We start from the raw sequence: 88,004 nt of genomic DNA, 5'->3' as shown, positions 1-88,004 counted from the left end.
AACTGCTTTAGTCACGTACAACCGTCAACAGCAGAATCCTGGCTTCAAGCCTTCGCTGTCTGGCACAATGCTACAAACTAAACACGACCGTGTGGCCGGGCCGTCGCTACGGGCCATCTCCGTTCGGGGGCTGCCCCACGGCGGATCGCTTCGAAAGGCAAAGGACCCACACGCCCGAAGGACCGACCGAATGGAGACGGGGACCATCCCGATCGACGATCTCGGTGGCGGACTCGACCTGTATCGAACGCTCGAGAGCGGCCAGAGCTATCTCTGGCAGCGCGGGGACGGCGAGATGTATACCGACACGCCGGCCCCCGACGCGTGGTACGCGACGGTCGTCGACGGCGAAGTGATTCGCGTTCGGACCCGCGACGGCCGCCTCGAATGGGAATCGACGGCCGACGCCGGGTCGACCGTTCGTCGACTGTTGCGCCTCGAGGACGACCTCGAGGCGATCGCCGCGGCCGGGCCGGACGATCCGTTGCTCCGGGAGGCCTACGAGGCCCACCCCGGGATGCGACTCGTTCGGGACCCGCCGTTTGGCTGTCTGATCTCGTTTATCTGCTCGGCGCAGATGCGGGTCGGCCGCATTCACACCATGGTCACGGCGCTGGCGCGGGAATACGGCAGTCCGATCGCGTTCGACGGGGCGACCTATCACGCGTTTCCGACGCCGGACCAGCTCGCGACTGCCACCGAAGCCGAACTCCGCGACCTCGGCTTGGGGTATCGTGCTCCCTACGTCGTCCGAACTGCCGAAATGGTCGCGGACGGCAACGCCCATCCGGCCGACGCACGCGATCTCGAGTACGAAGCCGCGCGGGAGTTCCTGACGCAGTTCGTCGGCGTCGGCGACAAGGTGGCCGACTGCGTGCTCCTGTTCTCGCTGGGCTTCGACGAGGCCGTTCCGCTGGATACGTGGATCAAGTCGGCGATCGAGGAGTACTATCCCGAGTGCGATCGCGGCTCCTACGCCGAGACCTCGCGGGCACTTCGCGGCCGACTCGGCGGTGAGTACGCCGGCTACGCACAGACGTACGTTTTTCACCACCTCAGAACCGGCACATAGTGCGGGGCGGCGGAGGGTCGAGTATCTCCGGCTTGCTTACCGGTTCCACTGGCGATAGCCCAGGAACGAGATCCCACCGAGGCCGAGAAGGACGATCACGGCCCCGAACAGCGATCCCGCGCTCGACACGCCGGCGGCGATGATCGATTGTCCGCCGCCGAGACCGACGCCGGACTCGGTCACGGTCGTTTCGGTGAGGTCGATCATCCGAGTCGTCCGATTTCTGCGATCGTCGATCGTGTACGCCGCCTCGATCTCAGCAGTCCCGGTCAGCGCCTCGTCGATGGGAATGGACACCGTCTCGGCCGAAGCGGCGTCGACGGTCGCGATCGTCGCGCCCGGCAACTGCTCGCTCTCCGTTTGCCCCGAGATGCTTACGTCGTCGATCGGTGCGTTCCCCCGATTGGTGACGCGGTACTGCAGCGCCGTCGATTCGTTGTGCTCGAGAACCGAGACGTACAGATCGACGTCTTCGCGCAGCGGTTCGACTCGAATGGGTTGGACGGTCTCCACTCGGTTGCCGTCGTCGTATTCCAGTGCGGCTTCGAGGCGGTCCGGACCGGGTTCATCGGCTCGGACCTGGAACTCGAAGGTGGTCATGTTCTCGGCCTCGAGCGTCGGGCGGATTCGAGTCGGTTCTTCGACGGTGCCGTTGCTGTCGAGGTGAGCGACGAGGTCGGTCAGGGCCTCGTCGTCGCCGTTCGAGACCGTGACCGTAACCGGGACCTCGGTGCCGGCGACCGCGCGGTCGGCGTCGATTCGGAGCCGCGGGTCTGGCTCCGAGTCCGACGAGGGTTCGGAAACGCTGACGTACACGGGCCGCTCGATGACACCGACCTGCTGGGTGTTCCCGTCGGCGTCTTCCTTGATACCGCGTACTTTGACGGTGAGTCGCTTCTCGCCCGCCGTGTCGAACGTCGTCTGGAGGGGGACGTCGATGGTCTCCCCGGAGGCGATCGCGCCGAGGGCGTCGGCTTCGTCGACCTTGCCTCGGTCAGGGGCCTCCAGCACGACCTGCGTGACCTGGAATCCGCCGTCGTGTCCGCTTGAGTGTCGAATCGTCGGTGTGACCGTGATGGCGTCGTCGGTCGTCGGCTCGTCGTCCGAGACGGCGATATCCGACACGGTGACGTAGACGTCCGAAGGGGAGGCGGTGACGGCTCCCACCCCGCCGAGCAGCGAACAGCAGAGCAGTCCAGCAACGAGCACCGTCAGTAATCGAGTCGAACCGCTTCGTTTCGATCGTGGCATACGACTTTTAGGCCCGCCTAAAACAACTTACGTCTTACTATTTAGGCTGGCCTAAAACGCGAGTGCGTCCGTCGCTTGCGACGGGTCAAATCCCAGGGAACGCTACTCGTCGTACTCCCCGTATCCGGTTTTGGAGAATCCGAGACGGGAGTGATCGCCACCGTCGAGAGGCTGCCGGTGACCGTGCCGTTCGCAACGAACTCCATGTCGATGCCGTCCCGTTACTGAATGGCCGTTCGAAGCATCGCCGATACTTCCGCCGGCTGGTGATCGGAAGCGGATTTTTCACGGTCGCGGTCGATGCCGCTCACATGGCAACACGAACCCGCGCACACGTGTTCGTTTCGGGGACGGTACAGGGCGTCTACTACCGCGCGAACACCCGTGATACGGCCGATGAGATGGACGTCGACGGCTGGGTGAAGAACCTGAACGACGGACGGGTGGAAGCGATCTTCGAGGGCCCAAAAGACGCCGTCGAAGGGATGGTCGAGTGGTGTTACACGGGCAGTCCCGCGGCCGACGTCGAAGACGTCACGGTCGACTACGAGGAGCCCCGGGGCGAGGACGGGTTCGAGATCAGGTACTGAGTCAGCCATCGCTCGAGACGACTATCGCCACCTCGGCGGAACAGCGTCCTGACGGAATATCGATGTAATCGGAACCGGAACCGGCGGCGTTGCACACGGCGATTTCAAGTTCCGGGTATTCCAGCCGACTCTCGAACCGGCCGCTGTGGCGTGCATCGAAGGATCAGGAACCCCACGTCCGGCCGTGATCGGACGAGAAGCCGCGTGGGAGTCGGGTGCCTCTCACTCGCGCTCCGGGAGCAAGGCCTCGAGCCACGGCGGTTCGTCGGTGTACTTCCACTCGGCCCAGTCGGCCTTCTCGCCGGCGTAGTAGGCGCGGTAGGCGGCGACAGGGTCGTCGGCCTGCTTGTACTGGTCGGGCATCGCCTGCGGACGGGGTGTCGGCTCGTCGGCGGGAAACGAAATCGCGGCGGGATCGATGCGCTCGATCACCTGCCAGGAGGCGTGGTCGTCGTCTTTCCCGTAGCGCTCGACGAACTCCGCGTTCAGTGCCGCGGCGTGCTCCCGCAGACGGAGCCAGTTCGCGCGGGATTCGGTGGCCCACCTCGTGACGGGGTGGTCGACGTGGGTCGCCCGGTATAGGAAGTCGGCCTCGTGGTCGTTCTCCCTGGCCGCGGTACAGAGGACCTGTGCGGCCTCGAGCAACAGTTTGTTGACGTGCTGGTCGCAGTGATAGCGTGCGGCGAGTCGCGGGTCCTCGTCGAGCCAGAAGACGTTCATACCGGAGCACGGGACCCGAGGGAATTGGGTCTGCTGCCTACGATGGTTGCCGGTGGTGTCCGCAACGTTGAACGGACGGCCCGTCGAACGCCCAGCCATGATCACAGGCGAGCGAATGGCCGCCGTCGACGCGAACGCCGCGGCGCTTGGCGTGGCGCGAAAGCAGTTGATGGAGTCGAGCGGGCACGCGGTGGCGCGAGCGATCCGTGCGATCGCCGATTCCGGCGCTCGGGTCGTCATCGTCGCAGGTCGTGGGAACAACGGCGGCGATGCCTTCGTTGCGGCCCGCTTTCTGGACGACTACGACGTGACGACGCTGCTGCTCGGCCGCGCGGACCTGATCGGAACCGAGATCGCCCGCGAGAACTGGGCCGCCCTCGAGCGAGCCGGCTACGAAACCCGGGAGATCACCGACTCGAGCGGCGTCGATCTCCCCGACTGCGACGTCGTCGTCGACGCGATGTTGGGCACGGGGCTCAGCGGCGACCTCCGAGAGCCAGCGGCGACCGCGGCCGCGGAAATCAACGCGGCCGACGCGACCGTCGTGGCAGTCGATGTTCCCTCCGGCTTCGATGCCGACGGGGGCGACCACGCGGCCAACGGCGTCGAGGCGGACCGCGTCGTCACCTTCCACGACGCGAAACCAGGACTCGCGGACCTCGACGCCGACGTCACCGTCGCGGACATCGGCATCCCGGCCGCGGCGGAGCGGTTCGTCGGGCCCGGCGATATCGCCCTCGCGCGGCCCGACGGTCGCGAGGGGCGGCCGTACGTCATCGGCGGCGGTCCCTACACCGGCGCGCCAGCGTTGGCCGCCCAGGCTGCGCTGCGTGCCAGCGCGGAACTCGCCTTCGTCGCCGCACCCGACACCGTCGCCGGCGAGATTCAGGGCTACGGCGAGGACCTGATCGTCCAGCCCTACGAGAGCGACGTGCTCACGCCCGCGGTGGCCGACGACCTCCTCGAGACCGCCGAACGCTACGACGACGTCGTCGTCATCGGCCCCGGACTCGGCACCGCCGACGAGACCCGCCAGGCCGTCCGGCAGTTCCTCGCCTCGTACACGGGGCAGGCGGTCGTCGACGCGGATGCCCTCGAGGTCGTGCCGTCGGTCGAGACCGACGCCACGCTGGTCTGTACGCCAAACCGGGCCGAACTGGCGCGGATGGGCGGCCCGGACACCGACGAGCTGGCTGCGGCGGCCGACGAGATCGAGTCGTTTGCGGCCGAGTTGGGCCACGTCGTCCTCGCGAAGGGCGCAGCCGACGTCATTACCGACGGGGAACGGACGCGGATCAGCCGGTCCGGAACTCCCGGGATGAAAGCCGGGGGGACAGGCGACACGCTCGCCGGCGTCGTCGCGGCGCTGCTGGAACACGCCGAGCCGCTCGAGGCCGCCGCGGCGGGCGCACAGGTCAACGGTATCGCGGGCGAACGCCTCGCGGAGTCCCAAGAGTTCGGTTTCCTCGCGTCGGATGTCGTCGAGGAACTGCCGGCGGTCCTCTGGGGTGATCGCGATGCGTGAGGAGTCCGAGGACGAGTCGGCGACCGCCGACGAACTGACCCATACCACGGCCGACGGCGATGTCCAGATGGTCGACGTCGGTGACAAACCGGACAGCGAACGCCGTGCCGTCGCCGTCGGAGAGGTTCACCTCCGGCCGTCGACGATCGAAGCGATCCAAGACGATCGGGTGGGCAAGGGCGACGTGCTCGCGACCGCCCGCGTCGGCGCGATTCAGGCGGTCAAGCACACCTGGGAGACGATCCCGATGTGCCACCAGATCCCGATCACGAACGTCGACACCGACTTCTCGCTTGCCGACGACCGGATCGAACTCCGCGTCGACGTCGAAACCACCGGCAAAACGGGCTGTGAGATGGAGGCCCTCGAGGGCGTGACGACCGGCTTGAACGTCGTCTGGGACATGGTGAAGGCCATCGAAAAGGACGACGACGGGCAGTACCCGGACACGGGGATCGAAAATGTCCGCGTCCTCGAGAAGGAGAAACGACGAGCCTGATCCGGGTGGACGACGACGCTACGGACCCCACTCTTGAAGTGCTGGCCAGCGAGACACCGATCATCTAGGCACCGATCGCAGCGCGACGACGTGGCGTCACGACGGCGATATCGAGGTGCTGACGTCGGACGCCGCCGATCGAGACACAAGACTCATAAGACTCGATTACTCTCAGTCTCGCTATGACGATCCGTTCTGCGGTAGTCCTCGCGGCGGGAGAGGGGGCTCGCCTCCGGCCGCTGACGAAGTATCGGCCGAAGCCGATGCTGCCCGCAGCGACCAAGCCCATCATCGAATACGTCTTCGATGCGCTCGTCGAGGCCGGCATCACGGAGATCTCCGTCGTCGTCGGCTACGGACGGACGCACGTCCAGTCCCATTTCGGGTCGACGTACCGCGACGCGAGCCTCGAGTACGTCGGACAGGACAAGCAACTCGGCAGCGGACACGCCCTGCTGGCGGCCGAATCCGAAGTCTCGGAGCCGCGACTCGTCCTCAACGGCGATCAGCTCGTAGCCTCGCGACTCGTCGAGGATGTCCGCACCGCTCACGACGACGGCGATGCCATCGCCACGCTCGGACTCATTCGAGACGAGAACGTCGCCGAGTACGGCGGCGTGATCTGCGGGGACGACGGCCACATCTCCGAGATCGTCGAGCACCCCCGCGACGACCGTACCTATCAGCTCAACGCGGGCGTCTACGCGTTCGAACCGGCCCTGTTCGAGTACCTCCGCGGCCCGGAACCGCAGTTGCGCGAGTACTCGCTCATCGACGGCATCGCGAACGCGATCGACGCCGGGGCGGCCGTCCGCGGCGTCACCTCCGACGGCATCTGGATCGACGCGACGTACCCGTGGGACCTCCTCGAGGTGACGGCGACGCTCCTCGAGCACGCGGACGGCGTCGGGAGTTCGGTCTCGGCGGACGCGCGGGTCCACGAGTCGGCGACGATCGTCGAACCGGTCGCGATCTCGGCGGACTGCGTCGTCGGCCCCGACTCCGTCGTCGGCCCGAACGTCGCACTCGGCGAGAACGCGACGGTCGGGGCGAACGCCGTCGTCGAGGACAGCGTCGTCGACGCCGATACGCGCGTGGGGTCGGGAGCGACGCTCATCGACTGCGTTACCGGTCGCAACGTTCGGGTTGGCCCCGGCTCGACCGTCGTCGGCGGCCCCGGAGACGTCCGCGTCGGTGACCGTGTTCACGAAACCGAGCGACTGGGCGCGTTGCTCGCCGACCGCGTTCGCGACGGCGGCGGCGTAACCTACGCGCCGGGAACGGTCGTCGGCTCTGATGCCGTTATCAACGCCGGGACGACCGTTCGGGGGACGATCGAAACCGGGACCGAGGTGCAGTAACGATGTGCGGAATCGTCGGCTACGTCGGCGCGATCGGCGGAAACGACGCCATCGATGTCGTCCTCGATGGTCTCTCGGCGCTCGAGTATCGCGGGTATGACTCCGCCGGGGTGGCCATCCCGACCCCCGAGATGACGGTCGCCAAGGCCGCCGGCGAACTGTCGGCGCTCGAGGAAACGGTTTCGCGGGACGAACTCGCCGGCGAAGCAGTCGGGATCGGGCATACGCGCTGGAGTACGCACGGCGCGCCGTCGGACGACAACGCCCATCCACACTGTGACGAGGCGGGTCGGGTCGCCGTCGTCCACAACGGGATCATCGAGAACTACCAGCGACTGCGCGACGATCTCGTCGACGCGGGTGTCGCGTTCCGCAGCGAGACCGACACCGAAGTCATCCCTCACCTGATCGGGCGCTATCTCGATCGCGGCGCGGACCCCGAGGAGGCGTTCCGGCTGGCGGTCGACCATCTCGAGGGCAGTTACGCGATCGCCGCGGTCGTCGAGGGGTCGGAGACGGTGTACGCGGCACGCCAGGACTCCCCGCTCGTCGTCGGCCTCGGCGACCACGGGACGTATCTCGCGAGCGACGTCCCCGCGTTCGTCGAGCACACTGACCGGGTCCGCTACCTCGAGGACGGCGACATCGCCCGGCTGAGCGCCGATTCAGTAGCCGTCACCGACGTCGAGGGTCGTCCCGTCGATCGGGCGACGGAAACGGTCGCGTGGGATGCCGAAGACGCGGAGAAAAGCGGCTACGACCACTACATGCTCAAGGAGATCCACGAGCAGCCGTCCTCCCTGCGGCAGTGTCTCCGCGGTCGGATCGACGAACTCGAGGGGACAGTTGATCTTCCGGAGCTCGATACCATCGACCACGACGGTCCGATTCAGTTCGTCGCGTGTGGAACATCGTATCACGCGGCGCTGTTTGGGGCGGAACGACTGCGAACGGGCGGGATGGACGCACACGCGTTTCTCGCAAGCGAGTACGCGAGCGATCGCGTCCCGGTCGATGAGGACACGCTCGTCGTCGGCGTCACCCAGAGCGGCGAGACCGCCGACACGTTGCGTGCACTGCGCGAGGCCGACCGCGCCGGTGCGACGACGCTCGCAGTGACGAACACGGTCGCGAGTTCCGCCGCACGGGAGTGCGATCACACCCTCTACATCCGTGCCGGTCCCGAAATCGGCGTCGCGGCGACGAAGACGTTCGCGAGCCAGCAACTCGCCCTCGCGCTGCTGGCGTTCGAACTCGGCGACGGGCCGACGCGTGGGGAACTCGAGGCGCTTCGGGACATCCCCGGCCAGGTCCAGACGATCCTCGAAACGACGGACGCTCGAGCGGTCGCCGAGACGTTCGTCGATGCGGACGCCTACTTCTTCATCGGTCGGGGGTATCACCACCCGGTCGCGCTCGAGGGCGCGCTGAAGATGAAGGAGATCACCTATCGGCACGCCGAAGGGTTCGCCGCCGGGGAACTGAAACACGGGCCGCTCGCGCTCGTGACCGAGCAGACGCCCGTGTTCGCCGTCGTCACCGGTGCTGGCGAGACCGCGCGGAAGACGATCGGGAACGTCAAAGAGGTCGAAGCTCGCGATGCGCCCGTCGTGGCGATTACCGACGGCACGTCCGACGTGGCGCGATACGCGGACCACGTCCTCGAGCTTCCCGCCGTCGACGACCTCGGCGCGTCGGTGCTTGCGAACGTGCAACTCCAACTCGTCGCCTACTGGGTCGCGAACCTGCTCGGCCGCTCGATCGACAAACCGCGGAATCTGGCGAAGAGCGTCACCGTCGAGTGAGCCGTGCGAGCGTACAGTCGTCGAGTCGCACGTCGAATCGGTCCGATTTATGTGGTCGCGTTCTCCCAGTTCCACCAGTGACCCGCGCGGAGTTCATCGTCGCGATACTCGCCGGCATCGTCCAGGGAATCGTCGAGTGGCTCCCCGTCTCGAGCCAGGGGAACCTCTCGCTGTTTCTGACGCTCGCAGGGACCGACCCCGCGAACGCGGTACAGTTGGCGCTGTTCCTACAAGTCGGGACGACGCTCTCGGCGACGCTCTATTACCGGGACGACATCGCGACGGCTCTCCGAGCGGTGCCCGGGTGGCGGCCCGGAACGGCCTACAGCGGCGAGAACGCCATCCCCTCGTACGTCGTCGTGGCGTCGTTCATGACGGGAGTGGTCGGCATCCCGTTGTACCTGACCGCGGTCGATCTGGCCGGCCGGGTCTCCGGCGGCGTCTTCATCGCGCTCATCGGCGTCCTGCTGGTCCTTACGGGACTCCTCCAACTGGTTTCGGAGTCGGTCTCGATGGGCGGCCGGGACGCGCCGACGCTGCTCGACTCGATCCTGGTCGGGGCCGTCCAGGGCGTCGCGATCCTGCCGGGTATCTCCCGCTCGGGGACGACGACGAGCGCGTTGCTGTTCCGGAGCTACGATCCGCCGGCGGCGTTCCGGCTCTCGTTCCTGCTGTCGATCCCCGCAAGCCTCGGCGCGGCCGCGCTGACCGTCACAGAAGCCGGCGGCCTGCCGGGCATTTCACCGGGGGCAGCCCTCGTGGCGCTCGGCGTCAGTTCGGTCGTCGGCTACTGGACGATCGACGCCCTCATGCGGGTCGTCGACCGGGTGCCCTTCTGGGTCGTCTGTTTCGGCCTCGGCGGACTCGCGATCGTCGGCGGCGGCGTCATCTCCGCGTTCGTCTGAGCGCCGGCACGGAGCCGCCGCGACTCGAGGACCCGTCCGCCCTCCGTCGGTCGACGGCTCGAAGAGAGCGTAACTATCATGGCCATCTGCCCGAATTTGAGTTCCAATGGCCGAGGACAGCGATTCGAGGGCGATCGCCGACGCGACGAGGGCCTTCCTGGAGGCCCGAGAGGACGGTGACCACGTGCTCGAGACCGTCCTCGCGACCGACGGCGAACACGATACCTGGACGTTCGACGACATCGAGCTGGACTCGGGGACGTTCGGCGAACTCGTTTCGAGCGGCATCGTCGAAAACGCCGCCGATGGGTATCGCGTTGCGGACCCCGCGGTCGTCGAGGCAGCCCTGACCGGGGACGAACTCACGGCGGACCGCGAGCCGGAGCCGGCCGACCGCGCGGGCGGACTCGAATGGGTCCGGACGGCCATCGATCCGCGAGCGATGATCGCGCTGCTCGGGACACTGGTCGTCGTCGCCGGTGCCAGAGCGACGGCGTTTCGGGCCGTTTTTCAGCGCGGCCGCGTCGTCTCGCCCGGTAACGATCCCTACTACTTCCGCTACTGGATGGAAACGCTGGTCGCGGACTCCTCGGGACCGCTGGACTACGGCGTCCTCGTGGATTCGCCGGCCGGTGTCTTCGGGACGCGCCCCTTCGCACATGCGACGAACTGGATCGTCGCCGAGTTGCTCGGCGGCGGACAGGGGGCAGCCGACACCGTCGCGGCGTGGCTCCCCGTCGTCGCGTCGGTCGCGCTCGGCGTCGCGATCTACGCGTGTGCCGTCTCGCTGACCCGGGACGCTCGCGTCGGGGTCGCGTCCGTCCTCGTCTTCGCCGTCACGCCGATCAACGCGGTTTACACGGGACTCGGCTTTCTGGATCACCAACTCCATCAATACTTCTGGCTCGGGATTACGATCCTGACACTGACGCGACTCGCCGTCGACCTCCAGCGGCGACTCGAGACCGGTGATGACGGGCGGGCAGCCGTTCGCGACCACCTCCGGGCACCCGCGACGTGGCTCGTCGCCGCGGCCTTCGGGCTCTCGGTGACCGCCGGGGTTCACGCCTGGGGCGGCTCGCCGCTCCTGTTGGTCCCGCTCGCGGGCTACGTCGCGTTACGGGTCGCGATGGACGCTCGAGCCGGTCTCTCACCGATGCGCGCGAACCTACCGCTGCTCGCCGGGCTGGCCGTCGGGAGCGTCCTCTCGCTTGTCCTGCACCACCGCTGGGGCTGGCACGCGGAGTTCGTCGCGACGACGCCCACGCTGGTGCTCGCCGGGTCGATCGCCGTGGCCGTGCTCGGCGAACTGTGGCGGCGGCTATCCGTTCATCTCGGCGGACTGCTCGCCCTCGAAGGGGGTGTCGCCGTCGCGGGGCTGCTCGCGTTTCGACGACTGCAACCCGAGGATTGGGTGGAAGCAATGGCCCGCGCCGACGATCTGTTCTTCCGTGAGGGTGCGACCGAGACGGCCTCGCTGTTCTCGACGGAGTACTTCGTCATCTTCGGGCCGCTCTACCAGCTCGGGATGGGGTTTTACATCGCGCTGGCGGTGCTCGGCTGGGTCGCGTGGCTCGTCTCCCGGCGGTACGAACCCGGCTGGTTGCTCGTCGGTACCTACGCGGGGTCCCTCCTCGGACTCGCGGCCATCCAAGTGCGATTCGCCGGCCAGCTCGCGATTCCGCTGGCCGTCCTCACCGGCCTGGGGCTCGTCCGACTGCTCGCAGTCGTCGACCTGGCCCGGCCGCCCGTTTCGGTCGGTAATTCGGAACCGGGTCCGTTGGATCGCTCCGACGCCGAACCGGCGGTGGCCGCCGACGGCGGGCTCGAGCCGGCAATTGCGATACCGGACGGCCGACGGATCGCCTACCTGCTCGGCATCGGCCTGCTTGTGTTCGGGCTGAGTCTCGTCTACGTCCCCAGCCTGACGGCGGACGTGACCTACAGCGAAGCCCAACTCGAGGCGGTCGACGCGATCGACGACCACGCCGAGGCCGCGGACCGTACCTATCCGAAAACCTACGTCCTGAGCGAGTGGGGCGACAACCGGATGTACAACCACTTCGTCAACGGCGAGTCGCAGAGATACTCGTATGCCCAGAACAATTACGAAGCGTTCGTCACCGGTACCGATCCGGATGATTGGTACGACACGTTCAATGGGCGGGTCGGCTACGTCGTCGTAACCGAGTCCAATGACGAAGACGTCCCGGCCGACAGTGCACAGGCGCGCTTGCTCGAGAATCAGGGCGCAGGCGGGGCCGACACCGACGGGGTCGTCCACTACCAGGCGCTCTCCGTCGCCGACGATGTCGCAGCGTTCGCCGTCGTCCCCGGGGCGACGCTCACAGTGCCCGGTGAGCCAGGGACGACCGTGACCGTCGAGACGACCGTCTCCGTCTCGGGTGAGACGATCACGTACGAACGACGGGCGACGATCGACGACGGCGGACAGGCGACGGTAACGGTCCCGTACGCCGGCGAGTACGCGATCGGCAACCGAACGGCGACCGTCACCAAGGGCGACGTGCTGGACGGACGCTCGGTCGCAGTTGGCGCGTAAGCGGCCGCTTTCTCACTCGGGTCTGTCGGACTCGGACCGCTCCCGTCGGCGCTCGAACGCGTCCGGCTCGGGCCCGCGATGGGACAACTGTCCCCGTTCCCCGATCGACGACCATCGGCACGGCTTCAATTTCCGGCCGCGGCTCGACGGCCACCAGCACGCGCACCGCGTCGCCTCGGCCCTGCTCTCGCATAGGTGGCGCTTGCAGCGCCTGGTCGCCTCGTCGTCGAGGTCGGCGTCCCGCTCGAGATGGGTAAGTAAGCCATTCACCAGGTGATTGGTCCGGATCAGGGCCATACAATAGCCGGCCGTACGGTTGTCAGAGCGGTCGGTCGACGATGATCATGTCGCGCGGTCGGGCTGGTCGGTTGGCGGTTCGTTCGATCGGTCGGGATCGTTATGATCTCGAGAATTGTTATCAGTCATCGTCTGCAACGAAGAAGCGGGTGTGTCGATAACTAGCACAACACGTCTTTGAAGTGTATTTTCGGAATTCAATCGATTCCAGATCACAGTACTCATATTTTTCAGTTATCCATCACACCAATACAATCTCAACCACGTACGTAGATTCTATTTCTCTACGTACATGGTTATGTTCCCCAGGGATAGTACCAATTTTCCCTCCTGGGTCTGGATAACTGCAAAAGATGGTTGAGCGGGTTTCCTGGATGGCACCGGTTGATTACGAGATTATGCTGTTCTTTGACGAGCACGACATCCAAACTTCTCCGCGAGTGTTGGCCGCCAACATCGATTACGATCGCCAGTACGTGAGCAAACGGTGCGGGAAATTATCCGAGGCTGGATTACTTGAGTCAGTCACGACTGGACTATACCGGCTTACTGATACTGGCCGTGCGTATCTCAACGGTGATCTTGATGGTAGTGCACTTAAATTAGATAAAGAATGACCGTCTAACCGTAGTCTTACTCCCAACAGATAATCGTAAGACACCCCCTCAATATATATCTACAATGAGCGACGAGAGTTCGAATTCGAATATTATATCCCAGTTTATAGAAGATTTTGGTTTTTATACACTAGCTGAGTTCATTCCAGCAGCCCTTGGTTTGGTTTCCCTCGTGATTTACACTAGAATCTTTAGTACTGTTGCATATGGCCAATATTAATTAACAATTGTTTTTGTTACAGTCGTTTCGACAGCAGTGTTTGGTTGGCTTGAACAAGCCGTACTGCGGTTTGAATCTGACTCAAAGAAAGTTGTTCCAGTCGCAATCACTATTCTTGTTCTTATTTCAGGTATTATTCTCACAATTGGAGTGGTTCTATTCGTATTCTTTGGAGGATATTTGAGGTCCTACCGGACTTTCTACCTAGCCGCGGTTGCTGCAACTATCGGTATTGGGGCATTCCGTGTACTAAAATCAGTGTTCCAAGCACAGTTAAAGTCAAAACAGGTTAGTCTGTATTCATTATTGAAGGCAGTACTTAAACTTAGTATTGGAATCGTCCTTTCTATATATGTTTTTGACAATATTGTTGGATGGATCTGGGGTAGTGCAATAGGGAGCATTATCGCTGTTCTTGTTATGTTCATCAAGATCGATATAGATGAATTGACTGTTAGTTCCAATACTGCTCGCCGACTAGTTTGGTATGGACTTCCAATGGTTGGATGGTTATTCGGATTGACATTACTTACATTTGCAGATCGAGCCTTGATTGAACTGCTGTCCACGACATCGGATGTTGGAATCTATTCATCCAATTACTCTCTTGTACAAACTGGGCTTCCCTTAGTACTTTCACCAGTCATCCAAACTCTGCATCCGATTATTATGGATAAATGGGATGGAGAAAATCATGAAACGGTTTCATCATTGATCGCAGAATACAGTAGATATTATTTAATACTCGGGGTTGCCGCTACCATTTTTGCTGGTATTATTAGCCGCCCACTTAGTAGAACTGTACTTGGAGAATCCTTTCAATCAGGATTTGTTATCATTCCAATAATCGGAGTGTCATTATTCCTTTGGAATCTTGCTATGATTGGCCATAAGGGGTTAGAATTGTATGAGTCAACAGGCATTATGACTGGCGGAGTCATACTTGCTGTGACTTCGAACATAGTCCTAAATATATTCCTGATTCCGCCATATGAGTACGTGGGTGCTGCATTCGCTACAGTCTTGAGCTCGGGGATCTACGTCGGCTTTGCATACGTAATGTCAAGAAAAACAGTTTCCTGGACTATTCCACGAAACACAATTATTCGTGTCTTTTTCGCAGGCAGTATTATGTCGTTCATCGGATATTTTGGATACATATCAAATTTATCAGACATATTTCTATGTCTTGTTGGTATTATCGGAGGAATTATCTATTTCTTGGTCCTTTTAGCCTTCGGTGAGTTCCGAAGTGGTGAAGTAGTACGGGTAAGAAAGATGCTCAACGCGATAATTTAGTATGGCTAGGATACTCATCATTCACCCCACATTAATGGCGAAAGGTGGAGGTGAATTAGTTTGCATGAATGTTTTAGAAGCGCTACAAGAAAAGCATGATGTGGATCTTCTTACGGTCAGCGACCCAGATTTCACTGATCTGAACAAGTACTATGCTACATCTGTTACCAATATAAATATACGGTTGATTGATGGTCTAAGTGCAATTTCACATCGGTTACCAAAAAACCGGTTTGGGAAACTAAAAATGGCATTTTTAGAATCATATATTATTAATAATAATTTAGGAGATAAATACGATTTACTCTTCAGCACATATAATGAGCTACGAGTTCCTTGCAAATCTATTCAATATATACATTTCCCATACACTGATAGAAATGTTCATCCGAACGCAGATGATTTTTCAACATCCATTTATTCTGCTTATGACTGGGTCTGTGACGTAGTTGGACCCTCACTACAAGGGAATAAAGAAAATACAGAATATTTATCTAATTCTGATTGGACTGGGGATAAGGTGGATAAGGCACTAGGTGTGAATTCGCGGACGGTATATCCACCAGTAGATACTTCTGACTTTGATCCACTAGACTGGGAAAGTCGCGAGAACGGCTTTGTAACCGTAGGAAGAATCAGTCCAGAAAAGAACATATTGAGAAATATAAATATAATATCAAAACTACATAAGAGGAATGATGATGTACATTATCATATAATTGGCCCTAAAATGGATAGGTATTCATCACCTTTTTCAGAAAGCTATTGTGACAAAGTTATGAGAAAGTGTGAAAAGTATGAGTTTATCCACCACGAAGGTGAGGTAAGTCGTGACCGACTGATTGAATTAATATCGACACATAAATATGGTCTCCACGGAATGGATCATGAGCACTTCGGTATCGCCGTCGCCGAGCTTATTGCTGGTGGAACTATTCCGTTTGTGCCTCAGGGGGGTGGACAACAGGAGGTCGTTGGTCACTGTGATGATGTCATGTACGATTCGGTTGACGATGCGGTCCAAAAGATAGAATCTATTTTGAGAAGTGAAGAGAAGCAGAAGAGCGTTCAACAAAAATTACCAAATATTGATGAGAACTTCGGACGATCTCGATTCCAGTACGAAATTAAGCAAATTACTGACGAGGTGGTATCATGATGAAAATTGAGTACTTGGATCGCTTTCCGCTATTTAATACCCACCAAACAGCAGAGCGAGATGCGTATACTCTCTGCATTATTCTCTCAATCGGGTTAACTGTGTTTACCCCATTTCTCTCATTAGTAACACCACTTCCAACACTTGGTTGGGTAGTAATTATTGGTCTTATTTACGGTGTGACTGCGCTCGTTATCGGGAGGGTGGCCATTGGAGTGTATGTCTCATTGATTGTATCTATGATGTTTGCTGCAAATATCCCTCTGTCCTCACGCGGATACCTAATGAGCATGACAAGGGATATCGGACCTAGTATCTGGTTTGCTCATATACCTCTCTTTATACTCCTATTTGTGCTCTTTGTTCGAGACAAAGAGCAGTTCCTTCAAGTACACAAAAGTGAATTATTCCTTGGAATATTCGTTGGATGGGTAATCCTTGCATCTGTGGTAACGCAACCTACTCGCCTTGATACTGCCCTATATTTTGCATTGTTTGTCTTTTGGGGGGGACTTGTATTTGCGGCCGTAAGACGTGTTCATCAGATGCTTCCAGTCTCTCCAAGAACAACAATGATTCTCGTATCTATCTCTGTCTTAGCTAACTCAGTGTTCGCCCTTACGGAGATCTTTCACGGGGACTCCTATGGACTTACAAATCTTGGTGAATTATCGCCGGAGTATACTGACCAAATCGCGGAAATTACGTTTGGATCGATTACGTTACCAGTCGGTACATTTGTTTCTGGGTTTTCGGGTATGTCGTTTATCCTTGCGAGTATAATTATACTGGTATTACCGTTCGTACTGTCATCCCTGTTAGGGGGATCCCTGCGTATTCAAATTATAGGTGCGGCCTCAGCATTGATTCTTATCCTCGTACTCCGATTTACTGCTAGTGATGCTGCACGAGGGGGAGCATTATTAGCTATAGGTGTGTTTTCCACACTAACGCTAATCATGTTAATAAAGGAGAATGTCAGTACGAACCGCCGCACATTAGCGATTTTTCTTACGATTATGATTCTGTGTACAGGTATTGTTCTTTTCCCATCGACTATGTCTGGCACACCGAGTGAGCAACTACCCCAACAAGGCTCTCAATCTACGGAAGAACAAACTGCTCAAAAAGAGTCAACAGAAAGTAGTTCAGCAGTAGAACCATCTGACATTTCGATTCCAATGTTCGATCTATCAAACCTTGGCCCGCGGCTTCAACAGTATACAACAGGAATCTCACTTTTTATTGAACAACCGATATTTGGGATTGGTGGTGCAAACTTTGCAGATACCAGCCAAAAATATGGCCTTACTGACGGGTTGCCGATACATAATATCTATCTCTCCTTACTTACCGAAACTGGATTCGTCGGTTTCGTTCTTTATATGAGTTTCTTGGCTACGATTCTATGGCAAGGAATGCAAAAGGTGGTTATCACAACAGACACAATTCCACTCCAAATCGCCGTTCTTGCAGGAGTTCTTGGTTACCTTGGGTTCATGTTCTGGGACCACCTTCTTTTTAATTCTATTGTGGGGTCTTTCACATTCTACACGATTTGTGCAACATTGGTCAATGGTGACCAATAGCATAGTGTTCCGTTGGATAATTCCGAAATAACCACGCATATCGAATTCTTTTTGTAGATTGTCTATCTAATAGGAGTTAGTTCCGTAAATTCACCAACCATGGATATATTACAGGTCAATAAATTCTACTATCCGCAAATTGGAGGTATCGAGCAGGTCGTTAAGAATATCGCTGAAGGACTTCCTCCACGATACACAACTCGCGTTCTAGCAGCACAGCCGCGAGGTATTGGAGGTTCGGGAGAGCACAACGGAGTGAAAGTAACAAAAACATCAAGTCTTGGAGTCGTACAATCAGTTCCAATTGCACCATCGTTTCCATTACGACTTCGAACAGCCATTCGTGATACAGATATTGTCCATCATCATCTCCCAAATCCGCTTTCGACTGTCTCGCAACTCACTATTGGTACCGGTGATAAGCCAATTATTGCTACCTATCATAGCGATATTATCCGTCAAAAGACGGCACTAAAAGTATATCTCCCCATCCTCAGACGTTTTCTTAATAGAGTTGATCGTATTCTCGTCACTTCACAGCGATTGCTTGACAACTCCACCGTGCTTGAGCCCTACGAAGAAAAGTGTAAGATCGTTCCTCTGTCAGTCGATCTTAATGCTATCGACACTGAAAACCCCGCAGACTTAAACATTGCTTCAGAAGAACCAATTATCCTATTTGTAGGCCGTCTCAATTACTACAAAGGGGTAGAATATCTTGTTGATGCGATGCAGTCGGTTGATGCAACATTGCTCATTGTTGGAGACGGCGAGCGTCGATCAGAACTTGAACAGCGGGCCCGAGACCAAAACGTCGACGATCGGATACAGTTTCTTGGACGTCTCTCGGATGCTCATCTCGCAAGCGCATACCGTTCTTCGGATATCTTTGTCCTCCCTTCTGTAGAAGCAAGTGAAGCGTTTGGTATCGTTCAACTTGAAGCAATGGCACGGAAGACACCAGTTGTGAACACATCGCTTCCGACAGGAGTGCCATGGGTGAGCCAAGATAGTGAAACAGGCATTACAGTTCCACCGCGTGACACTCCAGCATTAGCCACGGCAATGAATACACTCATCGAAAATGAAAATCTTCGTCAACTATACGGGGAACAGGCACGAGAGCGTGTGGAGAGGCTTTTCTCCCGTGGAAAAATGCTCAAGAACATGCAGGATATTTATGAAGACGTGTATGAATAGACCTAATCAGACTATTTATCTCAATTATGGGCAATGATATGGGTAGTCTTAATCCCCAAACTAATGTCTGTAGTGTCACCGACAGAGAATTTATCATTCAATGAGTTAGATTATTTCTCTTAATCCATCTTCGAGCGAAAGTGACGGCTCAAACCCGAGACTCGACTCGATATTAGAAACACTGGCTCGACTCCGATCAATGTCTCCGGCACGGGCTTCCGTGTAGGTGATTTCCGGGTCCGAACCGGAAAGGTCCCGAACGATTTCGGCGAGTTCGAGAATGGAAACGCTCTCGCCTGTGCCGACGTTGAACGTCCCTGTCTCTTCAGCTGTCGCCGCCAACAGGTTCGCTTGGACGACATCGTCGACGTGGACGAAGTCGCGCGTCTGCGAGCCGTCTCCCTCCACGGTGATCGGGTCGCCGGCCGCTGCCTGATCGACGAAGACACTGATGACGGCACTGTAATCGCCGTCCAGTTGTCCCGGACCGTAGACGTTGAAGTAGCGAAGTGCGACGGCACTGAGGTCGTAGAGATCGGCGTATAGTCGGACGTACCGCTCGGCGGCAAGCTTCGAGAGACCGTACGGTGACGTCGGCTCGAGGGGCGCGTCTTCCGAAATCGGCACCGTGTCCGGGTGGCCGTAGACAGCTGCACTCGAGGCGAACACGAACCGCGCGGATTCGTCGCGTGCGCGCTCGAGTAGCTTCACGGTCCCGGTGACGTTGACATCGTGGGTTCGTTCGGGATCGCGGATGGACGCTTCGACGCTGATCAGCGCTGCGTGGTGAAAGATGATGTCGATATCAGCGGTGGCTCGGTCGAGCGCGTCATCGTCTCTGATATCACCCTCGATCAACGTCGCGCCCTCGGGGACGTTTGATCGGGAACCGGTCGAGAGATCATCGAGGATGCGGACCTCGTTGTCGGCGACGAGGGCACTCGAGATATTACATCCGAGAGAGCCGACATCGCCAGCGACGAGAAGGTGAATACTTAGCGGGTACGGCAGATCGGCCTGGGAATTCAGTCGTCAGAAGCCAATTTGAAGAGATCGGATACGACTTTCCAGAGTTGCCGAATGACGATTTTCACATCGACCAAGAACGACTGCCGTCGAATGTACTCAAGATCGTAGCGTAATTTCGCGTTCGGATCGGTGCTTTTCGCGTCGTTGATCTGTGCGAGGCCGGTCAGTCCGGGTTTCACGAACCAGCGCTTGCGCCACGCTGGGGCGTCCTCCTCGAGAAGCAATTCCTCTTCGGTCCAGACGGCTCGCGGGCCGACGACGCTCATATCCCCGACGAGAATCGACCACAACTGCGGGAGTTCGTCCAGATGTGTCTTTCGAAGGAAGTACCCGACGCGTGTGATTCGATCGTTTTCCGTGTCGGTGATGGGTATGGCCGATTCCCCTTCAGGAATCATCGAGCGGAATTTGTACACGGGAAAGGTATCCCCGAATCCAGCGGTACGGTCCTGATTGTAGAATATTGGTCCGGGACTGTCGAGCTTGATCGCGACTGCAATCACTGTCATCAACGGCGCAAACACGAGCAACCCGACACCGGCAAACGCCACGTCGAAAAGCCGCTTGAACAGATGATCCAGCGGGTCCCACGGCTCGAGATCGACGTCGACGAGTGCGCCGACATCTCCCTCCGACACCAGCACGCTGTCGGCGTACTTGCGGTGAACTTTCGCGTCCACGCCGTGTTCGTGACACGCATCCAGCGCGCCGAAGAATTCGGCGCGGTCGGCGTGGCGAAACGCCAGCACGACCGTGTCGATATCGTGTGCCACCAGCGCGTCCTCGAGTCGGGAGAGACCGCCGAGACGCGTCATCGAGTCGAGAACGGTCGACTGGACGGCTTCGTCCGCGAATTCGGGGTCGTCGTGGCGGAGTTCGACCCCACCGTCGGCGATTGGCTCGGTGGGACTGTCCGCGGGTGCCGCCGATGTCGCGAGTCGGGCGACCGTCGGGCAGAGGTAGCCGATCACGGGCGCGTCCACGGCCGGCGTGACCCGCGCGATCTGTGCGGGGTCGTCGCCGACGATCACGATCCGGCCGTCGTCGTCGGTCGGTCTGGCGCGAATCAGCAGAAACCAGACGGGGAGAACGACCGCCACCAGACCGACGGTCATCACGAGCGTCGCCCGGGGAAGCCGGTGTGACCACTTGAAGTAGCCCAGCGTCGCGAGCATGAAGCCCCCGACGAAGACCCGTTTTTGGACGAGGACGACTGTATCGAGGATTCGTCGAGGGCGGGGTTTATAGAGTGGCCACGCCGCGCCCCCGACCGCGAAGACGCTCAGCGCGATGGCCCGTCGCAGCGACGGGCCATCGAGGATCGTCGGTTCTAACCGATTGAACAGGGGAACGACCGTCGTGAACGCGCTCTGAGAGACCGGGTGGTTCGCGACGAGCACCGCGATGACGACGAGTGCCGCCGTCCCGGTCGCGCTTGCGAGCCGATACCGCCAGCCGGTAAGCATCTGGTAATCGAAAGGGAACTACACGGTCATATACCCTTTGGAACTGCTGTTGCGACGACGAGCGGCTATATAGTAATTGTGGCTCTGTGGCGACCGTGATGATGGCCGACCGCCTCGGGAGCGACGCGAGCGACAGCCGTTGTGGCGTAGTCGGCGGCTGACGGCGGCCCGCGTTAGAGGTCCATCCCGCCGTTGACGTCGATCACTTCGCCGGTCACGTACGAGGAGTCCTTGCTCGCGAGGAACCGGACGACTGCGGCGATGTCCTCGACTTCCGCCAGCCGCTCGAGCGGGATGCCCGAGATGATCCGATCGAGTACTTTGTCGGGGACGCTCTCGAGCATGTCGGTGGCGGTGAAGCCGGGCGCGACGCAGTTGGCCGTCGAGCCGCCCTTGGCGAGTTCGAGGGCGATGGTTCGCGTGAACCCGAACATGCCGCTTTTCGCGGCGGCGTAGTTGGCCTGGCCGTAGTTGCCCTGTTTCCCGACGACGCTCGAGATGTTGATCAGCCGGCCCTCCTCGGCGTTCCAGATGTCGTCGTAGAACAGTTGGGTGCAGTTGAACATGCCGCCGAGGTTGACATCCATCACGCGGTCCCACTCCTCGCGGGACATTTCGGTGAACTGTTTGTCGGCGGTGATGCCGGCGTTGTTCACGAGGACGTCCGCCGGGCCGAAGGAGTCGTGGCAGACTTCGACCATCCGCTCGACGTCGGCACGGTCGGAGATGTCCGCCTGTGCGGCGACGGCCGAGCCGCCGGCGGACTCGATGGTGTCGACGGCGTCGTGGGCGGCACCCTCGGAAGTCCGGTAGTTGACCACGACGTTTGCCCCTTCTTCGCCGAGGTACTCGGCGATCCCGCGACCGATACCCTTCGCCGAGCCCGTAATAACGCAGGTACGACCATCCATGGACATAGTTCACACGTTCAACGTCCGATGATAAATAACGACCTGTTAGTTATCCATCCTGTCCGTCCGATACGAACCCGCGGTCCCGAGCCCACAGCCGACGGTCGCCTCGACTCGACTACCGCTCCCGTGCCTGCTCGATCCAGTCCTCGAGTCGGCTCGGCGAGATGTCGGTCTCGGTGGCGAGGTCGGCGGCGTCGGCTGTGGCGAGCTGGTCGATCGTCTCGATCCCGGCCGCGGTGAGCGTTTCGGCGTACGCCTGTCCGACGCCCCGCAGCTCGGTGAGATCGGCGGGTTCGGTGTCGATCCCGGATGCGGCCGCCTCGTCGACGGTCATCTCGTCCGGTGTCGTGGGGTCGGGCGTCTCCGAGTCGGTTTCGCCTTCGGTCCCGTTCGAGCGCTCCGCGAACCACGCACAGACCTGCGGCCAGAGTTCCTCGTGGCTGCGCGAGGAGACGGACATTCCGATGTGGCCCGTCGCGAACTCGAGGATGTCGGTGTCCTCGGAGGCGATCACGTCGTTGAACGGTTTCGAGGCCGCCGGTGGGATGAGGTGGTCGTACTCCGCGACGATCTGTAAGACGGGCATGTCGATGTTGCTGATGTCGACGTGGTCCCCGTCCAGAGTGAGGTCGTTCTCGTAGAGTTTGTTGTCCTGATAGACGTCGCGGATGAACTCCTCGTAGGCCGCGCCGGCCATGTCGATCCCCTCGTCGAGCCATCGCTCCATGCGCGCGAAATTCTCAACGAAGTCCTCGTCCGCCATGTTGTCGTAAAAGCGGACGTACTTCGTCACGTTGTTCGCGACGGGGTCCATCAACGCGAAGCCGACATCCAAGAACCCGGCGGGGACGTTGTCGAACGTCTCGGTGACGACTTCGGGATCGTAGTACTCCTCGCCGCCCCAGAGTTCGAGGACGCCGCCGTCGCCGGCGAAGCACAGTCCCGAGGCCATCAGTGCCAGGTTCTCGACCTTGTCGGGGTACAGCGAAGCGTACATGGCCGACATCGTGCCGCCCATACAGTAGCCGAGGATGTTGATCGAGTCCCGCCCGGATCGCTCCCGAACCACGTCGACGCAGTTGTCGATGTACCGGGTGACGTAGTCGTCGATCGACAGCGAGCGGTCCAGTGTGGACGGCTCACCCCAGTCGATCAGGTAGACGTCGAAGCCGGCCTCGAGCAGCGTCTGGACCACCGAGCGGTCGGGTTGCAGATCGAGGATATAGGGCTTGTTGATCAGCGCGTAGACGATGAGGATCGGGATGTCGTATTGCTCCTCCGTCATCGGCTCGTAGTGGAGGAGTTCGAGTTTGTTCTCCTCGTAGACGACTTCGCTGGGCGTCTGCCCAACGTCGACGTTCTCGACGGTGTCGGTTCGGTCGGGGGCGATCCGGGTTTTCTCGGCCAAGTCGGCGGTCGCCTCCCAGGCCTGTCGTTGCATGGTCAGTGCGGTTGCGAAGGGGTTGTTCATTGCTCGTCTAGGTGCTCGAGAACGCGGTCGAGTTTCTGTTCGACGGCGTGTTGGCGGCGTTCGAGTTCGACGAGGCGGTCACCGATCTCGACGACATCGTCTTGCGTCGCGAAGCCAAGCGAGTGCAGCGTTTCTTGGGCTGCCTCGTCGGCCTGTTGTTGCAACTCGAGGACGTCGCCGACGGTTTCGCCAGTCATCTTGGCGAACGCGGTCGTCGACATGACGTCTTTGAACGCCTCGTTGGCGGTGTTGAGCCAGATATCGCGGAACTCCTCGATGTCGACGTCCTCGCCTTCGAGTTGGTCGTTTATCCGGTCGACCATCTGCTGGGAGGCGTTCATCCATGTCTCGTAGGCGCGGGCGTACCCCTCGACGCCGTCGGAGAGTTCGGTATCCTCGCTGACCTCGCCGACGGTTTCGGACCAGCTCTCGACGAACTGTGCCTGGGCTTCCATATTGTCCTCGAGCGCGTCGAGGAACTGTTCGTTCCACTGTTCGGCGAACGCGTTCCAGTCTTGCATCGGGGGTTGTGAATCTGACATGGGTGAAAATTGGCGGTGAACGATAAAAAGCTGGGCCCGGATTTACGCCGAGACGTCGAACTCGTCGGCGGCCTCGTCGACGTTTTCGGCGACGGCATTGACGTTCTCGGTAACCTGCTCGTGGGCTTCCAGTGCCGCGTCGAAGGAGGTATCGATGACCTCGGAGTAGCTGGCGGCGAACTCCTCGTAGGCGACTTCCGACTCCTCGAGTGCTTCGAGGTAGGCGTCGATCGACTGCGACTGGGCCTCGGTGGCCGAGTCGAAGCCGTCGTCGACGAGGTCGCGGAGTTCGCCGAAGTCGGCGGCCTCCTCGGGCAGGGACGCCTCGAGCGCATCGAGGGAGGCGTGGATCGTGCCCTTGGTCAACTCGGCGTTGGATTCGGCCAGCGAACTCGAGGTTTCGACGGCGTCGGCGAAGGCGCTGATCGAGGTCCGCTGGGCCTCGAGCGCGTCGTGGGTCAGGCGCTGGGACTGTTCGAGTGCGGTGCGCTGTGCGTCGAGTACTGCGGTGAATGGGTTCTGCGTCATGAGTGATCCTCTCGGTTACGTTTGACGGGGACGACGATCGTCTGGACGATATCGCCCTCCTCGATGTCGAGGGCCTCCCGTTCGGGACCGGGAATGCTGATCCGACCGCCGCTCTGAACGCGGGCCTTGAACGTCGCCGTGCCCATGTTCATCGGCCCGAACGCCGACGTGTTCTCGAGCGGGTTCGCCGACGTGGCCTGCAGCAACTGTTTCATCATCTCCTGCTGGGATTCGGCGACCTGCTCGCCCGCTTCCTGCATCTGTTCCGTGAACATCGCAGGTGGGAACCAGGTCGACCGGTCGGAGTCGTCCGTCATCAACAGCACGTTGGCTCGCAGACATAATAAGACTTTCCACTAGATACCATTTGAGACCACGAGATGGTACAGGGTGTACCAGGCCGCCTCGATCGATCGGCCGGCAGGCGAGACCGACTGCCGGACGTGACAGTTCAATTTGAAGTACGAACGGGGTCGGAAGAGAGGCACTAATACGGTATTACTGGCTCTGTCGTGCGGTAAAACGCTCTTGAGCGAGCCAAAGAAGTCATATACGCACCACGCCTAGCCGCTCGTAGATGTCCCACCAGAACGCTGGCGAAGACAACCTCGCCGCCATGACGAACGCGTGGTCGGCTATGACGCGAGGGTTTCTTCGAACTGCGACCGCGGCGAACCGTGCCGCCGTCTCCGCGATGCTTCCGCCGACCGACGGCGACTCCAGCGCGGAGCCCGACCGGATCGCCCCGCCGATCCCGTCGGTCGACTACTCCGATCTCGATTGGCAGTTCGACCGGACCGTCGACGATCCGGACGGGATCAGCGTCGGCGATACCGTCACCTTCGAGAAGGCCCTCACCGACGAGGACGTCCGGGCATTCGCCGCAGTCAGCGGCGACACGAACCGACTCCACCTCAACGAGGAGTTCGCATCCGAGACCCGCTTTGGCGAGCGCATCGTCCACGGCACCCTCGTCTCAGGTCTCATCAGCGCCGCGCTGGCTCGGCTCCCCGGGCTCACCATCTACCTCTCCCAGGACCTCGAGTTCAGCGGCCCCGTCGGAATCGGCGACCGCGTCTCCGCCCGCGTGGAGATCGTCGAGAATTTGGGCAACGACCAGTATCGACTCGAGACGCTCGTCCGCGACGAGGACGACGACGCGACCGTGATCGACGGCGAGGCCGTCGTCCTGATCGACGACCTGCCCGCCGAGTAGTCGTCGCATCGGGCCCCCGTTTTGCCCCGCAAGCGACGAGTGCAATATCGCTAAGTGGCTCCTCGCGGAACGGACGGCTATGACGCTCTTTGGGACTGCAGGAATCCGTGGCCCGGTCGAGGAGGTCTCGCCGTCGCTGGCGCTTGCCGTCGGCCAGGCAGCGGGCGACCCCGGGGAAACGTTCGTCGTCGGTCGTGACGGCCGGGAGACCGGGCCGGCACTCGCGGCGGCGATGGCAGCCGGCCTCGAGAGCGCCGGCGCGGACGTCCGCCGCGTCGGCCAGGTACCGACGCCGGCGCTCGCGTTCGCCTCGCAGGGACGACGGGGCGTGATGCTCACCGCGAGTCACAACCCCCCCGCGGACAACGGCATCAAGCTCTTCGCGGACGGCGTCGAGTACGACAGCGACGCCGAAGGGGCCATCGACGACCACGTGGCACGCGACGACGCCGGCCTCGCTCGCTGGGACCAGTGGGGCGACGCACAGGACCTCTCGATACTCGATCCGTACCGGTCCGCCGTCGAGGACTACGTTCGGGAACGGTTCGGGACAGACGCGAACGCCGACTCGAGTGCCCCCCTTGCGGGGCTCCGGATCGCCGTCGACTGCGGGAACGGCGTCGGCGCGCTCGCGACGCCGCAGGTCCTCGAGCGCCTCGGCGCAACGGTCGTCGCGGTCAACGCCTCCGTCGACGGCCACTTCCCTAGCCGTGGGAGCAAGCCCACGCCGGAGACGCTTGCGGCGTTTACCGACTTCCTCGCGGAGGGACCCGAACCCGCGACCGGCGACTTCGATCTCGGGCTGGCCCACGACGGCGACGCGGACCGACTTGTCGTCCTCGGTCCCGACGGCGACGTGATCCACGAGGATACCGTTCTCGCGGTCGTCGCGGCTCACTATACGGCGGCGAGCGACGCCGACGATCCCGTGGTCGTCACGACCCCCAACGCCTCCGCCCGGATCGACGAGCGGGTCCGTGCGGCGGGCGGTCGCGTCGAACGCGTCCGACTGGGCGCGCTCCACGAGGGGATCGCCCGCGAACGCGCCGCCGGAGCCGACGGGACGGAGATCGTCTTCGCCGCCGAACCCTGGAAACACATCCACACCGCCTTCGGCGGCTGGATCGACGGCGTCGCTAGCGCCGCGGTCGTCGCCGCCCTCGTCGCCGACGCCGGCGACACCGATCGCCTCCGCGCGCCGGTCACCGAACGCCCCTACCGAAAGGTCAGCGTCGAGTGCCCGGACGCCGCCAAGGCCGACGCGATGGCCACGCTCGAGTCGGCGCTCCCCGAGGCATTCCCGGACGCGGCGGTCGACACGGACTACGGCGTCCGCCTCGAGTTCGACGACGCGTCGTGGCTGCTGGTTCGACCCAGCGGCACCGAACCCTACGTGCGCCTCTACGCGGAGAGTGACTCCGTCGACGAACTCGTCGCCGAGGCGCGTGCCGTCATCGAGACGGCGGTCACTGAAACCGCGTAGGCGGCTGGGCCAGCAGCTGTCGATCGCCGGTTGAAAGCCCGAAGAAGGTCGCGCCAGCCGTCCAGTCGACTTCTACTGTTTCGACGGGTATATATCGACACCCTACGCTAGCCCGCCTCATGACGCGAAACCGACGACGATTTCTCGAGGGTGCAAGCGCAGTCGGGCTCGCCGGTATCGCCGGCTGCGTGGACGGGTTCGGCGACGCTGGCAGCGCGGAGTATCGAGTCGGCATGGTGTACGCGACCGGCGGGACCGGCGACGACTCGTTCAACGACATGGCCAAGCGGGGACTCGAAAAGGCGCTCGAGGAGTTCGATCTCTCGTACGAAAAGACCGAGCCGGGCAACGAAGGCGAGTTCCCGAACGCACAGCGTACCTTCGCCGAGGGCGACTTCGACCTGATCAACTGCATCGGCTACGCGCAAGCGGAAGCCCTGCGGGAAAACGCCCCCGAGTATCCCGATCAGAATTTCATTATCGTCGATGAGGTCGTCGATGCGGACAACGTCCGGAGCTACACGTTCAACGAGCCGGAGGGGTCGTTTCAGGTCGGTCACCTGGCCGGCCTCCTGACCGATCGCGAGTTCGCCGCCGGTGCCGGCGAAACGAACCCCGATGCCAGCACCGTCGGCTTCGTGGGCGGGACCAAAACGCCCCTGATCGAGTCGTTCGAAGCCGGCTTCCGCGCCGGCGTCGAGTACGCGAACGACGACGCCGAGGTCGTCTCGTCGTACGTCGGTAACTTCAACAAGACGGGCCGCGGGCAGTCGACCGCCCGATCGATGTACCAGAACAACGATGCGGACATCATCTTCCACGCGGCCGGCCGCACCGGTGTCGGCGTCTTTCAGGCCGCCCGGGACGAGGGCCGATTCGCGATTGGCGTCGACAAGGACCAGTCGCTTTCCAACGCGGACTTCGCCGATGTCATCCTCGCGAGCATGGTCAAGCGCGTCGATACTGCGGTCTACAACGCCATCAGATCCGGCGTCAACGGGGCGTTCGAGGGCGGCAAGGTCGAAGCTCTCGGACTCGAGCAGGACGGGGTCGGTGCCGTCTACGGCGACGAACTCGGTGCCGAAATCCCCCAGGACATCAAAGACGCCCTCGCGGAGTCTAAACAAGCACTCATCGACGGCGAGATAGACGTCCCAAGCGAACTCTAATCGCATGAGTGAGCCCGAACCGGGAACGACTGACGGGACTGGACCGACCGCAGCGGTGGAGACGAATACTGCCGCTCTCGACGGGACGAACAGTGACCTCGCCGTCCACCTCGACGGCATCACCAAGCGCTTCCCCGGCGTCGTCGCGAACGACGATGTCGATCTCCGCGTCGAGCGCGGAACCGTACACGCCTTACTCGGGGAGAACGGTGCCGGCAAGACGACCCTGATGAACGTCCTGTACGGGCTCTACCGGCCCGACGAGGGACGGGTCGTTATCGACGGCGAGGAACGCACGTTCGACTCGCCCAGGGACGCCATCGACGCCGGTATCGGGATGATCCACCAGCACTTCATGCTGGTCGATCCCATGACGGTCGCCGAGAACATCGCACTCGGGAACGAACCGACGAAGTGGTTCGGGATGGCGGTCGATCGGGACCGTATCGACCGCGAGGTTCGCGACCTCTGTGACCGATACGGCTTCGAGGTCGACCCGGACGCCACCGTCGAAAACGTGAGCGTCGGTGTCCAGCAACGCGTCGAGATCCTCAAGGCGCTGTTCCGCGGTGCGGACGTGCTCATTCTCGACGAACCGACCGCCGTCCTCACGCCCCAGGAAGTCGAGGGCCTCTACGACGTCCTCGAGGAACTCACCGCCCAGGGGAAGACGATCATCTTCATCACGCACAAACTCGAGGAGGCGACCCACGCCGCGGACGCGATCACCGTCCTCCGGGACGGGGAGTCCGTCGGTACGGTCGATCCAGACCGGACGGACCGGGAGGCGCTTGCCGAGCGCATGGTCGGCCGGGAGGTCATCCTCGAGGCCGACTCAGACCCGGTCGAGACAGGCGACACCGTTCTCTCGACCCGAGACGTCACCGTCGAGGACGACCGCGGGGTCGAGGTCGTCTCCGGTATCGACCTCGACGTACGCGCCGGCGAGATCCTCGGCATCGCGGGCGTCGACGGCAACGGGCAGGCCGAACTGATCGAGGCGATCACCGGCCTCAGACTCCCCGACGAGGGAAGGATCAATTACGCGGGAGACGACATCACGACGTGGTCTCGCCGCCGCCGCATCGAGAACGGGATGGCCTACATCCCGGAAGACCGACAGGAGCGCGGGCTCGTCATGCCCTTCGACCTCGTCGAAAACGGCGTCCTCGGGAGTCAGCGATCGGGGCGGTTCGCCAGTGGCGGCCGCATCGACTGGCCCGGCGTTCGCGACCACGCCGAGGAGATCATCGAGACCTACGACGTTCGACCCCCGGACGCGAACGCGGACGCACGGTCGTTCTCCGGTGGCAACCAGCAGAAGTTCATCGTCGGCCGCGAGTTCGAGCGCGACCCCTCGCTCGTCGTCGCGACCCATCCGACCCGCGGCGTCGACATCGGCTCGACCGAATTCATCCACGACCGCCTGCTCGAGCTTCGGCGCGAGGGCGTCGCCGTGTTGCTCGTCTCCTCGAAGCTCGACGAGATCCGATCGCTGTCGGACCGCCTGGCGGTCATGTACGAAGGCGAGTTCATCGACGTCACCGACCCCGACGCCGTCACCGAGGAGGAACTCGGACTGCGCATGGCCGGCCAACGGCCGGATGGAGAAGCCGACCGCCATCCCAACCCGGGTGAGTCACGATGAGGGACCGACTCGAGTCGCTCGCCGAGCGCCTCGCTCGGTCGTCGGTCGTCGACCGACTCGTCATCAGCCTCGCGGCGCTGGTGACCGCCGTCCTCATCGGCGGCGTCCTCGTCTTCGTCTCCGGGGCGTTCGCGTCCTGTCGGACCGGCCTCGAGCTGGGCGGCGCGACGTTCTGTTACAACCCGATGCAGGTCTACTACGAACTGTTCCTCGGAGCCTTGGGTCACCCTCTCGAAGGCGGCTGGACGCTCACTAACTACAGCCTCGCGACGACGCTCCAGCAGACGACGCTGTTGATCTTCACGGGGTTGTCGGTCGCCGTCGCGTTCCGCGCCGGCTTGCTCAACATCGGGACGCAGGGGCAGTTGGTCGTCGGCGGCCTCGCGACGGCCGTTACCGTCGTCTACGCGGCGGCGGTCGTTCCCACGGGGTTCATCGGAGCCCTCGTCCTCATTCCGCTCGGCGTTCTCGCGGGCGCGCTCGCCGGCGGGGTTTACGGTGCGATTCCGGGCGCGCTCAAAGCCTACGCCGACGCCAACGAGGTCATCACGACGATCATGCTCAACATCATCGCGGTCGGTATCACGTCGACGCTGCTCTCCTGGCAGTTCCAGGACCCCAACAGCCCCAACCCGCAGACGGCACCGGTCCCGGAGTACGCCGAGATACCGACCATCCCGGGCGGCTTCGGCGGTGGGATGGACTTCTCCCTGCTCGCGCTGGCGTTCGCCGTCGCGCTCATGATCGGCATCGCGTGGCTGTTCGCTCGGACGTCGTTCGGCTACGAACTCCGGACGAGCGGTATCCAGCCGGGAGCGGCCGCCTACGGCGGCGTCAACGAGAAACGGATGACCGTCGCCAGCATGACCCTGTCGGGAGCGCTCGGCGGAATCGGCGGTGCCTTCTGGGTGTTGATGGTCCACGGCCGCTGGCTCGAGAACGTGCCGTCGCTCGGGTTCGACGGCATCGCCGTCTCAGTACTGGCCGGCAACAGTCCGATCGGCGTGGGCGCGGCGGCGTTCCTGTTCGGCATCTTCGATAGCGGCGGGAACTCGATCAAGACCGCGACGGACGTTCCGCCGGAGTTGGTCGGGATCCTGACCGGCTTCATCATCCTCTTCGTCGCGATGCCGGAGTTCTTCCGCCTGCTCGGACGGCGGTACATCACCGTCGACGCGGCGAGACCCGCCCGGGCCGACGGCGGTGACGCGGGGGTCGATGACGGAGGTGACGACGATGCGTAACTCGCTCCATCGAGCACGGGCGGCCCTCGAACAGCGCCCGCTTGCGGCGGCCGTCGGCGGCGTTGCCGCCGTCCTGGTCGTCCTCTGGGCGACGCCGGCGAGTTGGCAGACGTCGACGCTTCGATTCGCCGTCCCGATCGCGCTCGCGGCGATCGGCGGCATCTTCGCCGAGAAGAGCGGCGTCATCAACATCGGCATCGAGGGACTGCTGATCGTCTCGGCGTTCAGCGCGATCGTCGTCGTCGACTGGCTCGGCGACGGCGGCGCGACGGCCGGCGTGCCGAACCTGTGGTGGGGCATGCTGATCGGCGTCCTCGTCAGCGTCCTCTTCGCGCTGCTTTTCGCGATCGTCTGCCTCGAGTTCGAGGCCGACCAAATCATCGCCGGCCTCGCGGTCTGGCTCATCTCGCTCGGCCTCGCGCCGTTTGCCTCACGAATCCTCTTCGACAGTCCCAACACCGCAAACATCACGCGGTTCGAGAACGTGACTGTCCCGGTACTGTCGGAGCTCCCGGTCGTCGGCTACCTCCTGTTCGACACCGAACCGCAGGTGTACATCATGCTCGCCGGGGCCGTCGCGGGCTGGTATCTCCTCTCCCGGACGACCTTCGGCAGGTGGGTCGTCGCCAGCGGCGAGAACCCGAAGGCGCTGGATACGGCCGGCGTCGACGTTCGCAAGGTTCGCTACGCCGCGGTCCTCCTCTCGGGCGTCTTCGCCGGACTCGGCGGTGCAGGGTTCGGTCTCGGGACCCTCGGGACGTTCGCCGGCACCGGCGACACCGTAATCAACGGTCGCGGGTTCATCGCGATCGCGACCTATCTGCTCGCGAACTACCACCCGATCGGTGCCCTCCTCGGATCGTTCCTCTTCGCGGGGCTCAACTCGATGCAAAGCGGGCTACAGGCCGCGGGATACGCCATCCCAACGGAACTCATCCGGACGATCCCGCACATGTCCGTCATCGTCGTCCTCGTGCTCGTCGGGCGTACCCGACTGCCCGACGCCGCCGGCGACCACTACGAGTCCGGCGAGGACTGACCCCCACCCTCGAGACCGACCGGTCGATGGCTTCTTGCACACGCTTGCGGAACCACCGCTCGTGACCGACCACGATCTCATCGACGCCGCCCGCGACGTCCAGGACAGCGCACACGTGCCCTACTCCGAGTACCGGGTCGGTGCGGCCCTCGAGACCGCCGACGGCACGGTCTTCGTCGGCTGTAATTTAGAGAACGCCAACTTCAGCAACAGCCTCCACGCCGAGGAGGTCGCGGTGGCGGAGGCGGTCAAGAACGGTCACCGCGAGTTCTCGCGGCTCGCGGTCAGTTCGGACCGGCGCGACGGCGTCACCCCCTGTGGCATGTGCCGGCAGACGCTCACGGAGTTCTGCGACGGCGATCTCGTCGTGCTCTGTGACGAGGGCGATGCGGTAACCGAGTACACGCTCGACGAGCTGCTGCCGAACACGATCAGTCAGGCAACGCTCGAGTGAGGTCGCCGCAGGTCCGGAGTCGGCCCGGGAGGGCGGTCGGCTCGTCTGCGGGACAGGCCGACAGCGATCGCCGGCAGAACTCTGCTCCCTCGAGCGCCGCCCTGAGAATTGTCCGGTGACAGCGTTTCGTCTCCGTATTCTCGACACAGACGAGCACGAACGACCCGCCGGCTGCCAGCCTGTCGTCCAGCGCCGCGAGCGCGGGTCGCGCGTCGGCGTCCGTCTCGAGGTGGTTTCGGTAGGCCTCGCCGACCCCGACCCGCTCCCACGCGGCGTTGTGAGCCCCCTCGTCGCAGAGCCCCCGCAGTCTCTCCGCCGCGGCGTCGCGCATCGACGCGAGTAGGTCGTCGGGCAGCCCCAGTTCCGGCACGGTCTCGTCGACGACCGCACGGGCCCGAGACGGCGGCCGTCGCAGTACGCCGATTCGCGTCGCGGCCGACGTGCCGGCAGCCAGCCCGTGTCGGATCGCCCTGACGGAAGTGTCCGTAAGCGTCCCGCGTGCCATGCGTTCGCGTCCGTCCAGCATTTATATACCGCGCCGCCCCGAACCGCCGCTCATCGATGACCCGCGACAGCGAAGACCCGAACGCCGACGTACAGTATCATCTCGGGATCGACTCGGCGGACGTCGCCGACACCGTGTTGCTCCCCGGCAACCCCGAGCGCCTCGAGACGATCATCGACTTCTGGGACGACCACGAACTCCGAGCCCGCCACCGCGAGTACCGAACGGCGACGGGATCGTACGAGGGAACGCCGATCTCGGTTACGTCGACGGGCATCGGGAGTCCGTCGGCCGCGATCGCCGTCGAGGAACTGGCCCGCGTCGGCGTCGATACCTTCATCCGAGTCGGCTCCTGTGGCGCGATCCAACCCGAGATGGACATCGGCGACCTAGTCATTACCACCGGTGCGGTCCGACAGGAGGGGACCAGTGACGAGTACGTCCGCGAGGACTACCCCGCAACAGCCGACCACGAGGTCGTCTCGGCGCTGATCGCCGCCGCCGAACGACTCGGCTACGACTACCACACTGGAGTGACGATGAGTGCCGACTCGTTTTACGCCGGCCAGGGACGGCCCGGCGTCGACGGTTTCGAAGCTGCCGGCGCCGACGACCTGGTCGACGAACTCAAAGCGGCGAACGTCAAGAACATCGAGATGGAGGCCAGCGCCATCCTGACGCTCGCGAACCTCTACGGGCTCCGGGCGGGTGCGGTCTGTACCGTCTACGCCAACCGCGAGACCGGGACCTTCCGCACCGACGGCGAGTCCCGCGCCGCCGAGACCGCGACGCTCGCGACACACCTCCTCGCGAAGATGGACGCCGTCAAACGCGAGGCCGGCGTCGACCGCTGGCACGCCGGCTTGTCGCTCGAGTAGCCCGCGGCCGCGTCAGTCCCGCATCCGGACGATGCCGTCCTCGAAGACCTTCCGGTTCGGAACGATGTACTCCTCGGAGTCGTCCTCGATCTTCGTGACGAACAGGTCGACCTCCTGAACGATCCCCGTCTGGTCGCCGACCCGGATCTCGTCGCCGATCCCGTAGGGCTGGTTGAGCAACAGGTAGATGCCGGCGGCGCTCGAGACGAGGAAGTCCTTGAACGCGACGGTGCCGACGATGACGATGCCGACGGCGTAGACCGTCAGCAGGATCAGCAACGCGAGGACGTGAACGCCGACCTGTCCAAGCGCGATGATGAAGGTGACATAGAGGACGGAGTACTTGACGAGTTTCGGGATGACGGATACTTCGGGGAGTTTGACGCCCCGGAGATACTCGCTGACGACCAGTTCGGACTTGTCCGCGATGACGAACCCGAGAATGAGCACGAGGACGGCGATGAACAGTTGCGGGATAAACTCCGTGACCCGCAGCCAGAACGCGTCCGTGTCGAGCAACTGCGCGATGTGGATCGCGGTCAACACCGCGATCCCGTAGATGAACCACGAACTCAGCCGCGCGACGATCTCGACCGTCGAGGTCCCGATCGACTGGGCCGTCCGTTCGAAGGGGGTCCCCTCGACGGTCTCCGGAACGCCCGAAGCCGAGAGCAACTCCTCGTTGAGCCGGCCGACCAGATAACCGACGACGAGACCGAGCGCCAGGACCGCCGCCGCGATGACGGTCGGCTCGTCGAGGAGTGACTGCCATGCGACCATATCAGTACGCCTCCGGATCGACCTCCAGGATGAGTTCACCGGCCTTGAACGCCCTGACGAGCCCGTCGCTCTCCGAGAGCACGATCGAAATCGAGTTGGTATCTCGCGTGATCGCAGCGCCGGACATGTGTCGCGCACCCAGTCCTTTCGGAATGTCGATCCCCTCCGCGGACGGCTCGAGGTAGCGATACGCCGAGACGATCTTGCCCGCGTCGGAGATGATGAACGCCCCGTCGAGTCGCGAGAACTCCTTTAGCATGACGTTCACGATGGGGTCGCCGACGTGAACGTGGGACTTCTCGAAGGGGTTGTACGAGAGCGGCCGTGACTTGTTCATCACCTTGCCCGCGTCGCCGACGACGAACAGCGCGCCGACGGGCTTGCCCTTCTGGCCCTTCTTGCCGAGTTCGATCGCCACTTCGAGAACTGCCTTGACGACCTCCGGGTCCGCCCGGGATTTGGCGAACAGGTCGTAGATCCCCGTCTGGGTCTCCGCGTCCGCCCGGACGCGGGAGACCGTATCGATTTCGTCGCTGAAGACGCTCGTCGCACACGCGAGGTCGTCCCCGTCCTCGATGACACCCTGATCGAGGGCACCCTCGAGACCGAAGCGAATCCGGTCGGTGATGGCCGCGAACTCGAGGGGGAGTTCGACGAACGTCTCCGCGCCGACGTCGTTTTCGGTGCCGACGACGACGAGGTCGAGTTCGTCGACGGCCATGAACCGCTCGTAGTACGAGCCGCTGGGTGAAAAGAGCACGACTGCGTCCACACTCGTGAAGAGGTCCCCAAACACGTCGTCTAACCCAGCCATTGATACTACAACCCGGCCCTGCTCGAATAAGCGTTATGGAGCGTCTGACGCGTGTCTGTCGTTTTGCTCGGCGGCCGTGGCTCGAAACGATCGGTGGCGGCGGGCGGATTACTGCTCGTCGGCGTCGCCGCGGTGGCGGTGGAACGCGATCGGGTCGGGGCCGTGGACGACGGTGCCCCCGCCGCCGCTGGTCCGGACCATCGGCACGGACCCGTCGTCCCGGTCGGTTGTCACGCCCTCGTTGACGGGGCGGCCCGCCAGTGCTCGGCGGGCGAACACGGCTTCAGCGCGGATCTCCCGCAGGTGCCGGGCGGCGTCCCGTCGCCACTCCAGGTCGCAGTCGTCGGCGTCGGCAGTCGCCTCGACTGCCGCCAGCAGGTCGCGACTGATCGCTTCGATCGCCCCGAGGCGTTCGCCGTAGCCCGCGAGCGACGCCGTTTGCGTGTCGGTTGCGGTCGATTCGTCCGGTCGGTCGGGGGCGTCGGACCCCCGCGAGTCGTCGGTTGGCATTGGTCGTCGTGGGGATGGAAACGTACGGGCTGACAACCGGGCATCGACCTCGAGTTCTTCGGCTCATCTCGTCTGGCCGCCACGTTTCCCGGATAGATAATTCCACTGTAGGTACAAAAAACTACGCTTAACCGATCTACCGAATCTTCTAATCTATAATTGGATTGTCTAAAGGTAGCTGTAGGTTTTCTATTACATACTTTCATAGAACACTGTCAAGCATAGCNACGAGATATTGGAATACCTTGCATCAGAAACCGCCGGCACTCCGAAGGTAATCGCGGACGCTCTCGATCGGAGCAACGGCTACATCGGCGTGCGCTGCCGCAAACTCGCCTCGTACGGCCTCGTCGATCGGCCATCACGCGGGTTCTACGTGATTACCGACGCGGGGACGGCATATCTCGAGGGAGAGTTAGACGCGAGTAACTTATCCGCAACGGAGTAGCACGGCCGGATCGGGTTCTACCGACCGGTGTCGATGCCGTTTTCCTCGAGTCCATCAAGTACGTGCTCGATATCGTAGCCGATTCCTAACCCGCTGTTTGCGTTTTCCAGAAGTATTGCTATCGCATCTTGGATTTCTTGGACGGTATTGAGGGTTAATTCCTCGAGTTCGATATCGTTCACAGTCGTCGAGTACACGCGTTGCACTCGCAGGAGTTGGTTTTCGATCTGTCGCAGATCGTGCGTTATTTCCTCGAGTTTCCGATCTTGGTATAGCTCACGTTCCGTGATAATCCCGACGACCCGGCCGGTCTCTGCGTTTACGATCGGGCCGCCGGAATTCCCCCAGTTCACCGAGCCATCGAGATAAAACCCGTATTCGTGTTCGCCGGAAACCATAGCCGAGTGGACCAGCACCTCGCTTAGTTCGAACGGATAGCCGGCGAAGAGTACGTCGTCACCACGAGCGAGCGAGTTAAAACAGGGCTGGAGAGGCTCCGTTTCCGGCGGGAACCCTTCGCTCGCCGTTAAAATGGCGTAATCGTGCCCACCGGCTTCCGGCTCGGGCGAATAATCGACGAGTTCCAACTCGACCGTCGTCGTCCCCGTGTTCGCTCGGACGGGGACCCCTTCCCGGATGGTCGGCTCGACGACATGTGCGTTCGTCAGTACCGTCTCGTCGTCGAGAAATCGAAACCCCGTTCCCAGCGGTGTCCCTTCGATCTCGATCCGAACCGCAGCAGCAGCTATCTCAGCAACCGACATGTCGTCACACCCGTTTGCGACCGAATTTGGTTATCTCCGCCCATCGCCATGGGGCGCGCTCGATAAACGATTGCACGTCGGCCCATCCTTTGGACTTGCAGTAGAAGAGATTGTAATCGATCGTCTCCGGATCGTACGCTAGTGCCTCGAGCAGATCTGATCGGGTTACTTCCGGCTTGTTCACGTTCTCCCGCTCCGCTTGTTTCAGTTCTTGGAGGATCTCCTCCTGAACGGTCGAATCCATGGGTGTCTCCACGCCGAGTTCCTCCGCTTCGTCGATCTCTTTGGTAGTGATGCGACGTGATTTGCCGCGGTGGCGAAAATACCCCTCCTCGGTCATGAGTTTCCAAACGTATTCGACATCGTTCTCGGAAACATCGTCTCCAAAGTCGGCAGTTACGTCGCGCAGCAGGCCGTCTTTGAAAACGATGTCCGAAAATGGATTGGAATCCTGTAACCAATCAGTGACAGCGGTGGTGATGATGGCTTCACGGATTTCCGATTCCTGATCGCCCATAGCGGAGCATACGTAACGGACTCTTTTAGTCTATCCTCATCCCATCCGAACGGAGTGCGGGACGACCGTTTTCGAGTTCGGCTGACGGTATCGGTTCCCCGCTCGCGAAACCGATGTGACGATCGGGAGATGGGAACTCCTGTCTGCAGTACTCTTCGTCCACAACGCTAAGGATCGCTGTCGCTCGCGAGTTGCTCGCGACAGCAATGCGCGGGACCGGATTCGAACCGGCGGACCCCTACGGGACAGCGTCCTAAGCGCTGCGCCGTTGGCCTAGCTTGGCTACCCGCGCTCACCTCCGGGTTTTCACGAATCGAGTAAGTACCTGTCGGTCCACGCTAACGGCGCGCCGGCCGCCGGCTCGTCCCACCCGCCCCTCGAGCGGCACTAACAGTGTTTCACCGGCTCCTCCGGCGACCAGTCCGGCGGAACGATAAACGTCACGTGCTCGGGGTCCCGAAGCTGATGGAGTTCCGCGGCCTGTTCGGCCAGCGACCGCTCCCGGTACGGCATCTCGAGTCCGCACCCGGTACAGACGAGTTTGCAGGTTGGGTCTTTCATGGACAGGTGCGACCGCCCCGGCGACCGGCGTCTCGCTCTTGGGCCGACGGCTGGTTTAGTAGTCGTCTCCTAGTGAAACCGGCCGAGAACGGCCGCATTTCCGAGATATTCGTACCTGAACGTTGCCAGTCGTAGTACAGCATTGGCGACCCAGTCCGACGCGACCGCCGGCAAGCGGCGCGGCGAGTGGGTGACCGTAGGTTTATGCCGCCCGACCCGAAAGCCGGCAGTATGCACAGCGCCCGGGATCGCATCGAGTACGAACCGTGGCTCGAGGACCTCGAGGCCGCCGCCGAACGCCTGGAGCTCTCGACGGAGGCGCGGTCGTGTGCGGTCGACCTCTTTCTCGCTGACGTGCCGGCGTCCGATCGCTCGAAACGGGCCGTGTTGGCCGCCAGCCTCTATGCCGGGTCGCTCGTCGCCGGCGAGGGCCGCACCCAGGGCGCGGTCGCGGAGGCCGCGGACGTCTCCCGGCTCTCGATCCAATCCCGCTGGAAGGAGTTGCTCGAGGCGGCCGGACTCGAGCCGCCGCGCTGGTAGCATCGTCGTACACCCGCTCGGGCATCGCTCAGTGATGGACTGAATCTGGATAAGGAGACGATACGAGAACGGACGCCACATCGCGAACCCAGCGGAACGCACCGAGTTGGTGGGGCGATCGCCGAGGACCGCGACACATCAGTTGCCGTCGATGACCGTTCCGTGCTCGTCGATTTCGCCGGCGACGATCCGCGTGCTCGAGATGATGTCGCCGTCGTCGGCGAGGACGTGCGGGACGACAACCACGTCGAGAGCATCGTGGCCGCGCTCGCGGCGGATCTCGTTGATCCGCGTGCCGCCCTCGCGGGTCTCCGGCGAGACGACGAGGTAGTCGTACTGGGGTTCCGTTGCGATCCCCGTCGGCGACTCGAGTTTCCGTACCTCGAACGCGCGGTCGTGGTCGGCCGCGATCGACTCGAGTTCGGTCTCGAGGTCCGCCTTCCGGTCGTCGAACGATCGGACTCGCCGGTCGACGTCTCGTGTCTTCGGCGCGAGTTCGTCGCTGGTCAACCCGACCGTCACGTCTCCGAGTTCGAACGCCCGTTCGAACAGCCGTCGATGGCCGTCATGAACGGGGTCGAAGGTCCCACCAAGCGCGACGTCCATACGCCACGTCAATCCCGCGGTGCGTATAAAACGGTCGAATCATCATCTTTTCTCACGGAACGGCGCGCCCCATTATATGCCGGGTCTTCGACAGCCGTCGAAACTCCCCTTCGCATTGTTTTTAGTAGTCCCCTGCAGTGTCCCCGATATGGGACTAGACGAGGACGCACTGGAGTACCACCGGACCGATCCGCCCGGAAAGATCGAGATATCGACCACGAAACCGACGAACACGCAGCGGGACCTCTCGCTTGCGTACTCGCCCGGCGTCGCCGCACCGTGTCTCGAGATCGACGAGGACGAAACGGATGCCTACAGCTACACGGCGAAGGGGAACCTCGTCGGCGTCGTCTCGAACGGCTCGGCCGTGCTCGGCCTCGGCGACATCGGCGCACAGGCCTCCAAACCGGTCATGGAGGGGAAAGGCGTCCTGTTCAAGCGCTTCGCCGACATCGACGTCTTCGACCTCGAACTCGACGACTCGGACCCCCACAAGCTCGTCGAGGCCATCAAGATGATGGAGCCGACGTTCGGCGGCATCAATCTCGAGGACATCAAAGCACCCGAGTGTTTCACCGTCGAGGAACGGCTGCGCGAGGAGATCGACATTCCGGTCTTCCACGACGACCAACACGGCACCGCGATCATTTCGGGTGCTGCACTGCTCAACGCCGCCGACATCGCCGGCAAGAGCCTCGACGAACTCGAGGTCGTCTTCTCCGGAGCCGGGGCGAGCGCCATCGCGACGGCGCGGTTCTACGTCTCGCTGGGCGTCCGGAAGGAGAACATCACGATGTGTGACTCCACGGGGATCATCACCGCGGACCGCGCCGCGGCGGGCGAGGTCAACGAGTACAAACAGCAGTTCGCTCGCGACGTTCCCGAGGGCGGGCTTGCGGACGCGATGGAGGGAGCCGACGTCTTCGTCGGGCTCTCGATCGGCGGCATCGTCTCGCAGGAGATGGTCCAGTCGATGGCCGCCGACCCGATCGTCTTCGCGATGGCGAACCCCGATCCCGAAATCGGGTACGAGGCGGCCAAGGCGGCCCGCGACGACACCGTCATTATGGCCACCGGCCGCTCGGACTACCCGAATCAGGTCAACAACGTCCTCGGGTTCCCGTTCATCTTCCGCGGGGCACTCGACGTCCGCGCCACCGAGATCAACGAGGAAATGAAAGTCGCCTGCGCCGAGGCGCTGGCCGAACTCGCCCGACAGGACGTTCCCGACGCGGTCGTCAAGGCCTACGGCGACGAGCCGATTCAGTACGGTCCCGACTACATCATTCCCAAGCCCGTCGACCCGCGGGTGCTCTTCCGCGTCGCGCCGGCGATCGCCGAAGCCGCGATGGAGTCCGGTGCCGCTCGCACCGAGATCGACCTCGAGGCCTACGAGGAGGAACTCGAGGCCCGCCTCGGCAAGTCACGCGAGATGATGCGGGTCGTCCTCAACAAGGCCAAGAGCGACCCCAAGACGGTCGCGCTCGCGGAGGGCGAAAACGAGAAGATGATCCGCGCGGCCTACCAGATTCAGGAGCAAGGGATTGCCCTGCCGGTCCTGATCGGCGACGAGGACGAGATCAGGGGGACGGCCGCCAACCTCGGGCTGGACTTCGATCCGACGGTCGCCGATCCGTCCGTCGGCGACTACGAGGAGTACGCCGACCGGCTGCACGAACTCCGCGCCCGGAAGGGGATCACACGCAGCGAGGCCGGCGAACTCATCGAGCGCGACTCGAACTACTTCGGGAGCGTGATGGTCGAACAGGGCGACGCCGACGCCCTACTGACCGGGCTTTCCCATCACTATCCCTCGGCGCTGCGGCCGCCGCTGCAGGTCGTCGGGACCGACGAGGATGTCGACTACGCCGCCGGGGTCTACATGCTGACGTTCAAGAACCGCGTGATTTTCGTGGCCGACGCGACGGTCAATCAGGACCCCAACGAGGAGGTCCTCGCGGAGGTCACGAAACAGACCGGCAAGCTGGCACGCCGGTTCAACATTGAACCCCGCGCGGCCCTGCTCTCGTACTCGAACTTCGGGAGCGTCGACAACGAGGGGACCCGCAAACCCCGCAAGGCAGCCACGATGTTGCAGGACGACCCCGAGGTCGACTTCACGGTCGACGGCGAGATGCAGGCCGACACCGCCGTCGTCGAGGACATCCTCGAGGGCACCTACGGCTTCTCCGACCTCGAGGAGCCCGCGAACGTGCTGGTCTTCCCGAACCTCGAGTCGGGCAACATCGGCTACAAACTGCTCCAGCGGCTGGGCGGAGCCGACGCCATCGGCCCGATGCTGGTCGGCATGGACGAACCGGTCCACGTCCTCCAGCGGGGCGACGAGGTCAAGGACATCGTCAACCTGGCCGGCGTCGCGGTCGTCGACGCCCAACAGGAGTAAACGCGTGAGCGAGCACGCCGCCCCTCGGGACGGTGTCGCCGATCAGGACGACGCGGACTCCGATCGGGACCGCTCCGAAGCCGGTGGCGCTCGCGTGTCTCGACGGACGCTGCTCGGGACCGCGGCGACTGCCGGTGCCGTCGGCCTCGCGGGCTGTACCGCCCGCCAGTACCGGTCACCGCCGGACTGCGGGGCCGTCGCCAGCGCCGCGGACGCCGCCGACGGCTACGTCCCGCTGCCGGCGGGCGACGAGCGCTCGATGTTCCGCCGCGGACTGCGCCGGTACGGCTACTATCCCGACGCGACCGTCCCCGAGACCGTCCGGAAAGCGTGGTCGATCCCCGTCAACCGCATCGGACACACCGCGGCCAAGTCGACGCCGCGGCCGACGCCCGACGGCGAGACGGTTCTCGTCGCCGGCGACACCGGGACGATCCACGCCGTCACGCCGACCGGCGAGCGCCGCTGGACCCTCGAGACCGGTGCCGGCCGGAGCCTCGGTTTTCACGGAACGCCGGCGATCGTCGGCGACACCGCCTACATCGGTGGCTACGACGGCGAACTCTACGCCGTGGACGTTCCGACCGGGGATATCGTCTGGCACACCCGGACCCGCGACTTCGGCGACGCGATCGCGATCGGCTCGAGCCCCGCGTACGTCGACGGCTCGCTCTATGTCCTGACCGAGCACAAACACCCCGCCAGCGGCGCGCTCTGGGAGGTCGACGCCGCCACCGGCAACCCGACCTGGAGCGACGACCGGCTTTGGGGGATGCCCCATCCTTCACCGGCGATCGACTGCGAGGCCGGCCGGCTCGTCACCGGCTCGAACGACGGCGTCGTCTACTGCTGGGCGTTCCCCTCGCTCGAGTTCGTTTGGTCGTTCCAGGCGGGCGGCGAGGGCGGTCCCGACGGCGACTCGATGGCCGGCGGCCGGTTCGATCTCGGCGCGCAGATCAAGGGGACGATCCCGGTCTACGACGGCGCGGCGTTCGCCGGCTCCTGGGACGGCCACTTCTACCGGCTCGACCTCGCGGACGGCAGCAAGGACTGGGCGTTCGAAACCGGACGCGTCGTCATGTCGAATCCGGCGATCGATCCGAAACAGGGGATCGTCTACGTCGGGAGCGACGATCAGCACGTGTACGCGCTCGATACCGAAACGGGCGACGACCTGTGGTCGACGGACGTCGGCGGCCGGGTCATCGGCTCGATAACCGCCACCGCGGAGACGATCCTCGTCGGGTCCTACGATACGCACCTGTACGCCCTCGACAGGGAAACCGGCGAGCGGCGCTGGCGCGTCGAAAACCGCGGCCACGTGACCAGCGGCGCGATCCCGCGGGGTGACCGGATCTACTACGCCGAGCGCGGCGACTTCTCGCACTACTACGACGATGACGCGGAGACAGTACTCGAGGAGTCCGGTCACGCGTACTGTCTCGTTCCGGACGACTGAGTCGGGGCCACTGTCAAGACCCGCGAGCGACCGGCGGGAGGAGCGGGTCGACGACCGATACGGCGGCCCCGACGGTGCCACCGCGGCGGGCGGAGTGCGTTCGATCGAAATTTCACGCTGCGATCGTGGCTTCGCCGCTCCCGCGGTGAAATTTCGTAGCAGTGCATTCAAGTATACGCCCGGATTTTTATCGGGTATGCAAGATCAGGGACGCTCTACGCGCAAGCGAACCGGTGGTCGACTGAAGAACGTTCGAAAGCGCCGCAAGAACGAACTCGGTCGCCTCCCGACGGAGACCGAGGTCGGCGAGCCGCGGTTCCGAACCGTTGACGTTCGAGGGAACGGATCGAAGACCCGCGCACTCGCGACGAACGTCGCGAGCGTCAACAAGGGCAGCGAAACGGTCTCCGCGGAGATCGAGGACGTCGTCGAGAACGACGCCAACCCGAACTACGTCCGCCGGAACATCATCACGAAGGGGGCCGTCATCGAGACCTCGGAAGGACAGGCCCGCGTCACGTCCCGTCCCGGCCAGACCGGGCAGGTCAACGCCGTTCTCGTCGAGTAACGGAGACTTATTTTCGGTTCATCGCGATCCGTGACAGCGTCGCCTCGTAGCGGACGGTGTCTCTGTCGGTCCCGCGTCCGCGGAACGGCTCGCTTTCGCCGTGTGGGTAGACGCTGGCCGTCTCGACGAAGGTAATTCCGAACTCGAGTGCGCGGTCGATCACCGTGCGCGTCCGCTAGCGGTCGTGACCCATCCGAGACTGGACTGGTCTAGGTCGGGTCCGGGACGCGATCACGGACGCGGCGCAGCTTTCTGGAGTGCCGTCTCGGCGACGTTCCCGCCGTAGTCGGCGCTTCGGGACAGCGAGTCGACGATCAGCCCAAGCGACTGGGCCTGTGCCGGCTCGAGGTCGCGAAGCATGTCGTCGATCTGGCGGGTGTGCTCGTCGATCTCGACGACGGCCGCGAGGGCGTCGTGTCCCAGCCGGTTGGCCTCGTCGGCGTCGTCGGCGAACAGCGCGTCCATCGACTGTTCGAAGACGGTCCCGGCTTCGGCGTGGAGCCCGTGGATCGCGTCGGCCACGTCGGCGGGGAGGTCGTCGAGTTTGAGCGCGATGTCGCTCATCTTGACCGCGTGGTCGGCGATCCGCTCGAGTTGGCGGGCGCTCGAGTGGTAGTCGAAACAGTCCTCGCGGGAGACGCCGAGTTCCTCGACCGCGCGCGGCGAGCGCAGCGTCGCACGGAAGATCCGCGAGACGACCAGCCAGAGCCGGTCGACATCGTCGTCGCGCTCGATCACGTCGTGGGCGATGTCGTCGTCGTTCTCGATCAGCGCCGTCACCGCGTCCTCGAGCATCGACTGGGCGATCAGGCGCATGCGCGTAACGGCGTTGACGATCGACAGCTCCGAGGAGTCGAGCAGGTCCTGAATGACCACGCTGTCGCTGGTCTCCTCGAGCACCTCGACGCCGACGAGTCGCTGCGTCGCGTCGCGGATCGCGCTGCGCTGCTCGGTCGTGATCCGCCCCGCCTCGAGCGAGATGACGTCGAAGCCGCTGACGTACATCGTCATCACGGCCCGCATCAACTCCTCGTCCTCGAGACCCGAGACATCCAGCGTCCCTTCCTGGCGTCTGGTTTCGCGTTCGGGCGTCAAAAGGAGTTCGTCCCCTTCGGGATAGAATTCGACCGTGGTGCCGCTGCTGACGTCGTTGTCGGTCGCCCAGGTCTTCGGCAACGAGACGGTGAACGTCGACCCACCTGTGACCTGCACCTTGCGCGTCTCCATACGCCCCGCTTCCGATTGCAACAATATAAATCCACCTGTCTATAGAGAGTTTACTGTGAATTAGATCTATTAGTAGAGACCATCTCAAGCGTGTTTTCTTCTAATACTGGTTCGTATACATACATCGATAACAGTTCCCATATATAGTTCTATATAGGGAATAGTGCGGTCGAGAGACGGAGCCGATCCGATCGAACCGAACGAAAACATCGATGCGCGATCCACCGCGGGGGATCGCGTCGGCTATCGGACGTCGTCGAGGTCGACGATGGCCTGAGCGTCGACCGAAAGCCACGTCGTCATCCGGTCCGACTCCGGGCACTCCCGCGGCGTGATCGTCCACCGATCGGGCCGGTCCTCGTATCGGACGACGATCGACTCGAGGTCGGTCTCGTCGGTCGAGTACTGCGTGGCCGTAGCTAGCCGCTGTCGAGGCGACCGATCGCCGTAACCGCTGGTTGGTCCGGACATATGTCTCGCGTACGCGAATCGAGCGACGACACGTACAAAGCGGCTGCTAATTGTGCTATTGTACGCTCCATACGGGTATAGTGGCCGGCGTCGGTTTCGTCACCGACCGATCGGCCTCGGCCGTCGAAAACGGGGTCCGCGTCCCTCGAGTGGCACCAACGGACTGCAAGCCACCGCCGAGTACTCGGATAACCCGCCCTACCGACGCGCATCGCGCCGCGTCTCCGAGAGCACCGATCGCATTCGTGTCTCGTGTACGTTCGTGCTCGAGCCGTCGGCCGCGGGCTGGCACCGTTCGTAGGTCCCGTCCGATCGCATCACCCACCTGTTCCGATCGTCCGAGAGCAGTGTCTCGAGGATCTCGTCGAGTTGACTCCGGAGCCGGGGTTCGTCGATCGGCGCGATGGCCTCCACCCGGTTGTCGAGATTGCGAGTCATCCAGTCCGCCGAGCCGATGTAGTATCGTTCGTCCCCGCCCGCCCGGAAGTAAAAGAGCCGCGAGTGCTCGAGGAAGCGGCCGACGACGCTGTAGACGTCGATCGTATCGCTGACCCCCTCGAGCCCGGGGCGGAGCCGGCAGATGTCCCGGACGATCAGGTCGATGTCGACGCCGGCCATCGACGCCTCGTAGAGTTCCCTGACGATCGCCGGGTCCTCCAACCGATTCATCTTGGCGACGATGCGCGCGTCCTCGCCGTTGCGTGCGTGCTCGGCTTCGGCCCGAATGAGGTCGACGAACCGATCACGCATGTTGCCGGGCGCGATGAGCAGGCGTCGGTAATCCCGGTACATCGAGTGGCCGGTGAAGTAATTGAACAGCCTGACGAGGTCCTGGCCGATGTCCCGGTCGGCCGTCAACAGTCCGAGGTCCTCGTACTGCTTTGCGGTCCCGGAGTGGTAGTTGCCGGTCCCGACGTGTGAATAGAGCTGGACCCCGTCGTCCTCCTCCCGGACGACCAGCGAGGTTTTCGTGTGCGTCTTGTAACCGATCGTCCCGTACGCGACGTGGATGCCCTCCTCCTCGAGTTTCTTCGCCCACTCGAGGTTGTTCTCCTCGTCGAAGCGGGCTTTGAGTTCGACCATGACGGCGACCTGTTTGCCGTTCCGGGCGGCCTCGAGCAGACTCTCGATGATCTGGGAATCGCTGGCCGTGCGGTAGATCGCCGCCTTGATCGCGAGCACGTCGGGGTCGTTGGCCGCCGCCTCGAGGAAGCGCTGGACGGTCCCTTCGAAGGAGTGGTACGGATGGTGGACGAGCACGTCGCCGTCGCTGATCGCGTCGAAGACGTTCGTCGCGTCCTCCCGACGGCCCAACCGCGGATGGGGCTGTGGCGACCACGCGGGGAGTTTCAGGTCGGGGCGATCGAGATCGGTCAGGGCGGCGAAGTCGCGGTAATCCAGCGGGCCGTCGAGGTGGAACACCTCCCGCTCGTCGAGCTCGAGTTCACGCGTGAGGATCTCGCGAACCGTCTCCGGCGCGTCGCGCTCGAGCTCGAGTCGAACGGCGGTCGCGAAGCGTCGTTCCTCGATGACCTCCTCGATCATCTCGATCAGGTCTTCGGCGACCTCTTCGTCCCGTCTGACCTCCGCGTTGCGCGTCACTCTGAAGAGAGCGGTGTCGACGATTTCGACGTCGGGGAAGAGCAACTCGAGGTTCGCCCGGACGACGTCCTCGAGGAGGACGTACCGCGTGTCGTCGCCGAGCTGAACGAACCGCACCTGATTGCGCGGGATCTTCACGCGGGAGAAGGTCACCTCCTCGCCGGGTCGTTCTCGCGTCAAGACGGCAAGCGAGAGGCTTTGATTCGAGATGAACGGGAACGGATGGGCCGGATCGAACGTCAGCGGGGTCAGGGTCGGCAGGACGGAACTCTCGAAGTACTCGCGCAACTGCTGGCGCTCGCCGGCCGAGAGGTCGTCGTAGTCGACGATCCGAATCCCGGCATCGGCCAGCGCCGGGCGGATCTCATCGCGATAACACGCCGCCTGACGCTCGAACAGCGGCCGCGCCGTCTCGAGGGCAGCCGCCCACTGCTCGTCGGGCGTGCGCCCGTCCGGCGTTGCCTCGGTTACGCCGGCCGCGATCTGCTGTTTCAGTCCGCCGATGCGCTTGCGGAAGAACTCGTCGAGGTTCGTGGTGACGATCGCGAGGAATTTCACGCGTTCCAACAGCGGGTTGGCCCCGTCGAGCGCCTCGTGGAGGACCCGTCGCTGGAACGCGAGTTCGCTGAGTTCGCGGTTCAGGTAGTAGGCCGGTGCCGTGAGATCGACGTCCGACCGCGCCGAGTTGGTCTCCGCGGACGCGGCGACCGGAAGCACGTCCCGGTCGGACCCCGTCGCCGGGACGAGGTCGTCGGTCGCGTCCGTCCGCTCGAGGACCACGGAGTCCGCGTCGGGATCGGCGTCGGTCGCTCGCTCGTCCGCCCCGTCGGAATCGGCGGGCGCGTCCGCGTCGCTCCCGTCGAGGAGGGCCCGAAACGAAACCGCCACGTCATCGCTTAGTGTCCCCTCGGACGACCGTTCATCCGTCGGCGACTCCCGATCGTCGCGTTCCGTCGCGTCCCGTTCGTTCGGTCCGGAATCCCCCTGCATCTCACTCGCGATCAGCACCGACGATCTTTTCCGACGACCGCTCGACGTGGCCGGTTCCGGTCACGCTAACGGCCTCCCCGCGGCGAACGTCGTACGCCGTCAGTTGCCCACCGTAGACACACCCGGTATCGAGCCCCACCGCCCACTCGCGTTCGATCGGCTCCGCGAGGACGGTGTGCCCGAAGAAGACCCGCGGCGGTCCCTCGTAGCGGTCGAACCAGAACGGACCGTCGTAGCCGTCGCCGGCCGGCGACCGCATCGTCAGCACGTCGTCGTCGGAGTGTCCCGACAGCGGTCGGCTGGGGTCGAGTCCGCCGTGGACGACGAGGCCGCCGTCCCACGAAATCGCCGTCGGCAGCGACTCGAGATACTGGTAGTCGACCGCGTCGAGGGCCGACAGCGAGGCCTCGCCCTCGAGCAGTTTTCGCTCGTTGTTGCCGCGGACCGAGAGCAGCCGCGGCGACCGCCTGACGCGATCGAGGACGGCCTTGCTCTCCGGTCCCTTTCGGACCAGATCGCCGACGAACACGGCGAGGTCGTTCGCGCCGAGCTCCAGCGTCCCCAACAACGCCTCGAGCGCGTCGAGACAGCCGTGAACGTCACCGATGACGTAGACCTCGTCCCGGTTCTCGAGGTCGATGTGGCGGTGGTCGAACGATACCGCGTCGTCGGACGGGGTGTTGGCGGTCGTCACGCGTACCGTCCGAACGATTCCGCGAAGCCGGATAAGTCGTTTATATGTTGGATATGCGATGGTATATAGCGCCGTATAGCCGAACTGAGTCGCGGTTCCCGACGGTCCCGCGCCCCCGACGATCACCGACGGGAGTCCTCGGCAGCGGTTCCGCGCCACATTCCGATGGCAAACAGGATAGACCCGTAGACGAGAAGGGCGACCCCGTTTCGAGGGAGCGGTGGGAATCCGAACAGCCCGCTGGCAAGCAAACTGAACCCGATCACGAACAGCAGCGTGCGGGTTACTCTCCGGGTGGCTTCCGCACCCATATTAGTCCAACAATAGCATTGGCATAGATTATTACTTATGCCGTTGATTGCGGAACGCGGGTGTTCGCTGTTCGGTGAGTGGCTGCGCTGCGTGCCTCCCTAGCAGGGCGTGTTCGTCCCACGAGACAGCAACCGCCCGCGGTACCTCGAATGGCCGGAGCGACGAGAGGGCAGCGTTCTTGACCGTCGCACCCGCAGCGATGGTATGCACGTCGTGGTCAACGCCGCCATGAGCGCCGACGGGAAACTCTCCTCGCGACGCCGGGAGCAACTCGCGATCAGCGGCGACGAGGACTTCGCGCGCGTCGACCGGCTCCGGGCGAAACGCGACGCCGTCGTCGTCGGCGTCGGGACGGTCCTCGCGGACGACCCGCATCTGACCGTCAAAGACGACGCGCTCCGGGCACGTCGCCGCGATGACGGCCGATCGGCGTCTCCCGCACGGGTCGTCGTTGACTCGAGCGGGCGAACGCCGACGGACGCGGCGGTCCTCGACGACGCGGCGACGACCTACCTCTGTCTGAGCGAGGCCGCGCCCGTCGACCGGCGGCTGGCACTCGCCGAGCGCGCCGAGTTGCTCACCGCGGGCGACGAGCGGGTCGACCTCCTTCGAGCGTTCGGAGCGCTGCAAGAACAGGGCCTCGAGCGGATCATGGTCGAGGGTGGCGGCGAACTCATCTTCTCGCTGTTCGAGGCTGGGCTGGTCGACGAACTCCGGACGTTCGTCGGGCCGACACTCATCGGCGGTCGCGACGCGCCGACCCTCGCCGACGGCGAGGGGTTCGTCGCGGCGTTTCCGACGCTCGAGTTAGAAGCCGTCGACCGACTCGACGACGGCGTGTTGCTGACCTGGAAGACCGACGACCGCTGAATGCACCCAGTCGTCTCGGACCCGTCGACCGCTGGGGCTCGGGGACAGTACGCTACCACTAGTCCGCCCGTTGGCGGCCCCTACTCGGACGGAGTCGATGGACCCTCCGGTAGCGACACCGTATCCGCCGAAGGTGTTTTGCCCGGTACCGTCGAGGTGTGGCCGGGTATCCGAAAGATGACAAACCGGATCGGTGGGAACGAAGGCGACGGGAACACGTCACGGTCGAGCGAGCCGCCGGGACTCGAGCGACGCGCGTTTCTGGCGAGTACCGGAACGGCCGCCGGTGCGCTCGGCATCGGTACACGCTCCGTCGCGGCGAGTGACGGACGGTCGACCCTCGACGCCCGCGGAGTCAGGTGTGCGCACCCGCAGGTCACGTGTGGGCGGCAGGTGACCGCGGCCGACGGCATGGTCTCGAGCGTCGATCCGATCGCCTCCGGCGTCGCCGCGGGCGTGCTGCGCGAGGGGGGCACCGCCGTCGATGCCGCCGTGGCGTTGCAGTACGTCCTGACGGTCACCCAGCCTCACGGCTCGGGGATCGGCGGCGGCGGGTTCATGGTGATCTACGACGCCGACGCGGACGAGGTCGACGTCATCGACAGCCGCGAGCGCGCACCTCGGGGTGCGACCGCGGACATGTTCCTCGACGAGGACGGCGACCCGATCCCCTTCGCGGACCGAATCCGGCTGGGCGAGGCCGTGGGCGTTCCGGGGACCGTGATGGGACTGGAAACCGCACTGGATCGACACGGGACGCGACCCCGCCAGCGGCTGCTCACCCCCGCAATCGACCTCGCAGCTGACGGCTTTCCGATCGATGCGGTCTTCGCCACACAGATCGCGGAGAACTGGGAGAAGTTCAACGACGCGGCGAAGGCGGCCTACTCGGATGCGAACGGGCGGCCCCTCACGGAGGGCGACACGCACGTCAACACCGACCTCGCCGAGACGCTCGCGGCGATCGAGCGAGACGGGGCCGAGGCCTTCTACGAGGGCCCCATCGCGGCTGATCTCGCCGCGACGGTCCGGGACGCCGGCGGCAGCATGACCACCGACGATCTCGCGGCCTACGACGTCACGATCGACGACCCGGTCCGCGCCGAGTGGAACGGCGTCGAAATCGTCGGCCAACCGCTCCCGAGTTCGGGCCCGAGCACCGTGGCGGCCATCCTGAAACTGCTCGCGTTCCTCGACATCGGACAGTACGACAGACGATCGCCAGCGATGTATCACCTGATCAGCGAGGCGACGAGCCTGGCCTGGGCCGACCGAAACGAGTACATGGGTGATCCCGAGTTCGTGGACGTTCCGATCGACGGCCTGCTCTCCGACGCGTATCTCGAGGCGCGCGCGGCGCTCGTCCGAACCGGAGAACCGCTCGCGGACTACGAGGCAGGGGAGTGCGTCGCTCCCGGCACCCCGTCCGGCGTCGCTCCGACGCGGGGGCCGTCACCCGATCCGAAGCGCGGTTCGACGACTCACTTCTCCGTCGTCGACGCCGACGGAAACGCCGTCTCGTACACGTCGACCATCGAGCAGCTCATGGGGTCGGGGCTGCTGGTCCCCGGCCGCGGCTTCATGCTCAACAACGAACTGACGGATTTCAACGCCGTTCCCGAGGGACCGAACAGGGTCGCGCCGTGGAAGCGGCCGCTGAGCAGCATGAGCCCCATCATCGTCCTGCGCGACGGCGTCCCCGAGTTCACCGTGGGCTCGCCGGGCGGCTGGACGATCATCACTTCGGTCGCACAGACGCTCCTTCACCGCTACGTCTACGGACTCGAGCCGCTCGCGGCCCTCTCCGAACCGACCGTGTTCACTACGGAGTGCCCGCCGATCATGTGGGAAGACGGCGTCCCGGCGCGCGCCCGAGAGGCGACGAGCCGGTTCGGACAGGTCTGGAGCGATGCGTCCAGCGGAGACTTCGGCAACGTCCAGGTGATCGAAATCGGCGACGACGAACTGTGCGGCGCGGCCGATCCGACACGCGACGGGCGGGCCGTCGGAATCGACCGCGGCCGGACGCGGCGTCACGGACGGGGCGGGTGAGAGAGCGCGAGGCGTGGCCGGCGGTCCGCCGAAGCTACCGGGGTTCCCGTCACATCTTTCCTCGGGCGCGCCGTACGACGGGGTATGGAACGCGCCACGTTCGGCGGCGGTTGTTTCTGGTGTACCGAAGCGGCGATGAAGGAACTCGAGGGCGTGGAGTCGGTCACGTCCGGCTACGCGGGTGGGCACGTCGAGGAGCCGACCTATCGCGAGGTCTGTTCGGGCAACACCGGCCACGCGGAGGTCGTCCAGGTCGAGTACGACCCCGCGGAGATCGGCTACGACGACCTGCTCGAGGTATTCTTCGCCACCCACGATCCGACCCAGCGCAATCGACAAGGGCCGGACGTGGGCACGCAATATCGCTCGATCGTCCTGTATCACGACGCGGAGCAGCAAACGCAGGCCGAGGCCTACATCGAGGCCCTCGACGAGGAGTACGACGACGACGTCGTGACCGAACTCGAGCCCCTCGAGACGTTCTACCGCGCCGAGGAGAAACATCAAGACTACTTCGAGAAGAACCCGAACGACGCCTACTGTACGATGCACGCGGCCCCGAAAGTCGAGAAGGTCCGCGAGCGATTCGCCGACAAGGTCGCCGCGAAACGGTAACTGCGGCTCTATCGAGCCGCGGGTTCCCGGCTGCCCGCCCGAGTGAGCGGATCGGGCGACAGGAATGGCGCTCGACTGATGTGTCGCTGCCGATGGAAGGAGCGATGTACTGTCCCAAAACACCGATACCCGGCAGACGGGGGCGTGGATACCCCACCGGACCCGTCTTCGGTGGCGACGACCGTCCCGTCTCGCGTCCGTGTACTGACCCGCTATCGAAGTCCGGCCCCGCCCGGTCGATCAGCCTTCTCGCCAGCAGCAGCCCGCCCCCGTTTTATATATGTCGTTCCCGGAACAGTTTAGCGTGGGAATGCCGGTTACGAAATACTCGCTTCAGAGTGTTCGCAACGGGATCCGGGAGCCAGGGCTCGTCTGGACGGAGCTCTGCAAGTACCTCTGGTCGGCCCATCGGGAACTCTTCGAACTCCGCTACGGAAGCGGTATCGACGTCATGGCCGAGGACTGGGACACGCTCCTCGTCCTCGATGCCTGCCGATACGATTTCTTTGCCGCACTGAACTGGATCGACGGCACCCTCGAGTCCCGGCTGTCCGCCGGCTCTAGCAGCCCGGGGTGGATCGACGCGAATTTCACGGGACGAACGCACCACGACACCGTCTACGTCAGCGGCAACGCCTTCACGGCCGATATCGGCGACGACGTGTTTCACGCGATCTATCCGGTGTCGCCCGAGCCGGTCGCGGAGTCGGCGGCCGTCGACGCGGCCGACGTCTTCGACGCCCGGCTCCTTGCGGACAGTTACGTGATCGACCCGGAAACCGTCGTCGAGACGGCGCTCGAGGCCCACGAGCGACACCCCACCAAGCGGCTGATCGTCCACTTCCTGCAACCGCACGTCCCGCTCATCGGCGAGACCGGACTCGAAATCTACCAGCAAATCGCGTCCCAGCGGGACCTTTCGTCGGTGTCCCGCGGCGGGCGCGGGGACCGCTTCGGCGCGCTGAACGTGCAACTCTACGAGATCGTCGAGGACGATGCGTTCGACATCGACGTCGACGATCTGCGACGCGCGTACGCGGAAACCCTCGAGATCGTCCTTCCCTACGCCGACCGATTGATTCGCGAGTTGGACGGGAAAGCCGTCATCTCTGCGGATCACGGCGAACTCCTCGGCGAACGGCTGCTTCCCTTGACGGGCCGCAAGTACGGCCACTTCGAGTATCTGGCGGCCGAGGCACTGCGACGCGTTCCCTGGCACGTCGTCGACGGGGACGATCGGAGACGGATCGTTGCGGAAGCGCCGGTCGAGTCCGCCCGCATGGACGAGGACGAGGTAACGGAGAAGCTCCGGGTACTCGGCTATCGGTAGCGACGGCGCTTCGAGCCGATTCCGGCTGCTCCGGGTGCGGTCGGTTTCGTGTGAAAGGCGCGATTTGAATAGTCGGCTCGGAGTCGGTCGAACCGACGTATGTCCATTGGCAAACTCGGCCCCCAGGCTGTCGTCACGACGAGTCCGGACAGTCGACTCGAGGAGATCACGGCGACGCTCGAGTCGGAAAACATCGGGTCGATCGTCGTCACCGAAGACGACGAACCGGTCGGGATGATCACCGACCGCGACGCGGCGCTCGCGATCCACGACTACGACGACGTCGGGTCGGTCTCGGTCGAGGACGTGATGACCGAACGGCCGGTAACGGTCCACGAGGACGATGATCCGGTCGCGGTTTCGGAGGCGATCCGCGACAACAACGTCCGTCGGTTCCCGGTCGTCGACGACGACGGCGAGTTAGCGGGTATCGCCACGCTGGACGATCTGGTCGCGACGATCGGCGAGGAACTCGAGAACGTCGCCGCGACGATCGAAGCCCAGTCGCCGGAGTACAGGCCGTAACGCACGGACCAGTCCCACGAACCCAACCCGACACGGCCGCGATCCCGGCTCGTGACATTCCCCATTTTTCGCGACGCCGCACACCGTCCACCACGGTGAAAGATACGTCCGTCTGGGAGCCGTTACTCGAGTATGGACAGCCGAACGGACGCCCTCGTGATCGGGGGCGGTGCCACCGGGACGGGACTCGCCAGGGACCTCGCGCGGCGCGGTGTCGATGTGACGCTGGTCGAGCGGGACGGGCTCTCGTCGGGGACGTCGGGCCGGTCACACGGCCTGCTTCACAGCGGGGCTCGCTACGCTGAGGCCGACGGCCCGGAAGCCAGGGCGTGTCTCGAGGAGAACCGCATCCTGCGCCGCATCGGCGGCGCGTGCGTTCGAGAGACCCGCGGGCTGTTCGTCCAACTCGCGGACGACGAGCCGGCGTACTTCGAGGCGAAGCGCGACGCCTGTGCGGACGTGGGAATCGAGACCGAGGTCGTCGGCGGGGACGCGGCCCGCGAGGCGGTTCCGGACCTCGCCGCCGATGTCGAGCGAGCGATGTGGGTTCCCGACGGCGTCGTTCTCCCCTCGCGGCTGAGCGCCGCCAACGCGGTCGATGCCCGCGAGCACGGCGCACGAATCCGTACGCACGCGCCGGTCACGGACGTGACTGTCGAGGACGGACGGGTGACGAGCGTCGCCCTCGGCGGCGACGCCGACGAAACGGTGCGGCCGACCTACGTCGTGAACGCGACCGGCCCTCATGCCGGCCGGATCGCGGACATGATGGGGGCGACCGTCGAGATGCGTCCGACACGCGGCGTCATGGTTTCGGTCGAATACGACGGCCTCGAGCCGGTCCTCAATCGGTGTCGCGAGCCTGACGACGGCGACATCATCGTGCCCCACGACGGCGAGGTCGTCCTCGGCACGACGAGCGTGTCGGTCGCCGATCCCGACGACTACGAGCAAGCCGAGTGGGAGATCGCGGAGACGGTTCGGGAGTGCGCGGCGATGCTGCCGCCGGTCGCGACCGCGCCCCGAGTTCGGACGTGGTGGGGCGTCCGCCCGCTGTACGAACCCGAGGAGGCCGCTAGCGGCGGCCGCGGGATTTCGCGGGGCTTTCACCTGCTCGATCACGCCGACGAGGGCGTCGCGAACTGTTGTAGCACCGTCGGCGGAAAACTGACGACATACCGCCGAATGGCCGAGGCGACCGCGGATCACGTCTGCGACCGGCTCGGGGTAACCGCCGACTGTTCCACCGCGGACGAGCAACTGCCGGGGGCGTCGGAGCCGGCCCGACTCGACGCGTTCGTTCGGGAGTTCGACGGACAGGGACCGACGGACGCCGATCTCGTCGGGATCGAGAGTAGCTACTGACCACGATCGGCTCGGCGGCCGGGCTCGAGCCGAACGGGCTCCCTCAGAACTCCCGCTGGAGCTCCGACCAGATGCCAAACGCCGTGGAGCGCTCGATGTCGATACACAACTCGTTGTCGTCGTCGAGGGCGATCGAAATCGCCTCGAGATTGGCGACGTACCGGGACTTCCGGTGGCGGCCCTCGCGGACCCCGACGGCCTCCTCGGCGAGTCCCGCCTCGGTGAGACAGTCGAGTTTGCGGTAGGTCGTCGAGAGCGGCCGGTCCGTCGCCTCGGCGATGTCTTCGACCGTCATCGGTTCCTCGAGTACCGCGATGATCTCCCGACACGCCTCGTCGTCGAGCGCGGCGATGACGCACCCGAAGCCGGGAGGTTCGTCGGACGAGGAAAACTCGAGGGACATTGGGTGCTGTGAGGTTAGGAGCGAGGCCTAAAGACACGTTTGGTTAGGGGTGTCACCGAGCGGGATCGAGACGTCGGGGGGCGACGAATCGATGGGGCAACTACATGTGCAATCGGCCCGAGGGAACGGGTATGAGCGACGATCGGACGCCCGAGTCCACGGTCGAGAACACGCCGGGGAAGGGACGAACGCCCGAGGCCGAGCGGATCGAACCAGCCGCTCCCGAGGAGTTCGGCCTCGTGCAGGTCTGGTGGGGCGACGGCAAGGGGAAGACGACGGCCACGCTGGGCATGGGAATGCGCGCCGCCGGCCACGGCTACCGCGTCCACATGCTCCAATTCATGAAAGGCGGGGCATCGAGCGTCGACGCCGTTCGCGGCGAGTACAACGCGATGGCCGCCCTGCCGGGCATCAGTTACGAGAACCTCGGCCACTACGGCTGGCACGGGATGGCAGACGGGAGCGACGAGGCCGACCACGAGGCCGAGGCGCAGGCCGGCCTCGAGCGCGCCCACGAGTTGCTCGCGGCCGCCGCGGAGACCGATCTCGGCGAGCCGATCGACCTCGACGCACCGCCCGAGGCGGGCATGCACATGCTGCTCCTCGACGAGGTGCTCTACGCCGCGGATCGAGGGCTGCTCTCGGAAGCGGACGTACACGACCTCATCGACTCGAAGCCGGCCGCCCTCGAGTTGGTGTTGTCGGGGAGTCACACCGAACCCGACTACCTCGCCGATCGTGCGGACCTGATCACGAACGTCCGGAAGGTGAAACATCCGATCGACGACGGCCAGCGGGCGCGACGGGGAACCGAGTTCTGACCGGCTCGCTGCGAACGCGCCATCGCACGTGCCCACCGGCAGCACTCCGTGCCGACCAACACAATTATTATCAGATACTGAGAAAGACTGGCAAGCCAATGGGTGTGATTCGAGTCGCCGGACTGCGAAAGACATACGGAACTGTCAGCGCTGTGGATGGAATGGCGTTCGCCGTCGATCGGGGCGAGGTGTACGGCTTTCTCGGTCCGAACGGTGCCGGCAAGACGACCACGATTCGGGTCTTGACCGGACAGATCGAGCCGGACGCGGGCGACGTGAGCGTCCTCGGAACCGATCCGGTCGCCGACCCGATCGAGACGCGCCGGCGGGTCGGTATCCTCCCGGAACAGGAATCCCCGCCGAGCTTTCTTACCCCCCGCGAATACCTCGCGTTCGTCGGCGAGGTGCGCGGTCTCGATCCCGACCGGGTCGCCGAACGGACCGACACGTGGGCCGAGCGGCTCGGGTTCGAGAGCAAACTCGACACGCTGCATACGGACCTCTCCCGGGGACAACAACAGAAAGTGATGATCGCACAGGCGTTCGTCCACGACCCCGACGTGGTCTTCATCGACGAGCCGCTGGCGAACCTCGACCCGCTCGTCCAGGAACAGGTCAAGCGCTTTCTCGTCTCCTACGCGGCCGACGACAACGCCGTCTTCGTCTCGACGCACAACATCGATGTCGCCGAGGAGATCTGCACCCGCGTCGGCATCGTCGCCGACGGTCGGCTCGTGGCCGAACGCTCCCTGGCCGACGACGCGACCGACGAGTCGCTGCTCGACCTCTTCCTCGACCGCGTCGAGGGCGAGGACGCGCGAGACACGCCGGCGCTCGAGCAACTGCACACATGAGCGAGCCGAAATCGACCGACGGCGCGAGCGCGACGGACGCGACCCGCTCCGACGCCGGACTTTCGACCCCGCGGCTGCTCGCGATCCTCTTTCGAGAGGAATGGCGGCTCCACACGCAACTGTTCGGCGGCTGGCGGTTCGCGCTCTTTCCGCTCGTGATCGCGCTGTTGACCGTGAGCGCGGCTGTCGCGCTCATCGAGACCGGCACCGCACCCGGGACGGTCGTCGGCGGGCTGCACGTTCTCGCCGTTGGCTTCGGGCTCTACAGCGGGACCGCGGGCTTTGCCGGGTCGGACATGCTCGAGAACGTCTTCGGGCGGCTGTCGCTGTTGCTCTCGTCGTCGACGACGTTGCCCCTCTCGCGGCGACGGCTGCTGGGCGCGTTCCTCCTGAAAGACGGGCTGTTCTACGCGATCGTGTTCGTGTTTCCCATGTCGCTGGGAGGGCTTGCGGTCGACGGACTGTCGGCGACGCCGCTGCTCTCGATCATCCTGTTCTGGCTTTCGCTCGCTCTCGTCTTCGCGGTCGGGATGGCTACCACCGTCGCACTGATCGCCGTCCGCACGCGGGGCGTCCCGTCCTGGGTCATCGGACTGGGGATCGGACTCGCCGGCGGCGGCGGCTGGGCGACCGGCCGACTGGGACCGATTCGGTCGGTCTTGGTCCCGATCGACGGCTCCCCGGCCGCCGCCGGCGGACTGGCCGTCGGAACCCTCGCCGTCACGGCGAGTTCGCTCGCGGTCTACGATCCCACCTACGGGCGGCCCTCGCGGACCGCGAGCGATCGCTTCGCCCGGGTCAGTGACGCGCTGCCGCTCGAGGACGCCCCGCTGGTCACGAAGTCGTTGCTCGACCTCGCGCGCTCCTCGGGCGGCGTCTGGAAGCCGCTCGTCTCCGCGAGCATCCTGTTGGCGCTCGTGGCCGCGCTCGTCGGCGTCGTCGACTCGATCACCGGCGTCGCGCCCGCGCCGGGGATCTTCTTCGGCGGCGTCCTCGGCCTCTCGGCGTTTACGACGTACAACTGGCTGACCCAGTTCGATTCGCTCGAGGCCTACCTCACCTATCCCGTCTCGATCGCCGACGTCTTCCGTGCGAAGCGGATCGCGTTCGTCCTGGTGGGTGCGCCGGCGGTCGCAGTGCCCTACCTCGCCGCCGTCGTCTGGTTCGACGCGACGCTCGTCGACGCCGCCGTCGGAGCCGTGCTACTGGCGGGCTACGCGCTGTACTACTACGGCCTCACGGTCTACATCGCGGGCTTCGACCCCAACGAGTTCCTCTTCGACGCCGTCCGCTTTGCGATGTTCACCGTCGGCGTCGCCGTCCCGCTGGTGCCAACGCTGGTCGCCGGCTTCGTCGTCGTCCCGCCATCGGCGACACTTGCCGTCGCGCTCGCCCTCGGCGGGCTCGTCGTGGGGATCGTCGGACTCGTCCTCTCGAGTCGCGCCGGGCCGCGCTGGGACGCGCGATACCGGACGGAATAGCTGGTTGTCTCCATCTCGCTCTGCCGCCGAGGCCGGGTATTCGAGCGGTCGCGAGACGCCGGCGGCAGGCCGCCGATCGAGGCAATCTTCGGTCCCGAAGCCGGCCGACCGCCTCCCCGAACACGAACCGATAGGACGATACTCCTGGCTCCCCGATTCCCGCTCAACGCGGATGACACGAACGCTTCTCGTCGCCGGAACCGCGAGCCACGTCGGCAAGTCGACGGTCGCCGCCGGCCTCTGTCGGTTGCTCGCCGACCGCGGGATCGACGTCGTCCCCTTCAAGGGCCAGAACATGAGCAACAACGCTCGCGTCGTCGCTCGGCCGACCACGGCCGACCGGGAGCACGACTCCGACGGAACCACCGGCGGCCAGTGGGGCGAAATCGGCGTTTCGCAGTTCGTGCAGGCTCGCGCGGCCCGGATCACGCCGACGACGGACTGTAATCCCGTCCTCCTCAAGCCCCGTGGCGACGGCGAGAGCCAACTGGTGGTGCACGGAACGGCCCACGACCACGTGCCTGCCGGGACCTACTACGAGGACTACTGGGAGCGAGCGCGTGAAGCTGCCGAAGCGTCCTACCGCAGACTGGCCGCCGACAACGACGTGATCGTCGCCGAGGGCGCGGGCAGCATCGGCGAGATCAACCTCCACGATCGGGACCTCGCGAACGTCGAAACCGCCGCGTTCGCGGACGCCGACATCCTCTTGCTGGTCGATATCGAACGCGGCGGGGCCTTCGCCAGCCTCTACGGCACGATCGAACTCGTCCCCGAGGACATCCGCGAGCGGATCGTCGGAGCAGTGATTACGAAATTTCGGGGCGATCCGTCGCTGCTCGAGCCAGGGATCGAGGAGATCGAGTCGAGGACCGGCGTCCCGATCCTCGGCGTGATACCCTACGCCGACCCGGGACTCCCCGAGGAGGACAGCGTCGGCCTCCCCGGAACCGAAGAACGCGGCGTCGTCGGCGAGGACGACGGCGTGCCCGCCGACCGCCGGATTCGGATCGCCGTCCCCCGCCTGCCCAGAATATCGAACGCGACCGATCTCGAGGCGTTGGCGGACGAGCCCGGCGTTTCGGTGGTGTACGTGCCGATCGACGACGACGCTGCTCCCCTCGCTGGTATCGACGCCGATGCGGTCGTCATTCCGGGGACGAAGAACACGGTCGACGATCTGCTGGCGCTCCGGAACGCCGGCTTCGACGACGCGCTCGCGGCCTTCGACGGGCCGATCGTCGGGATCTGTGGTGGCTATCAGCTACTCGGCGACCGGATCACCAACGCCGCACTCGAGGGGACGGGCGCGGACGATGTCGTCGACGGGCTGGGGCTGTTACCCGTCGAAACCCGCTTCGAGGGGGACAAGCGACTCGAGCGGACGACGGTTCCCGTCGACGGGACCGCCTCGCCGCTGCTCTCGGGAGCCGACGGTCCCGCTTCGGGCTACGAGATCCACGCGGGGCGAACGACGGCCGTCGGCGACGTGACCCGCCCGCTCGGCGACTCGAGCGCGGCCCGCGGACGGGTACTCGGGACCTATCTGCACGGCCTGTTCGACAACGAGTCGGTCCGGACGGCGTTTCTCGAGCACGTCGCGGCGACGGCCGGCGTCGACCGGCCGGCGCGTGCGATGCCTACAGCGGCGGCCGAGGCGGACGCGACCGGCGCGACGCCGTACGATCGTGCGGCGCGGCTCGTCGGCGAGCACGTCGATCTGGCCGCGCTCGGCGACCCGTTCGAGCTGAACTGACGACCTCGATGGAACCGATCGGCGGAGAAAACGTCCGGAACGGTGCGAAGCGGGCGACGAACGCGTGCGAAGCGATGAACCGATCGGTCTAGCCCGACTCGCCCCGATAGGTGCCGAGCAGTTCCTCGAGAATGATACACTCTTGATCGGTCTCGTCGTAGTGGGTGTCGATGAACCGTTCGGCGGCTTCGTAGTTGCCGCGCAGACCGTGTTTTCGAACGTTGATAACCGCGTCGAGGAAGAACGTGCCACCATCGGTTCCGAGCGCTTTGGCGTGGTCTTCCTCGCTGATATCGAGTTCGGACTTGATCTCGTCGAAGTTGAACGTCTTCACCTCGTGGTCGGAGTCGATCAGGGTGAGCACGTACTCCGCGGAGAAGCGATAGAACTCGGATTTACTCTCGAACATACCGTCTTCGACGAGCGCGTCGATCTCTTCGACCACGTCGTCGGGGTACCTGACGGTATCTTTCGCCATACCCCGATACTGGTCGCCGCTGACTAATTATTGTTTCTACTGTTCAGCGCCGTTTCGGAGCCGAGGCGCTCGAACGAACGGAGCCAGTGAACGCTTGCTCGAGTCGGCTCTGCTATAGTAGCAACTGAACGTCATTGCACACCTGATCACACGACAGCGTTGCGATCAGCGTGTAAATCGTTTCAATTGCGACTATAGATCGGGGAGCAGGCCGGTCCGAGTGTCCGACGGCCGCGCGTACCGCAGTTCGGAACCGGAACGCCACCTGCAATCTTATCCGTTTCGGAGCCGAACCATGGTACCTGATGACGGACGAAGCCGAGCTCCGCGCGCAACTGGTCGCCGCGTTCGAGGGTGCTGAGTACCCGGTCGCGGGTCCGATGGAACTGGTTCCGGCACTTCCGGACGGGCCCGGGACGACGTTCGAATCCGACGAGTTCTCGATGACTGTGATGGAACTGCAGGCGAAGACGTCCGGCGGCGACTTTCCGTACGACGATGTCGAGTCGCTCGTCGACGACCTGCTCGCGGAGCTTCGGAATCGCGGTGAGATAAACGCATGACGGTACCGAGTCCGTGACGAAATCACGCGGTGACTCGCCGAACGGGCGCTAAACGACCAGTAAGCTTTTATTCCACAACATGTCTTGATAGAATAGAGTCTCGTTGGCTGACTTCGTCCGCGTTCATGCGGGACAGGGAGGAGATAGGATGACCGCTACACATCGACCCGGGCCGATCGTCGTCGTAACGGATCGTCGAAAACAGAGAAGCGATCTCCGCTCGCGACTCGAGCGGGCAACCGAACACGAGGTTCGAACGCTCTCCGCGACAGGGGACCTCGAGGACGTCATCGGGACGGACGCGACCGATCCGCCCGATACGGACGGTGACGCGGCAGCGACCGTCCCGAGCGGTGTCGTCGTCGAACTCGACTGTCCCAGCGACATACAGACGGTTTTGCAGCGCGTTCACGATCGGGTGGCGACCGTCCCGACGATCGTCGCACCCCCAAAGGGAAGCGAGCGGCTCGCGACCGTCGCCCTCAGGGCCGACGCGACCGACTACGTGCCGACGGGCGGCGACGAGGACCCGATCGATCGGATCGTCGCGACGATCCGATCCCACTCCCAGTTGCCGTCCGCCGACGACGGCCAATATCACCGCATCCTCGCAAACGAGTTGCCCGACGAAGCGTTCGTCATCGGCGAGAACGGCACCTATCTCGAGGCAAAGGCCCGGCCCGACTCGGCCGACCTGTATTCGACGGCGGCCGACGACCTTCCGGGGTCCCAACTCGAGGATGCCTTCCCCGATCAGGTCGCCACGAAGCTACAGGATTGCATCGAACGGGCGCTCCGAACCGACGATGTCCAGTCGGTCGAGTACGACGCGGAGACGACCGAGGGACTTCGTCGATTCGAGGCCCGCGTCGTCCCGATCGACCAGCGAATCCAGGGACAACGTGCCGTCGTCTGGCTGGCCCGGGATATCACCGAGCGGGTGCGGCGCGAACGGCAACTCCGATCGCGACAGGACCAACTCGAGACGCTCAACCGGATCAACGCGGTCGTCCGGCAGGTGATCGAAACGCTCGTCGAGGCACCGGCCCGGGATGCCATCGAACGCGAGGTTTGCGAGCAACTCGTCGATTCCGACCTCTACTGCGGGTCGTGGATCGCCGAACGGGCCGGCGACGGGCGACTATCCTACCGGACCGGAGCGGGGGAGGCCGAACACTATCTCGACGCCGTCCGGGATCTCACGGTCGATCAGGAGCGGCCGCTCATGCAGGCGGTCCAGACCGGTGAGATCCGAACGACAAACCGGATCCGCGAGGACGGGACGATCCCCGAACCGCTTCAGGAGGCCGCCCGCGAGGACGACGTCAGATCCGCGATCGCCGTCCCGATCACCCACGAGGACGCGATCTACGGCGTGCTCACCGTCCTCGCGAGCCGGGACGACGCCTTCAGCGAGCGCGAGCGGGCCGGGTTCAGGCTGCTCGGGGAGACGATCGGCTTTACCATCATGGCGGTGAAGAACCGTCAACTGCTCTTTGCCGATACCGTCGTTGAACTCGAGTTCCGGATCGACAGCGGCGAGACGTTCTCGTTTGACCTCTCCAAGGCGTACGACTGTACCTGCTCACTTGAGTGGGCTGGCACCACGGCCAACGGGCGGACCTTCCAGTACGTGACGGTCGACGGACTGGACGGCGAGACGGTCCTCGAAAAGGCACAGGACCATGACTCCATCGAGCGGTGTCGACTCATCCACGACGGCGAGGAAAACTGTACGCTCGAGATGCAGTTGGCGAAATCCGGAGTCCGGACCCTCGCGAACCATGGGGCGACGATCCGAGACGTAACGGTCGAGTCGGGGATCGGGACCTGTCTCGTCGAGGTGTCCCAGGACGCCGATGTCCGCGAAATCGCGGAGGCGCTGACCGTCATCTACGAGGACACCGACCTCGTCGCCAGACGCGAAGTCGATCGACCGGTCCGGACGGCGGCCCAGCGCCGAAGCCGAATTCTCGATCAACTCACCGATCGACAGCTCACGACGTTGCGCCTCGCATACTACGGCGGGTTCTTCGACTGGCCCCGCGAAAGTACCGGTGAAGAGATCGCGGAGGCGATGGATATCTCACCGCCGACGATGCACCAGCACCTTCGAAAGGGGCTCAAAGGGATTCTCGCGGAGTTCTTCGAGAACGGCGGTCACAACTAACCGCGGGGAGCGGTCGCCGTCGCCGGCCGTCGAGGGCAGGCTCCGTCAGCCCGTGGCGACCCCACCCTCGGCCAACCGTAGCCGGGCCGTTCGATTGCGGTGTGACGTTCGGGCTCGTCTGACAGTCACGTTTCCTTCAAAGAGTGCTATATGAACCCCAGCACCGATCCGGTCGGGAGCGCATCGATCGACGGGAATGACGACGACCGTTCGGAAACCGGCGTTGCGTGCCACCCCGCGAGTGGCGGAGGGGCGTGTTCGTGCCACCCGTTGACTCCCTTTTCGAAGGGACCGACGGGCGGTACGTCACCGACTGGCAGATCGAAAGGCGGCTTCGGGCCGGGGTATGGACGCTCTGTCTACGACAGCGGGCCCCCGAGAAGGTGCTGGTCGAAACCCGGAACGGAGCGTTGCTCTTGCTCGCGGCGATCGAGTCGAGCGAGTTGCCCGCCGGCGTCGAAATTCGCGTCGCCGACGGCCGCGCTCGAGTCGTCGATACGCGAGCGAGGACGTCCGTGACGGCACCGCACACACCGCTGGCCGACGGTGAGCGAAGCGGTGGAACCGGACACGAGGGGTAGCCCGTCCATGGTCGCTCGCAACGGGGGGACAGCGGTACGATGACACGAACGACGCGTCGCGTGGTCCTCGGAGCGCTCGGTTCGATGATCTCGCTCGGGACGCTGGCGGAGGCGTCGCACGAACCAACCGAAACGCTCTCCGTTCGCATCTGGCTCTCGGAGCAGGCCGCGACCCACGAGGGGGTCACCGACCGCATCCGCGAGTACCTCACGGCGCTCCGTTCCGTCGAGCACTGGACGCTCGAACTCTCCGTCGGCGGGACCGTCGCGGTCTCGACTGAGGATGCCGCCCGGCTCATGATCCGCGGAGAGTAGCCGATGGCCGTCGTGGCGGGCGGACTCGGCCAACGCGATCTCGAACCGGTGGCGGACGTCAACGTGCTGGTTACCGACGGCAGGATGGAGGTGGCACCGACCGGATACGGAGTGTCACATATCGCATCGGTCGGCGGGGCGCGACACATCGCCGCCCTCGAGCCGTTCGAGGAGTCGCTCGTCGACGGCACGCGGTGGATCGTCCCGAACACGGCACCGACGCGAACGATGCAGGTCCTCGTTCACGAGATCGGCCACGCGCTCGGGTTGGACCACGAACACGGCGTGGCGATCCGCACCGACGACGCCGTGACCGCGATGCCAATGCTCAGTAGCTACGCGTGGGACCCGTCGTACTAGGCCGATCACGGTCGTTGCGGGTCGGCGATTCCGCCGCCGGACGGACTCGAGAAACGGCTCAGCTTTGCCTTCTCGCCGTGTGCCCGCCGCGAACTCGCGACGTACAACGGCGGACTCTTCTCGGACACCATCGAAACGGGTCGAGACCCGATCGCGATCGGATAGTTGCCACTCCGGCCGAAAACGAACCGCCGACGGCGAAACCGAACGTCCGTGCCGTTACTCGTCGGTTTCGTCGTCGTCGTTCTCACCGCGGGCGAAACTGGCCTGGGACTCTCCGTGGTGGTCCGGGGCGGCGTTTGGTCCTTCGATGAGCGCTTCGAAGTCGTCGACTTCGTCGTACTGGTCTCGGTACACCAGCGCCGCCTTCCCCGTCGAGGAAATCTCGTAGAGCCCGGATCGCTCGGCGGGACCGATCTTCCGGACGAGCCCGTAATCCTCGAGCACCGGCAGTCTGGTGTTGATGTTCTTTCGGCTCTTTCCCGTGTGTGCAGCCAGGTTCGTTGCGACGTTTCGTCCCTTGTCCTCGAGCGCCTCGAGGATCAGGAAATCAGTTGGTTGGCGGAGTTTCACTCTCGTTCACTCTCGTACCGGTCTATATTTCCAGTGGTAACTAATACTTTCGGCTCGAGACGAGTTGTTTCTGTTGGTTATTCCTATCGGTGTGTTTAAGTGGTGGGCGTTCATACGGTTTTGGTGGGTGGGCCGAGCGATCGCGGACGGCTCCCCGACCGTCAGTGCCAGACCGAGCAGAGCCCCGGTACGCCGCTCCCCCATACCGGACTCGGTCATGACTTGCCCATACTCGGCTCCCACCCACCCCCTCTAGCCGTTCCCGTTTTCCTCGTAATCGAGACGCGGTCACGAGCCGCTATCGAGAGCCGACTCGCGTCCCCGTCACCGTACTCGTTCGCCGCGTTCGTTCTGGATCGTTTCGAGCCACGAGAGAACCGACGCGACGTCGGCGGGTGATGCGACCCGATAGGACGCGCTCGAGGGCGCGTCGTCGCCGACCCGGATGCCGATCCCGTCCGGTTCGACGGCACGGAACGCCGATTCGTCGGTAACGTCGTCCCCGATGTAGACGACGGCCGTTCCGGGGGGCTCGTCGGCGGCGATCAACTCGACCGCATCGCCCTTGCCCCACGGGATGTCGGGTCCGATCTCGAGGATTCGTTTCCCGGTCGAAATCTCGAGGGCGTCACCGCCGAAGCGGTCGACGAGATCGTGGGTGATCCGACGGACGGTCGTTTCGGCGGCCGCCGGAACGGATCTGAGATGGACCGTCCCGGTCAGGCGCTTGTTCTCGACCCGACAGTTCGGCACGGACGCCAGCACGGTCTCGAGCATCGCACAGAGTCGCTCGACTCGTGTCGCGCGTTTGCGGGCGACTGGATGGACGGCGACCGATCCGTTCCGAGCGAGTTCCAATCCGTGATTGCCGGCGTAGATCGTCGGGCCGTCGATCCGCTCGCGGACGTTCGTCAGCGCGCGCCCGCTGACGACCGCCGTCGTCACGCCCGGCGTCTCCGCGAGCGCGGTCACTGCCCGTTGATTCGACTCGGTCGGGACCGCCGCATCCGGATCGTCGACGATCGGCGCGAGCGTCCCGTCGAAATCCAGACAGACCAGCAGTCCGGTGGCGTCCACGAGCGTCGCCCGCACCCGCGGCAACTCCTCCTCGAGCGGCCGTGGTGGTGTCTCTGTGGCAGTCATCGCTACACTGGCGGTGTCCGTTCCCGGGAATCGGAGTCGGTGTCAGTGGTCGTGTCGCTGCGCTCACGATCGCCGTGTACCCGCCGGATCCAGTCGAACTGAGTCGCCATCCACGACTCGAGGTCGTCGTCGAACACGCGCTGGCGGAGCGTGTTCATCCGTCGTCGCCGTTCGTACGGCGACATCGAGAGCGCGTGCTCGAGTTGCGCCGCGAACCCGTCGGTATCGGTCGGGTCGATCGTCAGCGCGTGCGACCCGAGGCGTTCGTGTGCCCCGGTCCGGTCGCTCAGCACCAGCGCATCGTCGCCGTCGACGCTCGCGGCGACGAACTCCTGTGCGACGAGGTTCATGCCGTCGATCAGCGGACTGATCACCATCACGTCCGCGCGGCGGTAGAGCGCACAGATGTCCGCCTGGGACAGCATGTCCTCGGTGTAGACGATCGGTTGCCAGTCGTCGGTTTCGAAGCGGCGGTTGATCCGCCGGACCTCGCTGCGGACGAGTTCGCCGTATCGCTCGTAGGTCTCGATGTCGGTCCGGGAGGGTGTCGCCTTCTGGATGAAGGTGAACGCGCCGCACCAGTCGGGATTCCGCTCGAGGAGCCGCTCGAGGGCCGCCAACCGTTCGGGGATGCCTTTCGTGTAGTCGAGCCGATCCAACCCCAGCCCGATCGTCGTCCCCTGGGGAATCCCGTACTCATCGAACAGGTCCGAAAGCCGGTCGGGATCGCCCGCCCGGGCGTCCCGCTCGTAGGCGTCGGCGTCGACGCCCATCGGCGTCGCCACGACGCGAGTCGTGTGCCCATCGTAGCGAACCGTTCCATGGGAGTGGTCGACGATTGCGGTCGGGAGGCAGCGATCGATGCAGTGCAGGAACTGCTCGGCGTACCGATCGACGTGGAAGCCGATCAGGTCGTTGCCCAGTAATCCCTCGAGAACGCGGCCGGCGGCGGGGCACTGCCGGAACGTCGCCGGCGACGGCCACGGGATGTGCCAGAAGTGCGCGACGGTCGCCCCGGCGGGCACCGAGTCCCGAATCATCCGCGGCGCGAGCGCGAGGTGGTAGTCCTGTATCCAGACGACGGACTCGCCTGTCGCATGGTCGGCCACCGCCTCGGCGAAGCGCTCGTTGACTGTCCGGTACCAGTCGAAGTCGGTCGGCCGGTCCTCGATCAGGTCGGGAAAGCCGTGACAGAGCGGCCAGAGCACGCGGTTGCTGAACCCGTAGTAGTAGGCGTCGACGGCGTCGTCCGAGAGATCCAGTCGACGGAGCGTATAGGCTCCCTCATCCGGCGGGACGGCCACGCAGTTCCGCTCGTCGGTCACATCGAAGTCCGCGTCGCCGTCGCCCCAGGCGATCCAGGTCCCGTCGGTTCGTTGCATAACGGGATCGAGACCGGCGGTCAGACCGCCGGTCGGCTCGTCGACCGTGATCGGTCTCGTCCCGGCTGTGGAACGGCCATCACCGTCCGTCCCCGTCCGTGGGTGCCCCGTTCCGTCGGGGCTCGTAGCGTCGTCGTCCGACGGTGCGGTGGCGTCCTCGTCTCGGTACTCGTGACGATACGGTTGCCGGTTCGAAACAACGATCAGCGAACCGGGACAGCTGGGCCCGTCGGACGCGGACTCCTCGTCCGTTCGGCCGCGGCCGTCGGCCCGTCGCTGTCGATTTCGTACAGTCCTCGACGACAACCGCTCGGTAACTCGCATTCGCTGAAAGACCACAGCATCACGACGGGTTGCTTCGCCGCTTGCGATCGCCAGGGGGTTAATACGTTCCCGCTAGTACTCGCGGCGTCCCGACTGTTCGACCACCGGGAGGGTCACCGCTCGGGATCGGTCTCGGACGCGCCGGGACGCGAGGCGTGTGCCGCGGCGCTGGAAACGAGACGCGAGCGACACACCCAGCTGGCGACGCGACCGGTGCTCGGTGGCAGTCGGGAGCCGACGACACCCCGCGGCCGATGTCACCAGAACCAAACGTTGATTTCTCACTCGAGCGAAGTCCCGCCCATGCAACCCCCGTTCGAGCACCGGATCGCAGCCTGTCAGCGCCGACTCGAGGACGCGGAGGCCGACCTGGCCGTCTGCTTCCCGAGTCCGAATCTGACCTATCTGACCGGCTTCGAGGAGACGCCGTCCGAACGACACCTCTTGCTGTTCGTTCCCGAGCACGGCGATCCTGCCCTCGTCGCGCCGGCGATGTACGAGAACCAACTCTCCGACCTCCCGATCCCGACCCTGCAGCTGCGGCCGTGGACCGACGCGGACGATCCGCTCGAGGAGATCGCGGCCGTGCTCGAGGGGTATGCCCTCGACGGCTCCGACCCGGCGACCGTCCTCGTCGACGACCGACTGTGGGCAACGTTCACCCAGGACCTCCGGGAACTGTGTCCGGACGCCGAGTTCGGGCTCGCCAGTACCGCCCTCGAGCCGCTACGAATCCGGAAAGACGACGTCGAACTCGACGCGCTCCGGCGGGCCGGCGCGATCGCGGACCAGGTGGCACTCGAGATCCGCGACCGCGGCGACGACCTCGTCGGGACGACCGAAGCGGAGCTGGCAGCGGAGATCGACCGCCTGCTCGCCGCCCACGGGGGCGAGGAGCCCGCCTTCGAAACGATCGTCGCCGCCGGCCCGAACGGAGCCCGGCCACACCACCACAGCGGCTCGCGGCCGATCGAGGCCGGCGACCCGATCGTCCTGGATTTCGGCGCGTTCGTCCCGGCCGACCTCGAGGGCGGAACGGGCCGGTATCCGGGCGATCAAACGCGAACGATCGTCGTCGGCGACCCCCCCGCGACGTACGAGCACGTCCACGAAACCGTCAGGGAGGCACAGGAAGCCGCGATCGACGCCGTCGAACCCGGCGTCGAAGCCGGCGCGGTCGATCGCGCCGCCCGGTCGGTCATCGAAGCGGCCGGCTACGGCGACGCCTTCGTCCACCGAACCGGTCACGGCGTCGGGCTCGAGGTCCACGAACCGCCCTACATCGTCGCCGGCAACGACCGCGAACTCGAGCCCGGCATGGTCTTCAGCGTCGAACCGGGGATCTACCTCGATGGGCAGTTCGGCGTCAGAATCGAGGATCTCGTCGTCGTGACCGACGACGGTGCCGAGCGACTGAACGACACGCCGCGAGGCTGGGAAAGCGGTCGCTGATTCGGTCTGCGGTCCCGATTTCCCGACAACCCCACAGCCGGGCCGTGGGTTCGCGGCACTGACTGACAGCGGTCCGTATGAGTTGCGTCCGGATCACGTCGATGGCTCGACCGCGTCGAACGGGGACACCGGGTTTCCGGTGAAATGTCGGCCCATTGCGACTGGCGCATGTTCCTTGATCTCCCGGGCCGCGTCGGCGGTGGCGGACGGCTACGACTCGTCGGTTTCGACGAGCACCGTCCGGACGACATCCGGGTCCTCGAGCAACTGGTGTTCCGTGTAGCTCCCCTCCGCGCTCCCGCCGCTCCGACGGGTCTGCTCTAAGATATCGAGGAACGCGTGTTCTTTCAGCAGATCGCGAACTCGCCGGAGCGAGAGGGGGTCAGAGCGTTCCTGGCGGCAGATTTCCTCGTAGACGTCGTAGATTTTCGTCGTTCGGAACCCGTCCTCGTCGGCCGCATTGAGCGAGAGGACGGCAAGGGCCTGCAGGACGTACCGGGAGTGGGGCGTCGAGCCGCGGATGAGTTCCCGGAACCGATCAGTTTCGGCCCGCTCGCGCGCCTGGACGACGAACTCCTCCCGAACCGTCTCGTTGCCTTTCGACTGGGCGATTTCCCCGGCGTATCGGAGGATGTCGATCGCCTTCCGTGCGTCGCCGTGTTCGCGGGCCGCGAGGGCTGCGGCCCGCGGAATGACTGACGGCTCGAGGACGCCGTCCTTGAACGCGTCGCTGCGAGCCTGCATGATGTCCCGAAGCTGGTTCGCGTCGTACGGGGGGAAGACGAACTCGCGTTCACAGAGACTCGACTTGACTCGCTCGTCGAGTCGGTCCTTGTACTTGATCTTGTTACTGATCCCGATGACGCCGATCTTGCACGACTCGAGTTTGCCGGCCTCGCCCGCACGCGAGAGTTGCATGAGGATATCGTCGTCATCGAGTTTGTCGACTTCGTCGAGGATCACGAGGACGACATCGTACTGGGTGTCAAGCACCGTCCAGAGGCGCTTGTAGTACGTCGAGGTGCTGAGCCCCTTGTCCGGGATTCTGATATCGGTGATCGCCGGCTCGTTCAGCGAGTGGGCGATCGTCTGGACGGCCTGCGTCTCCGTGTTGTCCTGTGCACAGTCCACGTAGGCGAACGCGGAGGTGACATCTTCGTCCCCCGCGACGCGGACGGCCCGTTCCGAGATGTACTTCGCACAGAGGGACTTCCCAGTCCCCGTCTTCCCGTAGATGAGGAGATTACTCGGGCTTTGCCCGAAAATCGCGGGGTTGACCGCGTTCGCGAGTTCCGAAATCTCGTCGTCTCGACCGACGATCCGGCCCTCCGCTGGGAGATGATTGATCTCGAGGAGTTCCTTGTTCTCGAAGATCGGGTCGTCGCGTGTGAACAGGTCGTCGCCGGAACTCGACATAGTCGAACACCGTGTTTCCGGTGAAATAGCCCTTCCGTTTGCCACCGGCGACTCGAGCGGCGAGCTGAACGCGGTGACACAACCCTGCAGACCGGTCATGTAGCGGCTGTGGACCGGTTGTGTGGCGGATTCGGATTCGACGTGCCGGTCCGGAACTGTTTCGTTCGGCAAAGTGAGCCGTACACGATCGGCTGCGAACACACACCGTGTTTCCGGTGAAAGGGGGAGAGCGGCGTAACACGGGTCCAGTTGAAACGGAGGTTCCGACATGCCGGGACTCCGTTATCCGTGGCTGTCCATGCAGAAACGACTGGTATCGACGGGCGATAACGACCGAAACCAGTGACGGGAGCGGGATATCTCATCGCTCGCCTTCTCCGATCACTGGAGAAGAGAAGTCCGATTCACTTGGCGAACTTTTCTCATAGATACTGTTTATATATTTCTATAGACTCGAAATAGTTTGGCAATCCGTGGTCGGCTTAGGGTACAATCGGCACAGCGCAAAACAGCGTGATCGAACGGCCTTTCCGAGTCCTTTCACCGGAAACACGGTGTGTGTCCGAACGAGCGGCGGCGGCCGCTCGGACCAGTGGACAGAGCCGAGTACGGACTCGAGTTCAGTCGGCGGTCGCATCTCGTTTGTCGTCGCCTTCCGTCGCTTTGCCACGCTATCGTTGTCACGCGATGTCGCCTCGAGTCCGCCTCTGTTCGTTCTCTAATCGCGGAGCCGACCGCCCGCGGAGCCGACCGCCAATCCACCCGCGAGTACAGCCCGAATCGGTCTAAGCAGCACCGTTGGAGCCCTGAATCGGTCAGTCTAAGTCAGCTACGGTCGGGAGTCTCGAGTTCTCCGCCCGTTCGACACCGGTCCGCAACTCGATGTCGTTTCACCGGAAACCCGGTGTGGGTGAGACCAGTTCACACCACTTTGATCCGCCCGGGTGTTCCCGATATTCCATGGACGCCGCGGTCGGTAAATTCACCGGAAATCCGGTGTGCCGACTCCCCGGACTTCAATCGGAGTCCGCCGAAGGCTGTTCACCGGAAACACGGTGTGTGCCCCCGTCCCGGCCCCAGCCTCGTGTCTCCGGTGACTGATCGGATTTCACCGGAAACCCGGTGTGGGTACAATACGGAAGAGAACAGTCGAGGGTGGAGCCGGGAGCAGTCAAGGGAGGGCAGAGCCAACGGGGGAGAGACAAAGCCAAGGGTGTTTTGGTGGCTGCGTCGCTCGGCACTCGTAATCGAACCCCGTGGACCGCTCGGTCCATCAACCGGCCGGTTCGGCAGTCGGTTTCGACGTTCGATGCCAGTCAGCTCCGGTATTCGACATCGATTTCGGCAGTCGCGGGCAGTCGCCGTCAGATTCAGTAGTAGTAGAGTTCGAGTTCGTGACCGCAGTTCCGACACCGAGTCTCCGTTCCCAGGAGCGGGTTCGAATCGCTCTCCGAATGGATACCCGGTCCCGACGGAACGGTGGCGCTGACCGTCGTCTCGCATTCCGGGCAGCCGATCCGCATTTCCGTCTGACCTGTCCGGGACATCGCTCGAGCGTATTCGGCGCTCCCCGTTAGTTATCGGAGCCGTACGCGACCGCTGTCGCTCCCGTCCGGCCGGTCGATCGCCGTAGGAGACGATTTACGTCGCGAAACGACCGCGGCTGATGCGACGGTTCCATCGGTCGCCCGTCCGTCGGTTCGACTCGATTGGAGGGACTGTTTCCGCCACGAAAGCCGTTTTTCCGGTCCGAAATCGGCAATCGGGCTCCACTTCCCGCCGCTCGAGTGTCCCCATCGAACACGCCGGCGCGCACTCACTCTTGTTTCGGACGACACGACCCTCACGGGTTTCGGACGGCACGACCCCCACGGACAGCGTCCGGACGATTAGATCGTGTACGTGATCTCGTTGAACTCGAAAAACGCCGTCTCGTAGCCGTCGTGACGGGATACCTGTGGTGGCGAATCGACGGTAACCGTCACCCGATCGCCCGCCACGAGCGCGTCGAGTTCGAGGCCGTAATGGTGGCCGATCTCGCCGTCGAGCGTTTCCACGAGCCTCGCCTCACGGACGATCTCACCGTCGCGTTCGACGGCAACGGACAACGAGGTAAGTGGGAGGATAATGCCGTTGTACGGCGTTCTCGGACAGACCGCAAGGTACGAGCCGTCGTCGGTGAACCGGTTGGCGTCGGTCACGAACGCGGTGATCGCCGCGTCGCCGCTGCGTTTGGTCCCAAGCGAGTCGCCGGGGATGTCCGCGATCCGCGGCTCCTGTCCCGTCGGCGGCGGGCCGAGATCACCGCCGTGGGAACCGCTGCCGTCGCCGTGGTCCATCAGCGACAAGGCATCACGGTTGCCCCACTTGCTCTCGTCGAGCGTCTCGAACGAGAGCTCGTTGATATCGGAGCGGGCGTACTCGAAGTCGATCTCGAACGAGGCCGCGGTGTCCAGCCGTCCCTCGAACGCGCCGGTTCGATCGAGCGTGACGGGACTGGTCCGGATGCGGGCCGTATACTCGCCTTCGCCGGGCAATCCGACGTTGTCGCCGTAGTGAAAGCCCATCCGCTGGGAGAGCATCGGCCACGGCGACGAGATGCCCGCGTCGACCGGCGACCCGTCCTGCAGGAGCTCGAGTCGCATATCCACCGGCAGGACGGTCCGCGTTTCGCGATCCCAGAGGGTGGTCATGAGATGGTGCGTATCGTCGGTCGCGACCTCGACGCGTTGCTTCCCGTCGCTGGTTGCCTCGACGGTCCAGAACCGGTGTGGAAAGGTATAGGAGAGTGCAACGGCGTAGTCGCCGTCGGTCGCCATCCCGTAGGTCCGCATCTCCTCGCGCGAGGATGGAAGGTAGACGGCGTCGGGGCGGTTTTCGACGAGCGGCGGGTTCGCCCAGGCGGATTCTTCTTCGAACCCCAGTCCCTCGAGACAGCCGGCGGTTCCGACGGTTCCGACGGCTCCGATCGTCGCTGTTCTGCGGAGAAAGCCCCGGCGATTCATTGGGCGGCCCTTCACCGCCGGCGATAAAACGCCTGTTGGTTCGCCGATCAAACACCCTCGCCGATCGAACGCTCCACGAGGGGTGCAGTGCTCCGACCGCCGACAGCCACCCCACGCCGCTCGCACTCCCCCTCGATAAACGTTCGATCTTCGTGAACCGAACCAATGAACCTTTCATCGGTCGTTCCCTCGAGTCAGACATGGACCGGCGGACATATCTCGGCACGGTCGGAATCGCGGGACTCGCAAGCGTTGCCGGTTGTCTTGGTGACACGCTCGGTGGCGGAACAAGCGATACCGTGCTCGATCCGCCAGAACAGCAACGCGGGGACCCCTCGTATCCGGTTCACGGCGACGACTTTCCGGAGTTTTCCATTCGGGACCCGCTCGCCGACAAGACGATCTCGCTCGAGGACGTCATCGACGAACGCCCGTTCGTCATCACGTACTTCTATGCGTCCTGTCCCGACGGGATGTGCCAGCAACTGCTCCAGCATCTCCATCGAATACAGGCGGACGCCCTCGAGAGCGGGTACGAGGACGATCTCGCGTTGCTCGCGTTTACGTTCGATCCCGATCGCGATACGGCCGACGCCCTTCGCACGCACGGCGAACAAATGGGCATCGATGTCGATGCGGGGCACTGGCACTTCCTTCGCCCGGAAGACAACGAGACGGCCAAGACAATGCTCCAGGAGACGTTCGGGCTGCCGCTCAGACGAGACGACGGTGAATCGACCGCCACATCGGACAACGAGTCAGCGGACGCCGGCAATGCGTACACGTTCACGCACTCGGCGCTCGTCCAACTCGTCAACGAGCGCGGCATCGTCGAGCGGGCGTATCCGAAAGCGGCGACCCAGCGCGACGCGGTCAACACGCAGGTGATGGTCGACGACACGAGAACGGTCGTGGGGGTGGACGAGTAGCGATGCGTCGCCGCGACCTCCTCGCTGGACTCGGCAGTGCGGGCGTGATTGCCGGCGGCGGTGCGGTCGCTGCGTTCGGTGTCCCGTCTCCGGGCACCGTCACCGAGCAGGAGGACGATGGCGGCGACTCGTCCGGTATCGTGGGGAAACAACACGACCCCTACGAGATCGAGACCGTCAACGCCCCGGGTAGCGAGGCCGGCACAGTCCGCGTTCCGACCCCGGATCGACCGACGTTCATCGACTTCTTTGCGACCTGGTGTTCGCCCTGTATCAAACAGATGGACGCGCTCGCGACGGCACACGAGCGCGTCAGCGACGAGGTCCTCTTCCTGTCCGTAACGACCGAGTCGATCAGCGACGCCGAACTCAGGGACTGGTGGGTGAAACACGACGGCAACTGGACGATCGGTCTCGACCCGACCGCGGAACTCACGTCCCGATACTGGGGAACGCCCTACCCGTCCGCCGTGTCGATCGACGCGACGGGGACAGTTCGATGGTCCGAAACCGGGATCAAGACTGCGGACGAACTCGTCGCCGGTATCGAACGAGCACTCGAGGCGAGCGAATCAGCGAACGAGGCCGAATAGGATGGTCGACTCGACGCTCGTCATGACCCTCACGTTCGGGCTGATATCCGGGGTCGGGACCTTCTTCTCTCCGTGTTCGTTCCCGCTTCTGCCGGGCTATGTCGGCTTTTACGTCAGTCAGACCGACGGCGAGCGCGCGTCCCTCGGCGGTGCCTTGGGTCGGGGGCTACTCGCCGGGCTCGGGGTCCTCGTCACGTTCAGCGCCCTGCTCGGGGCGACGTTCTGGGTCGGTCACGCGACGCTGTCGACGGTCAAGTGGTTCGAAGTCGTCGCCGGAGTCGTCCTGATCGCGTTCGGTCTGTTGGTCGTCTTCGAACGAGCGCCGACGCTGTCGATCACGCTCCCCAAGCGACGCTCGAGCGTGCTCGGGTTCGCGATCTTCGGGGTCGGCTACGCGCTGGCGGCGGCAGGCTGTGTCGCGCCGATATTCATCGGCGTGGTCACCCGGTCACTGTCGCTGCCGACGACCGAGGCGGCGATTCTCCTCGGAACGTACGTGGGTAGTTTCGTGGCCCTCATGGTTTCGTTGACCGTTGCGACGGGGATGGGACTCGTCGCGAGCGCCGGTCGACTCGCGGCCTATACTGGACTCGTAAAACGCGTTGCGGGAGTCGTGATGATCGTCGCCGGAGTCGGGCAGCTCTATCTCGCGGTCGTCGAGCTCGACGTGTTCGGCGTCTTCTGAGCCGAAGCGGTGCCGGTCGACGGCGTGGCCGTCTCCGTGCATACCGGAGCGACGGGCCGTCTCCGTAGTCGCGTGGGCGGCCGTCGAACGGAACCCGGCAGGCAACGGCAGGTCCGAAACCTATCCTCCCGTCTCCCGAACGGGAGACAAGCAATGTATCAGGACCTATTGCTTGCGACGGACGGCAGCGACGTCGCCCAACGAGCGACGGATCACGCCGTCGAACTCGCGCGGGACCTCGACGCGACGCTCCACGTCCTGTCGGTCTCCGAGGACGGCCCCCATGCCGCGGAGAAACAGGACCGGTTGCGGTCCGAGCCGGAGGACGAGGCCGTTTCGGCCGCCGAACGCGCAACGGAGACGGCGGACCATGCGGACGTCGACGTCACGACGGACATCCGCCACGGCGTTCCGCAGGAACAGGTCGTCGACTTCGCGGAGACGAACCCGATCGATATGGTCATCGTCGGGACGGCCGGCCGATCCGGGCTCGACCACCTGATCTCGGGCAGCGTCGCCGAGGAAATCGTTCGGAACGCACCGGTTCCGGTTCTCACCGTTCGCGACACACCCTAACGACGCAGTTCCAGTGACCCGGACACCGACTCCCGTGCGACGCGTCGGTACGAATTCGACACACGCCATACGGTACGGTGACGGGCACCTCACCGCACCCGCTCGTCCGCTCGTCTACGAGGGTGTCGCCGGATGAGCGACGGCACCGCCACCGTCGTCCACGATACGCTCCGTGTCCTGGTCGTCGGTACCTCCGACTCCGCCGACGACGCGATGACCACACTCGCCGCGGCGTTCGACGACGGGGCGCTGCTCAGAGCACGAACGCTCGAGGATGCGCTCGAGCGACTCGCCGCTGGAGCGATCCACTGCCTGGTCTGTCCGTTCGCGAGCGCGGACGGCGGATCGCCCGCCACCGACGCGCCCCTCGAAGAACTGGCCGCCCAAACCGGCGAGCGGCCGATCGTGGCCCTCGTCGACGACGGGGACGCCGCTCGAGCGCTCGCGGCCGGCGCAAGCGACGTCGTCGAGCCGACCGCGTCCGACGCGGTCCTGACTGCCCGCGTCAGGACCGCCGCCGAGCGAGAACGATACCGGCTGGCCGCGGCAGCCACAGATGCGCGTCCGCGGTCGATCCTCGAGCACGCCGCGGCGGTCGTCTGGGTGCTCGATGCCGACGGCGAGATCGAGTACGCGAGCCCGGCCGTCGAGTCCCGGCTGGGGTATACGCCGACGGAACTCGAGCGAACCACGCTCACGCGGCTCGTCCGGCCGGCCGATCGCGAGGCGGTTCGCGAGACGCTCGCCGCCGTCGCCGCCGCCCCGATCGGGACGACCGAACGGCTCACCTGCCGGCTGGGTCACGCCGACGGCACCTGGCAGGTCGCGACACTGACCTGTACGAACAGACTCGAGGACCCGGCCGTCGAGGGGATCGTCGTCACGCGGACGGACGCCCCGGGGGTCGAAACGGCAATCAACGACGAGCTACGAGCGGGACTCGATCGCCTTGGAGACGCGTTGTTCATCCTCGGTCCACGGCGCGAGGTTCGGTATGCCAACGAGGCGGCACGGGAACTGGTTACCGCTGGCGACCGACCGGACGACGACGCCGTCCCGACGGGGATGGTCATCTGGGACCTGCTCCCCGATCGATTCGGCGATCGGCTCGCCGATCGGCTCCGCGAGGCCGACACCACGGGCGAGCCCGTCGCGTTCGAGACCGCACTGCCCGATCGCGAGCGCCGACTCTCCGTCACTGTTTATCCCGGCGACGACGGCGTCTCGGTTTCCGCGAAGGAGCGGCCCGCCGAGACCGCCGTCCCGGCGGCATCGGATCGGGATCGCCGCGCGCTCCTCGAGGGCGTCGTCGACGCGATAGACGACGGCATCGCCGTGCTCGAGGGACCGACGGTTCGGCTGGCCAACACGGCGCTGTTGGAACTCGCGGAAGCGGATGCGCTCGTCGGCCGCGACCTCGAGGACTTGTTCGACGACGAACTCGCCGCGACGGTCCGAGAGCGAGCGCGGTCGCCCGTCGTCAGGTGGATGGAGCCCGTGACGGGCGAACTCGCGACCGACGTGGGCCGGCCCCGGCCGGTCGACGTCTCCGTCGTCCCGCTGCCGGCGTCCGATCGAACGCTCTGTGTGATCCGCGACCGACGCGGCTCGCGGGCCGCCGCGGTATCGACGGTCCGGGCAACCGTCGCGACCCTCCGCCGTGCCGACTCACCGGGTCCCGTTCGCGACGCCGTCACCGGTGCCGTTCGCGAGTGTACCGACGCCGACGTCGCCGTCTGGTATCTCGTCGACGACCGCCTCCGTCCGGCGACGGTGGCGACGGAACGAACGCCCGAACGCGAACGGGACGCGATCGAGCCGCCTGCGATCGATCCCGACGACGCTCCGCTGGCCGACGCCCTCGAGAGCGGCGAACCGACCGTCTCCGAAGGCGGACATCTCGACGACGCCCTCACCCGGTCCGGGCTCCGGGCCGAACAGTTCTTGGCCGTCCCGATCGGGGATCGGGGGCTCGTCCTCGCGACCAGCACGGAGCCGATGGCGTTCGACGGGCTGGACACAGCCCCGATCGAAACCTTGGCGGACGCGGCCGTACTGACGCTCGAGGGGCTCGAGCGCGTCGCTGCTCTTGACGACTGTCAGCGCGACCGGGAGCGACTACGGACCCGCACGGCACGAGCGGAGCGGGTCCGGGAGGCGACGCGATCGCTGCTGGACGCGCCGACCCGCGACGCGGTCGAACGACGGCTTTGCGAGGCCATCGTCGCTCTACCGTCCGTCGAGTCCGCCGGCGGAATCGAACTCGCCTGGGTCGGCCACGCGGACGACGGTGGCCAGCGAATCGTTCCCGAGACGTGGGCCGGTCGTGACGCCGAGTTTCTCGAGGGGGTTCGAATCTCGCTCGACCGACACACCGGGTCGCCGACGGCGGACGCCGCGTCGACCCGCGAGCCGGTCGTTCTCGAGACGCTCGAGGTCGCCGACACCGGCCGGGGGGACGGGGACGCCACGGAGCGAGCGTGGCGGCAACCGCTCCTCGAGCGGGGGATTCGGTCCGCAATGAGCCTCCCGCTCGAATCGGGCGCGCTCCGATACGGAACGCTGACCGCGTACGCCACGCGACCGTCGGCGTTCGACGACGCTACCCGCCGGGCTTGCGAGCACCTCGTGGCGGTGGCCGGCGATGCGATCGCTGCGATCGAGACGAAACGCGCGTTCCTCGCCGATCGCGTCACGGAACTCGAGGTCGTGCTTCGGGACGAGTCGGACCCGCTCTCGTCGATCGCAGCGCGACTCGATCGTCGAATCGACGTTCGGGCCGTGATTCCGCGGTCGGCCGGCGGTTCGACGGTGTTCTGTTCGGTCCGCGACGCCGACGCGGAGGGTATCCACGAGGCCGTCGGCTCGCTGCCGGCGGTCGACTCGGTGTCGATCGTCGGGCACGAGAACGGCGACCCCGTCGTCGAGATTCGACTGGCCGAGGCAACCGCGCCGTCCATCGCACGGACGGTCGCGGACCACGGCGGCGTCCTCCGATCGGTTGCGCCGGTCGACGATCGGACCAGCGTCGTGATCGATCTCGGGGAGCCGATCGATGTCCGCTCGTTCCTCCGCGGGCTCGAGGCGGCTCACTCGGGCACGGAACTGGTCGCTCGCCGGGAGCGGGAGCGGCCGCCACGCTCGACCCGGCCGTTCGAGACGCTGGCCGAGTCCCTCTCGGAGCGACAGCGACGGACGCTCGAAGCGGCCTACCACGGCGGGTTCTTCGAGTGGCCCCGCGAGCACACCGGCGAGGAGGTCGCCGAGTCCCTCGGCGTCTCGCAGCCGACGTTCAGCCGGCATCTCCGGATCGCACAGCGCAAGCTCTTCGCCTCGGTGTTCGATGCGGCCGAGGATTGAGACGGTACCGGCGGCCGGCGGATTTCGATCGGTAGTACGCTTTTACCGACGTGTTTCGGCCCGGTAACACGTTCTTTCCGCGCCGTCAAAACATCGTAGCGAATTGACTGCTGAATCAATATTGAGGGCGAACTCGAGCCGGTGTCCGTATATAGCGTCCACGATCATGTACTCGGCTCCGAATAAGCCATTCAATGAGCGCGTTCGAGGTAAGTCGTACTTACGACGGCCGTCCCTCCGGGCGGGGGATGGCTCGATGAGCACCGGTTCCGAGGACGCGACCGAGACCGAGAGCGTCTCGACCGCTGGGGTGACCGGTGCCGAGACCGTCCGCGATCCGGATTCCGATGGCGAGCAGCAGGGGATTCGTTCCCAGGCCGAGGGCGGCATCGTCGCCCAACTCCGCCTCGATCACGCGGCCCTGTTCCTGCGGCCGACCCTGCGAGACGCGCCGGCGGTCACCGTCGAACCGGAGTACTGGACCACCATCGAACCCGGACGGACGGTCGTCTTCGTCACCGTCTACGGACGCGAGTTCGACCCCTTCGAAGCCGCTCTCGCGGCCGATCCGACCGTCGCCGATCCGGTACTCGTCGATCGCTACCCCGACAGCCGAGTCTACCGCGTGACGCTTACCGACCGTACGGTGACGGTTACGGAGGAAACCGCCGCGCTCGGAGGTCGCCTGCTCGACCTCTCGAGTTCCCGGGACGGCTGGCTCGTCCAGCTTCGCTTTCCCGACCGCGAGCGGCTCGTCGCGTTCAACGACTACTGCCGAGAGAACGACATTTCGGTCACGGTCGATCACCTTCGGGTTTCCGACGACGAGAGCGACGGCGTCGTCGCCCTGACCGACAAACAACAGGCACTCCTCACCGTCGCCCACGAAGAGGGATACTTCGACGTGCCGCGGGGCATCTCGCAGGACGAACTCGCGGAACGGCTCGACGTCTCGAAGTCGGCGGTTTCCCAGCGACTACGGCGGGCGATCGGCGAACTGTGCGCCGCGACGCTTCCCTGACCGCACGGCCCTATCGCGACCGCAAGCGATGTTCGGCCGTGGCAACGCTGTCGCGAGTTCGTGCGCGAGACAAAGCGATTCGCCGATCGTATCGAACCGTAGCAGTTCGCGGTCGTCTCGAGGCGCGTCGGTCGAGGATGTCCGATTCCGGTCGCCATCGACCCCGTTCCGCGGCGGTCTTTACTCCTCGTCGTCGTCTTTCATCGACCCGAGCTGATCGACCAGCTCGTCCGTCGAGACGTCGGACTCGAACGACATTTCGCCCTGATGGTCGTTTTCGTGGACGTTGACTGCCTCTACGTCCTCGTCGTCCGTCGTCTGCTCTTGCTGTTCGGATTCGTCGTAGCTACCAAAACCCATATGCACACGTCCCGCCCCACCGCAAAAGGTGTGGCGGTTCGTTCCATCATCGGCGGTGGCCCACCGCGCAACGCGGCCGACGGCCGTCGCTCGCGGGCGTCTCGAGTCGCGCCGCCGGATCGACGGCCGCGCTCGGCGCGGCGACGATCAGTGTCCGTTCGTTTCCCTTCCCTACCGATCGTTGGGGGGCCGATACCGGGCGTTCGACGTTCCGTACACGAATCGCGGTCAGCTGTTCGAGTATCATACTTTTCGGACGTTCGCCCTCAGTCCGAAACAACGCCGTGAGCGAGCCTCAAACCGCCGTATTGCGGAACGCACTCGCAGCAGAGACAGTCAGGCTGCGCTACTCGAAACGGCTGTCACCGACAGTCGGCGGAGAAGTACCTGCGGACTACAGGACGCAGTAGTCCGTCTATAGTAATGGGTTCAGGAGGGATGAATTCCGCTCATGGTTGCGTACCGTCTACCATCTCGATTACGTACGATGGATCGGCAGGATATCATATTGCCGCTCCTGCCGTCGTCGGTGGGGGACCGAGCTACCAGCGCGTCACCCCCAGGAACTGACACTGTGTCCGGGCCACACGAGCATCCCCACCGGCCCGTCGATCGGTGACCAGCCGATGTGTGGAATCATCGGTCATGTCGGCGACGGAAACGCGCTCGAGCCGTTGCTGACGGGACTCGAGAACCTCGAGTATCGTGGCTACGACTCGGCCGGCGTCGCCGTCCAGAACGGCTCGGGAATCAACGTGGCAAAACGCTCCGGGCGGGTCGAGGAACTCAAGGAGTCGATCGGGGACCCCATTCGGGGGACGGTCGGGATCGGCCACACGCGCTGGAGCACGCACGGGCCGCCGACTGACGCGAACGCCCATCCCCATACCGACGAGAGCGAAGACGTCGCCGTCGTCCACAACGGGATCATCGAGAACTACGCCGCGCTCAGGGACCGACTGGCGGCCACCGGCTACGAGTTCACGAGCGACACCGACACCGAGGTCATTCCCCACCTCGTCCAGTACTACCTCGACGCCGGCTTCGACAGCGAGGCGGCGTTTCGCCAGGCCATCGACGAACTCGAGGGCAGTTACGCCGTCACCGCGATGGTTTCCGGTGAGCACGTCCTCTACGCGGCCCGCCAGGGCTCGCCGCTCGTCGTCGGCATGGAGGACGGCGAGTACTTCCTCGCGAGCGACGTGCCGGCCTTCCTCGAGTACACTGACAGCGTGGTCTATCTCGAGGACGGCGATATCGTCATCGTCGACCAAGACGGCGTCGAATTCACGGATCTCGACGGGAACCCGGTCACGCGCTCGTCCGAGACGGTCGAGTGGGACCCCGAGCAGGCGGGCAAGGGTGAGTACGATCACTTCATGCTCAAGGAGATCACCGAGCAACCGACCTCGTTGGCTCAGGCGATCGAAGGGCGGGTCGATCCGACGAGCGGACGGATCGCCCTGTCCGATTTCGAACCGGGCACCTTCGACGATATCGATAGCGTCCAGTTCGTCGCCTGTGGCACGTCGTATCACGCCGCGCTCTACGGTTCGCTGGCGCTGAACCAGGCCGGCGTGCAGTCGGCTGCGCTCCTGGCCAACGAGTACAGCGTCTCGGCCCCGCCGATCGACGACGACACGCTGGTGATCGCGGTGACACAGAGCGGCGAGACGGCCGACACGCTCAACGCGCTCCGGCGAGCCCGAGCCGAGGGCGCGGCCACGCTCACGGTGACGAACGTCGTCGGGTCGACGGCTGCCCGCGAGGCCGACGACGCCCTTTTCATCCGCGCCGGCCCGGAGATCGGCGTCGCGGCGACGAAGACGTTCTCCTCGCAGGCCGTCATGCTCACGCTGCTAGCCCAGCGCATCGCCGGCGACCTTCGGGGCGCGTCGGCGGCCGACCTCGAGACCCTCCTTCCGGAACTCGAGTCGATGCCCGGGCGGATCGAAACCCTGCTCGACGAGTCCGACGCCGACCTGATCGCCGAGCGGTACCGCGAGAGTCAGTCGTACTTCTTTATCGGACGCGGACTCGGCTACCCCGTGGCGCTCGAGGGCGCGTTGAAGTTCAAGGAGATCACGTACGAGCACGCCGAGGGCTTCGCCTCGGGTGAACTCAAACACGGGCCGCTGGCGCTGGTCACGCCCGAGACGCCGGTGTTCGCGATCTTCACCGGTCAGGAGGACGAAAAGACGCTGAAAAACGCCGAGGAGGCCCAGACCCGCGGTGCGCCCGTGATCGCGGTCTGTCCCGACGACCATCCGGCCGTCGCGGCCGCCGACGAGCAGCTCGCGATTCCCGAGACCGAACCCGATCTGGCCGGCCTGCTCGCGAACGTCCAACTCCAACTCGTTTCGTACTACGCCGCCGACCTCCTCGATCGGCCGATTGACAAACCCCGTAACCTCGCCAAGAGCGTCACCGTCGAGTAGGACGGCCGCTCTCGATCCTCCGTTCCGACCGGTCGCGGACAGTACTCACCGACAGCTATCGGCGCGCCGTGACGAGCCGTCAGGAAGGCGGGTCGCTCCGCGGCTCGTGAGACGAACGGGACGCCGATCGGACTCGAGTAGGGTCATCGAAGCCGCAGGACCTGAGACCACCCCCGTAGCCCGGTCCGCACGGCGTCGGTAGTCGCGACCCGTACTCGAACGATGTCGGAATCGAACGTGGAGGGTCTGTGCGATCGAGCCGCGGCGACGGACCACCCGGCTCATGGGTATCGACTGATACCCTCCAATTGAACTAGGAATTGCCCGTGATATAAAGGGTACACCTGATAGCTACGGGCGGCCGCCGGACCGGTACTCGAGGGGGCGATCTCGACGGCATTTATCGACGGTCCGGAGATGGGGAGCCGATCGACCCTTCGACGCCTCACCGCCCGGCTGGTAATCGGTGTTATGACCGCGTAATATTGGATTACTCGTTCGAAATATGTAATTTCTCTCGCGCGAGGCGTCGACACTCTCGATTTTTGGAGTGTCTTGTTCACTGGTAGATCACGGGCGAAAGCACTGACTAACGACGAGCCAGTTGATTATGCAGTCTATAGTAAATACCGTTCTGTCGGTACGGGCTGTTGATGTCGACGGATCAATCCGCGAAGTGGACGCCGATGTCGTCACGATCGCAAACGAGCGCCCCTCGCTGTGTCAACTGCGGCAACCAGGTGACGCGTCAGTTCGCCCGCGTCTTCGGTGATAACCGCGACGTCGTCCACGCCTGTCCCGACTGTGCGACGTACCGCGAGATGAAGACCTCCGATTTCATTCCCGAAGAAGCCAGATAGCCGGTCTCCGGATGTCCGCCCTCGAGCGCCGCTGGCGCTGCCGTCCCGGTATCGAACTGACTCGGACCGTTCCTCGCTGTCCCCTCAGTGGTCTGCCGCCGTCGTCTCGGTGACGAGTCCCTTCGCGGTCTCGAACAGGTCCGCCGCGTCCGATTCCGACCGCGCCTCCGCAGTTACCCGGATCAGCGGCTGGGTTCCGCTGGCGCGAAGCAGGAACCAACCGTCCTCGGTCTCGACTCTGACGCCGTCGAGCGTGTCGACCTCCTCGTATCGCGTTCGAACCCGCTCAGTCACGCCGGCCATCACCGCCGTTTTGTCCGTGACCTCGAGGGACGTTCGCCGGATCGGATACCGATCGATTCCGGCGACGCGGTCGGACAACGGCCCTCCGTCGGCGACCAGCTCGACCAGCTTGCAGGCCGCCAGCGGTCCGTCCGGGCACCGCGTCTCCTCGGGCCAGATCCAGGCACCGCTTGGCTCCCCGCCGAAGACGACATCGGGGTCGGTCGTTCGCTCCGCGACGTAGACGTCTCCCACTCGCGTCCGGGTCAGCGACGCGCCGACGTCGGCCAGTACGTCGTCGACGGCGAGACTGGTGTCGACGGGAGCGGCGACGCGGTCGCCCTCGCCCGCGGCTTCTCCGGCGAAGATGGCAAGAAGCACGTCCTTCGGCACGAACGACCCCGTCTCGTCGACCGCGACCATCCGGTCGGCGTCGCCGTCGTGTGCGATTCCCACCTCGGCGTCGGTCTCCGCGACGAGCGCCGACAGGGTCTCGAGGGTGTCCTCGGTCGGCTCGCTTGGCCGGCCGGGGAACGAGCCGTCCTCCTGCCCGTTCAGCGTCCGCACACGGCACCCGAGATCGTCGAGGACCGCCGCCGTCACGCCGCCGGCACCGGTGCCGCTATCGACGACGACGCTTGGCGACCGCTCGAGGGCGACCGCGTCCCGGATCGAGTCGGCGTGCCGGTCCCGAACGCCGGTCCGATGTGAGCGATCGCCGACGCCGTCCCACGCGGCCAGCGCGTACTCGTCCTCGCGGAGTCGCCGTTCGATCGCCTCGCGCTGGGCGGGTCCGAACGCCTTCCCCGACGGCGTCCAGAGTTTGAGCCCGTTGTCCGTCGCCGGGTTGTGCGATGCCGTGACGACGACGCCCGCATCGGCATCGAGATGGGGGATCGCTCGCGCGACCGTCGGCGTCGCCTCGACGCCGACCGTGATCACGTCCGCCCCGCACTCGCGCAGTCCCGCGCTGACCGCGTCGACGAGCATCGAACCGCTCTCGCGGACGTCGCGACCGACGACGACGCGCTCGTATCCCTCCGAGGCGACCGCTCGGCCGACCGACAGTGCCAACTCCGCCGTCACGTCGCTTCCGACCCGTCCGCGAATGCCGCTGGTTCCGAACATAGCCGCTTCTGAGAGCGGCGCGTGCCTTACTATGCACGGGTTAACGACGACAGCCGGGCCACGGTTTCGGTCCGTCATCGCCACTGTGTCGGCGTCTCGAGAGATTACTCGGCGACCGCCACTCGTAACGGCGCGACGCGGTCGGGTCGGCGGCGCCCGATCGTTAGTTGTCCCCTAGATTTCTGAACTGTCGGTGCTGTCTATATGAGTCTGGCCGGTACGCTCGAGTGAGAATGAGACCGGCAGAGCCTTCCGCCGCCGGACGGGCTCCGGCGGCCGACGGACCCGCGCCGCGGCCTCGACCGACCGACGTGCGGAGCGACGAGCGACCATCCCCTCGAGTCCCCCACACCGACCGCCCGAGGGCCGAACGGAGAGGTCGACACCTGTCTCTTATACACATCTCTGATGGC

80 protein-coding genes, 1 tRNA gene and 3 pseudogenes are annotated in these 88,004 nt (G+C 64.3%); 50 read left to right on the top strand and 34 right to left on the bottom strand.

Going from position 1 to position 88,004, the window contains the following annotated elements:
• Nucleotides 1–81: pseudogene (locus C486_RS20815) on the top strand (IS6 family transposase); the annotation flags it as partial.
• 109 nt (nt 82–190) lie between these two features.
• Nucleotides 191–1,072, top strand: a complete 882-nt coding sequence (locus C486_RS04395) for a DNA-3-methyladenine glycosylase family protein (RefSeq protein WP_008453458.1) — start codon at nt 191–193, stop codon at nt 1,070–1,072.
• A 36-nt stretch (nt 1,073–1,108) separates the two neighbouring features.
• Here C486_RS04395 and C486_RS04390 read toward each other — a convergent pair whose 3' ends face one another.
• A complete protein-coding gene (locus tag C486_RS04390; protein WP_049910134.1) occupies nt 1,109–2,323 on the bottom strand; it encodes a hypothetical protein in 1,215 nt (404 codons plus the stop codon).
• Between the two features lie 311 nt (nt 2,324–2,634).
• Between C486_RS04390 and C486_RS04385 the strand changes: the two genes are divergently transcribed.
• Nucleotides 2,635–2,913: an acylphosphatase gene (locus C486_RS04385; RefSeq protein WP_049910145.1), complete on the top strand. Its 279-nt coding sequence runs from the start codon at nt 2,635–2,637 to the stop codon at nt 2,911–2,913.
• Nucleotides 2,914–3,135: 222 nt separating this feature from the next.
• Here the strand turns inward: C486_RS04385 and C486_RS04380 are convergent, their stop codons facing one another.
• Entirely contained in the window at nt 3,136–3,633 is a 498-nt protein-coding gene (locus tag C486_RS04380) for a hypothetical protein (RefSeq protein WP_008453452.1), read from the bottom strand.
• Nucleotides 3,634–3,730: 97 nt separating this feature from the next.
• On the opposite strand from C486_RS04380, the gene C486_RS04375 reads away from it, so the two are divergent.
• The 11 genes from C486_RS04375 to C486_RS19985 all read left to right on the top strand — a co-directional run bounded on the left by C486_RS04375 (nt 3,731) and on the right by C486_RS19985 (nt 18,672).
• Entirely contained in the window at nt 3,731–5,158 is a 1,428-nt protein-coding gene (locus tag C486_RS04375; protein WP_008453450.1) for a bifunctional ADP-dependent NAD(P)H-hydrate dehydratase/NAD(P)H-hydrate epimerase, read from the top strand.
• The gene (gene moaC, locus C486_RS04370) at nt 5,151–5,657 is read left to right on the top strand and encodes a cyclic pyranopterin monophosphate synthase MoaC (RefSeq protein WP_152419123.1); all 507 of its coding nucleotides are present in this window, start codon (nt 5,151–5,153) and stop codon (nt 5,655–5,657) included. Before C486_RS04375 ends, moaC begins: the two co-directional genes overlap by 8 nt.
• A gap of 182 nt (nt 5,658–5,839) precedes the next feature.
• Nucleotides 5,840–7,018 (top strand): sugar phosphate nucleotidyltransferase, encoded by a 1,179-nt coding sequence (locus C486_RS04365; RefSeq protein WP_008453446.1) that lies wholly within the window; start codon nt 5,840–5,842, stop codon nt 7,016–7,018.
• Nucleotides 7,019–7,020: 2 nt separating this feature from the next.
• A complete protein-coding gene (glmS, locus tag C486_RS04360) occupies nt 7,021–8,823 on the top strand; it encodes a glutamine--fructose-6-phosphate transaminase (isomerizing) (protein WP_008453444.1) in 1,803 nt (600 codons plus the stop codon).
• A gap of 77 nt (nt 8,824–8,900) precedes the next feature.
• On the top strand, nt 8,901–9,728 hold the full coding sequence (locus tag C486_RS04355) for an undecaprenyl-diphosphate phosphatase (RefSeq protein WP_008453442.1): 828 nt from the start codon (nt 8,901–8,903) through the stop codon (nt 9,726–9,728).
• 106 nt (nt 9,729–9,834) lie between these two features.
• A complete protein-coding gene (locus tag C486_RS04350; RefSeq protein WP_008453440.1) occupies nt 9,835–12,291 on the top strand; it encodes a hypothetical protein in 2,457 nt (818 codons plus the stop codon).
• Nucleotides 12,292–12,941: 650 nt separating this feature from the next.
• Nucleotides 12,942–13,205 carry a MarR family transcriptional regulator gene (locus C486_RS20000; protein ID WP_187290142.1) on the top strand — a complete coding sequence of 88 codons (264 nt, stop codon included), beginning with the start codon at nt 12,942–12,944 and terminating at the stop codon, nt 13,203–13,205.
• A 226-nt stretch (nt 13,206–13,431) separates the two neighbouring features.
• A complete protein-coding gene (locus C486_RS19995) occupies nt 13,432–14,724 on the top strand; it encodes an oligosaccharide flippase family protein (protein ID WP_275039788.1) in 1,293 nt (430 codons plus the stop codon).
• A gap of 1 nt (nt 14,725) precedes the next feature.
• Nucleotides 14,726–15,883: a glycosyltransferase family 4 protein gene (locus C486_RS04340; protein ID WP_241432463.1), complete on the top strand. Its 1,158-nt coding sequence runs from the start codon at nt 14,726–14,728 to the stop codon at nt 15,881–15,883.
• Nucleotides 15,880–17,472 (top strand): O-antigen ligase family protein, encoded by a 1,593-nt coding sequence (locus C486_RS22165; protein ID WP_241432462.1) that lies wholly within the window; start codon nt 15,880–15,882, stop codon nt 17,470–17,472. Before C486_RS04340 ends, C486_RS22165 begins: the two co-directional genes overlap by 4 nt.
• A gap of 99 nt (nt 17,473–17,571) precedes the next feature.
• On the top strand, nt 17,572–18,672 hold the full coding sequence (locus C486_RS19985) for a glycosyltransferase (RefSeq protein WP_008453431.1): 1,101 nt from the start codon (nt 17,572–17,574) through the stop codon (nt 18,670–18,672).
• Nucleotides 18,673–18,777: 105 nt separating this feature from the next.
• Here the strand turns inward: C486_RS19985 and C486_RS04335 are convergent, their stop codons facing one another.
• The 7 genes from C486_RS04335 to C486_RS04305 form a co-directional block, all read right to left on the bottom strand.
• Complete coding sequence (locus tag C486_RS04335) at nt 18,778–19,701, bottom strand: NAD-dependent epimerase/dehydratase family protein (RefSeq protein WP_081704349.1); 924 nt, start codon at nt 19,699–19,701, stop codon at nt 18,778–18,780.
• Nucleotides 19,698–21,167 (bottom strand): sugar transferase, encoded by a 1,470-nt coding sequence (locus C486_RS04330; RefSeq protein ID WP_008453428.1) that lies wholly within the window; start codon nt 21,165–21,167, stop codon nt 19,698–19,700. The genes C486_RS04335 and C486_RS04330 overlap by 4 nt, the downstream gene beginning before the upstream one ends.
• A 173-nt stretch (nt 21,168–21,340) precedes the next feature.
• Nucleotides 21,341–22,084 carry a beta-ketoacyl-ACP reductase gene (locus C486_RS04325; RefSeq protein WP_008453427.1) on the bottom strand — a complete coding sequence of 248 codons (744 nt, stop codon included), beginning with the start codon at nt 22,082–22,084 and terminating at the stop codon, nt 21,341–21,343.
• 112 nt (nt 22,085–22,196) lie between these two features.
• Nucleotides 22,197–23,552: a class III poly(R)-hydroxyalkanoic acid synthase subunit PhaC gene (phaC, locus tag C486_RS04320; RefSeq protein ID WP_008453425.1), complete on the bottom strand. Its 1,356-nt coding sequence runs from the start codon at nt 23,550–23,552 to the stop codon at nt 22,197–22,199.
• Nucleotides 23,549–24,094 (bottom strand): poly(R)-hydroxyalkanoic acid synthase subunit PhaE, encoded by a 546-nt coding sequence (locus tag C486_RS04315; protein ID WP_049888172.1) that lies wholly within the window; start codon nt 24,092–24,094, stop codon nt 23,549–23,551. The genes phaC and C486_RS04315 overlap by 4 nt, the downstream gene beginning before the upstream one ends.
• A gap of 42 nt (nt 24,095–24,136) precedes the next feature.
• A complete protein-coding gene (locus C486_RS04310; protein ID WP_008453421.1) occupies nt 24,137–24,622 on the bottom strand; it encodes a hypothetical protein in 486 nt (161 codons plus the stop codon).
• Nucleotides 24,619–24,939 carry an AbrB/MazE/SpoVT family DNA-binding domain-containing protein gene (locus C486_RS04305; RefSeq protein ID WP_008453419.1) on the bottom strand — a complete coding sequence of 107 codons (321 nt, stop codon included), beginning with the start codon at nt 24,937–24,939 and terminating at the stop codon, nt 24,619–24,621. The genes C486_RS04310 and C486_RS04305 overlap by 4 nt, the downstream gene beginning before the upstream one ends.
• Nucleotides 24,940–25,199: 260 nt before the next feature.
• Between C486_RS04305 and C486_RS04300 the strand changes: the two genes are divergently transcribed.
• From C486_RS04300 to cdd, 7 genes are all read left to right on the top strand, one after another.
• The gene (locus C486_RS04300; RefSeq protein ID WP_008453417.1) at nt 25,200–25,838 is read left to right on the top strand and encodes a MaoC family dehydratase; all 639 of its coding nucleotides are present in this window, start codon (nt 25,200–25,202) and stop codon (nt 25,836–25,838) included.
• A 79-nt stretch (nt 25,839–25,917) separates the two neighbouring features.
• Nucleotides 25,918–27,321 (top strand): phosphoglucomutase/phosphomannomutase alpha/beta/alpha domain I, encoded by a 1,404-nt coding sequence (locus tag C486_RS04295; RefSeq protein ID WP_008453414.1) that lies wholly within the window; start codon nt 25,918–25,920, stop codon nt 27,319–27,321.
• Between the two features lie 119 nt (nt 27,322–27,440).
• A complete protein-coding gene (locus tag C486_RS04290) occupies nt 27,441–28,490 on the top strand; it encodes a BMP family lipoprotein (protein ID WP_008453413.1) in 1,050 nt (349 codons plus the stop codon).
• Between the two features lie 4 nt (nt 28,491–28,494).
• Nucleotides 28,495–30,138: an ABC transporter ATP-binding protein gene (locus C486_RS04285; protein WP_008453410.1), complete on the top strand. Its 1,644-nt coding sequence runs from the start codon at nt 28,495–28,497 to the stop codon at nt 30,136–30,138.
• Nucleotides 30,135–31,382: an ABC transporter permease gene (locus tag C486_RS04280; RefSeq protein WP_008453408.1), complete on the top strand. Its 1,248-nt coding sequence runs from the start codon at nt 30,135–30,137 to the stop codon at nt 31,380–31,382. The genes C486_RS04285 and C486_RS04280 overlap by 4 nt, the downstream gene beginning before the upstream one ends.
• Nucleotides 31,375–32,421, top strand: coding sequence for an ABC transporter permease (locus tag C486_RS04275; protein WP_049910141.1), 1,047 nt, complete (start codon nt 31,375–31,377; stop codon nt 32,419–32,421). The genes C486_RS04280 and C486_RS04275 overlap by 8 nt, the downstream gene beginning before the upstream one ends.
• Before the next feature lie 34 nt (nt 32,422–32,455).
• A complete protein-coding gene (cdd, locus tag C486_RS04270; protein ID WP_008453404.1) occupies nt 32,456–32,875 on the top strand; it encodes a cytidine deaminase in 420 nt (139 codons plus the stop codon).
• 88 nt (nt 32,876–32,963) lie between these two features.
• On the opposite strand, the pseudogene C486_RS04265 reads toward cdd, so the two are convergent.
• A pseudogene (locus C486_RS04265) lies at nt 32,964–33,380 on the bottom strand (DUF488 family protein, N3 subclade); the annotation flags it as partial.
• Nucleotides 33,381–33,436: 56 nt separating this feature from the next.
• Between C486_RS04265 and C486_RS04260 the strand changes: the two are divergent.
• Nucleotides 33,437–34,258 (top strand): nucleoside phosphorylase, encoded by an 822-nt coding sequence (locus tag C486_RS04260; protein ID WP_008453400.1) that lies wholly within the window; start codon nt 33,437–33,439, stop codon nt 34,256–34,258.
• Nucleotides 34,259–34,270: 12 nt separating this feature from the next.
• On the opposite strand, the gene C486_RS04255 is transcribed toward C486_RS04260, so the two are convergent.
• The 3 genes from C486_RS04255 to C486_RS04245 form a co-directional block, all read right to left on the bottom strand.
• The gene (locus tag C486_RS04255; protein WP_008453398.1) at nt 34,271–35,038 is read right to left on the bottom strand and encodes a mechanosensitive ion channel domain-containing protein; all 768 of its coding nucleotides are present in this window, start codon (nt 35,036–35,038) and stop codon (nt 34,271–34,273) included.
• Between the two features lies 1 nt (nt 35,039).
• Nucleotides 35,040–35,852, bottom strand: coding sequence for a diadenylate cyclase DacZ (gene dacZ, locus C486_RS04250; RefSeq protein WP_008453396.1), 813 nt, complete (start codon nt 35,850–35,852; stop codon nt 35,040–35,042).
• 108 nt (nt 35,853–35,960) lie between these two features.
• Nucleotides 35,961–36,362, bottom strand: coding sequence for a hypothetical protein (locus C486_RS04245; protein ID WP_008453395.1), 402 nt, complete (start codon nt 36,360–36,362; stop codon nt 35,961–35,963).
• 235 nt (nt 36,363–36,597) lie between these two features.
• Between C486_RS04245 and C486_RS04240 the strand changes: the two genes are divergently transcribed.
• Nucleotides 36,598–36,810: a hypothetical protein gene (locus C486_RS04240; RefSeq protein ID WP_008453393.1), complete on the top strand. Its 213-nt coding sequence runs from the start codon at nt 36,598–36,600 to the stop codon at nt 36,808–36,810.
• A gap of 17 nt (nt 36,811–36,827) precedes the next feature.
• Here the strand turns inward: C486_RS04240 and C486_RS04235 are convergent, their stop codons facing one another.
• From C486_RS04235 to C486_RS21550, 4 genes are all read right to left on the bottom strand, one after another.
• Complete coding sequence (locus C486_RS04235; protein WP_008453391.1) at nt 36,828–37,574, bottom strand: S1 family peptidase; 747 nt, start codon at nt 37,572–37,574, stop codon at nt 36,828–36,830.
• Nucleotides 37,575–37,578: 4 nt separating this feature from the next.
• Nucleotides 37,579–38,091, bottom strand: coding sequence for a hypothetical protein (locus C486_RS04230; protein ID WP_008453389.1), 513 nt, complete (start codon nt 38,089–38,091; stop codon nt 37,579–37,581).
• A gap of 207 nt (nt 38,092–38,298) precedes the next feature.
• Nucleotides 38,299–38,383, bottom strand: a tRNA-Leu gene (locus C486_RS04225).
• Nucleotides 38,384–38,478: 95 nt separating this feature from the next.
• Entirely contained in the window at nt 38,479–38,652 is a 174-nt protein-coding gene (locus C486_RS21550) for a hypothetical protein (protein ID WP_007109170.1), read from the bottom strand.
• A 231-nt stretch (nt 38,653–38,883) separates the two neighbouring features.
• Here C486_RS21550 and C486_RS04220 point away from each other — a divergent pair, with 231 nt between their 5' ends.
• A complete protein-coding gene (locus tag C486_RS04220; RefSeq protein WP_008453386.1) occupies nt 38,884–39,192 on the top strand; it encodes a cyclin in 309 nt (102 codons plus the stop codon).
• A 138-nt stretch (nt 39,193–39,330) separates the two neighbouring features.
• Here C486_RS04220 and C486_RS04215 read toward each other — a convergent pair whose 3' ends face one another.
• Complete coding sequence (locus C486_RS04215; protein ID WP_008453383.1) at nt 39,331–39,798, bottom strand: phosphopantetheine adenylyltransferase; 468 nt, start codon at nt 39,796–39,798, stop codon at nt 39,331–39,333.
• 148 nt (nt 39,799–39,946) lie between these two features.
• Here C486_RS04215 and C486_RS04210 point away from each other — a divergent pair, with 148 nt between their 5' ends.
• The 3 genes from C486_RS04210 (at nt 39,947) to C486_RS04200 (ending at nt 44,229) form a co-directional block, all read left to right on the top strand.
• The gene (locus C486_RS04210; RefSeq protein WP_008453381.1) at nt 39,947–42,202 is read left to right on the top strand and encodes an NADP-dependent malic enzyme; all 2,256 of its coding nucleotides are present in this window, start codon (nt 39,947–39,949) and stop codon (nt 42,200–42,202) included.
• Between the two features lie 4 nt (nt 42,203–42,206).
• Nucleotides 42,207–43,661 (top strand): outer membrane protein assembly factor BamB family protein, encoded by a 1,455-nt coding sequence (locus C486_RS04205; RefSeq protein WP_008453380.1) that lies wholly within the window; start codon nt 42,207–42,209, stop codon nt 43,659–43,661.
• A 196-nt stretch (nt 43,662–43,857) separates the two neighbouring features.
• The gene (locus tag C486_RS04200) at nt 43,858–44,229 is read left to right on the top strand and encodes a 30S ribosomal protein S8e (RefSeq protein WP_006184384.1); all 372 of its coding nucleotides are present in this window, start codon (nt 43,858–43,860) and stop codon (nt 44,227–44,229) included.
• A 7-nt stretch (nt 44,230–44,236) separates the two neighbouring features.
• Here the strand turns inward: C486_RS04200 and C486_RS21545 are convergent, their stop codons facing one another.
• The 6 genes from C486_RS21545 to C486_RS19980 form a co-directional block, all read right to left on the bottom strand.
• Nucleotides 44,237–44,392: a hypothetical protein gene (locus tag C486_RS21545; protein ID WP_008453377.1), complete on the bottom strand. Its 156-nt coding sequence runs from the start codon at nt 44,390–44,392 to the stop codon at nt 44,237–44,239.
• 68 nt (nt 44,393–44,460) lie between these two features.
• Entirely contained in the window at nt 44,461–45,456 is a 996-nt protein-coding gene (locus C486_RS04195; RefSeq protein WP_008453374.1) for a phosphate uptake regulator PhoU, read from the bottom strand.
• Nucleotides 45,457–45,699: 243 nt separating this feature from the next.
• Nucleotides 45,700–45,927 (bottom strand): DUF7511 domain-containing protein, encoded by a 228-nt coding sequence (locus C486_RS04190; RefSeq protein ID WP_008453371.1) that lies wholly within the window; start codon nt 45,925–45,927, stop codon nt 45,700–45,702.
• 198 nt (nt 45,928–46,125) lie between these two features.
• Nucleotides 46,126–48,519, bottom strand: coding sequence for a polyphosphate kinase 1 (gene ppk1 / locus C486_RS04185; protein WP_049910138.1), 2,394 nt, complete (start codon nt 48,517–48,519; stop codon nt 46,126–46,128).
• Between the two features lies 1 nt (nt 48,520).
• A complete protein-coding gene (locus tag C486_RS04180) occupies nt 48,521–49,213 on the bottom strand; it encodes a metallophosphoesterase family protein (RefSeq protein ID WP_049910128.1) in 693 nt (230 codons plus the stop codon).
• 122 nt (nt 49,214–49,335) lie between these two features.
• Entirely contained in the window at nt 49,336–49,524 is a 189-nt protein-coding gene (locus C486_RS19980; RefSeq protein ID WP_008453366.1) for a hypothetical protein, read from the bottom strand.
• Nucleotides 49,525–49,729: 205 nt separating this feature from the next.
• On the opposite strand from C486_RS19980, the gene C486_RS04175 reads away from it, so the two are divergent.
• The 6 genes from C486_RS04175 to C486_RS04150 all read left to right on the top strand — a co-directional run bounded on the left by C486_RS04175 (nt 49,730) and on the right by C486_RS04150 (nt 56,282).
• Nucleotides 49,730–50,395, top strand: coding sequence for a 2,5-diamino-6-(ribosylamino)-4(3H)-pyrimidinone 5'-phosphate reductase (locus tag C486_RS04175; RefSeq protein ID WP_008453364.1), 666 nt, complete (start codon nt 49,730–49,732; stop codon nt 50,393–50,395).
• A gap of 177 nt (nt 50,396–50,572) precedes the next feature.
• Nucleotides 50,573–52,447, top strand: coding sequence for a gamma-glutamyltransferase (ggt, locus tag C486_RS04170; RefSeq protein ID WP_008453362.1), 1,875 nt, complete (start codon nt 50,573–50,575; stop codon nt 52,445–52,447).
• Nucleotides 52,448–52,531: 84 nt separating this feature from the next.
• Nucleotides 52,532–53,062 (top strand): peptide-methionine (S)-S-oxide reductase MsrA, encoded by a 531-nt coding sequence (gene msrA, locus C486_RS04165; protein WP_008453360.1) that lies wholly within the window; start codon nt 52,532–52,534, stop codon nt 53,060–53,062.
• Between the two features lie 310 nt (nt 53,063–53,372).
• Nucleotides 53,373–54,392 carry a hypothetical protein gene (locus tag C486_RS04160; protein ID WP_049910125.1) on the top strand — a complete coding sequence of 340 codons (1,020 nt, stop codon included), beginning with the start codon at nt 53,373–53,375 and terminating at the stop codon, nt 54,390–54,392.
• Between the two features lie 99 nt (nt 54,393–54,491).
• The gene (locus C486_RS04155) at nt 54,492–54,917 is read left to right on the top strand and encodes a CBS domain-containing protein (RefSeq protein ID WP_008453358.1); all 426 of its coding nucleotides are present in this window, start codon (nt 54,492–54,494) and stop codon (nt 54,915–54,917) included.
• A 132-nt stretch (nt 54,918–55,049) separates the two neighbouring features.
• Nucleotides 55,050–56,282 carry an FAD-dependent oxidoreductase gene (locus C486_RS04150; RefSeq protein WP_008453355.1) on the top strand — a complete coding sequence of 411 codons (1,233 nt, stop codon included), beginning with the start codon at nt 55,050–55,052 and terminating at the stop codon, nt 56,280–56,282.
• Between the two features lie 43 nt (nt 56,283–56,325).
• On the opposite strand, the gene C486_RS04145 is transcribed toward C486_RS04150, so the two are convergent.
• On the bottom strand, nt 56,326–56,685 hold the full coding sequence (locus tag C486_RS04145; protein WP_008453352.1) for a winged helix-turn-helix domain-containing protein: 360 nt from the start codon (nt 56,683–56,685) through the stop codon (nt 56,326–56,328).
• 131 nt (nt 56,686–56,816) lie between these two features.
• On the opposite strand from C486_RS04145, the gene C486_RS04140 reads away from it, so the two are divergent.
• From C486_RS04140 to C486_RS04125, 4 genes are all read left to right on the top strand, one after another.
• Nucleotides 56,817–57,506 (top strand): cob(I)yrinic acid a,c-diamide adenosyltransferase, encoded by a 690-nt coding sequence (locus tag C486_RS04140; RefSeq protein WP_049910136.1) that lies wholly within the window; start codon nt 56,817–56,819, stop codon nt 57,504–57,506.
• Nucleotides 57,507–57,604: 98 nt separating this feature from the next.
• Entirely contained in the window at nt 57,605–58,360 is a 756-nt protein-coding gene (locus C486_RS04135) for an ABC transporter ATP-binding protein (protein ID WP_049910123.1), read from the top strand.
• Nucleotides 58,357–59,841 (top strand): hypothetical protein, encoded by a 1,485-nt coding sequence (locus C486_RS04130; RefSeq protein WP_008453349.1) that lies wholly within the window; start codon nt 58,357–58,359, stop codon nt 59,839–59,841. Before C486_RS04135 ends, C486_RS04130 begins: the two co-directional genes overlap by 4 nt.
• A gap of 172 nt (nt 59,842–60,013) precedes the next feature.
• Nucleotides 60,014–61,597 (top strand): cobyric acid synthase, encoded by a 1,584-nt coding sequence (locus C486_RS04125; RefSeq protein ID WP_008453348.1) that lies wholly within the window; start codon nt 60,014–60,016, stop codon nt 61,595–61,597.
• An 88-nt stretch (nt 61,598–61,685) separates the two neighbouring features.
• Here the strand turns inward: C486_RS04125 and C486_RS04120 are convergent, their stop codons facing one another.
• On the bottom strand, nt 61,686–62,075 hold the full coding sequence (locus C486_RS04120) for a ribbon-helix-helix domain-containing protein (RefSeq protein ID WP_008453347.1): 390 nt from the start codon (nt 62,073–62,075) through the stop codon (nt 61,686–61,688).
• Nucleotides 62,076–62,380: 305 nt separating this feature from the next.
• Here C486_RS04120 and C486_RS04115 point away from each other — a divergent pair, with 305 nt between their 5' ends.
• From C486_RS04115 to C486_RS04100, 4 genes and pseudogenes are all read left to right on the top strand, one after another.
• Nucleotides 62,381–62,638 carry an MTH865 family protein gene (locus C486_RS04115; protein WP_008453346.1) on the top strand — a complete coding sequence of 86 codons (258 nt, stop codon included), beginning with the start codon at nt 62,381–62,383 and terminating at the stop codon, nt 62,636–62,638.
• 148 nt (nt 62,639–62,786) lie between these two features.
• Complete coding sequence (locus C486_RS04110) at nt 62,787–64,808, top strand: bacterio-opsin activator domain-containing protein (protein ID WP_008453345.1); 2,022 nt, start codon at nt 62,787–62,789, stop codon at nt 64,806–64,808.
• A 254-nt stretch (nt 64,809–65,062) separates the two neighbouring features.
• Entirely contained in the window at nt 65,063–65,389 is a 327-nt protein-coding gene (locus C486_RS04105) for a hypothetical protein (RefSeq protein ID WP_008453344.1), read from the top strand.
• Between the two features lie 39 nt (nt 65,390–65,428).
• Nucleotides 65,429–66,229: pseudogene (locus tag C486_RS04100) on the top strand (peptidase M10A and M12B matrixin and adamalysin).
• 54 nt (nt 66,230–66,283) lie between these two features.
• Here C486_RS04100 and C486_RS04095 read toward each other — a convergent pair.
• From C486_RS04095 to C486_RS04085, 3 genes are all read right to left on the bottom strand, one after another.
• Nucleotides 66,284–66,637 (bottom strand): winged helix-turn-helix domain-containing protein, encoded by a 354-nt coding sequence (locus C486_RS04095; protein ID WP_008453342.1) that lies wholly within the window; start codon nt 66,635–66,637, stop codon nt 66,284–66,286.
• A gap of 324 nt (nt 66,638–66,961) precedes the next feature.
• On the bottom strand, nt 66,962–67,780 hold the full coding sequence (gene otsB, locus C486_RS04090) for a trehalose-phosphatase (RefSeq protein WP_049910121.1): 819 nt from the start codon (nt 67,778–67,780) through the stop codon (nt 66,962–66,964).
• A 2-nt stretch (nt 67,781–67,782) separates the two neighbouring features.
• Entirely contained in the window at nt 67,783–69,486 is a 1,704-nt protein-coding gene (locus tag C486_RS04085; protein WP_008453338.1) for an alpha,alpha-trehalose-phosphate synthase (UDP-forming), read from the bottom strand.
• Nucleotides 69,487–69,789: 303 nt separating this feature from the next.
• On the opposite strand from C486_RS04085, the gene C486_RS04080 reads away from it, so the two are divergent.
• On the top strand, nt 69,790–70,938 hold the full coding sequence (locus C486_RS04080; protein ID WP_008453336.1) for a M24 family metallopeptidase: 1,149 nt from the start codon (nt 69,790–69,792) through the stop codon (nt 70,936–70,938).
• 210 nt (nt 70,939–71,148) lie between these two features.
• Here C486_RS04080 and C486_RS04075 read toward each other — a convergent pair whose 3' ends face one another.
• The 3 genes from C486_RS04075 to C486_RS04065 all read right to left on the bottom strand — a co-directional run bounded on the left by C486_RS04075 (nt 71,149) and on the right by C486_RS04065 (nt 75,359).
• On the bottom strand, nt 71,149–72,354 hold the full coding sequence (locus C486_RS04075) for an orc1/cdc6 family replication initiation protein (protein WP_006184412.1): 1,206 nt from the start codon (nt 72,352–72,354) through the stop codon (nt 71,149–71,151).
• Between the two features lie 1,370 nt (nt 72,355–73,724).
• Complete coding sequence (locus C486_RS21285; RefSeq protein ID WP_160164288.1) at nt 73,725–73,901, bottom strand: hypothetical protein; 177 nt, start codon at nt 73,899–73,901, stop codon at nt 73,725–73,727.
• Between the two features lie 342 nt (nt 73,902–74,243).
• Nucleotides 74,244–75,359: a DUF7350 domain-containing protein gene (locus C486_RS04065; protein WP_008453330.1), complete on the bottom strand. Its 1,116-nt coding sequence runs from the start codon at nt 75,357–75,359 to the stop codon at nt 74,244–74,246.
• 200 nt (nt 75,360–75,559) lie between these two features.
• Here C486_RS04065 and C486_RS04060 point away from each other — a divergent pair, with 200 nt between their 5' ends.
• The 6 genes from C486_RS04060 (at nt 75,560) to C486_RS04035 (ending at nt 82,523) form a co-directional block, all read left to right on the top strand.
• Nucleotides 75,560–76,288, top strand: coding sequence for an SCO family protein (locus C486_RS04060; RefSeq protein ID WP_169316570.1), 729 nt, complete (start codon nt 75,560–75,562; stop codon nt 76,286–76,288).
• Nucleotides 76,289–76,290: 2 nt separating this feature from the next.
• A complete protein-coding gene (locus C486_RS04055) occupies nt 76,291–76,881 on the top strand; it encodes a TlpA family protein disulfide reductase (protein ID WP_008453327.1) in 591 nt (196 codons plus the stop codon).
• A gap of 1 nt (nt 76,882) precedes the next feature.
• Complete coding sequence (locus C486_RS04050) at nt 76,883–77,566, top strand: cytochrome c biogenesis CcdA family protein (RefSeq protein ID WP_008453325.1); 684 nt, start codon at nt 76,883–76,885, stop codon at nt 77,564–77,566.
• A 153-nt stretch (nt 77,567–77,719) separates the two neighbouring features.
• Entirely contained in the window at nt 77,720–78,142 is a 423-nt protein-coding gene (locus tag C486_RS04045) for a universal stress protein (protein WP_008453322.1), read from the top strand.
• Between the two features lie 132 nt (nt 78,143–78,274).
• On the top strand, nt 78,275–81,502 hold the full coding sequence (locus C486_RS04040) for a bacterio-opsin activator domain-containing protein (RefSeq protein WP_008453321.1): 3,228 nt from the start codon (nt 78,275–78,277) through the stop codon (nt 81,500–81,502).
• Between the two features lie 256 nt (nt 81,503–81,758).
• Complete coding sequence (locus C486_RS04035; RefSeq protein WP_008453320.1) at nt 81,759–82,523, top strand: helix-turn-helix domain-containing protein; 765 nt, start codon at nt 81,759–81,761, stop codon at nt 82,521–82,523.
• Between the two features lie 180 nt (nt 82,524–82,703).
• On the opposite strand, the gene C486_RS04030 is transcribed toward C486_RS04035, so the two are convergent.
• Complete coding sequence (locus C486_RS04030; RefSeq protein WP_006184421.1) at nt 82,704–82,883, bottom strand: DUF5786 family protein; 180 nt, start codon at nt 82,881–82,883, stop codon at nt 82,704–82,706.
• 626 nt (nt 82,884–83,509) lie between these two features.
• Between C486_RS04030 and glmS (C486_RS04020) the strand changes: the two genes are divergently transcribed.
• Together glmS (C486_RS04020) and C486_RS04015 are read left to right on the top strand one after the other, a co-directional pair.
• Nucleotides 83,510–85,321, top strand: a complete 1,812-nt coding sequence (gene glmS / locus C486_RS04020) for a glutamine--fructose-6-phosphate transaminase (isomerizing) (RefSeq protein ID WP_008453318.1) — start codon at nt 83,510–83,512, stop codon at nt 85,319–85,321.
• A gap of 653 nt (nt 85,322–85,974) precedes the next feature.
• Nucleotides 85,975–86,181, top strand: coding sequence for a DUF7563 family protein (locus C486_RS04015; protein WP_006184423.1), 207 nt, complete (start codon nt 85,975–85,977; stop codon nt 86,179–86,181).
• A gap of 84 nt (nt 86,182–86,265) precedes the next feature.
• Here the strand turns inward: C486_RS04015 and glmM are convergent, their stop codons facing one another.
• A complete protein-coding gene (glmM, locus tag C486_RS04010) occupies nt 86,266–87,591 on the bottom strand; it encodes a phosphoglucosamine mutase (RefSeq protein WP_008453316.1) in 1,326 nt (441 codons plus the stop codon).
• Nucleotides 87,592–88,004 lie beyond the last annotated feature (413 nt).

This window comes from Natrinema gari JCM 14663 (genome assembly GCF_000337175.1).
GTDB classification, from domain to species: Archaea; Halobacteriota; Halobacteria; order Halobacteriales; family Natrialbaceae; genus Natrinema; species Natrinema gari.
The sequence above is the reverse complement of the archived record's forward strand: the minus strand, read 5'-3'. Positions and strand labels throughout refer to the sequence as shown.

What these genes read in the sequence shown, in the direction of transcription:
- C486_RS04395 (WP_008453458.1), top strand. Translation starts at nt 191, where the DNA reads ATGGAGACGGGGACCATCCCGATCGACGATCTCGGTGGCGGACTCGAC.
- C486_RS04390 (WP_049910134.1), bottom strand. Translation starts at nt 2,323, where the DNA reads ATGCCACGATCGAAACGAAGCGGTTCGACTCGATTACTGACGGTGCTC.
- C486_RS04385 (WP_049910145.1), top strand. Translation starts at nt 2,635, where the DNA reads ATGGCAACACGAACCCGCGCACACGTGTTCGTTTCGGGGACGGTACAG.
- C486_RS04380 (WP_008453452.1), bottom strand. Translation starts at nt 3,633, where the DNA reads ATGAACGTCTTCTGGCTCGACGAGGACCCGCGACTCGCCGCACGCTAT.
- C486_RS04375 (WP_008453450.1), top strand. Translation starts at nt 3,731, where the DNA reads ATGATCACAGGCGAGCGAATGGCCGCCGTCGACGCGAACGCCGCGGCG.
- moaC (WP_152419123.1), top strand. Translation starts at nt 5,151, where the DNA reads ATGCGTGAGGAGTCCGAGGACGAGTCGGCGACCGCCGACGAACTGACC.
- C486_RS04365 (WP_008453446.1), top strand. Translation starts at nt 5,840, where the DNA reads ATGACGATCCGTTCTGCGGTAGTCCTCGCGGCGGGAGAGGGGGCTCGC.
- glmS (WP_008453444.1), top strand. Translation starts at nt 7,021, where the DNA reads ATGTGCGGAATCGTCGGCTACGTCGGCGCGATCGGCGGAAACGACGCC.
- C486_RS04350 (WP_008453440.1), top strand. Translation starts at nt 9,835, where the DNA reads ATGGCCGAGGACAGCGATTCGAGGGCGATCGCCGACGCGACGAGGGCC.
- C486_RS20000 (WP_187290142.1), top strand. Translation starts at nt 12,942, where the DNA reads ATGGTTGAGCGGGTTTCCTGGATGGCACCGGTTGATTACGAGATTATG.
- C486_RS04340 (WP_241432463.1), top strand. Translation starts at nt 14,726, where the DNA reads ATGGCTAGGATACTCATCATTCACCCCACATTAATGGCGAAAGGTGGA.
- C486_RS22165 (WP_241432462.1), top strand. Translation starts at nt 15,880, where the DNA reads ATGATGAAAATTGAGTACTTGGATCGCTTTCCGCTATTTAATACCCAC.
- C486_RS19985 (WP_008453431.1), top strand. Translation starts at nt 17,572, where the DNA reads ATGGATATATTACAGGTCAATAAATTCTACTATCCGCAAATTGGAGGT.
- C486_RS04330 (WP_008453428.1), bottom strand. Translation starts at nt 21,167, where the DNA reads ATGCTTACCGGCTGGCGGTATCGGCTCGCAAGCGCGACCGGGACGGCG.
- C486_RS04325 (WP_008453427.1), bottom strand. Translation starts at nt 22,084, where the DNA reads ATGTCCATGGATGGTCGTACCTGCGTTATTACGGGCTCGGCGAAGGGT.
- phaC (WP_008453425.1), bottom strand. Translation starts at nt 23,552, where the DNA reads ATGAACAACCCCTTCGCAACCGCACTGACCATGCAACGACAGGCCTGG.
- C486_RS04315 (WP_049888172.1), bottom strand. Translation starts at nt 24,094, where the DNA reads ATGTCAGATTCACAACCCCCGATGCAAGACTGGAACGCGTTCGCCGAA.
- C486_RS04310 (WP_008453421.1), bottom strand. Translation starts at nt 24,622, where the DNA reads ATGACGCAGAACCCATTCACCGCAGTACTCGACGCACAGCGCACCGCA.
- C486_RS04305 (WP_008453419.1), bottom strand. Translation starts at nt 24,939, where the DNA reads ATGACGGACGACTCCGACCGGTCGACCTGGTTCCCACCTGCGATGTTC.
- C486_RS04300 (WP_008453417.1), top strand. Translation starts at nt 25,200, where the DNA reads ATGTCCCACCAGAACGCTGGCGAAGACAACCTCGCCGCCATGACGAAC.
- C486_RS04295 (WP_008453414.1), top strand. Translation starts at nt 25,918, where the DNA reads ATGACGCTCTTTGGGACTGCAGGAATCCGTGGCCCGGTCGAGGAGGTC.
- C486_RS04290 (WP_008453413.1), top strand. Translation starts at nt 27,441, where the DNA reads ATGACGCGAAACCGACGACGATTTCTCGAGGGTGCAAGCGCAGTCGGG.
- C486_RS04285 (WP_008453410.1), top strand. Translation starts at nt 28,495, where the DNA reads ATGAGTGAGCCCGAACCGGGAACGACTGACGGGACTGGACCGACCGCA.
- C486_RS04280 (WP_008453408.1), top strand. Translation starts at nt 30,135, where the DNA reads ATGAGGGACCGACTCGAGTCGCTCGCCGAGCGCCTCGCTCGGTCGTCG.
- C486_RS04275 (WP_049910141.1), top strand. Translation starts at nt 31,375, where the DNA reads ATGCGTAACTCGCTCCATCGAGCACGGGCGGCCCTCGAACAGCGCCCG.
- C486_RS04260 (WP_008453400.1), top strand. Translation starts at nt 33,437, where the DNA reads ATGACCCGCGACAGCGAAGACCCGAACGCCGACGTACAGTATCATCTC.
- C486_RS04255 (WP_008453398.1), bottom strand. Translation starts at nt 35,038, where the DNA reads ATGGTCGCATGGCAGTCACTCCTCGACGAGCCGACCGTCATCGCGGCG.
- dacZ (WP_008453396.1), bottom strand. Translation starts at nt 35,852, where the DNA reads ATGGCTGGGTTAGACGACGTGTTTGGGGACCTCTTCACGAGTGTGGAC.
- C486_RS04245 (WP_008453395.1), bottom strand. Translation starts at nt 36,362, where the DNA reads ATGCCAACCGACGACTCGCGGGGGTCCGACGCCCCCGACCGACCGGAC.
- C486_RS04235 (WP_008453391.1), bottom strand. Translation starts at nt 37,574, where the DNA reads ATGTCGGTTGCTGAGATAGCTGCTGCTGCGGTTCGGATCGAGATCGAA.
- C486_RS04230 (WP_008453389.1), bottom strand. Translation starts at nt 38,091, where the DNA reads ATGGGCGATCAGGAATCGGAAATCCGTGAAGCCATCATCACCACCGCT.
- C486_RS21550 (WP_007109170.1), bottom strand. Translation starts at nt 38,652, where the DNA reads ATGAAAGACCCAACCTGCAAACTCGTCTGTACCGGGTGCGGACTCGAG.
- C486_RS04220 (WP_008453386.1), top strand. Translation starts at nt 38,884, where the DNA reads ATGCACAGCGCCCGGGATCGCATCGAGTACGAACCGTGGCTCGAGGAC.
- C486_RS04215 (WP_008453383.1), bottom strand. Translation starts at nt 39,798, where the DNA reads ATGGACGTCGCGCTTGGTGGGACCTTCGACCCCGTTCATGACGGCCAT.
- C486_RS04210 (WP_008453381.1), top strand. Translation starts at nt 39,947, where the DNA reads ATGGGACTAGACGAGGACGCACTGGAGTACCACCGGACCGATCCGCCC.
- C486_RS04200 (WP_006184384.1), top strand. Translation starts at nt 43,858, where the DNA reads ATGCAAGATCAGGGACGCTCTACGCGCAAGCGAACCGGTGGTCGACTG.
- C486_RS04195 (WP_008453374.1), bottom strand. Translation starts at nt 45,456, where the DNA reads ATGGAGACGCGCAAGGTGCAGGTCACAGGTGGGTCGACGTTCACCGTC.
- C486_RS04190 (WP_008453371.1), bottom strand. Translation starts at nt 45,927, where the DNA reads ATGTCCGGACCAACCAGCGGTTACGGCGATCGGTCGCCTCGACAGCGG.
- ppk1 (WP_049910138.1), bottom strand. Translation starts at nt 48,519, where the DNA reads ATGCAGGGGGATTCCGGACCGAACGAACGGGACGCGACGGAACGCGAC.
- C486_RS19980 (WP_008453366.1), bottom strand. Translation starts at nt 49,524, where the DNA reads ATGGGTGCGGAAGCCACCCGGAGAGTAACCCGCACGCTGCTGTTCGTG.
- C486_RS04175 (WP_008453364.1), top strand. Translation starts at nt 49,730, where the DNA reads ATGCACGTCGTGGTCAACGCCGCCATGAGCGCCGACGGGAAACTCTCC.
- ggt (WP_008453362.1), top strand. Translation starts at nt 50,573, where the DNA reads ATGACAAACCGGATCGGTGGGAACGAAGGCGACGGGAACACGTCACGG.
- msrA (WP_008453360.1), top strand. Translation starts at nt 52,532, where the DNA reads ATGGAACGCGCCACGTTCGGCGGCGGTTGTTTCTGGTGTACCGAAGCG.
- C486_RS04160 (WP_049910125.1), top strand. Translation starts at nt 53,373, where the DNA reads ATGCCGGTTACGAAATACTCGCTTCAGAGTGTTCGCAACGGGATCCGG.
- C486_RS04155 (WP_008453358.1), top strand. Translation starts at nt 54,492, where the DNA reads ATGTCCATTGGCAAACTCGGCCCCCAGGCTGTCGTCACGACGAGTCCG.
- C486_RS04150 (WP_008453355.1), top strand. Translation starts at nt 55,050, where the DNA reads ATGGACAGCCGAACGGACGCCCTCGTGATCGGGGGCGGTGCCACCGGG.
- C486_RS04145 (WP_008453352.1), bottom strand. Translation starts at nt 56,685, where the DNA reads ATGTCCCTCGAGTTTTCCTCGTCCGACGAACCTCCCGGCTTCGGGTGC.
- C486_RS04140 (WP_049910136.1), top strand. Translation starts at nt 56,817, where the DNA reads ATGAGCGACGATCGGACGCCCGAGTCCACGGTCGAGAACACGCCGGGG.
- C486_RS04135 (WP_049910123.1), top strand. Translation starts at nt 57,605, where the DNA reads ATGGGTGTGATTCGAGTCGCCGGACTGCGAAAGACATACGGAACTGTC.
- C486_RS04130 (WP_008453349.1), top strand. Translation starts at nt 58,357, where the DNA reads ATGAGCGAGCCGAAATCGACCGACGGCGCGAGCGCGACGGACGCGACC.
- C486_RS04125 (WP_008453348.1), top strand. Translation starts at nt 60,014, where the DNA reads ATGACACGAACGCTTCTCGTCGCCGGAACCGCGAGCCACGTCGGCAAG.
- C486_RS04120 (WP_008453347.1), bottom strand. Translation starts at nt 62,075, where the DNA reads ATGGCGAAAGATACCGTCAGGTACCCCGACGACGTGGTCGAAGAGATC.
- C486_RS04115 (WP_008453346.1), top strand. Translation starts at nt 62,381, where the DNA reads ATGACGGACGAAGCCGAGCTCCGCGCGCAACTGGTCGCCGCGTTCGAG.
- C486_RS04110 (WP_008453345.1), top strand. Translation starts at nt 62,787, where the DNA reads ATGACCGCTACACATCGACCCGGGCCGATCGTCGTCGTAACGGATCGT.
- otsB (WP_049910121.1), bottom strand. Translation starts at nt 67,780, where the DNA reads ATGACTGCCACAGAGACACCACCACGGCCGCTCGAGGAGGAGTTGCCG.
- C486_RS04085 (WP_008453338.1), bottom strand. Translation starts at nt 69,486, where the DNA reads ATGCGAGTTACCGAGCGGTTGTCGTCGAGGACTGTACGAAATCGACAG.
- C486_RS04080 (WP_008453336.1), top strand. Translation starts at nt 69,790, where the DNA reads ATGCAACCCCCGTTCGAGCACCGGATCGCAGCCTGTCAGCGCCGACTC.
- C486_RS04075 (WP_006184412.1), bottom strand. Translation starts at nt 72,354, where the DNA reads ATGTCGAGTTCCGGCGACGACCTGTTCACACGCGACGACCCGATCTTC.
- C486_RS21285 (WP_160164288.1), bottom strand. Translation starts at nt 73,901, where the DNA reads ATGTCCCGGACAGGTCAGACGGAAATGCGGATCGGCTGCCCGGAATGC.
- C486_RS04065 (WP_008453330.1), bottom strand. Translation starts at nt 75,359, where the DNA reads ATGAATCGCCGGGGCTTTCTCCGCAGAACAGCGACGATCGGAGCCGTC.
- C486_RS04060 (WP_169316570.1), top strand. Translation starts at nt 75,560, where the DNA reads ATGGACCGGCGGACATATCTCGGCACGGTCGGAATCGCGGGACTCGCA.
- C486_RS04055 (WP_008453327.1), top strand. Translation starts at nt 76,291, where the DNA reads ATGCGTCGCCGCGACCTCCTCGCTGGACTCGGCAGTGCGGGCGTGATT.
- C486_RS04050 (WP_008453325.1), top strand. Translation starts at nt 76,883, where the DNA reads ATGGTCGACTCGACGCTCGTCATGACCCTCACGTTCGGGCTGATATCC.
- C486_RS04045 (WP_008453322.1), top strand. Translation starts at nt 77,720, where the DNA reads ATGTATCAGGACCTATTGCTTGCGACGGACGGCAGCGACGTCGCCCAA.
- C486_RS04040 (WP_008453321.1), top strand. Translation starts at nt 78,275, where the DNA reads ATGAGCGACGGCACCGCCACCGTCGTCCACGATACGCTCCGTGTCCTG.
- C486_RS04035 (WP_008453320.1), top strand. Translation starts at nt 81,759, where the DNA reads ATGAGCACCGGTTCCGAGGACGCGACCGAGACCGAGAGCGTCTCGACC.
- C486_RS04030 (WP_006184421.1), bottom strand. Translation starts at nt 82,883, where the DNA reads ATGGGTTTTGGTAGCTACGACGAATCCGAACAGCAAGAGCAGACGACG.
- glmS (WP_008453318.1), top strand. Translation starts at nt 83,510, where the DNA reads ATGTGTGGAATCATCGGTCATGTCGGCGACGGAAACGCGCTCGAGCCG.
- C486_RS04015 (WP_006184423.1), top strand. Translation starts at nt 85,975, where the DNA reads ATGTCGACGGATCAATCCGCGAAGTGGACGCCGATGTCGTCACGATCG.
- glmM (WP_008453316.1), bottom strand. Translation starts at nt 87,591, where the DNA reads ATGTTCGGAACCAGCGGCATTCGCGGACGGGTCGGAAGCGACGTGACG.